This window comes from Nostoc sp., assembly GCF_036917975.1.
Classification (GTDB): domain Bacteria; phylum Cyanobacteriota; class Cyanobacteriia; order Cyanobacteriales; family Nostocaceae; genus Nostoc.
This window is the reverse complement of the sequence record NZ_JBALEJ010000050.1, coordinates 57,186-172,055: the sequence shown is the minus strand read 5'-3', so window position 1 is coordinate 172,055 and position 114,870 is coordinate 57,186. Positions and strand designations below refer to the sequence as shown.

General features: G+C 41.9%; 103 protein-coding genes and 1 pseudogene. 53 read left to right on the top strand and 51 right to left on the bottom strand.

Annotated elements, in window-relative coordinates:
- Window positions 1–27: 27 nt before the first annotated feature.
- The 3 genes from V7K76_RS23155 (at window position 28) to V7K76_RS23145 (ending at window position 961) form a co-directional block, all read left to right on the top strand.
- The gene (locus tag V7K76_RS23155; RefSeq protein WP_334952677.1) at window positions 28–297 is read left to right on the top strand and encodes a Ycf66 family protein; all 270 of its coding nucleotides are present in this window, start codon (window positions 28–30) and stop codon (window positions 295–297) included.
- 206 nt (window positions 298–503) lie between these two features.
- The gene (locus V7K76_RS23150; RefSeq protein WP_334952675.1) at window positions 504–740 is read left to right on the top strand and encodes a DUF6883 domain-containing protein; all 237 of its coding nucleotides are present in this window, start codon (window positions 504–506) and stop codon (window positions 738–740) included.
- Window positions 737–961: a DUF4926 domain-containing protein gene (locus tag V7K76_RS23145; RefSeq protein ID WP_334775607.1), complete on the top strand. Its 225-nt coding sequence runs from the start codon at window positions 737–739 to the stop codon at window positions 959–961. Before V7K76_RS23150 ends, V7K76_RS23145 begins: the two co-directional genes overlap by 4 nt.
- 14 nt (window positions 962–975) lie before the next feature.
- On the opposite strand, the gene V7K76_RS23140 is transcribed toward V7K76_RS23145, so the two are convergent.
- Both V7K76_RS23140 and V7K76_RS23135 read right to left on the bottom strand, forming a co-directional pair.
- The gene (locus tag V7K76_RS23140) at window positions 976–1,527 is read right to left on the bottom strand and encodes a hypothetical protein (RefSeq protein ID WP_334775608.1); all 552 of its coding nucleotides are present in this window, start codon (window positions 1,525–1,527) and stop codon (window positions 976–978) included.
- Window positions 1,524–2,075 (bottom strand): restriction endonuclease, encoded by a 552-nt coding sequence (locus V7K76_RS23135; protein ID WP_334775610.1) that lies wholly within the window; start codon window positions 2,073–2,075, stop codon window positions 1,524–1,526. The genes V7K76_RS23140 and V7K76_RS23135 overlap by 4 nt, the downstream gene beginning before the upstream one ends.
- A 170-nt stretch (window positions 2,076–2,245) precedes the next feature.
- Here V7K76_RS23135 and V7K76_RS23130 point away from each other — a divergent pair, with 170 nt between their 5' ends.
- Window positions 2,246–2,386, top strand: a complete 141-nt coding sequence (locus V7K76_RS23130) for a hypothetical protein (protein ID WP_334775611.1) — start codon at window positions 2,246–2,248, stop codon at window positions 2,384–2,386.
- A gap of 118 nt (window positions 2,387–2,504) precedes the next feature.
- On the opposite strand, the gene V7K76_RS23125 is transcribed toward V7K76_RS23130, so the two are convergent.
- The 4 genes from V7K76_RS23125 to V7K76_RS23110 all read right to left on the bottom strand — a co-directional run bounded on the left by V7K76_RS23125 (window position 2,505) and on the right by V7K76_RS23110 (window position 7,739).
- On the bottom strand, window positions 2,505–2,909 hold the full coding sequence (locus V7K76_RS23125; RefSeq protein ID WP_334775612.1) for a hypothetical protein: 405 nt from the start codon (window positions 2,907–2,909) through the stop codon (window positions 2,505–2,507).
- On the bottom strand, window positions 2,906–3,841 hold the full coding sequence (locus tag V7K76_RS23120; protein WP_334775613.1) for a GIY-YIG nuclease family protein: 936 nt from the start codon (window positions 3,839–3,841) through the stop codon (window positions 2,906–2,908). Before V7K76_RS23120 ends, V7K76_RS23125 begins: the two co-directional genes overlap by 4 nt.
- Window positions 3,842–3,986: 145 nt before the next feature.
- The gene (locus V7K76_RS23115; protein ID WP_334775614.1) at window positions 3,987–6,200 is read right to left on the bottom strand and encodes a phosphoketolase; all 2,214 of its coding nucleotides are present in this window, start codon (window positions 6,198–6,200) and stop codon (window positions 3,987–3,989) included.
- 411 nt (window positions 6,201–6,611) lie between these two features.
- Complete coding sequence (locus V7K76_RS23110; RefSeq protein WP_334775615.1) at window positions 6,612–7,739, bottom strand: Rid family detoxifying hydrolase; 1,128 nt, start codon at window positions 7,737–7,739, stop codon at window positions 6,612–6,614.
- A gap of 206 nt (window positions 7,740–7,945) precedes the next feature.
- Here V7K76_RS23110 and V7K76_RS23105 point away from each other — a divergent pair.
- Window positions 7,946–8,255 (top strand): annotated as a pseudogene (locus V7K76_RS23105) (hypothetical protein).
- 86 nt (window positions 8,256–8,341) lie between these two features.
- Here V7K76_RS23105 and V7K76_RS23100 read toward each other — a convergent pair.
- A complete protein-coding gene (locus tag V7K76_RS23100) occupies window positions 8,342–8,773 on the bottom strand; it encodes an NUDIX hydrolase (RefSeq protein ID WP_334775617.1) in 432 nt (143 codons plus the stop codon).
- Between the two features lie 204 nt (window positions 8,774–8,977).
- Between V7K76_RS23100 and malQ the strand changes: the two genes are divergently transcribed.
- Window positions 8,978–10,486, top strand: coding sequence for a 4-alpha-glucanotransferase (malQ, locus tag V7K76_RS23095; RefSeq protein WP_334775618.1), 1,509 nt, complete (start codon window positions 8,978–8,980; stop codon window positions 10,484–10,486).
- A gap of 261 nt (window positions 10,487–10,747) precedes the next feature.
- Here malQ and V7K76_RS34650 read toward each other — a convergent pair whose 3' ends face one another.
- From V7K76_RS34650 to V7K76_RS23085, 3 genes are read right to left on the bottom strand one after another with little or no spacing between them, the layout of a single operon-like run.
- Entirely contained in the window at window positions 10,748–10,810 is a 63-nt protein-coding gene (locus V7K76_RS34650; protein WP_442936233.1) for a DUF6887 family protein, read from the bottom strand.
- Window positions 10,811–10,829: 19 nt separating this feature from the next.
- The gene (locus tag V7K76_RS23090) at window positions 10,830–11,024 is read right to left on the bottom strand and encodes a DUF6887 family protein (protein ID WP_334775620.1); all 195 of its coding nucleotides are present in this window, start codon (window positions 11,022–11,024) and stop codon (window positions 10,830–10,832) included.
- Entirely contained in the window at window positions 11,021–11,197 is a 177-nt protein-coding gene (locus V7K76_RS23085) for a DUF6888 family protein (RefSeq protein ID WP_196514956.1), read from the bottom strand. The genes V7K76_RS23090 and V7K76_RS23085 overlap by 4 nt, the downstream gene beginning before the upstream one ends.
- Window positions 11,198–11,301: 104 nt before the next feature.
- On the opposite strand from V7K76_RS23085, the gene V7K76_RS23080 reads away from it, so the two are divergent.
- Window positions 11,302–11,574: a hypothetical protein gene (locus V7K76_RS23080; protein ID WP_334775621.1), complete on the top strand. Its 273-nt coding sequence runs from the start codon at window positions 11,302–11,304 to the stop codon at window positions 11,572–11,574.
- Window positions 11,575–11,733: 159 nt separating this feature from the next.
- On the opposite strand, the gene V7K76_RS23075 is transcribed toward V7K76_RS23080, so the two are convergent.
- Both V7K76_RS23075 and V7K76_RS23070 read right to left on the bottom strand, forming a co-directional pair.
- Window positions 11,734–12,546, bottom strand: a complete 813-nt coding sequence (locus tag V7K76_RS23075) for a helix-turn-helix domain-containing protein (RefSeq protein WP_334775622.1) — start codon at window positions 12,544–12,546, stop codon at window positions 11,734–11,736.
- Between the two features lie 29 nt (window positions 12,547–12,575).
- Window positions 12,576–13,334 carry a pseudouridine synthase gene (locus tag V7K76_RS23070; protein ID WP_334775624.1) on the bottom strand — a complete coding sequence of 253 codons (759 nt, stop codon included), beginning with the start codon at window positions 13,332–13,334 and terminating at the stop codon, window positions 12,576–12,578.
- Between the two features lie 134 nt (window positions 13,335–13,468).
- Here V7K76_RS23070 and V7K76_RS23065 point away from each other — a divergent pair, with 134 nt between their 5' ends.
- The gene (locus V7K76_RS23065; protein WP_334775625.1) at window positions 13,469–14,182 is read left to right on the top strand and encodes an LmeA family phospholipid-binding protein; all 714 of its coding nucleotides are present in this window, start codon (window positions 13,469–13,471) and stop codon (window positions 14,180–14,182) included.
- A 540-nt stretch (window positions 14,183–14,722) separates the two neighbouring features.
- On the opposite strand, the gene V7K76_RS23060 is transcribed toward V7K76_RS23065, so the two are convergent.
- The gene (locus tag V7K76_RS23060; protein ID WP_334775626.1) at window positions 14,723–15,535 is read right to left on the bottom strand and encodes an alpha/beta fold hydrolase; all 813 of its coding nucleotides are present in this window, start codon (window positions 15,533–15,535) and stop codon (window positions 14,723–14,725) included.
- Window positions 15,536–15,719: 184 nt separating this feature from the next.
- Window positions 15,720–16,214: an NUDIX hydrolase gene (locus V7K76_RS23055; protein ID WP_334775627.1), complete on the bottom strand. Its 495-nt coding sequence runs from the start codon at window positions 16,212–16,214 to the stop codon at window positions 15,720–15,722.
- Between the two features lie 753 nt (window positions 16,215–16,967).
- Between V7K76_RS23055 and V7K76_RS23050 the strand changes: the two genes are divergently transcribed.
- Window positions 16,968–17,132, top strand: coding sequence for a hypothetical protein (locus V7K76_RS23050; protein WP_167407613.1), 165 nt, complete (start codon window positions 16,968–16,970; stop codon window positions 17,130–17,132).
- Window positions 17,133–17,553: 421 nt separating this feature from the next.
- On the opposite strand, the gene argH is transcribed toward V7K76_RS23050, so the two are convergent.
- The 6 genes from argH to trmD all read right to left on the bottom strand — a co-directional run bounded on the left by argH (window position 17,554) and on the right by trmD (window position 23,548).
- Window positions 17,554–18,939, bottom strand: a complete 1,386-nt coding sequence (gene argH / locus V7K76_RS23045; protein WP_334775628.1) for an argininosuccinate lyase — start codon at window positions 18,937–18,939, stop codon at window positions 17,554–17,556.
- An 88-nt stretch (window positions 18,940–19,027) separates the two neighbouring features.
- Window positions 19,028–19,234 (bottom strand): hypothetical protein, encoded by a 207-nt coding sequence (locus V7K76_RS23040; RefSeq protein ID WP_334775630.1) that lies wholly within the window; start codon window positions 19,232–19,234, stop codon window positions 19,028–19,030.
- A gap of 106 nt (window positions 19,235–19,340) precedes the next feature.
- A complete protein-coding gene (gene larB / locus V7K76_RS23035) occupies window positions 19,341–20,129 on the bottom strand; it encodes a nickel pincer cofactor biosynthesis protein LarB (RefSeq protein ID WP_334775631.1) in 789 nt (262 codons plus the stop codon).
- Window positions 20,130–20,392: 263 nt separating this feature from the next.
- Window positions 20,393–22,174 (bottom strand): ABC transporter substrate-binding protein, encoded by a 1,782-nt coding sequence (locus tag V7K76_RS23030; RefSeq protein ID WP_334775632.1) that lies wholly within the window; start codon window positions 22,172–22,174, stop codon window positions 20,393–20,395.
- 62 nt (window positions 22,175–22,236) lie between these two features.
- Entirely contained in the window at window positions 22,237–22,722 is a 486-nt protein-coding gene (ispF, locus tag V7K76_RS23025) for a 2-C-methyl-D-erythritol 2,4-cyclodiphosphate synthase (RefSeq protein ID WP_334775633.1), read from the bottom strand.
- 61 nt (window positions 22,723–22,783) lie between these two features.
- Complete coding sequence (trmD, locus tag V7K76_RS23020; protein ID WP_334775634.1) at window positions 22,784–23,548, bottom strand: tRNA (guanosine(37)-N1)-methyltransferase TrmD; 765 nt, start codon at window positions 23,546–23,548, stop codon at window positions 22,784–22,786.
- A gap of 538 nt (window positions 23,549–24,086) precedes the next feature.
- Here trmD and V7K76_RS23015 point away from each other — a divergent pair.
- On the top strand, window positions 24,087–24,950 hold the full coding sequence (locus tag V7K76_RS23015; RefSeq protein WP_334775635.1) for a cyanophycinase: 864 nt from the start codon (window positions 24,087–24,089) through the stop codon (window positions 24,948–24,950).
- 378 nt (window positions 24,951–25,328) lie between these two features.
- A complete protein-coding gene (cphA, locus tag V7K76_RS23010; protein WP_335030022.1) occupies window positions 25,329–28,034 on the top strand; it encodes a cyanophycin synthetase in 2,706 nt (901 codons plus the stop codon).
- Between the two features lie 41 nt (window positions 28,035–28,075).
- On the opposite strand, the gene tatA is transcribed toward cphA, so the two are convergent.
- Window positions 28,076–28,249, bottom strand: coding sequence for a twin-arginine translocase TatA/TatE family subunit (tatA, locus tag V7K76_RS23005; protein ID WP_179069315.1), 174 nt, complete (start codon window positions 28,247–28,249; stop codon window positions 28,076–28,078).
- Between the two features lie 273 nt (window positions 28,250–28,522).
- The gene (locus V7K76_RS23000; RefSeq protein WP_334775637.1) at window positions 28,523–30,013 is read right to left on the bottom strand and encodes a serine/threonine protein kinase; all 1,491 of its coding nucleotides are present in this window, start codon (window positions 30,011–30,013) and stop codon (window positions 28,523–28,525) included.
- A gap of 93 nt (window positions 30,014–30,106) precedes the next feature.
- Between V7K76_RS23000 and cbiT the strand changes: the two genes are divergently transcribed.
- Together cbiT and V7K76_RS22990 are read left to right on the top strand one after the other, a co-directional pair.
- Complete coding sequence (gene cbiT / locus V7K76_RS22995) at window positions 30,107–30,709, top strand: precorrin-6Y C5,15-methyltransferase subunit CbiT (protein ID WP_179068373.1); 603 nt, start codon at window positions 30,107–30,109, stop codon at window positions 30,707–30,709.
- A gap of 149 nt (window positions 30,710–30,858) precedes the next feature.
- The gene (locus V7K76_RS22990) at window positions 30,859–31,740 is read left to right on the top strand and encodes a phosphatidate cytidylyltransferase (RefSeq protein WP_334775638.1); all 882 of its coding nucleotides are present in this window, start codon (window positions 30,859–30,861) and stop codon (window positions 31,738–31,740) included.
- A 401-nt stretch (window positions 31,741–32,141) separates the two neighbouring features.
- On the opposite strand, the gene V7K76_RS22985 is transcribed toward V7K76_RS22990, so the two are convergent.
- Window positions 32,142–32,996, bottom strand: coding sequence for a pantothenate kinase (locus V7K76_RS22985; protein ID WP_334775639.1), 855 nt, complete (start codon window positions 32,994–32,996; stop codon window positions 32,142–32,144).
- A gap of 135 nt (window positions 32,997–33,131) precedes the next feature.
- On the opposite strand from V7K76_RS22985, the gene V7K76_RS22980 reads away from it, so the two are divergent.
- From V7K76_RS22980 to V7K76_RS22970, 3 genes are all read left to right on the top strand, one after another.
- Complete coding sequence (locus tag V7K76_RS22980; RefSeq protein ID WP_334775640.1) at window positions 33,132–34,856, top strand: diflavin flavoprotein; 1,725 nt, start codon at window positions 33,132–33,134, stop codon at window positions 34,854–34,856.
- A 170-nt stretch (window positions 34,857–35,026) separates the two neighbouring features.
- Window positions 35,027–36,739, top strand: a complete 1,713-nt coding sequence (locus V7K76_RS22975; protein ID WP_334775641.1) for a diflavin flavoprotein — start codon at window positions 35,027–35,029, stop codon at window positions 36,737–36,739.
- Between the two features lie 164 nt (window positions 36,740–36,903).
- Window positions 36,904–37,131: a hypothetical protein gene (locus V7K76_RS22970; RefSeq protein WP_334775642.1), complete on the top strand. Its 228-nt coding sequence runs from the start codon at window positions 36,904–36,906 to the stop codon at window positions 37,129–37,131.
- A 242-nt stretch (window positions 37,132–37,373) separates the two neighbouring features.
- On the opposite strand, the gene V7K76_RS22965 is transcribed toward V7K76_RS22970, so the two are convergent.
- The 3 genes from V7K76_RS22965 to ribBA form a co-directional block, all read right to left on the bottom strand.
- Complete coding sequence (locus tag V7K76_RS22965; RefSeq protein WP_334775643.1) at window positions 37,374–37,613, bottom strand: type II toxin-antitoxin system HicA family toxin; 240 nt, start codon at window positions 37,611–37,613, stop codon at window positions 37,374–37,376.
- Window positions 37,613–37,837 (bottom strand): type II toxin-antitoxin system HicB family antitoxin, encoded by a 225-nt coding sequence (locus V7K76_RS22960; protein ID WP_179068392.1) that lies wholly within the window; start codon window positions 37,835–37,837, stop codon window positions 37,613–37,615. Before V7K76_RS22960 ends, V7K76_RS22965 begins: the two co-directional genes overlap by 1 nt.
- 98 nt (window positions 37,838–37,935) lie before the next feature.
- Window positions 37,936–39,609, bottom strand: coding sequence for a bifunctional 3,4-dihydroxy-2-butanone-4-phosphate synthase/GTP cyclohydrolase II (gene ribBA / locus V7K76_RS22955; protein ID WP_334775644.1), 1,674 nt, complete (start codon window positions 39,607–39,609; stop codon window positions 37,936–37,938).
- Between the two features lie 515 nt (window positions 39,610–40,124).
- Between ribBA and argC the strand changes: the two genes are divergently transcribed.
- On the top strand, window positions 40,125–41,183 hold the full coding sequence (argC, locus tag V7K76_RS22950; protein ID WP_334775645.1) for an N-acetyl-gamma-glutamyl-phosphate reductase: 1,059 nt from the start codon (window positions 40,125–40,127) through the stop codon (window positions 41,181–41,183).
- Between the two features lie 96 nt (window positions 41,184–41,279).
- On the opposite strand, the gene eno is transcribed toward argC, so the two are convergent.
- Window positions 41,280–42,569, bottom strand: coding sequence for a phosphopyruvate hydratase (eno, locus tag V7K76_RS22945; protein ID WP_334775646.1), 1,290 nt, complete (start codon window positions 42,567–42,569; stop codon window positions 41,280–41,282).
- 269 nt (window positions 42,570–42,838) lie between these two features.
- Here eno and gloA point away from each other — a divergent pair, with 269 nt between their 5' ends.
- The 17 genes from gloA to V7K76_RS22860 all read left to right on the top strand — a co-directional run bounded on the left by gloA (window position 42,839) and on the right by V7K76_RS22860 (window position 69,248).
- Window positions 42,839–43,273 carry a lactoylglutathione lyase gene (gene gloA, locus V7K76_RS22940; protein ID WP_334775647.1) on the top strand — a complete coding sequence of 145 codons (435 nt, stop codon included), beginning with the start codon at window positions 42,839–42,841 and terminating at the stop codon, window positions 43,271–43,273.
- Between the two features lie 396 nt (window positions 43,274–43,669).
- The gene (gene clpB, locus V7K76_RS22935; RefSeq protein ID WP_334952660.1) at window positions 43,670–46,312 is read left to right on the top strand and encodes an ATP-dependent chaperone ClpB; all 2,643 of its coding nucleotides are present in this window, start codon (window positions 43,670–43,672) and stop codon (window positions 46,310–46,312) included.
- Window positions 46,313–47,374: 1,062 nt separating this feature from the next.
- Window positions 47,375–52,060 (top strand): hormogonium polysaccharide biosynthesis protein HpsA, encoded by a 4,686-nt coding sequence (hpsA, locus tag V7K76_RS22930; protein ID WP_334952659.1) that lies wholly within the window; start codon window positions 47,375–47,377, stop codon window positions 52,058–52,060.
- 30 nt (window positions 52,061–52,090) lie between these two features.
- Window positions 52,091–52,792 (top strand): hormogonium polysaccharide secretion pseudopilin HpsB, encoded by a 702-nt coding sequence (hpsB, locus tag V7K76_RS22925; protein WP_334952657.1) that lies wholly within the window; start codon window positions 52,091–52,093, stop codon window positions 52,790–52,792.
- Window positions 52,793–53,162: 370 nt separating this feature from the next.
- Window positions 53,163–54,170 (top strand): hormogonium polysaccharide secretion pseudopilin HpsC, encoded by a 1,008-nt coding sequence (hpsC, locus tag V7K76_RS22920; RefSeq protein WP_334952655.1) that lies wholly within the window; start codon window positions 53,163–53,165, stop codon window positions 54,168–54,170.
- 37 nt (window positions 54,171–54,207) lie between these two features.
- Window positions 54,208–54,945 carry a prepilin-type N-terminal cleavage/methylation domain-containing protein gene (locus V7K76_RS22915; RefSeq protein WP_335030021.1) on the top strand — a complete coding sequence of 246 codons (738 nt, stop codon included), beginning with the start codon at window positions 54,208–54,210 and terminating at the stop codon, window positions 54,943–54,945.
- Between the two features lie 173 nt (window positions 54,946–55,118).
- Window positions 55,119–56,078, top strand: a complete 960-nt coding sequence (gene hpsE / locus V7K76_RS22910; RefSeq protein ID WP_334775653.1) for a hormogonium polysaccharide biosynthesis glycosyltransferase HpsE — start codon at window positions 55,119–55,121, stop codon at window positions 56,076–56,078.
- A 21-nt stretch (window positions 56,079–56,099) separates the two neighbouring features.
- Complete coding sequence (hpsE, locus tag V7K76_RS22905; RefSeq protein ID WP_334775654.1) at window positions 56,100–57,146, top strand: hormogonium polysaccharide biosynthesis glycosyltransferase HpsE; 1,047 nt, start codon at window positions 56,100–56,102, stop codon at window positions 57,144–57,146.
- A 138-nt stretch (window positions 57,147–57,284) separates the two neighbouring features.
- Window positions 57,285–58,358, top strand: coding sequence for a glycosyltransferase (locus V7K76_RS22900; protein WP_334775655.1), 1,074 nt, complete (start codon window positions 57,285–57,287; stop codon window positions 58,356–58,358).
- Window positions 58,324–58,890, top strand: coding sequence for a pilus assembly FimT family protein (locus V7K76_RS22895; protein WP_334775656.1), 567 nt, complete (start codon window positions 58,324–58,326; stop codon window positions 58,888–58,890). The genes V7K76_RS22900 and V7K76_RS22895 overlap by 35 nt, the downstream gene beginning before the upstream one ends.
- Before the next feature lie 35 nt (window positions 58,891–58,925).
- Entirely contained in the window at window positions 58,926–59,573 is a 648-nt protein-coding gene (locus V7K76_RS22890; RefSeq protein ID WP_334775657.1) for a TIGR04282 family arsenosugar biosynthesis glycosyltransferase, read from the top strand.
- A gap of 270 nt (window positions 59,574–59,843) precedes the next feature.
- Window positions 59,844–60,686: a hormogonium polysaccharide biosynthesis protein HpsJ gene (hpsJ-B, locus tag V7K76_RS22885; RefSeq protein WP_334775658.1), complete on the top strand. Its 843-nt coding sequence runs from the start codon at window positions 59,844–59,846 to the stop codon at window positions 60,684–60,686.
- Window positions 60,687–60,991: 305 nt separating this feature from the next.
- Window positions 60,992–61,900 carry a glycosyltransferase family 2 protein gene (locus tag V7K76_RS22880; protein ID WP_334775659.1) on the top strand — a complete coding sequence of 303 codons (909 nt, stop codon included), beginning with the start codon at window positions 60,992–60,994 and terminating at the stop codon, window positions 61,898–61,900.
- A 792-nt stretch (window positions 61,901–62,692) separates the two neighbouring features.
- Entirely contained in the window at window positions 62,693–63,463 is a 771-nt protein-coding gene (locus V7K76_RS22875) for a DUF502 domain-containing protein (protein ID WP_335030020.1), read from the top strand.
- 623 nt (window positions 63,464–64,086) lie between these two features.
- Window positions 64,087–64,728 (top strand): transcription antitermination factor NusB, encoded by a 642-nt coding sequence (nusB, locus tag V7K76_RS22870; RefSeq protein ID WP_334775662.1) that lies wholly within the window; start codon window positions 64,087–64,089, stop codon window positions 64,726–64,728.
- A gap of 178 nt (window positions 64,729–64,906) precedes the next feature.
- The gene (gene ftsY / locus V7K76_RS22865; RefSeq protein WP_335030019.1) at window positions 64,907–66,511 is read left to right on the top strand and encodes a signal recognition particle-docking protein FtsY; all 1,605 of its coding nucleotides are present in this window, start codon (window positions 64,907–64,909) and stop codon (window positions 66,509–66,511) included.
- A gap of 1,351 nt (window positions 66,512–67,862) precedes the next feature.
- The gene (locus tag V7K76_RS22860) at window positions 67,863–69,248 is read left to right on the top strand and encodes a PP2C family protein-serine/threonine phosphatase (RefSeq protein ID WP_334775664.1); all 1,386 of its coding nucleotides are present in this window, start codon (window positions 67,863–67,865) and stop codon (window positions 69,246–69,248) included.
- A gap of 742 nt (window positions 69,249–69,990) precedes the next feature.
- Here the strand turns inward: V7K76_RS22860 and V7K76_RS22855 are convergent.
- Window positions 69,991–71,274: an ankyrin repeat domain-containing protein gene (locus V7K76_RS22855; RefSeq protein WP_334775665.1), complete on the bottom strand. Its 1,284-nt coding sequence runs from the start codon at window positions 71,272–71,274 to the stop codon at window positions 69,991–69,993.
- Window positions 71,275–71,549: 275 nt separating this feature from the next.
- Between V7K76_RS22855 and V7K76_RS22850 the strand changes: the two genes are divergently transcribed.
- From V7K76_RS22850 to V7K76_RS22835, 4 genes are all read left to right on the top strand, one after another.
- Complete coding sequence (locus V7K76_RS22850) at window positions 71,550–72,020, top strand: DUF4079 domain-containing protein (RefSeq protein WP_334699787.1); 471 nt, start codon at window positions 71,550–71,552, stop codon at window positions 72,018–72,020.
- Between the two features lie 573 nt (window positions 72,021–72,593).
- Window positions 72,594–73,433 carry an urease accessory protein UreD gene (locus tag V7K76_RS22845; protein WP_334775668.1) on the top strand — a complete coding sequence of 280 codons (840 nt, stop codon included), beginning with the start codon at window positions 72,594–72,596 and terminating at the stop codon, window positions 73,431–73,433.
- A gap of 25 nt (window positions 73,434–73,458) precedes the next feature.
- The gene (ureA, locus tag V7K76_RS22840) at window positions 73,459–73,761 is read left to right on the top strand and encodes an urease subunit gamma (protein WP_114081110.1); all 303 of its coding nucleotides are present in this window, start codon (window positions 73,459–73,461) and stop codon (window positions 73,759–73,761) included.
- Between the two features lie 14 nt (window positions 73,762–73,775).
- On the top strand, window positions 73,776–74,087 hold the full coding sequence (locus V7K76_RS22835; protein WP_334775762.1) for an urease subunit beta: 312 nt from the start codon (window positions 73,776–73,778) through the stop codon (window positions 74,085–74,087).
- A 44-nt stretch (window positions 74,088–74,131) separates the two neighbouring features.
- Here the strand turns inward: V7K76_RS22835 and V7K76_RS22830 are convergent, their stop codons facing one another.
- Both V7K76_RS22830 and V7K76_RS22825 read right to left on the bottom strand, forming a co-directional pair.
- Entirely contained in the window at window positions 74,132–74,881 is a 750-nt protein-coding gene (locus tag V7K76_RS22830; RefSeq protein ID WP_334775669.1) for a hypothetical protein, read from the bottom strand.
- On the bottom strand, window positions 74,878–76,011 hold the full coding sequence (locus V7K76_RS22825; RefSeq protein ID WP_334775670.1) for an AAA family ATPase: 1,134 nt from the start codon (window positions 76,009–76,011) through the stop codon (window positions 74,878–74,880). The genes V7K76_RS22830 and V7K76_RS22825 overlap by 4 nt, the downstream gene beginning before the upstream one ends.
- 201 nt (window positions 76,012–76,212) lie before the next feature.
- Between V7K76_RS22825 and ureC the strand changes: the two genes are divergently transcribed.
- The 5 genes from ureC to V7K76_RS22800 all read left to right on the top strand — a co-directional run bounded on the left by ureC (window position 76,213) and on the right by V7K76_RS22800 (window position 80,121).
- Window positions 76,213–77,928: an urease subunit alpha gene (gene ureC / locus V7K76_RS22820; RefSeq protein ID WP_334775671.1), complete on the top strand. Its 1,716-nt coding sequence runs from the start codon at window positions 76,213–76,215 to the stop codon at window positions 77,926–77,928.
- Between the two features lie 3 nt (window positions 77,929–77,931).
- On the top strand, window positions 77,932–78,885 hold the full coding sequence (locus V7K76_RS22815; protein WP_334775672.1) for a transposase: 954 nt from the start codon (window positions 77,932–77,934) through the stop codon (window positions 78,883–78,885).
- Between the two features lie 149 nt (window positions 78,886–79,034).
- A complete protein-coding gene (locus V7K76_RS22810; RefSeq protein WP_334775673.1) occupies window positions 79,035–79,226 on the top strand; it encodes a hypothetical protein in 192 nt (63 codons plus the stop codon).
- A 248-nt stretch (window positions 79,227–79,474) separates the two neighbouring features.
- Window positions 79,475–79,798: a hypothetical protein gene (locus V7K76_RS22805; RefSeq protein ID WP_334729977.1), complete on the top strand. Its 324-nt coding sequence runs from the start codon at window positions 79,475–79,477 to the stop codon at window positions 79,796–79,798.
- Complete coding sequence (locus V7K76_RS22800; protein WP_334775675.1) at window positions 79,717–80,121, top strand: HNH endonuclease; 405 nt, start codon at window positions 79,717–79,719, stop codon at window positions 80,119–80,121. The genes V7K76_RS22805 and V7K76_RS22800 overlap by 82 nt, the downstream gene beginning before the upstream one ends.
- On the opposite strand, the gene V7K76_RS22795 is transcribed toward V7K76_RS22800, so the two are convergent.
- Complete coding sequence (locus tag V7K76_RS22795; protein ID WP_334775676.1) at window positions 80,029–80,379, bottom strand: S1 family peptidase; 351 nt, start codon at window positions 80,377–80,379, stop codon at window positions 80,029–80,031. The two genes, V7K76_RS22800 and V7K76_RS22795, sit on opposite strands and share 93 nt — an antisense overlap.
- Before the next feature lie 9 nt (window positions 80,380–80,388).
- Entirely contained in the window at window positions 80,389–80,733 is a 345-nt protein-coding gene (locus tag V7K76_RS22790; protein WP_334775677.1) for a CU044_2847 family protein, read from the bottom strand.
- A gap of 173 nt (window positions 80,734–80,906) precedes the next feature.
- Between V7K76_RS22790 and V7K76_RS22785 the strand changes: the two genes are divergently transcribed.
- Together V7K76_RS22785 and V7K76_RS22780 are read left to right on the top strand one after the other, a co-directional pair.
- Complete coding sequence (locus tag V7K76_RS22785) at window positions 80,907–82,046, top strand: hybrid sensor histidine kinase/response regulator (protein ID WP_334775679.1); 1,140 nt, start codon at window positions 80,907–80,909, stop codon at window positions 82,044–82,046.
- A 190-nt stretch (window positions 82,047–82,236) separates the two neighbouring features.
- Window positions 82,237–83,619: an aldehyde dehydrogenase gene (locus V7K76_RS22780; RefSeq protein WP_334775680.1), complete on the top strand. Its 1,383-nt coding sequence runs from the start codon at window positions 82,237–82,239 to the stop codon at window positions 83,617–83,619.
- Between the two features lie 212 nt (window positions 83,620–83,831).
- Here the strand turns inward: V7K76_RS22780 and V7K76_RS22775 are convergent, their stop codons facing one another.
- The 3 genes from V7K76_RS22775 to V7K76_RS22765 all read right to left on the bottom strand — a co-directional run bounded on the left by V7K76_RS22775 (window position 83,832) and on the right by V7K76_RS22765 (window position 85,735).
- The gene (locus tag V7K76_RS22775) at window positions 83,832–84,437 is read right to left on the bottom strand and encodes a sulfite oxidase-like oxidoreductase (RefSeq protein WP_334775681.1); all 606 of its coding nucleotides are present in this window, start codon (window positions 84,435–84,437) and stop codon (window positions 83,832–83,834) included.
- Window positions 84,438–84,874: 437 nt separating this feature from the next.
- Entirely contained in the window at window positions 84,875–85,048 is a 174-nt protein-coding gene (gene rpmF / locus V7K76_RS22770) for a 50S ribosomal protein L32 (protein ID WP_334775683.1), read from the bottom strand.
- Between the two features lie 195 nt (window positions 85,049–85,243).
- A complete protein-coding gene (locus V7K76_RS22765) occupies window positions 85,244–85,735 on the bottom strand; it encodes a hypothetical protein (RefSeq protein WP_334775684.1) in 492 nt (163 codons plus the stop codon).
- A 200-nt stretch (window positions 85,736–85,935) separates the two neighbouring features.
- On the opposite strand from V7K76_RS22765, the gene V7K76_RS22760 reads away from it, so the two are divergent.
- On the top strand, window positions 85,936–87,792 hold the full coding sequence (locus V7K76_RS22760) for a caspase family protein (RefSeq protein ID WP_334775686.1): 1,857 nt from the start codon (window positions 85,936–85,938) through the stop codon (window positions 87,790–87,792).
- A 110-nt stretch (window positions 87,793–87,902) separates the two neighbouring features.
- Here the strand turns inward: V7K76_RS22760 and V7K76_RS22755 are convergent, their stop codons facing one another.
- Window positions 87,903–88,280 (bottom strand): Mo-dependent nitrogenase C-terminal domain-containing protein, encoded by a 378-nt coding sequence (locus V7K76_RS22755; RefSeq protein ID WP_334775687.1) that lies wholly within the window; start codon window positions 88,278–88,280, stop codon window positions 87,903–87,905.
- Window positions 88,281–88,800: 520 nt separating this feature from the next.
- Here V7K76_RS22755 and V7K76_RS22750 point away from each other — a divergent pair.
- Window positions 88,801–89,427 carry a hypothetical protein gene (locus V7K76_RS22750; RefSeq protein ID WP_334775688.1) on the top strand — a complete coding sequence of 209 codons (627 nt, stop codon included), beginning with the start codon at window positions 88,801–88,803 and terminating at the stop codon, window positions 89,425–89,427.
- A 175-nt stretch (window positions 89,428–89,602) separates the two neighbouring features.
- On the opposite strand, the gene V7K76_RS22745 is transcribed toward V7K76_RS22750, so the two are convergent.
- The 3 genes from V7K76_RS22745 to V7K76_RS22735 all read right to left on the bottom strand — a co-directional run bounded on the left by V7K76_RS22745 (window position 89,603) and on the right by V7K76_RS22735 (window position 93,698).
- Complete coding sequence (locus V7K76_RS22745) at window positions 89,603–91,372, bottom strand: ribonuclease J (protein ID WP_334775689.1); 1,770 nt, start codon at window positions 91,370–91,372, stop codon at window positions 89,603–89,605.
- A gap of 276 nt (window positions 91,373–91,648) precedes the next feature.
- Window positions 91,649–92,533, bottom strand: a complete 885-nt coding sequence (gene dapA, locus V7K76_RS22740) for a 4-hydroxy-tetrahydrodipicolinate synthase (RefSeq protein WP_334775690.1) — start codon at window positions 92,531–92,533, stop codon at window positions 91,649–91,651.
- Between the two features lie 127 nt (window positions 92,534–92,660).
- The gene (locus V7K76_RS22735; protein ID WP_334775691.1) at window positions 92,661–93,698 is read right to left on the bottom strand and encodes an aspartate-semialdehyde dehydrogenase; all 1,038 of its coding nucleotides are present in this window, start codon (window positions 93,696–93,698) and stop codon (window positions 92,661–92,663) included.
- Window positions 93,699–94,664: 966 nt separating this feature from the next.
- On the opposite strand from V7K76_RS22735, the gene tig reads away from it, so the two are divergent.
- The 4 genes from tig to V7K76_RS22715 all read left to right on the top strand — a co-directional run bounded on the left by tig (window position 94,665) and on the right by V7K76_RS22715 (window position 99,678).
- A complete protein-coding gene (gene tig / locus V7K76_RS22730) occupies window positions 94,665–96,104 on the top strand; it encodes a trigger factor (protein ID WP_334775692.1) in 1,440 nt (479 codons plus the stop codon).
- Between the two features lie 455 nt (window positions 96,105–96,559).
- A complete protein-coding gene (gene clpP, locus V7K76_RS22725; protein ID WP_069071412.1) occupies window positions 96,560–97,258 on the top strand; it encodes an ATP-dependent Clp endopeptidase proteolytic subunit ClpP in 699 nt (232 codons plus the stop codon).
- A gap of 9 nt (window positions 97,259–97,267) precedes the next feature.
- Complete coding sequence (gene clpX, locus V7K76_RS22720) at window positions 97,268–98,608, top strand: ATP-dependent protease ATP-binding subunit ClpX (RefSeq protein WP_334764935.1); 1,341 nt, start codon at window positions 97,268–97,270, stop codon at window positions 98,606–98,608.
- Between the two features lie 149 nt (window positions 98,609–98,757).
- Window positions 98,758–99,678, top strand: coding sequence for an alpha/beta fold hydrolase (locus V7K76_RS22715; RefSeq protein ID WP_334775693.1), 921 nt, complete (start codon window positions 98,758–98,760; stop codon window positions 99,676–99,678).
- Here the strand turns inward: V7K76_RS22715 and V7K76_RS22710 are convergent.
- From V7K76_RS22710 to V7K76_RS22665, 10 genes are all read right to left on the bottom strand, one after another.
- Window positions 99,675–99,869 carry a hypothetical protein gene (locus V7K76_RS22710; RefSeq protein ID WP_334775694.1) on the bottom strand — a complete coding sequence of 65 codons (195 nt, stop codon included), beginning with the start codon at window positions 99,867–99,869 and terminating at the stop codon, window positions 99,675–99,677. The genes V7K76_RS22715 and V7K76_RS22710 overlap by 4 nt on opposite strands.
- 305 nt (window positions 99,870–100,174) lie before the next feature.
- On the bottom strand, window positions 100,175–100,741 hold the full coding sequence (locus V7K76_RS22705) for a hypothetical protein (protein WP_334775695.1): 567 nt from the start codon (window positions 100,739–100,741) through the stop codon (window positions 100,175–100,177).
- A 37-nt stretch (window positions 100,742–100,778) separates the two neighbouring features.
- Complete coding sequence (locus V7K76_RS22700; RefSeq protein WP_334775696.1) at window positions 100,779–102,350, bottom strand: hypothetical protein; 1,572 nt, start codon at window positions 102,348–102,350, stop codon at window positions 100,779–100,781.
- 8 nt (window positions 102,351–102,358) lie between these two features.
- Entirely contained in the window at window positions 102,359–103,051 is a 693-nt protein-coding gene (locus V7K76_RS22695; protein ID WP_334775697.1) for a hypothetical protein, read from the bottom strand.
- A gap of 50 nt (window positions 103,052–103,101) precedes the next feature.
- On the bottom strand, window positions 103,102–103,926 hold the full coding sequence (locus tag V7K76_RS22690; protein ID WP_334775698.1) for a hypothetical protein: 825 nt from the start codon (window positions 103,924–103,926) through the stop codon (window positions 103,102–103,104).
- 117 nt (window positions 103,927–104,043) lie between these two features.
- Window positions 104,044–105,093 (bottom strand): hypothetical protein, encoded by a 1,050-nt coding sequence (locus V7K76_RS22685; protein WP_334775699.1) that lies wholly within the window; start codon window positions 105,091–105,093, stop codon window positions 104,044–104,046.
- A gap of 38 nt (window positions 105,094–105,131) precedes the next feature.
- Window positions 105,132–105,980 carry a hypothetical protein gene (locus V7K76_RS22680; RefSeq protein WP_334775700.1) on the bottom strand — a complete coding sequence of 283 codons (849 nt, stop codon included), beginning with the start codon at window positions 105,978–105,980 and terminating at the stop codon, window positions 105,132–105,134.
- A 53-nt stretch (window positions 105,981–106,033) separates the two neighbouring features.
- Entirely contained in the window at window positions 106,034–108,781 is a 2,748-nt protein-coding gene (locus V7K76_RS22675) for a hypothetical protein (protein WP_334775701.1), read from the bottom strand.
- Window positions 108,735–109,106, bottom strand: a complete 372-nt coding sequence (locus tag V7K76_RS22670) for a hypothetical protein (protein WP_179063732.1) — start codon at window positions 109,104–109,106, stop codon at window positions 108,735–108,737. Before V7K76_RS22670 ends, V7K76_RS22675 begins: the two co-directional genes overlap by 47 nt.
- 14 nt (window positions 109,107–109,120) lie before the next feature.
- A complete protein-coding gene (locus tag V7K76_RS22665; RefSeq protein WP_334775702.1) occupies window positions 109,121–109,741 on the bottom strand; it encodes a hypothetical protein in 621 nt (206 codons plus the stop codon).
- A gap of 1,228 nt (window positions 109,742–110,969) precedes the next feature.
- On the opposite strand from V7K76_RS22665, the gene V7K76_RS22660 reads away from it, so the two are divergent.
- Both V7K76_RS22660 and V7K76_RS22655 read left to right on the top strand, forming a co-directional pair.
- Window positions 110,970–111,398 carry a hypothetical protein gene (locus V7K76_RS22660; protein WP_334775703.1) on the top strand — a complete coding sequence of 143 codons (429 nt, stop codon included), beginning with the start codon at window positions 110,970–110,972 and terminating at the stop codon, window positions 111,396–111,398.
- Window positions 111,399–111,600: 202 nt separating this feature from the next.
- Window positions 111,601–111,834 carry a DUF3134 domain-containing protein gene (locus V7K76_RS22655; RefSeq protein WP_334775704.1) on the top strand — a complete coding sequence of 78 codons (234 nt, stop codon included), beginning with the start codon at window positions 111,601–111,603 and terminating at the stop codon, window positions 111,832–111,834.
- A gap of 343 nt (window positions 111,835–112,177) precedes the next feature.
- Here V7K76_RS22655 and mltA read toward each other — a convergent pair whose 3' ends face one another.
- Both mltA and V7K76_RS22645 read right to left on the bottom strand, forming a co-directional pair.
- The gene (gene mltA, locus V7K76_RS22650; RefSeq protein WP_334775705.1) at window positions 112,178–113,446 is read right to left on the bottom strand and encodes a murein transglycosylase A; all 1,269 of its coding nucleotides are present in this window, start codon (window positions 113,444–113,446) and stop codon (window positions 112,178–112,180) included.
- A gap of 730 nt (window positions 113,447–114,176) precedes the next feature.
- Window positions 114,177–114,842 (bottom strand): DUF4082 domain-containing protein, encoded by a 666-nt coding sequence (locus V7K76_RS22645; RefSeq protein ID WP_334775706.1) that lies wholly within the window; start codon window positions 114,840–114,842, stop codon window positions 114,177–114,179.
- Window positions 114,843–114,870: the final 28 nt, after the last annotated feature.

The following is a 114,870-nucleotide window of genomic DNA, read 5'->3' as shown; positions in this document are numbered from 1 at the left end:
ACCCTCAGTCCTTGATACGCCCCCCAAATGGGTTTTAACCTGATTATTTATTCTCCCACCAATATGGTCTGTTTATTTCCGCCGTGCTGTACTAGACTTAGAGGTTGGGCTTTAGCGCTTTACATTATCCAACTTATATTTACGCCAATTATAATGTTGTTAAGTGGAGCAATTTTGTATTATCAAGGTTGGCGTTTAGATCCAGTTCTTCAATTTGAGCAATTTCTATTATTGCTATTAATTCTTTACCTGAGTATCAAAGATATTGTAATTAATGCAGTTTACAGAGACAGTTAACAATTCAAAATTCAAAATGACGCTCGCGGACTCGCTAACGCTGCGCTAACAAAATTCAAAATTAAAGAAATTTCAGACGGGGATTTAGCGAGAAACGCGGTCTTGGGATGCATCCCAAGTGGAGCGATTTCTCAAGACAAACCCCGACTGAAATGGGTGCTACATGTAGATTGCAGGTTCTTAAACCCTTTAATTTACGATAATTTTTGCATTCGCGATCAAACAGATCCCCGACTTCTTTGATAAGTCGGGGATCTGGGTCTTGCAATTCTCACAAATTAAATATTGAAGATTCACCATTCGGAACTCGATATGCTGTAGAAGGTACACTGCTTTCACCAGATGGTAGAAACCCTGTGATTTGTTCGGCTTGGTTTATTGAAACAGGGGAAACTATTCCTAAGTTTGTTACTTCATACCCACTAAAACGGAGAGAACAATGATTCAAGAACTGGATAGGGTTATTCTAACTAGTGATCTCCCAGAATATAGTTTAGAACAGGGTGATATAGGAACAGTTGTTTTAGTACATCAGGGTGGCAAAGGATATGAGGTTGAATTTGTCACATTGGATGGGGAAACTGTGGCAATTGTTTCACTCTACAGCATACAAGTACGTCCTATTGGTAGAAGAGAAATTGTGCGATCGCGGCTGATAAATTAATACTATATTGATGGCTAATTAATTGCAACAGAAGACGTAATCAACGATGATAAGAAAGTAATTATTTCTTGAATTAATGGATGTTGTTGTAGTATCCTAATTTCTTCATCATTTATATTGCTAAATATTCTAGCGTTTATTTGTTGATTATTACCAAATACTGTCTCTAAAAACTCTTTAGGGTTACTTTGAGATAACTGCCATTCCAAATCATTAAATTGGCGTTGTGCTATTTTCTCAATTAATGATTTATTTTGGAGAAATACAATTTCTAATTGGGGAACTCCAAGAAATACTTGAAAGGGAATTCCAGATGATACTTGCCTTAAGACGTAATTAATTAAATCAAGTTTTTCAAATATTTGAGATTCGTTATCTGTGTTTGCATCTAAGACAAGAGCAACAGGTGTTTTACGAGTAGCAAGAAGTGAAGTACCTAAAGAACGCGCTCTGTAAGAACTTTCACCTGCGATAAATTTGATATCTTCACTCAGATGTTTTGGCAGTAATTTCTGTAAAATTTCTACATCTTTATTACTTTCTGTAATCATGTATGCTAATGTCATGGAAAAATCTCCGTTGTAATGTCGTGATTAGGGATACCTTTATGAACACAAACACGATATTTTTTAACTAGGAATTTACATATACATTTATTTACTAGTGAATACTCAATTTCTTCTCCTCCCCACAAGAGAATAGTTTGAGGAGCAACAAACCCAGTTAAAATTACGGCGGCTTCTGTAAATCCAGTGCGACTAAACACGCTACCAATTGCCGTTGCTGGTCTTCGTAGTAGTTGATTTCGTAGCTTTGCTATGGGTTCAATATTAACTTCTTCAGTTGTATCTTTACATTCTATCAGGCAGGCTAGGCTTTCTGTATATACCACTCCATCAATTTGTTCTACTATTTTATCTTGAATTTTTACAGTATTAGGCCAAGCTACCTCCGCACCATCAAGCTGGAATGCGCGTAAAATTAAATATTCTAATGCTTTACCTGCATCCCAAAAATTTGAAGTATTTCTTGCTTTAATTTCTGACCATAAAATCATTAAATTATCCCAGTCATAACTAATAATTATTGCTTGATTTTCTGCATCTGTGGTCATGATTTCATTTTGGAAGATTTAATATTTTAAACGCTAACATATATGATATGAGTTTATCTTAGAGGCTAGAGAAAATGAGCATTGAGGAAATTATTATAGACTAGGTAAAAATATTACCTCCTAATAAGCAACAATAGGCATTAGATTTTGTATAATTTTTACTTGCGAAAATGCAAAAGCAAGAGTTATCTGCTCAAAAAATAAAGTCAGGGGTTTCAGCTTTGACTCTGGCTCAAGAATACATTGATTGTGTGGAAGCAGCGAGTGACTTATCTACCAATAAAGATTATATGGATGCTTACGGTTCGTGATAAGGCGATGTGTATTGCTAGATACAAGGCTATTGCTTGCTGTAATTAATCGCCTAAAAAATCAATCTTAGAAGTCGGGGATATGAATCATTATATTGTTGGGTTTTCTCAACTCAACCTACTTATTATTATTGGTTTGAAGCAGCGAAGATAAAGAATTGGATTGAAGCCATGCGAATAATTTTATCCTTTCACTATCATTTGGCTTTGATTTGTACTCACCCTTTTTAATTTCTTCTAGAGCATTGGTATTCTGAACGCCATAGCCATACTTGTCTTTCATTAAGTCTTCAAACATAGCTAATGGAAGTAGTAAACTATCAACTTCTGCATCATCTTCACTAAATCTAATCGTTTCATATCTAAACCTACAGCCAGACGATCTAATAGTAGGTAATCTATCTATTTCATCTTGTAAGCGTTTTATTGTAATATCATTCGGAACATCAGATTTTTTCTTTTTGTACATTATCCACAAGCAAAGATTGTGTCTAATAAAATGCTTCCCATTGTCGTTAGTCATACTTCTATTTCTATATCATCTACATAAACAAACTGACGAGTCATTACTCTAACTTCACCTTCAGCCATTGGTTCTAATTCCTCCCAAGGTTCAACTTCAACTGGATTTTTATAATTACTATTTAAAGGTTGATTTTTATAAATATTTTCTACTGGAATAGGATCATCTTCTAATACTTCTAAACCTGATGTATTCTCGTCATTTTCTTGTTTATTATCTAAAATTAATTCTAGCTGTTCGTTACTAAATGCCATAAGTTCTATTCCAGCTAGAGTCCGACGATTTGAATTTTCCATGAAGTAAACTAAACTATCAAATGGTGATAAATCTATTCTTAAACCGTTGTATTCAGTCTCCCAGAAACCAAATTTACCTGAAGATTTAGGATAAGTTTTATATTCTTTCCACTTTAGCGAGCTAGCCTTTTTGTTAATGTTTTTTAATGCAGTTCTAATAGTTCCAGATAATCCTTTCATTCCATAAACAGGATATACTAAATATATTGTTGGTGGTTCTCCATCTGATATTGGATCAAAGCCAACTATCATAACATTGAACTTGGCTAACTGCTGAAGACTTTGCTGCAAAGCAATTTCGGCTGGGGTTATTTTTCTAATTGGTACTACTACTTTAGACCAATTAAGGGGTGGTTTATATAACTTGATAAACTCATTTTCGAGATTTGATAGATTTTCTATATCACTACTACAAGTCAACCAACTAATACTAAGAGGATTTTTCTGATTAAATCTTTTTAGCTGATTAAATCTATGATGTGCTTTCCATCTTTCAACTAAATTAATAGTTCTACCTACATAAATAATCTGATCTTTACTGTCAAAGACAAAGTAGATAGCTGCACAATTAGGAAGACGATCTTTGTCCAACAAATAAACTGATGGTAATTGAGATATTTTGATGTTTTCTAGCAAAATTAGACACTTATAAAGAAAAGATATATATTTTTAATTATGCTTTATAGAAACATTAAAAGCTATATAATAAAAACCGCAAATATACGCAAATATACGCTAAACTATCCGCGTTTAAATGCGTATATCTGCGGTTTGAAAATTCTTAATGAACTAACGCGATCGCCCTCTTCGTCAATGCTTCAGCAGTCAATCCATTAAACGCCATCAATTCACCAGCACTGGCTGTAGTCTCTCCACGTTTCCAAGCAAAGGTATCGCGCTTCGCTGTAGTTCGTAACAGAATTGGTTCTAGCATCCCCGCAGCACCACCAGTCACCGCAATTAACGCATCGCCATAAAATAATTCGGCAAATTTCGCATCATCCAAGAAACCGCCTTCAGGTTCAGAACAAGTATCCCAAGCAGTATCATGGCTACGGTATAATTGCCGAGGATTGATGACAGTAACTATCTTCACGCCAATACCTTCAGTTTCTAAGAAAGCAGCAGCCTCAAATACTGGTATTAATGTTAAATCGCCAATTACAGCAAATACAACTTGTTTATCACCAGCGACTTCATGTAATAGCACCGCACCATCGCGTAACCCTTGACGAGTTTGTTCTAAAGTTGTGCGAATTGGTAATGGCGTTTTACTTGCAGTTATCACAATTCCCTTATTCTTAGTTTTCAACGCCCACTCATAACAAGCTTGAATACTATTAGCATCAGGCGGAAATAATGGGAAAACATTTCCATTTCGCATCAACGAAGCAAAGTAAGCTTCAATTTCTGGACGTTGATGAGTCCAACCGTTGCGCCCTTGCTCTAATGCGCCTGCTGTGAATAAAGTAATAGTCGAGGGAGTTTTACGGCGCAATTCTGCCATTGATTGGGTTACAGTTTGCCAAATTGGTAATCCGTTGATGGCAAAAGATTCGTAAGAACACCACAAAGTTCTCGCACCCATTAACGCTAAACCGGCAGCTAATCCAGCACAAGCATCTTCACTTAATGGTTCATAAACTTGTCCATTTGGTGCTTGGAAATATAAATCATCGGTTGTGGGGTGGATAATCTTTAATGCTTGGTTGATGTTGGCAATTCCTGATGCTTCATTACCATCGGCGTTGGTGACAAGGAAATTCCGATCTTTATTTCCTACGATTCCTACCAATCGTCCCATTGCGGTTGTGGAAACTTTGGGTTCGCCACCAACTGCATATTCTTCTAAAGGTAATTCGCCTAATTCTGGTAATGGTAATTCAAATTCTGTAACTACAGTTTTTGCTGCTGGGCCACCACCGGCGCGTTCGGCATTTGTTCTGACTAATTGCCAAGCTTCCGCAGACAAAGCACGGGTTTGCAATGCACTGATAATATGAGGTGCATCTAGCGTATCTTTAGGATACAGATTGTGAGATTTTGCACCCCGCGCGTGGACTCCTGCACCTTTGAGTTGTTTAATAATGAACACGGTAAGTTTACCGCCCAATGCAAAACGCGCTGCTTTATCTACACCGGAAAGTACTGCTTGCGTAAATGCTAGCCGCTTCTCAAAGGAAAAGGCGGTACTATCAACGTAATCCCCTGGCTGGTTTTGATCGTCGAAATCTTTGGCATCCACTAATACCACTTCATCAAAACCATTACCTTGCCAATATGCTTGCATCTGTTCGTTGGTTTTCAGAGAAACCATACTGTGATGTTCTTGGCTGTAACCGTTCCACACCAATATCGGTAAAAAGTTGGTGACAGCAGGATAAGCTGTATGGAAATGTGCGATCGCACTTACAATATAAGGCTCACCCAATCCACCATCCCCAACTGTAAAGGGGAACAACTTATCTTTGTGTAACAGTGCAGCCGCCATTGCAAAATGCTGCCCTTGTCCCAAAGGCCCCGCAGGTGCGAGAATACCGGGAATGTAACCAGAAAGGTGTCCTAAAAGTCCGTGCTTTTCTCGGAAGCGATCGCGCAATTGTTGGACTGTAAAAATTCCCATGTCCTCTAGCGAACGATCCAAGAACATGGCACTATAAAATCCAGGGGCGTGGTGTCCGACTTCAGTAATAATGTTCTTGTATCCCAGCATGACAAGAGATGCGTAAGCTTCTGCTTGGCTAGCGAATCCGCCGGGATGCCCAGAAGCCTTACTACCAGTAACTTGTAAAGTCAGGTAGCGTAAGGCATCGGCAGCCAGTAAAGTTTGATATACTGCATTTGGTTCTGTGGGAGATGCGATCGCAATTTTGCCTGACTCAATAGCAGGTGTTGCACCATAAGTTTCAAAATCTGGTAACGCTTCACCAAAATATTGAATCCCTTCAGAAAAATTGGGAGGCGCTGAAGATGCCTTTGGGGAGATTGCAGTCATGCTGAGTACCTTATTGACGATGAGGTGAAACTGTAGATGCTCGTTGAATTTAACAAAAATTTTACATCTTCGAGGTTGTAACAGTTTATTGCTTTTTTGCAACGTTAGAATAAGTACTTTAAATGGTTACGCAAGCAAAATTTAAGAACAAAAGTCACGTCGCTTCTCTACGAGACGCTGCGCGTAGCTTGCTTCCCCGCAGGGGTACGCTCGAATTCAAAATTCAAAATGACGCTCGTTCGCTCTTAGCGTCTCCCCTTGGGAGAAGACTCGCTAACGCTGCGCTAACAAAATTCAAAATTAATGATCCCCATAAATAAATTTAGGGGCTTGTATCCTTTTCGTTTTCGGTCAATAATAAAACTTAGTTTCTTTGGAGAGTTGTAGGCTTTTTTTGTGAGTGTATTGGTACTAACTGCTAATTACAGCGATCGCATCAATTTCTACCAACACATCTTTAGGTAAGCGCGATACCTGCACACAAGCCCGTGCTGGCGCTGTATCTTCGGGGAAATATTTAGCATAAATGGCATTCACCGCCGCGAAATCATTCATATCAGCTAAAAATACAGTGGTCTTTACCACATCTTGAAAAGTCGCTCCGGCTGCTGTGAGGATGGCTTTAAGATTAGCTAATACCTGCTCAGTTTGCTTTTTGACATCATCAGTGTAGACGACATCACCAAGGCGGGGATCGATGGCAATTTGTCCAGCAATAAATACAAATTGACCTGAAGCTGCGATCGCTTGATTATAAGGGCCCACTGGTGCAGGTGCGTTATCAGTATTAATTACTTTACGGGTCATAGATATTACTTTCTCTAACGATGTTTCCTGTGTACCGATTTCCGATTGAGGAGCGATCGGTTTGTAAACCTCTCCATCTGGCATTATCGCACCAGTTAGGTCAGCATCTTTAAAGGTTGCCCCATAGATATTTGCGCCAGTTAAATTTGCCTTTTTCAGGTTTGCACCATTAAGGTTTGCCATCATTAGGTTTGCATTTGACAGACAGGCTCTTTCTAGATTTGCTTCTTGTAGACAGGCTTTTTTTAGGTTTGCTTGTTCTAGGTATACCCCAACCAAATCAGCCTCAGCTAAATTCATTTCTGACAAATTACATTTCTCCAAACTAACTCCCCGGAGTATAACTTTATGGAGATTTGCACCTTGAAGATTTACTCCAGTTAGCTCTACCTGAGTAAAGTTTGCTCTAGTCAAGTCTGCTCCAGTCAAATTTGCAGTTTTCAAATTTGCATAACTTAAGTCTGAATTGCTAAGGTCTGCCCAACTTAAATTAATTGACTCACCTTGCACCCACATTAAATTTGAACATCTTAGGGATACCCTAGAAAGGCTTGCTTGGACAAGGTTAGCTTTTGTTAGCTTTGCCTCACTCAAGTCTGCCCCATTTAAAATTGCTTTGTATAGCTCTATCTGAGTTAAATCTGCACCTTTTAAGTCTACCCCTTTAAGATTTGCAGAATGAAAGTGCCGTCCACCTGCGGCATATTTCTCCAACAGTTCCCTAGCATCCATAATGCACCTTTAAATACCACTGACACAGTATAATCACAAAAATTTTGTGTCACAGGTATTCTTCTCCCCTCTTCTCTCTGCGCTCTCTGCGCCTCTGCGGTTCGTTCCTCCTACCCCAACCTCGAACGTATCCCAATAATACGATCCGGTCAGCATCGCGATCGCACTCCTATAATACTGTTACAACAGACTACAAAATATCCTTTATGAATATTCAAGAACTACTACTCCAAGAAATTGAATCATCCTCAGATGTTCTACTAGCCCAAACACTAGATTTTTTGCGTTTTCTCAAGACAAAACCAACAACCGAGGAAATATGCCTTGACCTATCAACGGAAAAAAATGATCATACTTCCAATCATCAAACAAAACCGGAAATACAGGAAGCAACACCAAATTATTAGAGGCTCGAAAGCAGAAGACTTGCTAAAATTTGCCGGAACCTGGCAAGGAGATGACTTTGAAGAGTGCTTGCAATTGGTTTACGAAACCCTTTTCCCATCTGAATTTTAGTAATGTACCTCTTAGATACCAACAATTTTCAAAGGATACAACAAGTACAAGCCTTAGCCTTAGAATATTGGCTTTGACATCCTCTCCTACCCCAACCTTGGACGTATCCCATAATGCCGATATTGCCAATAATCGCGCAGAATGCGATCGTGGTCAAAACATAAATTACCAGGCACACACCAATACTCAAAAATCCCTACACCCTTAGCATCATCGCCAGCCTTTGGTTCACCCTTAGCTGTCGCCAAAAACACAATACTAATCGTATGCTGACGCGGATCGCGATTGGGGTCAGAATACACCAGTAATTGTTCAACCAATTCCACCTGTAAACCTGTCTCTTCCTCAGCTTCTCGCCGCGCCGCCACTTCCACTGCTTCGCCATAATCTACAAAGCCACCAGGAATAGCCCAACCTAAAGGTAAATTATGTCTTTCAATTAACACTATTGGCCGATGAGGTCGATCTACTAGTTCAATGATGATATCAACTGTTGGTGTAGGATTTCGGTAAGACATGGAATTTTGGATTTTAGATTTTAGATTTTAGATTTTGGATTAATTAGGGATTGGGAATTGGGCATTGGTGATTAATTATTCTCCTCTGCTTCCCCTACTCCCCACTTCTACCAACTTTTAAAGCTGTACTTAGCGTGATAAATTCGATGCGATCGCATCGCGTCTCCATCAGACAATTGCTCCCTCTCATAATTCAGGTTACTTATGCCTTTTCCTAGATCCAGTGGCATTTTGCTGCATCCTACCTCCTTTCCCAGTCGATTTGGCGTTGGGGATTTAGGCTTAGAAGCCTATCGCTTCATTGATTTTCTCAAAGAAAGCCATCAACAATATTGGCAAGTTTTACCCCTGGGTCCCACTGGATACGGTAATTCCCCATATATGTGCTACTCAGCAATGGCGGGAAATCCCCTACTCATTAGCCCAGAAAAACTTCTAGAAGAGGGTTTACTATCTGAAGAAGACTTTGCTAATTTACCAGGATTTCCGACAGAAAAGGTAGATTTTGAGCAGGTTGTACCGATTAAAATTGGGCTACTCAAAAAAGCCTGTGAAAACTTTAGAGCCAATGCTACGCCTATCCAGCATAAAGAGTTTGAAGGCTTTTGCGACAGTAAAGCCTATTGGTTAGATAATTACGCCTTATTTATGGCGCTGAAAGATGCTAACAATGGAGCAAGCTGGCATACATGGGAGCCTGAATTTGTCAAGCGGGAACCAGAAGCATTAGCTCAGGTAGAAAGCCGGCTCAACGGAGATATTTTTTATTACAAGTTCATCCAATTTGAGTTTTTCCGGCAGTGGTCAGACCTGAAAAACTATGCGAATATGCGCGGCATTGACATTATCGGCGATATCCCCATCTACGTAGCTCATGATAGTGCCGACGTGTGGGCGCATCCCAACATCTTTTGCTTAGACGAAGAGACGGGAGAAGTTGCCCAAATGGCAGGAGTTCCACCAGATTACTTTAGCGCCACCGGTCAATTGTGGGGAAACCCGGTTTATAACTGGGAGGAACTGCAAAAACAAGACTTTAAATGGTGGGTACAGCGCTTTGAGGCCATGCTGGATTATGTCGATATAATTCGCATTGACCACTTCCGGGGCTTCGAGGCATATTGGTCAGTACCCAAAGGTGAAGAAACTGCTATTAATGGCGAATGGGTGGAAGCACCTGGAGACGCTTTTTTTGAAGCGATCAAACAGAAGTTAGGCAAGCTACCCGTCTTAGCGGAAGATTTGGGGGTAATTACACCAGGGGTAGAAGCGCTGCGAGATAAGTATGAATTTCCGGGAATGAAAATTTTGCAGTTTGCCTTTGGTTCAGATCCCGCTAATCCATTTTTGCCATTCAATTACTCGCGGAATGCTGTAGTTTATACTGGAACTCACGATAATGACACAACCATCGGCTGGTTCAACACAGCTAATGACAACGAAAAGCAAAACTTATGGCTTTATTTAGGTTGTATCAGCCCTGAAGGTGTCCACTGGGATTTAATTCGCCTAGCTTTAAGTTCCATAGCTAACCAAGCGATTATTCCTTTGCAAGATATTTTGGGATTAGGAAACGAAGCGCGGATGAATTTTCCCAGTATTGCTGAGGGTAACTGGGAATGGCGCTATCAAGAAGGAGCCTTGAGAGATGAATGGCGCGATCGCTTAAAAGTTCTGACTAGACTTAATGGACGCGCCCCAGAAGCCCAGTGAGGAGTGGGCGTTCTTTACAAATCTCAACCTCACCAGAATATTCAATCGGCCCTCGTGGTTGGTAGGAATTAATAGTCTTGAGGAGCGATCGCAGTAAACTAAAATAAAAGCGTTGTGCTACTAACACAACGCTTTTATTGCAATAATTTGATTTGAGTCTTAAATTTTTTGCGCTCCTCCTTCACATTTACGCTGAAGAATTGCAGGCAACTCATCTGGATTTAAAGGTCTAGCATTGGCTTTGATCCGGTCAGACAACTCCTAAAAAGCCTCATTGTCTTCAGGATTTTGCAACACGTAAGCCCTCAATTCGGCTTTGGGCATAATAATAGTGAAGGATCGCTTAACGTCCATGTGAAGAATTAATTCGCTTTTGCAATTCGGCTTCAAACTCTTCATCTGTTGTGCAAAGCACGCCTGGACGCTCACTCAATCTGTCCATGTACTTGTGAAATGCTTCTGTGTCCTGTGGATGAGTCCTGATGTAACTCAACAATTGGGCATCAGACATTGCATCAAAATTATTAGTTTGGCTCACTTGACAAATACCTCCCCATTTGGAAAGATTTCTACTTCAATTGTGTCTCCAATCAACACAAAAATTCGTTTGCTACGTTCGTCCATCCGAACTACGTTGATTGGCTGCATCAAATTACTTGCTGCTACGCATCGGCGATACAGCGCTTGTAATTGTTTTGGTGTTGGTTCCAATTAATCTCCTCCTTTGGCTATCGCTTCTTAAGTTCTGATTATCATGTCAAATTAATCACCTCCGTGGGGAAGTAAAAGTAGGTGGTTTACAGGGAAAATATGGTATGGTGAATTTCAATCAAAAACCTGCGGACAAAGTATCTTCTAAACCTAATTTCATAAAAATAGTGTTAAAGATACTCTTAGCTTGGATACTTTTTAATGCGGTGCGTATTGGAATTAGTGACGCTTTAAAACAGCCAAGCTATTCGCCAAGCTCAACTTCAGAGCCGCCAGTGCCGCCACACGTTCAGGCAATGCACGACAATATGTCTTGTGATGCACTGCGTCATTATTCAAAGTTGCGCGAGTGGGAGCGTCGTGGATGTAACAAATAGTATTGAGTTTTCAAGCTTCAGAACAGCGATCGCTATATCTGGTGCAAAGCGATCGCTTTTGCTATGCTCTAGTATTTAATGGAAGCAGGGGAAGCAGAGGAAGAAGAGATTAATAACCAATGCCCAATGCCCAATGCCCCATGCCCAATGCCCCATATTTCAAAACTTAGGCTTGGCAGCAATCCTAACTTCTTCCTCTTTCCCCGGTTCTCCCATTTCTTTAGCCTTCTCCTGATTGACACTCATCAAAACACCGCCAGCATTATCAGTTTTCACTGTCAGCTGCTCTTGGGCTTTCCAAATTCGATGAGTTCCCTCTGGCAGAATACCCTCAAACTCGGTTTTGCCATCGGCTACTACACGAATCCAAGATGAGGCTTTCAAGGTGACACCAATCTGTACAACCTGTCCCTTTTGGACACCGCTCAGGTTGTCACTGACGGGTTGTACCTCTATTGACTCTTTTAGTTGGGCTAATTCTGGTTTGACAACGGACTTTTGTTTGGGATATGGCTGATTTTGGCTATTACTTGCTTGTAGTACTGCGTTATTTAATAACTGAGATAACCCATTTACAGAGCATACTATTAGCAATATGTAAAGAAAGTAAAGATGAATGGGACGTAGTTGAGCCAGGTATGAAGTATTCCCAATACCTTGGGAGTTCGCTTGTGCAGAACTGATTGGAAAAGTGCCAGAAAATTCTACTCCATTTAAGCCGAGAGCTTCCGCAAATTGCCTAATCAAACCCTGAATATAGACTGGTTCTGGTAGATCGTTTAAATTACCTTCTTCGATCGCTTGCAATAATCGCCGAGGAATTCGGGTCAATACAACTACTTGCTCTAGAGAAAGACCCTGTTCTTGCCGTAATGCCCAAAGTTGAGCGCCTAATTCTGCCAACTTTTCGGCTCGTTGTTCCTCTAATGAAAGTGATGGCTGGTGATTATTCTTCTTTCTTAGCCATTTCATGCCTACTGACACTCCTTAATTCCGCTGAATCAATAATTAGGTTGCGTTATTTGCCCTTGCAAAAAGTGAATCTCATGATCTTTGAGGGAACGATATTTACCCTCTGACAAAAAGGGTTCCTTTGGAGTTTGTAATTGAATTGGGCCGATAGCAGTCCGATGCAGTTTAATGACTGGATATCCTAACTGTTGAGCTATACGGCGAATTTGGCGATTTCTTCCCTCCTGCAACACTATTTCTAAAAAGCTTTGCTCGGCACGACGTTCGATTAGACGTACCTTAGCAGCCCTGGTTTTTCTACCCTCCAACATCACACCCTGACGCCACTTTTGGAGTACTGTTTCTGGTGGGTGTCCTTTGACCAAAACATGATATGTCTTGGAAATACTATGGCGGGGATGGGTTAGCCCAAATGTCAGTTCTCCGTCATTGGTCAGGATTAATGCTCCTGTGGAGTCTGCATCTAGGCGGCCAACTGGGTGAATACCTGAACCCTCCCGTAATTCTTTCGGTAGTAGATCCAGAACTGTTGGTCTGTGGTGAGGGTCGTAGCAAGTCGAAACGACTCCCTTTGGTTTGTGCAGCAATAGATATATTAAAGCCGGACGCTGCTTTTCGGATACAGGTTTACCATCGATAGCGATCGCATCTTTTTCGGGATCAACTTTTTGACCTAAATGTGCCAATACTCCATTGATCCGTACCCGTGATTGCCTAATCATTTCTTCGGCTTCACGACGAGAGGCGATACCCCACTGAGCAATAATTTTTTGTAGCCGTACCTCCATGTGGAAATTGCTTATTTACTGTTAACAATTAAATGATATTTGCATTTTGTAGCGAGTAGGCATAAATGTTACATTTAAGGCTTATTTAATTTCTGTTCAGATGTTGAACAAATACCCATAAACAGATTGGTTAAATGCCAGAGCAAAATTCCCAAACAACAAATGTAAATAAAATCCGCATAATTACGCAGGTATTAACAACGGCAGTCAAGCTTTGGTTAAGAGCGCAAGTCAGCCAAATATCAGAATTAGAAGTGGAGATCAAAACGAGCGATCGCCAACTTCTTTCTGGGCGCATCCCTTCGGTATCTATTTTTGCTACTCATGCAGTTTATCAAGGTCTCCAGATTACACAAATTAAATTAACAGCAGAAAATATTCGGATAAACATCGGCTCCGTACTCCAGGGAAAACCCTTACGACTGTTAGAAACAGTACCAGTGGTTGGCGATTTAATCATAGACGAGAAGGATCTCAATGCTTCTCTCTCATCTAACTTATTATCGACTGCTTTGAGCGATCTACTGGTTAAGGTTTTACCAACACATTACCCACAGACACAACCAATTAACTGGCAAGAAATTCTTCTGGGGAACAACCAAATTATACTGCGAGGTTTGAGAGTAACCAATAGTGAAACAACGCCTCTAGAAGTTTGTCTAAGCTCACATTTACTCAGTGGGCATGAGTTGCAAGTGACACTGATTCCAATCCAGCCTGCTCAAGCAAATACGTTAGAGGACAATCATGAGTACAATCTGGATCTTGGCTCAGATGTCGATATCCAAGAACTAACACTGATCCCAGGTAAACTGGTGTGTCGTGGGAAGATTAACGTTAATCCTTGATGAACACTGATTTAAAAATGGTAATACACCATTTTAAATGATCTAGTGCAACACGGCGTAAATAAACCACCCATTTAAAATAGCCAGAAAGGTTTGAATCTCAAAAATGCACGGCTTGTAACTTACGCCGATTACATCAAATTTAAAAGTAAACTTGGCGGCGATATCATCGAAAACGCTTAAGTACATCCTAACCGTCGTGTCTGGTTAATTGAAATTGACGCACCAAACGGGATTGATGTAGCACAACGAGTCCGTGATGAAAAAACACCACATCCAGAAAAATTTAAAAAATCGAAAATTTTAATGGTAGTGGATGCGGAAACTGGAGATAGACTAAGCATGGATATCGCAGAAAATCAATAACTTAAATTTTGACCTAGCTATAGCAATCCTATTTGATTTGCTCTCCACCGATAGACCCAGATCCCCGACTTCTTGAAGAAGTCGGGGATCTTTTTGTTCTTATATTATATTTACCCTAACGTTTATTTAATTAATATAAATAAACGTTTTTTAGATATAAGTTTTCTGTAATTACTAATTACCTTTAATAAACTCCCGAATCTCCATCGCCACAACCTCAGCAGAAGATTCTGGTAAATCATTTCCAGCATGGGCAATCATTTTTAACTCTACTTTCGGCATCAGTTGAGCATAAACCCGACTTTTGGCTAAAGCATCTGGTGTATCTTGGCCACCTTGTAAAATAAAAACCGGGGCATCTATCATATAAAGCCGCTTTTGCACTAATTCCGCCTCAATTTCTACTTGTCGTCGTTTGAAAAGTAACTGACAAGCTATGGGGTAACGCAGCAATTCCTGACGTAATTGCAAATCCTGGACAATTTTTTCCTGCCAACCCAGAACTTTAGTCAAGGGAATTAGCGATCGCAACAATTTAACTATTAGTGGTGGATAATTCAATAATCGCCGCATCTTCCGGCAATATTGTTCTTGTCCGGCTATCTCTACGCCCTCTGGTGCTAGTAGTACCACACCATCAACTTTCTCTGGATACTTTAAAGCATAGCTAGCAGCAATCCAACCCCCAAGAGAATGCCCCACTAAATATACTTTTTCTAACTTGACAGCTTGCAAAAATTCAGCTAGACACTCAACTTGTAAATCTATCGAATGGTAGATATTAGGATTCTCTGATTCACCAAACCCTAATAAATCAGGTGCAAAACAATGAAAATCTTGTGCAAGGGACTCCATCACAGATAACCATTGACTGCTTTCATTCCAAGCACCATGTAAAAAAATTATAGGAGTTTTTTCACCGACTTCACGCCAGAATATTAGCCCTTGAGAAAGCTTCCTCCGGGAGTTACGGAATAGTGTATCCATTTTATTTAGTAGTTAACTTTTAGCACCATAATAAATAGTCATTACATTGGTTATTAGTTTTGGACAAATTACAAAGAGAGAAGTGTGAGCCGTTCGCACAGCCTCTCGTAGAGAAGAGATGCTTCCTTAGATCGTAACCTTGGTAGCAAATGACAAAAGACTAATGACTAATGACAAAATATTATTATGCCAATGTTGTCAAGCCCTTCAAGTAGTCTTGCAACTGCCGAGTATGGTCGTGAGACATCTGTCCTAAAGGTAGGAAACTGGGAGAGAAAGCTTGGATTTCCATAACTTCCAAAGTATCCTTAATTTCCATTGTCCCATGCACCTCGGCTTCAACCACAATACAAATTGAATGGATTCTGGGATCGCGGTCTGGTGCAGAGTAAACCCCTACCAAACGGTTAATTTTCACTAAGTCTAGTCCAGTTTCCTCCATCAATTCCCGGCGGACTGTATTGGGAATATCTTCTCCCCAATCCACTATTCCCCCAGGCAATGCCCAAAGACCATCGTCACGCCGCCGGATCAGTACTATTCGACCATCAGGTAAAATTGGGATGATGCTAGTGCCAGTAATGGGATGACGAAATATTATACCCAGTACTGTTTGTCCAATACGCCATAAGCTACGTGTGGACTGTACAGCTGCCGGAAAAAAAGCAATAACGTTCAATCTTCAAATTTTTTGTGTTGTATTCTATAGTTCCCTACCACTTACATAGACTCAACTAATAAAATTTTGGTTGAGTTTTGTTTTATACAAAAATGTTTGTGGCTTGAGATTTTATTCTCACGATTTACGTAGAATATTATTAATTCTAACATTAAGTTTCAAGAGAAGCACTATGTTTATATATACATAATATTTTTTGAATTAAGAAAATCTTCAGTTTATAGTTAGCATTCGTGCTGCTGAAACTAGCTATTACTAATAGTTTTTCAGAACACGTTAAAAAATAATCTGAATTCTTTCCTGATAAGATTGGTTTGTTTCAATAACAATAAGTAGTTAGCTAATTTACAATCTATTTAACAGATTAAAATCTAAGAGGATGTTTGAAAAGTTTTGGGCGAATATAATTCGCTACTACACAAACTAAGTCCGCCTGCGCGGACTAACCAAAAATTGAGGGTTTTAAACCCACGGAGGTGGGTTTTGCCTGTGTAGCTGCGATTTCTAATCGCCAGGGCTGGTATTAATTTAGACTTTTCAAACAACCTCTAAGAAAAGGTATTTTTCGTCTACCTGGGAGGGATAATTTAGAATTTTTATTGACAGAACAAGGTTGTATGCGGTAGAATAGTACACTGTTTAAAGCGTATTTATTGCTGCACTAGGCTACAAGTATATCAATAACATTGGTAGCTAATATTGCCTACGTGATGCCTAGTTGCTACTTTTTTGTTGTTTATTAATGAGGTGAACATGGCCAAGCGCCGTAACCCGAAAAAAGAAAAGGCGCTACGTAACCAGGCGTATGCCAGAAAGTTTCGTAAACGAACTACGACAGGAAGAATGCAGAGAAGGTTCCAACAAAGACCACCAAAGAGTGAGGAAGAAGAAGGCGCAGCAGCAGCTGACACTGAATAAGCTGCCTGCCTAAATCCTTATTGTTTGGGTTATTTAATTTTTAGGGCGTACATTTATTTGTACGCCCTTATTTATTATTGGGCATTGGGCAATTCAATTTTGGATTTTGGATTTTGGATTTTAGATTGAAATTTAACAGAGTATGGTGGGTTTAAGTCCCCCGGTTGAATAACCGGTAAGTTTTGGGTCGGGGTCTGTCTTGCAAAGTTGCTCCTCTTGGGGAGACCCCAAGACCGCAATGCAGCGCTAAATCCCCGGACGCGACTCGAAAATACTCGCTTGCCGCCGGCGCTATCGCAGACTCGCTTTGCGCGTCGCTTTCACAAAACTTACTTGCGACTTGCGACTTGCGACTTGCGACTTGCGACTTGTTTTAATCCAAAATCCAAAATCTAAAATCTAAAATTATTACTCCCTCTCTCTATTGCTCAATTTGAGCGCGGGCGGCTATAAGTGCTTTGCTGACCTGTATAAAGCCAGTACCACCGTAACTATTGCGGGCTGCCACAACCTGACGGGGGGATATCGCCTCATAAATATCTGCTGCAAATGCCGGATGTAGTTGTTGCCACTCTTCCAATGTCAAATCTTTGAGGAGTTTTCCTGCGGCAATACTAGTTTTTACGACTTTACCCACGAGGTTATAAGCTTCTCGGAAAGGAACGCCCCGTGCTGCCAGATAATCTGCGACATCGGTAGCATTAGAAAAATCTTCCGCCACGGCTGATGCTAACCGCTCAGTACGAAATTCCAAACCTTCTCTGAGCAAAATCGTCATTGCTTCTAGAGAGGCTTTGACTGTCTTAACGCTATCAAATAAACCTTCTTTATCTTCTTGTAGGTCTTTGTTATATGCCAAGGGTAGCCCCTTCATAATCACTAACATTGCCTGGAGATGACCAAATACACGCCCCGTTTTCCCTCGTACCAACTCTGGAACGTCGGGGTTTTTCTTTTGGGGCATGATACTGGAACCAGTAGCACAGCTATCTTTCAGGGTAACAAAGCGAAATTCTTCCGATGACCAAAGAATGACTTCTTCTGCAAGGCGGCTGAGGTGAACCATAATCAAGCTAGCAGCACACAAGAATTCGATCGCAAAATCGCGATCGCTCACTCCATCGAGGCTGTTAGCATAAATATCGTCAAAATTCAAGAGTTTGGCTGTGTAGTGGCGATCGATCGGGAAAGTAGTTCCCGCTAAAGCACCGCACCCCAAAGGTGAAATATTCACACGGCGAGAAACGTCACCTAGACGTTCCCAGTCGCGTTGAGCCATTTGAAAGTATGCCAATAGATGATGAGCTAAACTCACAGGTTGGGCGCGTTGGAGATGAGTATAGCCAGGAATCAGGGTTTCAACGTGCTTTTCGGCTATATCGAGTAACACACCTTGAAATTCTCGCAATTCGCTTTTGATTTGTTGGATTTGGTCGCGGAGGTAGAGTCTAGTGTCAGTACCAACTTGGTCATTACGCGATCGCGCCGTATGCAGTTTTTTACCCACATCGCCGACAATTTCTGTCAGTCGTCGTTCAACTGCAAAATGTACATCTTCAGCATCCACACCGGGCTGAAATTTCCCCTGGCGGTACTCTTGGCGAATTTGCTCTAAACCTGCAACCAGTTGCTCTCCTTCTTTTGGGGAGATAATGCCCGTGTGAGCGAGCATTTGGGCATGGGCTTGAGAACCAGTGAGATCGTATTCGATTAATTCAATATCAAAACTTATACTGGCATTAAAACGAGCGATCGCTGGATGCAATGCTGATTCAAAGCGCTGGCTCCAAGTTTCTTTTGTGGTCATAAATTATCAGGGAGGGGCATCAATTTTGGATTTTAGATTTTGGATTTTGGATTAATCTAAAATCTAAAATCCAAAATCCAAAATTACTTTAACCGTAGCTAGTTAGATTCCGAATGATATAGCCAATGAATAAACCAATCAACAATGCCCACACTTGACCTGTTTGTATAAAGTGGCTCCAAGCTTTTTGAATCTGATCCAAAACATGCGGATCAGTAATTGTCTGTGCTATGTCTGTCAAATTTACAGGCAAATGCCAAAGTAGCTGAGATATCAAATCGCTGTAGTGGCTCATATTTGGTGCTTAAGAAGTTAGGGCTGGCAAATTTCAGCATCAGTGCATTTTTTAGATAAAGTACTGATATTTACTGAAATATTGGATATAACTTCAATGTCTTAACTCAAGATACAGCCGATGCCAACCGCAATTTCTCGGCAGTCCGCAAAATCTGTCCCGCCAACACTGCTGCGCCAAAACCATTATCGATATTTACTACACCTACTCCCGCAGCACAAGAGTTGAGCATTGTCAACAAAGGCGCTAAACCGCCAAAACTGGCGCCATAACCGATGCTGGTGGGTACAGCAATCACAGGACAACTCGCTAAACCAGCGACAACGCTAGGTAAAGCGCCTTCCATCCCCGCCACGACAATTAACACTGATGCTGACTCAATCAGGTGGCGGTTACTTAACAAACGGTGAATCCCAGCAACGCCAACATCCCAAAGGCGCTGGACGCGGAAACCTGAAAGTTCAGCGGTGACAGCAGCTTCTTCAGCAACGGGTAAATCAGCAGTACCAGCAGAAAGAATGCCAATTTCACCTCCGAATTGTGGTTCGATGGTAAGGGGAGCGATCGCACAAATTCGCGCCGATTGGTAATATCGCAAACCGCTAACTTTTGATTCTAATACGGCATAAACTGCTGGTTCAATCCGAGTCGCCATCACCACCGGATTACGAAGACGCATCACCTCCATAATTTGAGCAATTTGTTCGGGAGTCTTACCAGGTCCCCAAATCACCTCTGGGAAACCAGTTCTTAGCTGACGATGGTGGTCAATTTTGGCAAACTCGCCCACAGATTCATAAGCCAAGTCTTTGAGTGAGTCTAATGCCGTATCTGGGGTAACTTTACCATTAGCAACCGCAACAAGTAGCGATCGCAAAGTTTTTTCATCGGTCATTAGTGATTAGCCCTTTGTCTTTTGTTCTTTGTCATTTATCAGTCGTCTAATAACTAATTTTGTTGATTAACCATTCAGGAGTGCTGAGTGCTGTTAGCGATAGCGGGGCGTTTAGCCCGTATTAAGTTGGGAATTTCACTTCTTTACTCACAACTCAGCACTGGCTCAACGCACTGCTACCGCTAACGGAACTATTTTACCCAATCCCCAATCCCCAATCCCCAATCCCTAATCCCCAATCCCCAATCCCCAATCCCCAATCCCTAATCAGTTACTTTAATTTGTTCAATATTCCAGAATGCACCGCCAAGGGCAGAGAATTTAATGCCTTCAAAACGATTACGCACCGCTGACATTGCATAAGGATTAACCAAGTAAATAAAAGGTAAATTTTCCTGGGTAATCCGCTGTGTTTCGACATAAATCGCTTTAACTTTAGCTTCGTCTAATTCTCGTGCAGCTTGAATGTAAAGATTCCCTATTTCCGCTTCCCAAGGAGCAACCTCCCAACCCTGAATCGGCTTTTGTCCTACTTGAGGTTTTTGATTAAACATGTGCAATCCACCTTCAGGTGCCCAGACATTAGCACCATCATTTGGTTCTAATCCGCCGGTCAAACCCATCAAAGAAGCTTCCCAATTTAAGGAGTTAGAAACTTTGTCAGTAAAGGTATTCCAAGCCAACGGAGTGAAATCAACTTGAATGCCGATTTTGCTCAAGTCTTGTTTAATCTGCGATCCCATTGCCTCACGGATTTTATTTCCAGCATTGGTAAGCAAAGAAAAACGGACACGATTTCCCTGAGCATCTACTAACTGATTGTTGTTGTACTTAAATCCTGCTTTGAACAGTAATTCCTTCGCTTTTTGCACATTGTAATCGTAAACTTTTAACCCTTCTTTAGCAGAAAGATAATAGGGGCTTTGTACAGAAATGGGTGAATCTTGTGCCACACCCAAGCCGCGAAACGTGTTATTAATCATCGTTTGGCGGTCAATTGCATAAGCTATAGCCTGCCGAAATTGCACATTATTGAACCACCCAGACTTAACCGGATCTACTAATGGTTTTCCGTCCCTTTTACCTTTGTTGAGATTGAACAAAACAAACGATGTACTAGATGTTGGCCCACCATTATAAATTTTGAAATTACCCTGCTTTTCTTGCACTTTTAGCAAAGAAAAATAATCTGGGGACACTCCAACAGTATCTAATCCACCAGAACGAAATTGCAGTAACGAGGTATCTGTTGACTCTACAATTTGCCAAATTACCCTTTCAATATAAGGCTGGGAATTGCCTTGAGCATCTTTACGCCAGTAGTAGGGATTGCGCCGAAAAACCACACGCTGACTCGTGTCATAGCGATCTATTTTGTAAGGGCCGTTGACAATAATTTGGTCGGGAGGAGTATCAACGCCCCATTTTGTCAAAAAGGTTGGTTTCCCATCTTGGTCTTTGGTTTTTACCGATTGTTGCAAGGTGTGGGCTGGCAAAATTGGTGAACCTGTACTCAATAGGAAAGGTCTAAAAGGTTCCGGTACGCTAAACTCAACCCGGCGTTCATCCACTTTTCTGACAGTGGGCAGTTTCCGACTTTTACCAATCCTCAAGCTGTCTCTCACATCTGTAGGAATTGCTTCATTTAAATAAATATCATTGTAGGTAAATACCACATCATCTACTGTTAGTGGCTGACCATCAGACCATTTCAACCCTTGCCGTATGGTAAAAATAATCTTTAATTTATCATCAGAAATTTGCCAAGATTCCGCTAATGCCGGCTCAACTTTGGCAGTTATTGGGTTTTGGGTGATTAATCCCTCGTAAATTAGAGAAAAAACATTAGGAAACTCTTGACTCAGAGGGTAGTTAAAGGTTTTAGGATCGCTGAGAATAGCAGTTACCAATTGCGGTACTTGAGCAGCTGCACTTTTAAAGTTAGTGGGGTTGCAGGCGGTAAGTATAAGTGCTGTTACGGAAGTCAAAATTATTGGCAACCAAAAATATTTAATTGCCAGAAATATTTTCCTAAAAAATTTCATAATTTCCCATTTATTTCCATCTAATCAATCTTCAATATCTTTATCAGAGGCTAAAATAAAATTCACTCTGAAGCAACTAGCAAGACAACAGCATAAGCACATATACCTTCTTCACGTCCAACGGGGCCTAATTTTTCGTTAGTGGTAGCTTTGATGCCAATTTGATTTGGTTCTAATTCTAAAACCGCCGCTATTTTGTCACGCATATTGTGAATATGCGGTTTTAATTTTGGGCGTTCTGCTACTACTACCGAGTCAATATTTCCCACCTGCCAACCTCGATCGCGAATCAGTTGATGTACTTGAGTTAATAGTACTAAACTATCTGCTCCCGCCCATTGGGGATCGCTAGGCGGAAAATAATGACCAATATCCCCCAAGGATAATGCCCCAAGCATCGCATCCATAATCGCATGGGTTAGTACGTCAGCGTCACTGTGCCCCAACAAACCCAGTTCATGGGGAATTTGAATTCCACCTAAAATCAAAGCGCGATCGCTCACCAGTTGATGAATATCGTAGCCGTTACCAATACGAATTTTTGTCATTTGTCATTTGTCATTTGTCATTTGTCATTTGTCATTTGTCAAGAGTTAGAAATTATTATTCTCACCCTGCTCCCCTGCTCCCCTGCTTCCCCTGCTCCCCCTGCTCCCCCTGCTTCCCCTGCTCCCCCTGCTTCAATTTCTCCCCCTGCTCCAATTTCTCCAGGAGATCGGGGCGGCGATCGCGGGTTCTTTGAATTTGTTGTTCGTAACGCCACCGGGCGATCGCTGCGTGATTCCCACTGAGTAAGACATCAGGCACTTTCAAGCCGCGAAAATTGGCAGGACGAGTATATTGGGGATAGTCTAATAACCCTTCTTCAAAACTTTCTGCTGTGAGAGACTCCGTTTTGGCTACAGTTCCGGGTATTAGTCGCACTACGCCATTAATCAAAGCCATTGCTGGAATTTCTCCACCAGTCAGAATAAAATCGCCTAAAGATACCTCACGAGTTACTAAATGTAGCACCCTCTCATCCACTCCTTCGTAATGGCCGCAAATTACTACTAACTGGTCATAATTTGTCACTAATTCTTTCAAAAGGGGTTGATTAATTGTTTGACCCTGTGGACTCATCAAAATTACTTCTCTTCGGGGTAGAATCGGCAGCGACTCCACAGCGCTAAAAAGAGGTTCTGGCTTCATTAGCATCCCAACACCACCGCCGTAGGGTTCATCATCTACTTTTCGGTGCTTGTCAGTGGTAAAGTCCCGTGGATTAACCAGATGCACTTCGGCAATCTGTTTGGCTAAGGCTTTACCCAGCAGCCCAGAATTGAGAACAGAGTTAAAACAGTCAGGAAAAAGCGTAACTATATCAAAGCGCACAGTTATTCGTATTCGAGGACACTAATCTTAAATTTGAATGTCTAGCAAACACCAGCAAGCCAAGGTCGGGTTAAACTCCAGTTAAACTTTATCAATAGTATCTAAAACTACCAGACCTCTTGGATTTTAGATGGAATCAAAAGTTTTTCTAATTACTTAATTTATGTTTAAATGTTGTCACAACTACATTTAAATTAATAATCATATCAAGTTAACAACTTCCAGGATGCATCAAGCCAGCCTCAGAAAAAAGCGTAGTCTTAAATGCTTGTCCCCAATCCTAAAGGGGGAATCTAGCCTCCAAAGACTATTTTGCCCTGCTGCAAGTGGACAGGTGAAAAACAAGGCACTGGCTTTGAGGAATGGAAACAAACACGTTTAGACTGAGGCAACGCGAGCGTTAGGCGAAAATTTGGAGAGTGGCTGGGCTAGTTCCAAACTTCCAAAAAGTGTCCTCTCGAAAGTTGCAAAGCGCAAAAATCATGGCTGCTTCCAAACCTTGTTAAATTCACCTGAAGTTGTTGACAGGAGAAACAAAATGCCGCAATTACAAGCTAAATCGCTAGAAATGAGGACACCCCAAGCAACTAAAACCGCCGTTCTGGTTATCGGAGGTGCAGAAGATAAAGTTCATGGGCGCGAAATCCTACGAACTTTTTTTGGACGCGCCGGTGCTAGTAAGGCTTATATTACAATTATTCCATCTGCCTCTCGCGAACCCGCCATCATCGGTGGTCGGTATATTCGCATTTTTGAAGAAATGGGTGCCCAGAAAGTAGAGATTTTAGACATCCGCGAACGAGAACAGTGTGAAACCTCCCAGATTAAAGCATCCTTAGAAGCCTGTAGTGGGGTATTTTTGACAGGAGGAGACCAGCTGCGTCTTTGTGGCGTATTGGCAGATACGCCAGCAATGGAAATTATTCGTCAGCGGGTGAGGGCGGGGCAACTGACGTTAGCAGGCACCAGTGCAGGAGCGGCGGTGATGGGGCATCACATGATTGCAGGCGGCGGTAGTGGAGAAACGCCAAATCGTTCCCTAGTGGATATGGCAACTGGTTTAGGATTTATTCCTGAAGTCATCGTTGACCAACACTTTCACAACCGTAATCGGATGGGGCGATTGATTAGCGCGATCTCAGCTCATCCTGATCGCTTAGGTATTGGCATTGACGAAGATACTTGTGCCGTGTTTGAACGTGATGGTTGGTTACAAGTTATGGGTAAAGGCAGTGTCACCATTGTTGATCCCACTGAGTTGACCCACACTAACGAACCGCATGTTGGTGCTAATGAACCATTAACCGTACATAATTTACGTCTTCATATCCTCAGCTACGGCGATCGCTTCCACTTGTACCAGCGGACTGTATTGCCTGCTGTACATCGAATCTCCAGCTGACGGCATAGAGTATCTGAGGTTACACTGAGTTGACCGCAAATTTTAGATGTTGGATTTTGGATTTTAGATTAAAAGAACTTTTCGGTACATAATACCAGAAAGGAGACAAAACCAATCTAAAAGACCTGCAATGACTCGGTTTAGCTACACTATCGTCAATCTAAAATTCAGAGAGTTAAGTACTCTAGTAGTATCTTTACAATCTAAAATGTCAATCTAAAATTCAAAATTGGTTGGCCGCACCTTGATTATTTCTTACCGTAAAAAAATGATAAGAATACCATGTAAAAAGAAAAAACTGTTTTTCATGAACAGTTTAGCGGTCAATTCCAGTAAGAAACTAGAATTTTGGTTCCGAATCTCCATCTACCTATTCCCATGAGAATCCTCAAGATCCAGACCTTACGCGGCCCAAACTATTGGAGCATTCGACGCCACAAACTGATCGTCATGCGCCTCGATTTAGAAACCCTTGGCGAGACGCCCTCGAATGAAATCCCTGGCTTTTATGAAGGATTAGTTGAGGCGCTGCCGAGTCTGGAGGGTCACTATTGTTCGCCTGGCTGTCGTGGTGGTTTTTTGATGCGAGTCAAAGAAGGCACTATGATGGGTCATATCGTGGAACACGTAGCCCTAGAACTCCAAGAATTAGCAGGTATGCATGTGGGCTTTGGTCGCACCCGCGAAACTGCCACACCCGGAATTTACCAAGTCGTGATCGAGTACCTGAATGAGGAAGCGGGACGCTACGCTGGACGAGCCGCAGTACGGCTATGCCAGAGTATCGTTGATCGAGGCCGTTATCCCAAGGCAGAACTAGAGCAAGATATCCAAGACCTGAAAGACTTCACCCGTGATGCTTCACTAGGCCCCTCCACAGAAGCGATCGTCAAAGAAGCAGAAAAAAGAGGTATCCCCTGGATGTCGCTGGAAGCCCGCTTTTTGATTCAGCTAGGCTATGGCGTCAACCAGAAGCGAATGCAGGCGACAATGACCGATAACACCAGCATTCTGGGTGTAGAACTAGCTTGCGATAAAGAAGCCACTAAACGCATCCTCGCTGCTGCTGGTGCGCCAGTACCCAGAGGTACAGTAATCAACTTTTTAGACGATTTAGAACAAGCCATTGAATTCGTGGGCGGCTATCCCATCGTCATCAAGCCCCTGGATGGCAATCATGGACGTGGGATCACCATTGATATCAGAACTTGGGAAGAAGCTGAAGCTGGATACGAAGCTGCCAGACAGGTTTCTCGGTCAATTATTATCGAAAGATATTATGTTGGGCGCGACCATAGAGTATTAGTTGTAAATGGCAAAGTCGTAGCAGTCGCCGAACGGGTTCCGGCTCATGTCATTGGCAACGGTAGATCCACTATCTCCGAACTCATCGAAGAAACCAACCTTGACCCAAATCGCGGTGAAGGACACGATAACGTCCTCACCAAGATTGAACTAGACCGCACTAGCTACCAATTGTTAGAAAGGCAAGGTTACACCCTAAATAGCGTGCCACCCAAGGGCACTATTTGTTATCTCAGAGCAACAGCCAACTTAAGTACAGGTGGTAGTGCTGTAGACCGTACCGATGAAATTCACCCCGAAAATCTTTGGTTAGCACAACGGGTAGTCAAGATTATCGGTTTGGATATTGCCGGACTCGATATCGTCACTTCGGATATTAGCCGTCCTTTGCGGGAAGTAGATGGCGTAATTGTCGAAGTTAACGCCGCTCCCGGCTTTCGGATGCACGTTGCCCCAAGTGTGGGCATCCCTCGCAACGTCGCTGGCGCAGTGATGGATATGTTGTTTCCCAACGAGCAATCTAGCCAAATTCCCATCCTCAGCGTCACGGGTACTAATGGCAAAACCACCACTACCCGCCTACTAGCACATATTTATAAACAGACTGGTAAAGTAGTAGGTTATACAACTACCGATGGCACATATATCGGTGATTACTTAGTAGAAGCAGGCGATAACACCGGTCCCCAAAGTGCCCACGTGATCCTCCAAGATCCCACAGTAGAAGTAGCAGTACTGGAAACGGCTCGTGGTGGCATTCTTCGCTCTGGATTGGGCTTTGAAGCCGCAAATGTAGGTGTGGTATTGAATGTAGCCTCAGACCACTTAGGAATAGGCGATATAGATACCATTGAGCAGTTAGCTAACCTTAAGAGTGTAGTAGCGGAAGCCGTATTCCCTGATGGCTATGCGGTACTCAATGCCGACGATCGCCGTGTCGCCGCCATGTCAGAAAAAACTAAGGCTAATATTGCTTACTTCACCATGAACCCCGACTCGGAATTAGTGCGGAAGCACATCCAAAAGGGCGGAGTAGCGGCAGTGTATGAAAATGGCTATTTGTCAATTGTTAAAGGTGATTGGACACACCGCATAGAAAGAGCAGAAAATATACCTTTAACAATGGGCGGACGTGCGCCGTTTATGATTGCCAACGCTTTAGCTGCAAGTTTGGCAGCATTCGTGCAAAACGTCACAATTGAGCAGATTCGGGCTGGTTTGAGGATTTTCCGGGCTTCAGTTAGTCAAACACCGGGACGGATGAATTTATTTAATTTAGGAAACTACCACGCTTTGGTAGACTATGCCCACAACGCAGCCAGTTACGAAGCTGTAGGTTCCTTTGTGCGGAACTGGACTACAGGACAACGGATTGGCGTAATTGGTGGGCCAGGCGATCGCCGCGACGAAGATTTTGTTACTTTGGGTAAGCTAGCAGCACAAATTTTTGATTATATCATCATCAAAGAAGACGATGACACACGGGGAAGACTACGGGGATCAGCCGCCCAATTGATTATTCAAGGCATCACCGAAGTTAAGCCTGATAGCCGCTATGAATCCATTCTGGATGAAACCCAAGCGATAAATAAAGGCTTAGACATGGCTCCCGATAACAGTCTGGTGGTAATTTTGCCAGAAAGCGTTACTCGGGCGATTAAATTAATTAAGCTGCGTGGCCTAGCGAAAGAAGAGACACACCAACAAAATGCTGGCACAACTATTGTCGATTCCCAAAATGGGATCACACCTTCTTCTGTTGTCAATACCTTGCTGTAGTCAGGAAGAGTCAGTGCGCTGACTTCTCCTGACTACTTTGATTACTGTTTTTCTTCTTCCTGATTGGTTTCCTCGCTGGGAGTTTTCATCTCCTCCTTAAAACCTCGTAGGGTTTTGCCCAGTGCAGTCCCCAGTTCAGGAATTTTTTTTGGGCCGAAAATTAGAATAGCGACTATGGTAATTACAGCTATCTCTGGCCATCCCAGTCCAAACAACATACACAGTTCCTCTCAATAATTTTTAATTAACTGTTCTATATAGCAATCCTAAATCATTCGTGAGAAACAAGATCCCCGACTTCTTTAAGAAGTCGGGGATCTATTTCAGCACTAGCATCTCTAATATCTTTTTCATCTTCTAAAAGTTCTAAACTTCTTTATTTCATTGCTTTCGGGTGTGATGTTTAATTGTTTTTGAATTAATTCCATTAGGAATTGTCTTTTATTTGTAGTTGCCATTTTTAGACCTCTTCAGATTATTCCTTTTGTTTATTTCCGCTCAATTGGAATACCTAACCAATCGCTTAATTCACGGGCTAGCCATTCCAGTTCTGCTTCAGATTTAACACCATGAAGTTGATATTTTTGTACTCCTACCCAAATATCCAATTGCGCGGGAACGAGACTTGTAGTTTCATCTCCTCTTACAGTTCTTTTAGTTAAATGTTGTGGAATGTAAACTAACCTAGTGATACTTTGTCTTGGCGATGCACGCGGGCGATAAAATTTCCAACCAAACAAATCCAAGGTTAGGGTAATTTGTTCTGGATTCAGGCGTAAGCAGGTGCGTCCAAATAAATCAAAGAGAAATTTATACATCATGCCAAAACCAGCACCCCAAAAAGGAAGTGAGAACAAGGCAAAGGGGATGTTGACAGGAAAAGGTGCTGAGAGTGCGCCAAGTGTCCAAAACAGGATAAATGAATTCCAGGCGATCGCAAATAAACCTGTGAATACTATTGATGAATCAAAACCAGCAGGTGGAACGATAATTTCTAAAGAATCCGCATTTTTGGTTAGTTGAATTTTGCTACCACCTGGTTTGGAAACTTGAATAGTCAGATCATTACTATCTCCATACCCAGAGGAAACCCAATTATTTCCATTCCAATGCCAATGACCTCTAATCCAGTCTGACAGGTTAATTTCTGCTGGGCGCGGTTGTTGTAAAAGTTGTGGATGTTCTAAAGCTGCAAGTCCAGCACTCGCAGAACTCAAACGCCGTTCTAAACTGGGTTCAACCATCCACTTTAACCAATTGCTAAAGCTGGGACTGAGATTAGCCACTTGCTCAAACTGAATGCGAAAATCCTTTTGAGGTAAATCGGCTGGGTGAGTACCCGTCACTAAATAAATTAAGGTTGCACCTAAACTATAAAGGTCAGATGCTGCAACAGTGCGTCCACCAAATTGCTCCTGTGGCATATAGCCATAAGTTCCTACCACGGTTCTTGTGCCGGTTTCTGTAGCGAGGACTGTCTGGACTGAACCAAAATCTACCAAATAGAGTTGACCGACACTATTACCAGAGCGATCGCTCAATAAAATATTGCTAGGCTTAATATCACGATGAATTACAGGCGGATGTAGCTCATGTAGGTAAATGAGAATCTCTAAAAGTGCTTTAGCTATCTCTTTGACTTCAATTTCTGTAAAAGTCCGTCCAGTTTGTAAACATTGCTCTAAAGTTTGTGCAGGGATATAAGTTTGTACTAGAGCAAATCCTTTGATGGTTGGTAGATTTACCTCAAAATAGTTTAAATAGCCAGGAATTGAGGGATGTGCTAGGTTTTTTAAAGTTTCAGCTTCTCGCTCGAACAACTTGAGTGAATCCCACTCAAAGTCACTACTAAAAGAGAGTAACTTGATGACAACTAATTCCTGAGTTTGCAAATCACGAGCTAATAGCGTCCGCCGCCCTGCTTTTTTTCCTAGTAGCTGCTGAACTTCGTAGCGTTCGCCTAATATTTCGCCAATCATTATGTTTTCTTATAATGCTACCGTTGAAAAGTTTTATAGCTTATAGCTCTTCAATATGGCAAATCAATATCTTTAGTATAATTGCGTAATTCTATGCCCTCCCAACTTTGGCCTTATATTACCCCTGGTATTCCCGATGAATTATTTGAACATTTGCCAGGAATTCCCCTGAGTCAGCGAGAAGTCCGACTGCTATTAATTTCCCAACTGCGGCTAAAATCAGATTCCGTGCTGTGGGATATTGGCGCAGGGACGGGTACAATTCCGGTAGAAGTGGGGCTATTGTGTCCAGGTGGACAGATTATCGCTATCGAAAGGGATGAAGAAGTAGCTAATTTGATCAAGCGTAACTGCGATCGCTTTGATGTGAAAAACGTCGAAGTAATTGAAGGTAGCGCCCCAGAGTGTTTACACGATCTTAAGGTTGCCCCTCACCGCATTTGTATCGAGGGAGGACGGCCCATCCAAGAAATACTGCAAGCAGCTTGGCATTATTTACCGCCATCCGGTCGGGTTGTAGCCACAGCTGCTAATCTAGAAAGTCTATATGCTATTTCTCAGAGCTTTTCTCTGTTAAGAGCTAGAAATATCGAAGTCGTCCAATCTGCGGTTAACCGCTTAGAGACGCGCGGCTTTTCTCAAAGCTTTACCGCCGTTGATCCCATTTTTATCCTCAGTGGTGAGAAACTGGACTAAATCAAAAAGATTTTAGATTTTAGATTTTAGATTTTAGATTGGTGATTTAGGTGATATGTCATAAGAAACCAAGCCACAATTACCAATCCCTAATCTCGAATACCTAATCTCTAATCCAAAATCCAAAATCCAAAATCCAAAATACTTCTATGCCTTGGTCTCGGATTATTAGTGGAATTGTTGCGATCGCTCTTGCTCTTTCAGTTACCCTTTTGGGTGGTTGGTACTTTACCATCATGTTTGCGGTTATCGTCTTTTTAGGACAACAGGAATATTTTAATTTGGTGCGAGCCAGAGGTATAGTTCCTGCTGCTAAAACCACAATGGCTGCTAGCCAAGTATTGCTGGTAATTTGCACGCTAGATGGCAGTTTAGCTGATGCTGTGATGCCAATAGCTGGCACACTTATTTGTTTTTACCTGCTGTTTCAACCCAAATTTGCCACGATCGCTGATGTTTCCGCTTCCATTATGGGGCTATTTTATGTAGGTTATTTACCAAGTTACTGGGTGCGGTTACGAGCAATTGATAGTGCTGCTTTTAGCAATCTCCCTTTTGGAGGTTACTGGCCCACAAACTGGATGGATTTCTGGGAGAAGGCAAATGCCGCTTCTCTACCACAAGGTTTTACAGCAACACTGCTAACTTTTTTGTGTATTTGGGCAGCCGATATCGGTGCTTACACCATTGGCAAATTCTTTGGAAAAACCCGTCTATCTGAGATTAGCCCGAAAAAAACTGTAGAAGGTGCTGTCTTTGGCATTACTTCAAGTGTTGCTGTAGCCGTAGCAGGAGCCTATTATCTCCACTTGCCAAGTTCCCCTTTCACTGGTTTAGCATTGGGTTTGCTGATTGGCATTGCTAGTCTTTTAGGGGATCTCACTGAATCTATGCTGAAGCGAGATGCTGGAGTCAAAGATTCTGGACAGTTAATCCCCGGCCACGGTGGTATTTTAGACCGTACTGATAGTTATATTTTTACTGCTCCTTTGGTTTATTATTTCGTGACACTACTGTTGCCGCTACTGTAGCGGTTTTCAGTTGAGTTCAATACAGACCTAAGAAGAACAGCCCCAACCTAATACAACACGGCGTAATTAACAATTCAAAATTCAAAATTAAAGAAATTTCAGACGTTCGCGTAGCGTCTCGTAGAGAAGAGAAGTGCCTTGCGCGGGTTCCCCGCGTTGTGGCAACTGACGCTCCTCCGTCGCTCTAAGCGAAGCCATGCCGAAGGCTTTACGCTAGCGCTAACGGGGGATTTAGCGAGAAACGCGGTCTTGGGATGCATCCCAAGTGGAGCGATTTCTCAAGACAAACCCCGACTGAAATGGGTGCTACATGTAGATTGCAGGTTCTTAAACCCTTTAATTTACGAGAAACCAACCATTTAAAATAGCCAGAAAACTTACAAAATAAGCATTCTTTCTTTTTACTTTTGCCTTTTTACTTTTGCCTTCTTGTAGGAATTGTCATTAACCACATTTTTGTCACCCATTACTATTTCCCGCATTCCCCAAAAAATTAAATTTTCTTCCACAATTAAAGGTGCTATAATTTCAGGATACAAAGCTTTCAGATAGTTTACTAATAAAGTACGATCGCCACCTTTAATTGCAATCTTCCCATCAGGAAATAATTGCAACCACGCCTCAAGAAAATCTTTAATTCCAGCTAATACTGTGTAAATTACTCCACTTTGAATTGCTTCTGTAGTATTAAGCGCAAAACGTGGTGGTAGAGGTGCGAATTTTCGCGTTTCTACAAATGGTAATTGTCCTGTTTGTTGACCGAGACTTGCAAATTGCAAACCTAGTCCTGGCAAAATTGCACCTCCAACTAGAGACTCATTAGCATCCGCAGCTGTAAAAGTCAGCGCTGTACCAGCATCAATCACCAACATGGGAAAACCCCAAGTTTTACCCGCACCCCACAAAGCTAAAGCGCGGTCAATTCCCAGTGTGGGATAAACATTTTTGAGTGGTACTTGCTCTAAGGTAATAACGCGAGTATTTGGGTAAGTTTGCCAAATAGCAGTTTGGCCGGGAACTACGGAGGCGAGGAGGAGGGGAGGGAGGGATGAGGAAGTATTTTCTACCCTAATTTTCTGATGGGGTGGAGAAATTGCCAGTAGTAAATGATCTAGAGTTTGACATTTAGCTAACTGTTGTATGGCAGACTCAGCTAGATAGTCGCTATCCCAAGTTGAGTAAAGTTTTTTGCCAATAAACAACGCCCAATGTAGCCGAGAGTTCCCAATTTCCAATGCTAGCCAAACTTCCTCCATCTCCCCAATCCCTTTGCGGTTTCACACTTTTAACTTTTTTAAGTAAGCCATAGGCTTTTTAATAAAAATTAACATTCAAGCCGTGTCACAATAAAATAAGAGGAAGAAATACTCATTGTATTAAGGAGGGGAGTTATGGTAGCGCTCACCGAAAAAACTGAAAAACGGCTCACCATTCAGACTGTAGAGATTGCTCAAGAGACGACGGCTATTCGCTCTTTGGATTGGGATCGCGATCGCTTCGATATTGAGTTTGGTCTGCAAAACGGTACTACTTACAACTCGTTTCTCATTCGTGGCGAGCAGACTGCCTTAGTTGATACCTCCCACGAAAAGTTTCGTCAACTATATTTTGATACGCTCACCGGATTAATCAAGCCAACAGATATTGATTATTTGATTATCAGCCACACTGAGCCAGACCATAGCGGTTTAGTTAAAGATTTGCTGCTTATGGCTCCAGAAATAACCGTTGTCGGTTCTAAGGTGGCGATTCAGTTTCTTGAGGATTTGGTACATCAGCCATTTAAACGGCGAATTGTGAAAAATGGCGATCGCTTAGATTTGGGCAATGGGCATGAATTTGAATTCGTGATTGCCCCAAATTTACATTGGCCGGATACCATTTTCAGCTTTGACCACAAAACCAAAGTTCTCTATACTTGTGATGCCTTTGGGTTGCACTATTGCTCAGATAGCACCTTTGATGAAGACTTGGCAGCGATCGAAGAAGACTTTCATTATTACTACGATTGCTTGATGGGGCCGAATGCCCGATCGGTTCTGTCTGCCCTGAAGCGGATGGCGGAACTGAAAACCATCGACATGATTGCCACAGGACACGGGCCACTGTTATCTCACAATGTTGAAGAACTAGTTGGACGTTACCGCACTTGGAGCCAAACCCAAGCCAAGCCAGAAACAGCAGTTGGAATATTTTACGTTTCCGAATACGGATATAGCGATCGCCTTGCCCAAGCAATTGCCAACGGTATCGGTAAAACTGGTGTTGCCGTGGAAATCGTCGATTTGGGATCTGAAGTTGATTTACAAGAACTGCGGGAACTAGTTAGCCGTTGTGCTGGGCTAATCGTTGGTCTACCTCCGGCTTCTGGGGCTGCGAGTATTCAAGCTGCACTCAGCACAATTTTAGGATCTGCTAAAGAAAAGCAAGCCATCGGCGTATTTGAAACTGGCGGTGGCGATGATGAACCGATAGATCCTTTGGTGAGTAAATTCCGCAATTTGGGTTTGACAACAGTTTTTCCAGCGATTCGGATTAAAGAAATACCTACGGAAAACACTTACAAGCTGTGTGAAGAAGCAGGTACAGACTTAGCTCAATGGGTAACACGCGATCGCAGCATCAAAGCTATGAAATCTCTTGGTGCTGACTTAGATAAAGCATTAGGTAGAATTAGCGGCGGATTATATATCATCACTGCCAAAAAAGGCGATGTATCCAGTGCCATGTTAGCCTCCTGGGTTGCTCAAGCCAGCTTTAAACCCTTGGGATTCTCCATTGCAGTCGCCAAAGATCGGGCAATTGAATCACTCATGCAGGTAGGCGATCGCTTTGTTCTCAACATCTTAGAAGAAGGCAATTTCCAACCACTCATGAAGCACTTTTTGAAGCGGTTCGCCCCTGGTGCAGATCGTTTTGAAGGTGTGAGAACCCAGCCAGCCCAAAATGGTGCCCCCATCCTCAACGATGCCCTTGCCTACATGGAGTGCGAAGTCACCAGTAGAATGGATTGTGGCGACCACTGGGCAGTGTACAGCACAGTCTACGCCGGACGGGTTTCTAAGCCAGAAGCTTTGACTGCTGTACATCACCGTAAAGTCGGAAACCACTACTAATTTTGGATTTTGGATTTTGGATTTTAGATTAATAATCCAAAATCCAAAAACACTCAATCAAGCGTTTGTGCAGTATAGCCCTTCCTACTTAATATCCATAATTATCCAGAATTGGGGTGTTTAATTAACAATCCAAAATCTAAAATCTAAAATCTAAAATTGTTTCCGCCATGTCACAAAATAAACCCCGTGATGTTCAAGTTTGTCCAATAGCTACAGATACGAGAATACTGCGATCGCGCAGTTGGTCAAGGCTCAGATTTGAAATTGAATACGCTCTTGCTAAGGGTACAACTGCTAATTCTTATTTAATTGAAAGCGATAAAACTGCCATTATTGATCCTCCTGGGGAAACGTTTACGCAAATTTATTTAGAAGCTTTGAAGCAACGTTTCCATTTTGAAGATTTAGATTATGTAATTTTGGGACACGTAAATCCTAACCGCGCCGCAACTTTAAAAGCTTTGTTGGAAATTGCCCCGCAAATCACCTTTGTGTGTTCTAATCCAGGGGCAATAAATTTACGTGCAGCGCTAGAAAATCCAGATTTACAAATTTTTGTGATGCGGGGTGAAGAAACACTAGATTTGGGTAATGGGCATAATTTACAATTTATTCCCACCCCCAATCCCCGCTATGCAGATCAACTCTGCACCTACGACCCGCAAACAGAAATTCTGTACACAGATAAGTTATTTGGGGCGCACGTTTGTGGAGATCAGGTATTTGATGAAGGTTGGGAAGTATATAACGAGGATCGGCGCTATTATTTTGATTGCCTCATGGCTCCCCACGCCCGTCAAGTTGAAACAGCACTGGATAAACTTGTCGATTTTCCTGTGCGAATGTATGCCAATGGGCATGGGCCTTTGGTGCGCTATGGTTTAATTGAACTGACTAAAGCTTATCGGGAATGGAGTCAACAGCAAACATCTGCCGACTTGACAGTAGCGTTAATTTATGCTTCAGCTTATGGAAATACAGCCACATTAGCCCAAGCGATCGCTCGTGGCATCACCAAAGCTGGTGTCGCTGTAGAATCAATTAACTGCGAATTTACTGAACCAGAAGAAATTCGGGCGGCTGTGGAAAAATCTGCTGGTTTCATCATCGGTTCTCCTACCCTTGGCGGACATGCACCTACACCCGTGCAAACAGCTTTAGGAATTGTGCTATCCACCGCTACTAACAATAAACTTGCTGGTGCTTTTGGTTCCTTTGGCTGGAGTGGGGAAGCGGTTGATTTAATTGAGAGTAAATTAAAAGATGCTGGCTATCGGTTTGGTTTTGACACCATCCGCGTCAAATTCAAACCCGACGATGCTACCCTGCAATTGTGTGAAGAAGCTGGAACCGACTTTGCCCAAGCACTGAAAAAAGCCAGAAAAGTGCGATCACCAAGTCAACCTGCAACAACTGTAGAACAAGCAGTTGGTCGCATTGTGGGTTCTCTTTGTGTTTTGACTGCAAAAGAAGGCGATCGCTCTAGTGCTATGTTAGCTTCTTGGGTATCTCAAGCCAGCTTTAATCCACCTGGTTTAACTATCGCCGTCGCCAAAGACCGTGCAGTAGAAACACTGACGCATACAGGAAACAAATTTGTCCTCAATATCCTTAAAGAAGGTAATCACTTGGGGTTAATGAAGCACTTCCTCAAACCCTTTGGTCCAGGACAAGACCGATTTGCTGATGTCGCCACCCAAGAAACTGAAAATGGTTCTCCCATACTTACCGATGCCCTAGCATATCTCGAATGTTCCGTACAAAACCGGATGGAATCTGGCGATCATTGGCTGGTTTATGCGACTGTCGAGAGTGGCAAATTGTTAGATACTGATGGCGTTACAGCCGTGCATCATCGCAAATCTGCAACTCATTATTAATTGGGTATGGGGCATGGGGCATTGGGCAAAACAGTTCTGATAGCGGATAGCTAACGTTCCAATGCTATCCGTATCATCAGTGCCCGTCTAGCTACTCGAAAGGAACGTGAAGATTATGAACTCTTATTCAAATAATCCAACGCTCTCTGTTAGAAATTATTACTATGAATTTACGTGAACTTGAAGATCAAGCACTGAGATTATCTGCCGAGGATCGTTGGCAGTTAATCAATACATTAGTGCGATCGCTCCAACCAAAACTTCAGCCAACATCAAAGCCGAAGGGTTTAGCTGCAAGTTTAATCGGCATTGCCAAGAATGACAGCCTGCCACCTACAGATGAAGAAGTGAAAGCCATGCTAGATGAACGGTTGGCACAAAAGTATCTGTAATGCGAGTTTTATAATTGAACTTCAGTTCCAAAGCGATCGCCTAAGGAACTTCCAAATAAAAAAATACTCAAAAAACTGGTGAAAAAACTCTCTCCTCCTTATTCCTCTGTGTTCTCTGTGTCTCTGTGGTAGCCTGCGGCAAGCCGCTCCGCGTCTACGTTTATTTGGATAATTTATTTCTTGGAAGTCCCTAATTCGCTACACATTTCTATCTTTTAGTCAAAACCTACGCAGTATTGCTTTCAGATTTGCTCATAAGCAGACAAAAAATCCTCTCTTGAGATACCCGCTTGAGTACAAATGGATCTCAAGGTCGAACCTTTAATTTGAGAATGATTAGGCATAGTCAATGGAGTTTTTGTTCCATCTTCGTTTTCTCGTTCCATAACAATATGCTCTCGCTCCCTAATAACAGTGAATCCCAGAAATTCCAATGTCTTAATAACTTTAGCTTTAAGTACATCTACTGGGAATTTAACCATTAAATAAGAACCTCAGCTTCCGCCACAAAAGCTTCTAGGACTGGTGATTCCTCTTCTAAAACCTCTTGACCAAATATCTCTATATGGCAGTGGATAGCAGATTTAACATCAGCTAGTGCTTCTTCATAGCTGTCACCTTCGCCAACTACAACCCCTTTTATACCCAAGGGATAGGCTACGTAACCGTCGTTATGTTTTTCAACAATAATTTTGATTGCTCTCATTGTTATATAAAAGAATGGCTGAAAAGTTCAGGGGGATGTAGGACTTACACACAATAAACCCTACAACCCCTGTAAAAGGTTAGCTCTTAGGGTTGTGGCTATTTGCTAAAGCTGTAAATTTGCTGTGTCTCCAAGCGATCGCTAATCGATGAAGGCAGTGTACCATCGGTGAATATCTGCCGATCTAGTTGGACTTGTAAATTACTCAAAGGATCGCAACCAGAAGAAATCAGAAATTCTAGTTTTTGGATGTATGGCAAGGTTGCCAGATTGTCCAGAATTTGAAAGACAGCTTGTATATAAGGATGACCACTTTGTTGATACCAATCACAGCTAGCAACTTTTGGCTGATCAAAACCCAAGTGTACTGTTAAAGATGGCTCGTCAAATATAGCGATCGCTAAGGGACGTGCTTCTTCCTGCAACAATAAATCATTACTTGTCGCTAAGTGTCGCAGTTTTTCTAAGCGTTCATAGCGTTCTTTCACCGGTTCCGGGTCATCTTGCCAATGGATTGCTACTGTTACTAAATAAGTTTGTAACAGCATGTGACCCAGCTTTTTCGCCTTTGTTGCTAGATAATAGGAATTGTACTGGGTTGCCTCAATTAACAATGGCAAGCGATCGACCACTTCCAACCCATAACCTTTGACTCCAGCAATTTTACGGGGATTATTGGTAATCAAGCGAATCTTTTTGATGCCCAAATCCATGAGCATTTGTGCCCCCATCCCGTAGTCTCGCAAGTCAGCAGGAAATCCTAAACGCTCATTTGCTTCTACTGTATCCAGCCCCATATCCTGTAATGAGTAGGCTTTCAGCTTGTTAATCAAGCCGATTCCCCGCCCTTCTTGGCGTAGGTATACAACTACACCTTGACCAGCAGCCTCAATCATTTTCAGTGCTGCTTCTAACTGCATCCGACAGTCACAACGCAAAGAACCCAAAGCATCACCAGTTAAGCACTCTGAGTGCATCCGCACCATTACAGGCTCATCTTTGAAGTTAGCTGGATCGCCCTTGACAATTGCAACGTGTTCTGTATTATCTAGGGTATGGCGGTAGGCGTAAATTTCAAACTGACCGAATTCACTAGGCAACTTGGTAATCACCTCACGATATACTAGGCGATCGTGCTTTAGGCGATAGCTGATTAAATCTGCAATACTAATAATTTTTAAATTATGATGTTTGGCATATTCAACTAATTGCTGTAACCGCGCCATTGAACCATCGGGGTTTTGAATTTCACAAATTACCCCAGCTGGGTATAGCCCTGCTAGTCGAGATAAGTCTACAGCCGCTTCCGTATGCCCTGCGCGTTTAAGTACGCCTCCAGCCTTAGCCCGAAGGGGAAAAATATGACCAGGGCGACGTAAATCGTTAGGTTTTGTGGCTGGGTTGAGAGTAACCTGGATCGTGCGGGCGCGGTCTTCGGCTGAGATGCCTGTGCTGACGCCTAATTCTGGCCCGGCATCAATACTGACAGTGAAGGCAGTTTGGTTAGTATCTGTAATGTTGCTTACCATCAAAGGTAAGTCTAGCTCGTCTAGGCGATCGCCTGTCATTGCCAAACAAATCAGTCCTCTCGCTTCCACCGCCATGAAATTAATCGTGTCGGGTGTGGCAAATTGGGCAGCACAAATCAAGTCGCCTTCATTTTCTCTATTTTCATCATCTACCACTACAATGACGCGACCAGCTTTTAGGTCTGCTAAGGCGGCATCAATCGAATCAAATTTAAAAGCTTGGGTAGTATTAGGCTGTGACACAGAAAGATTTCCAGCTATAAACGTAAATTTTTTTTACAATTTCTCCTTTTAGATTGTAGCTCCTTTATAAGGCAGAGAAGTAGACTAGCATTAACAATTCAAAATTCAAAATTCAAAATTCAAACATTTTAGACATTCCAGACGGTGATTTAGCGAGAAACGTGGTCTTGGGCAAAGCCCAAGTGGAGCGATTTCTCAAGACAAACCCCGACTGAAATGGCTACTACATGTAGATATAGGGGTTTTCAACCCTTTAATTTACAATAATTTGATCGCGTGACAAGAATTTATGTCATTAAAAGTAGGGATAAAGTGCAGCGACAGTAAAGGATGAGAGGGATAAGGGGCAATACTGCTCGCATAAGCAGTGGAGGCAGTGGAGGCAGGGGAAGCAAAACTCTTCCCCTGCTCCCCCATCTCCCCGTTTGGGGCGTTTTGTGCGCTACACGTCTAGTCGCTGATATTGTTGATAGCTGAGAACGAATTAACTATTCATGGGATAAGGATTTCAGATCATGGGCAAATTTAGACGCGTACCCGTTGGGATTGTTGGCGCGTCGGGCTATGGCGGAGTACAGTTAGTACGATTACTGATGGATCATCCAGAAGTTGAACTGGTTTATTTAGGCGGTGAAAGTAGTATCGGGAAATCCTTGGGGGATCTCTACCCGCATTTAGCTCATGCAACTAACTTGTTAATAGAAGCAGTAGAACCAGAAATAATTGCTCACCGCTGTGAAGTAGTTTTCCTGGCTTTACCAAATGGTCTGGCTTGCCAAATTGCACCGAAACTGTTGGAAAAAGGATGTAAAGTTATAGATTTGAGTGCAGACTATCGGTTTAGTAATTTGACAACTTATACAAATTGGTATGGCATTGAGAGAAGCGATCGCACAATTGCAGCGACAGCAGTTTATGGATTACCAGAACTTTATCGCGATCGCATTGCCGAAGCTCAACTCGTTGGCTGTCCTGGTTCCTATCCCACTGCTAGTCTTCTTGCACTTTCGCCACTCTTAAAGCAAGGTTTAATCGTACCAGAAACAGCTATTATCGATGCCAAGTCCGGCACATCTAGCGGTGGACGACAGCCTCAAACCAACTTATTACTAGCTGAAGCAGACAACTCAATCGCAGCTTTCAACGTTGGTCGTCACCGTCATACCCCAGAAATTGAGCAAATTTGCAGTGACTTAGCCGGTCACGAACTCATGATCCAATTTACACCGCACCTGATCCCAATGGTACGCGGGATTTTGGCAACGGTATATGCCAAAATGAGCGATCCTGGTCTAGTGCGAGATGACTTAATCACAATTTTCTCAGCTTTCTACCGTAACTCTCCTTGGGTAAAAGTCTGTGGTAGCGGTATTTACCCCCAAACCAAATGGGCTAATGGCAGCAATCTTTGTTACATCGGTGTAGAAGTTGACCCGCGCACAGGTCGCGTAATTGTCATGTCAGCAATTGACAATCTAATTAAAGGACAGGCGGGCCAAGCGATTCAGTGTCTAAACCTGATGATGGGCTGGGATGAAACCTTGGGGTTGCCCAAATTGGGGTTTTATCCATGATTGGGGATTGGGGATTGGGTATTGGGTATTGGGGATTGGGAAGAATTCTAGCCCCCAGTCCCCAGTCCCTAGTCCCCAGTCCCCAGTCCCTAGCCCCTACTTCGGCCCTAACCCCACAGCACCAGCATAAACGGCGCGATCGCCTAGTTGATCTTCAATTCGCAGCAAGCGATTATATTTTGCTACGCGTTCGCTGCGACACAGAGAACCTGTTTTGATTTGACCGGCACGGGTTGCTACAGCTAAATCAGCGATCGTTGTGTCTTCGGTTTCACCAGAACGATGGCTAATTACTGAACGGATACTGTTGCGAGTTGCTAAATCAATCGTTTCTAAGGTTTCGGTAAGTGAACCAATTTGATTGAGTTTAATCAAAATGGCATTAGCAGCTTTTTCCTGGATGCCTCTTTGTAAGCGGGTGGCATTGGTAACAAACAAATCATCCCCTACCAACTGCACCCGCGAACCTAACTTCTGGGTGAGTAATTGCCAACTTTGCCAATCTTCTTCGTGCAAGCCATCTTCAATTGACACAATTGGATATTGATCAACAAGTTGTCCCAAATAATCAATAAACTCAGCTGGGGCGTGAGGTTTACCATCGTAAACATACTGACCATTCTTGTAAAATTCGCTAGCTGCTACATCCAACGCCAAAGCGACTTCTTCCCCTGGCTTATAACCAGCTTTCTTAATGGCAGCAACCAACAATTCCAAAGCTACTTGATTGGACTCTAAATTAGGGGCAAAACCGCCTTCATCGCCTACACCAGTAAGCAAACCCTTTTCATCTAATACCTGACTAAGAGTCGCAAACACCTCTGCACCCCAGCGCAATGCTTCTCGGAAGGAAGTTGCACCAATTGGGACAATCATAAACTCTTGAAAATCCACGTTATTTGATGCGTGTGCGCCACCGTTAATCACGTTCATCAACGGCACTGGGAGCAAATTCGCTAAAGGGCCACCCAAATAGCGATATAGAGGAATATCAAGAGATTCAGCACCAGCTTTGGCTGCTGCTAAGGAAACTCCCAAAATCGCATTCGCGCCTAAATTGGATTTGTTAGGAGAACCATCTATGGCGATCATCGTGCGGTCTAGCAGTTCTTGGTTGAGGACATCCAAGCCTAACAATTGCGGTGCAAGTGCTTCTTTGACGTTTTGTACTGCCTTGAGTACGCCTTTGCCCCCATAACGGCTTTTATCGCCATCACGCAGTTCGTGGGCTTCAAAAGTGCCAGTAGATGCACCACTGGGAACCTGCGCCAGTCCGACAACACCGTTGACTAAATGCACTTCGGCTTCAATTGTCGGTCTACCGCGTGAATCAAGAATTTCACGAGATGCGATCGCCTCAATGGCAGTATCTAGAAATTTACTCATCTGTACTTTATCCTTTATTCGAGTGTGTTACGCATCCAGTCCAGTTGCCTAACCCAATCGTTAGCTTATGCTGTTAAGAGGCTTTTTTGGCTGAGATTAAAGAAGATTTCCATTATAGGGATAGGGAGCAATGCCAAGAATGGGTAATTGTTTATCCTGTCCTTTAGACTTTTAATTCTTTCTGTGACGGCATTTTTACCTTAAGACTTTGAGCTAGGTAAAATGTTGGCAGAGAATAACACTAAATCAATTACAGAGAAAAGGTCAATATGCGATTACTACACACCATGCTGCGGGTGGGCAATCTTGAAGAGTCCTTAAAGTTCTACTGTGAAGTTCTAGGAATGAAACTGCTGCGCCGAAAAGATTATCCAGGAGGAGAATTTACCCTCGCTTTTGTTGGCTATGGTGATGAAAGTAACGAGGCGGTGATCGAACTAACCTATAACTGGGGAGTGGAAAAATACGAATTGGGTAATGCTTATGGTCACATTGCCCTTGGCGTTGATGATATTTATTCTACGTGTGAGGAAATCCGCAGTCAGGGCGGTAAAGTCGTGCGTGAACCAGGGGCGATGAAACATGGTTCGACAGTAATTGCTTTTGTGGAAGATCCCGATGGGTATAAAATTGAACTTATTCAACTGGGAAGTCAAGGGTCAACAGTCAAACAGGAATCACAAGAGCAACTTGTGAGTAAGTAATTCTTATAACGGATTTCCAAAAAAATAAATTATCCGCTAGGGTGGAATATCACCTACTTAAGCTGGGTTTAGATCCCCGACTTCTTGAAGAAGTCGGGGATCTGGATAGCAACTTTTGCTTAAGAGATATCTTGAAAAGTTAAACCAGACGCGGGAAGATTCAATCCCCACCTTATGAGTACATTAAAGGTGGGGAATTCTGCGACACGTTAAACTATCACCAATTACCAAGCCAAAATTGCCACCGGAGATACACACGGATATACGCTGAGAATGCTTGGATAATTAGGAACTGGGGACTAGTGACTAGGAATTAGTGACTAGAGAAAGTTTTTCCAATCCCCAATCCCCACTCCCAATCCCTAAACTAAAAATCAAAATTCCAAAATTCTAAAGATGCAACCTACAGATCCGAATAAATTTACTGATAAAGCCTGGGAAGCAATTGTTAAATCTCAGGATATAGTCCGTGCTTATCAACAACAGCAATTAGATGTTGAACATTTAATTATTGCCCTGTTAGAAGAACCCACTAGTCTAGCAATACGTATCCTGGCGCGATCTGAGGTCGATCCAATCCGCTTGCAACAGCAGCTAGAAGCCTTTACCCAACGTCAGCCCAAAGTTGGTAAAAACGATCAACTTTACCTTAGCCGCAATTTGGATATTTTACTAGACCGAGCCGAGGAAGCTAGAGTTAGGATGAAAGATTCCTACATTTCCGTGGAACATATACTATTAGCCTTTGCTGAAGACGATCGCATTGGACGAAAGATCCTCAAAGGCTTTAGTGCGGATGCCGCTAAACTAGAAGCTACGATCAAAGCCGTTCGCGGTAGCCAAAAGGTGACAGATCAAAGCCCAGAATCTCGCTATGAAGCCTTACAAAAATTTGGCAGAGATTTGACAGAACAGGCAAAAGCGGGAAAACTCGACCCAGTGATTGGGCGAGATGACGAAATTCGGCGGGTAATTCAAGTCTTGTCTCGTCGTAGCAAAAATAACCCCGTATTGATTGGTGAACCTGGGGTAGGTAAAACTGCGATCGCAGAAGCTTTGGCACAGCGAATGGTCAATGGCGACGTTCCCGAATCGCTAAAAAATCGCCAACTCATCTCTTTAGATATGGGTAGTTTGATTGCTGGGGCGAAATACCGGGGTGAATTTGAAGACCGTCTAAAATCTGTTCTCCGGGAAGTTACGGAATCTAACGGGCAAATCGTCCTATTTATTGACGAACTGCATACCGTAGTCGGTACAGGTTCCAACCAACAAGGGGCGATGGATGCCGGAAATCTGCTCAAACCGATGCTGGCGCGGGGAGAACTGCGTTGTATTGGCGCTACTACCCTCGACGAGTTCCGCAAACACATAGAAAAAGATGCCGCCCTAGAACGCCGCTTTCAGCAAGTATTTGTGGATCAGCCAACCGTAGAAAATACTATTTCCATTCTGCGGGGATTGAAAGAACGCTATGAAGTGCATCACAACGTCAAAATTTCTGATTCGGCTTTGGTAGCAGCAGCAACCCTGTCAGCGCGTTATATTAGCGATCGCTTCCTACCAGATAAAGCCATTGACTTAGTAGATGAAGCCGCAGCCCAGTTGAAAATGGAGATTACCTCCAAACCAGCTGAATTGGAAACCATCGATCGCCGCCTCATGCAGTTAGAAATGGAAAAACTCTCATTAGCTGGCGAAGAAAAGGGTACTCCCCAAACTAAAGAACGTTTAGAACGAATTGAGCAAGAAATCGCCAATTTAACGGAAAAACAGCTGACATTTAACGAGCAATGGCAAGGTGAAAAGCAGATACTTGAGGCTATCAGCGCCTTAAAAAAAGAAGAAGATGCGCTGCGAGTGCAAATCGAACAGGCGGAACGTGCTTATGATTTGAATAAAGCTGCCCAATTGAAGTATGGCAAATTGGAGGGAGTGCAGCGCGATCGCGAAGCCAAAGAAGCGAGCCTTTTAGAAATTCAAAACCAAGGTTCCACGTTACTGCGAGAACAAGTCACCGAAGCCGATATTGCCGAAATCGTCGCTAAATGGACAGGAATTCCCGTTAATCGCCTATTGGAATCGGAACGGCAAAAGTTACTACAACTAGAAAGTCATTTGCATCAACGAGTCATTGGACAAGAAGAGGCTGTAGAAGCAGTAGCCGCCGCAATTCGTCGCGCCCGTGCGGGGATGAAAGATCCCTCTCGTCCCATTGGTTCATTTTTGTTCATGGGCCCTACAGGTGTGGGCAAAACCGAACTCGCCCGCGCATTAGCTCAGTTTCTCTTTGATTCTGATGATGCCTTGGTGCGCTTAGATATGTCTGAGTATATGGAAAAACACTCAGTTTCTCGGTTAGTGGGTGCGCCTCCAGGATATGTAGGATATGAAGAAGGCGGTCAACTTTCCGAGGCGGTTCGCCGCCGTCCTTACTCAGTGGTGCTGCTGGATGAAGTGGAAAAGGCGCACCCCGATGTGTTTAATATTTTATTGCAAGTGTTAGATGATGGGAGAATTACTGACTCTCAGGGAAGGACAGTAGATTTTCGTAACACCGTCATTGTCATGACCAGTAACATAGGTAGCGAACATATTTTGGATGTATCTGGTGATGATTCTAAGTATGAAACGATGCGGAAGCGGGTAATGGATGGGTTGCGATCGCATTTCCGCCCGGAATTTCTCAACCGCGTTGATGATATTATTCTCTTCCATACCTTAAATCGCACAGAAATGCGGCAGATCATCCGCATTCAACTCAAGCGGGTAGAAAATCTCCTCCGCGAGCAAAAAATCTTCTTTGAGATATCCCAATCAGCTTGCGATCACCTTGTTGAATCAGGTTATGACCCAGTTTACGGTGCCCGTCCACTCAAACGGGCAATTCAGCGAGAAGTAGAAAACCCCCTCGCCACCAAGCTATTGGAAAATACTTTTATCTCTGGAGACACGATTATCATTGACAAAAATGAAAACGGTCTGTCTTTTAGTAAAAAAGTGCTGGTGAAGGTGTCAGTACCACAGATTGCTACATAGCATCTGGCAAATTCAATGAGAGACATTTCTCTTTAATGTCAACTTACATTGAATCAGTGGTTAAGCTGTTGGACGTTTAACCTGCATATTGCCTGGAATTAAAACTCTTGTGGGGTGGGCAAGATGCCATTGGTGTCAACTTAAGCTGGAAATAGCTTATCTGTTGGCTTCCATGCCCACCCGGAAATTTATTTCCGGGCTAATAGCTTAAGTCTACTGAAGTAGACTGGAGATTTTTAGCGATATTTAGTCATCTTCAGATGACTTTAGCTATTATACGGGAATTTCAATTCCCGGCGGACGAGCGGTTTCACGTTAAGTTGACACCAATGAACAATGCTGTGCCCCTACAAATAATGGTCTGTATTCTATGCAATTAAGAACCGCTATACCCTACGGGAAGCCGCAAAGCGTCTATGTTTGTGTACATGCCTTTGCCTTGGCGTGCCGAAGGCATCATTCCATTTGCCCCAATACAGTTCAGATAAGCCCAAAACACTTGTAGAGACGGCGATTTATCGCGTCTCTAAAACCCAAAATTGTTGCCAGTAGCCCTTAACCTAAGCGTATTGATTGCCCTAGCTTTCTTTATAAATAACCTCTTAATAAAAACAATGTGAACAGCAAAATTCCCGACTTCTCTAAGAAGAATTCGGGAATTTTCGCTTAACATCTGATTATTCTGCAATAACTGATATTTTTCTTTTAACAGATGGGTATTATAAGTCTACTCTGCTAACAACATCTTCATAAATCTGCCTTCAAATAAAATACATTTCCGCAATTTTACTGTGACGTTATGCTCTTATTCTTGACCGGGCTTGAATTAAATAATTCTGAAAAAATCAGTGTTTACCGGATAAAATCAAAAATTTATTAATGATATAACTTTAAACAAATTCTCTTTTGCAATAGCTACTTCATTTGGAATTTCGTCAGACCAGATGCAGTAGCCACATAAATATAGCCTCATCTTATGTCTGTGAAAATACTTGACAGTCATAAACGAAGATATCAAAAAAATATAAACCTCACTAAAGACCACTTGACAGGGAAGCAGCTATGTCTCGAAAACGTCAGCTATTAAAGGTAATTCAAAAAACCTTCAAACAAATTAGCAAGCAGTTTTTATCTGCAATTAACAAGCAAGTTATTTGGCTCCTGCGGACTATTTTTGGTACTCGAAGAAAACACGGCTCAGAGAATGCTGGGTTTTTGTTGCCGACAGTGGCAATGGTTTTGATAGTAGTCGTCTTGTTGACCACTGTTATTTTATTTCGGTCTTTTGAACGCTCCAAAAATGCTAGTAATGTCCGAGTTAATCAAGCTGTACTTAACGCCGCAGCACCAGCACTTGACAGAGCTAGAGCAAAATTAAACAAGCTATTTACTGATAGCCAACTACCACGATCTGTACCTTCAGATTCAGTTTTAGAGAGTACCTTAAGTAGTAGTGTTAATTTGCCTCAATATACTTTTGGAGACGAAACTCCACTAAAACTGCATTATGCTTATACAACTGCACCAACAGGAGAAAGTCAGCCATCAGATTTAGCAACTGCATGGATGTACCCCATTGATACAAATAACAATGGGAAATTTGACAGCTATACTCTTTATGGAATTTACTTCCGAACTCCGCCTATAACTAATAGCACATACAGCCGCCCTAGAAATCCTCTAGAGGCAAGAACTCCGCCCATGACTTCTGGTACTGTAAGCAACAGTTGTCAAAATAGTGTAGGAACAAGCGCTACTTTGGTAGGGAGTACGGGCTGGGTTAGTATTGCTGGTCAGCTCCAAAAAAGCTTTTTTGTCTACACTGCTAATGTTCCTATCACTAACGCTAACCTACCAACAGGTAGTGATGCAGGTAACTACGAAGCTTTTAATGGGAATAAAGGTTTTTCAAGTTTAGAGTATCAACAAGACCGTGTACAGCTACCGCTAGTTAACAATGCGGTGGTTTATAACGATGATATAGAACTTACCCCTGGTACTAAATTTAACCTAAATGGACGGATCTTGACTAATAGTAATTTCCTAACTGGTAGCGGCTCTAATACTATCACGCTTTATCAGGTTAGTAGTCAAAATTCCTGTTTCTACAGTGAGGATAATGCCAAAATTGTTGTTGGTGGCAATTTAGGAGCAGGTGGTTTCACTAGTACTGGTGATTTAAGCAACAGTACTGGAGTGCATTTATTCCAAGGCCAAGCCGTTAGTCCAAATCAAAGTCTTAGTGTTCAACCTAATAAATCAGTCACTGAACAACCTAATAATATTGCCTACAATAGCCTAGCTTATACACAGCGCATCAATCTCTTGGTGCAAGCACAGATGGCTAACGCTACATCTACTGACCCACAGGAAGTCCAAGATGCCATTACACAGCAACTACAACTATTAAATCTAACCACATCAACTGCCAGTGCAGCGCAACTAACTAGTGTACGTAATAACCAGTTACAACTTTACTTTCAAGAACGTACCCGCCGTGTACCCTATGCTGAAGTTGCTTTTGGTGCAGATGCAATCACAAATCCTGTAACTAGTACAGATTATACCACTAGTACAGTTTTACAAGGAAGTGGTCAGTCACTGCGTCCACCAGACACTTGGGTTTATCCCTTTAAACCTAGTGATGGTCAAACTAAAACTAATTATTCCAATTTAACACTTAACATTAGTAGTTCTAAACTTCTACCTAGTGCTACACAACCAACTACAGAACAACAACTAGGTAAAGAACAATACGTTGGCGATCGCATTTTACTTGGCAATAACTTACCTGCATTGTGGTGGAACGGAACAGCATTTGTTGGTTCGGATGCTACCACAGATACCCAAAATATTGCAAATATTAACTGGGATAACGGAAGTGGAACTCGCACTCGCAGTAGTCGTGTACAGCAACTAGCTGATTTAGGAACTGTTGTTCGAGATGGAGATTGGGAAACAGCAGCTGCTACAGTACCAACTACTGCCGGCGCTCCTGTGGGTGGCTTGCGGGTAGTCACTGGTGCAGGAATTTATTTGCCTCCAACTTTTACTGTTAGTAGCACCCAAGCTGCTTTGAATGCGGCAGCGGCGGTTACAAATAGAATTTGGTCAGATATGATGCCCGTGCCTAATACTATTGCTGGTGGCATTAATCCAGATACTTACAAAACTAATGTAGTATTACCAGATACTACTAACACACCGTATTTACGGATGAGGGCTACAGCAGTTTATCACTACCAAGCGAGTGGCTACAGTGCAACAAGCCCTAAACCAATTGCTTGTATCAGTAGCTTCTACGATCCTACAAATATTAATACAGCTAAGAACCTTGCAGCCCTTCCATATAACGGCAATGCCAGTGGTAACTCCCATAATGGTATTGTCTACGCAGCTCCAACAAAGGGTGTTTCTGACTATTTAGCTTTACTAAAATACCAAGCTAATTTAATGTATCCTAATGGGCGGTTGGTAAATCCAACACTGAACACCGCTATGGGGCTAGTCGCTACCTCTGGGACACTCACAATATCAGAGCAGTCTGCTATTGATGCTTCTGTTTGTGCCATCCAAATATTAGATGGTAGTATCGGCTCTCCAACTACTAGCGTCATCCCTCACGGCGCAATTTACGAAAATGCTTTTTTAGATGCGAGACAGATTAAGGCAATTCATAAAGATGACCCAACAGCACCTGGTGTAAATACTTTCACCAACGCTGATGGTGTAAATGGAAATGGAACTGGGACATCAACGCTTTGTTACTTTCAATATCCCTGTACTATTAATGCAGCTGGGACAGTAGCAAACGTACCAAATCCATCTACTAGTTCGTCGGCTCCAGACTATGAACTCGCCAAAGAAACCCGCCAACCTCTGGAAATTCGCGCCACTGTATTAGACATTAATAAGTTGCGGACAACAACTTATGGTACAGCAACACCACAAGAATACTTAATTCCCAATAGCGGTATTATTTACGCTACTCGTGATGATGCACTGCCGGATTTGAGTTATGGTGCTGGAATTACAGCAACAGACACAGCGACACAAATACAAACAAAACAAGCTACTCAACAATCACAAAGCCCTGTAGATTATAAACTTGATCCAACTCGCCGTCCCAACGCAATCATGTTGATCAATGGCAACCCACTCTGGCGTGTTCAGGCTTACAGAGATGCAGAAAAAGGCTTGGTTCTAGCTTCTAACTTGCCTGTATATATTCAAGGCGACTTTAATAAACATACACAGCAAGAGTTTAATACAGCTCTTGCTAGTGATTGGAGCAATTTTTACTCTCGCGTTGCATCAGACCTGAATCCAAACTTTGCTTGTCGTACTGGTGATCCTAGACTACCAAATTGTACTACTGGGGACGCATGGCGACCTGCCAGCGTATTATCCGATGCGATCACACTTCTTTCTAATAGTTATGTGACGGGCTACCGCAGTGATGGAGACTATGACCTGAATAATAACTTGGGGGATAACACTTCTATTACCGCATTTCAGAACAATGGGTTTGCTTTTGTCAATAGTAGTAATGCTGTAGTTCCTACCAACAACAGTAATGTCGTCAATGCTCTCTGGTATGACTCCGCTAATAGTGACTTGCCCCTTGCCACTGCAAACAGTTCTTACCTCAATAACTTTGTGACACCCATCCAGCGAAGGAAATCTGCTCCAGAGTATTTAATGGAAGTCTGTCCGAAACTACCTGTTTCCGCTTGTCTTCCAGGTGATTGGACAGTAGACGGTAGTGTAAAAGCCTCATCTGTTATTGGACAGAATTTTTCTCTGAATACCCATTTAGCAGGTACAACAGCACAATCACAATCACCGACTGGTTCTAATTCTAAATATCTAGGCTATCCTCGCCGTGTTGCCTTTCTGCGTGATACTACATCTGGACAACTCACGCCTGATGCTAATAATCAACCAATCATTATAGGTATCAAAGGCGGGACAATAACTCAATTCCCACTGAGTACTTTTAGTTCTAGCAATAGACCAGATTCCGCAGCGAATGCTCTCTGGTTTCTAACAACACAACAAAACAATGATAATTATCCCCCAATAGTTTTACCATTGACTACTGGTACAACAAATCAACCAGCTTTATCGCCAATGTTACAAATTCAAGTAGCTTTCGGCACTGATCAAACTGCATCACCAACATCAAGTAACAGAATAGGTCCTGGCAACATACAGGATTCTTATTGGCTGCAAAAAGCAACACCTACCACCTTCAACTTAGTCGCAGCAGGGGGAGACACCCCAGCTCGTCCTACAGAAGATAATGGTGGTTTACACAACTTTGTCCGCTTTCTGGAAAATTGGAACCCAACTGGTGACATAAGTGCAGCTATTGCAGCTACAATTAACGGCTCTTTTATCCAAAGAACTCGTAGTGCCTATGCTACTGCACCATTTACGGCATTCTTGACTAATTCGGCCAGTATTAGCAGCAATACTGTATATCCGATCGCTAATAGTAGTGGTCAAGTACCTTTCTACCTGGCTCCCAATCGGCAGTGGGGTTATGATGTCGCCTTGCTATCGCAATCACCAGACGCATTTTCACAAAAATTAGCGATAACGCCAAATAACAAACCCAATGAGTATTTCCGGGAAGTTGGTCGAGATGATACATGGGTGCAAACTTTGTTATGTGCCAAAAAAGCCTCAGACAGTAGTTATGCCATCGATGCCACTCAACGTCCTACCTCTGGCTGTAGTTAATCTTTAATTCCTAGAAACTGGTGAGTAACTATGATTAAGCCCAAACCACAGCAAATAAGTCAACCATCTGGTGAGTCTGGTTTTACGATTATCGAGTCACTGGTAGCAATAATCATAGTTGCTATTTTACTGGCAGCGATCGCGCCTACCATCGTGATTGCAACAGCAACCCGCGTTCAATCAAAACGCGTAGAACTAGCCACACAAGCTGTCAGAACTTTCATTGACGGTTTAAAAATTGGAGCAGTGACAGCCCCTACTACCACTATTACACCCGATGGAACATTAGCTGGCAATTTACTTACCACAAGCACCACAAGTATGCCAGTTCCTACAGCAACAACATCCTTATATTGCGTGACAAAAGACGCAAACAACAACCTAACTATTAGTGCCCCAAACTGTACAAGCAACCTATTTTACATTCAGGCTGTAAAAGTTATAGTAACAGGAAGTACCCCAATCAATACCACAACAGGTCAACCAATCGATGGTTACGGTTTGGGAATTAGAGTTTATCGGTCAGATATTGACTTTACTAAAACTGTCAACGCTAGCACCAGTAGTAACAATAATAGACAAAACACTTTCACTGGGAGTTTGGGCAGTACCCAATCCCCACTAGTGGAAATGACGACTGTAATTGCTTCTAAAAACACTACCTTCAATGCTCTATGTCAGCGTCTTGCTGTTACTAGCAGAACTAGTGATACTAACACCACTTGTAATTAGTGACTTCCAAATAAAAAATACTCAATTACTTATTGTGGGGTGGGCATCTTGCCATTGGTATCAACTTAACGTGAAACCGCTTGTCCGCCGGGAATTGAAATTCCCGTCTCATAGCTAAAGTCATCTGAAGATGACTAAATATCGCCAAAAATCTCTAGTCTACTTCAGTAGACTTTAGCCCATTAGCCCGGAAATTTATTTCCGGGCGGGCATGGAGGCCAACAGTTAAGCTATTTCCAGCTTAAGTTGACACCAATGGCATCTTGCCCGCCTTTGGCTATGAGCAGGCAAGATACTCACGCTACAACATTGGATATTTACACCATCATTCAATATATGTATTTCTATCACTAAGGGGCATACCGCAGTTATGAAGAATGGACTCAAATTTCTTCTCAGCATTCAGCTGAAACACTCTAAGTTTGTTCAACAAGTTAATGGTTTTACCCTGATAGAACTGTTGGTAGCCTTATTGCTGGCATTCCTGGTGCTTACACCACTGCTAGGATTCATGGTTAATATTCTCACTACAGATCAGAAAGAGCAAGCAAAGGCAAATTCTGAACAAGAAATCCAGACAGCAATTGATTACATTGCCAATGATTTACAACAAGCTGTCTACATATATGATCAAACTGCACTAACTACCAATTCAAATACTGTTCCAGCAAGCTCAGGAATTAAAGACCAAATACCCCCTGTTAAAGCAGCTGGTGTTTGTAGTTCTACTACTACTTGTCAACCAATTTTGGTGTTTTGGAAACGCAAGTTTGTCTCAGGTGCAATTACACTTTCTAGCAGCACTACATCAAACACAAAAGATGATACTTTTGTTTACTCACTAATTGCCTACTATTTAATCAAAGATAGTAGCACCACTTGGTCAAATGCGGCTCGTATTGCCAGATTTGAAATTAGCGATGGAGTTCTGGCTGCTAGTGGTACTACTACTGGTACTGCTGGGAATTGTACTGGTTATTCCAATGATACATATATTGACACTAGCCACTGCCCCGATGCAGGTTTTCAGCGTTTTAACCTGAATCTCGCAGGTGCCGTAGGTATAACTCAGCAAATGAATTCATGGCAAACAGCCTCGGCAGCATACACTCAACAACCTTTAGTACTAATTGATTATATCGATCAAACCTCTATTGCTTCAACCCCTACTTGCTCTACTGGAACACCTAGCTACGGTAGTTTTATGGGCTTTTATACTTGCGTTGATGTTGCCAACACAACAGCACAGGTGTTTTTACGAGGCAATGCACTAGCTAGGTTGCAAAATAGCAATTTTGATTACTCTTCAACTAACCAAACTTACTTTCCGACGGCAAGTGTCCGCGTGCAAGGACGTGGATATTTATATACTAAATAAACTTCACAATAAACAGCACAACTAATAGTGGGGCATTATGGGCAACCTAACTTTAAAGTTATTCCACACTAGGATGTGTAATAAAGACACCGAGAAGCGATTTAATCCTGAACACAATGCTGGCTTTACTTTAATAGAAATGCTTGTTGTGGTGCTAATGATCGGAATTTTATCAGCGATCGCAGCTCCTAGTTGGCTTGCCTTTGCAAATCGACAGCAGCTAAATAAGGCTAACGACGCAGTTTTAGCCGCACTGCAAGAAGCACAGAGCCAAGCTAAGAAAACTAAACTTAGCTACAGTGTCAGTTTTCAGAAAAATAGCGCAAATCAAGATATAGTGGTTGCTATTTATAGTCCTAATGCTTATCCTACTAGTGCTGTACCCCCTATAGCCCTCCCGTGGAAATCTTTAGGGGGAGATGTAGGAGCCAATTCTAATCAATTACTGCTGGGGGTAAATCTCAGTAGTGCAAACATTGTCAATAGTACTTCTACTGTATCCTACCCTGCTTCAAGTACGTTAGCAACTTCAGCATCTCCACCTCCATCAACGATTACCTTTGATTCTACGGGAGCTTTAGCAACTTCAACATCTCCATCAGCTCCAAGCTTTGGAACACCTACAGCGCCTTCGACAGAGCCACCTGGGTTAAAAATAGTGGTAGCAGTACCAAGCTCTGCAAATTCTACATTGGCTAGTAGCGTAAAGCGATGCGTCATTGTGAAAACTCTCTTAGGCTCAATGCTCACAGCAAAAGACGCTCAATGCAATTAAGTAGTTGAAGTAGCAATTTTTAGTTTAAAAATACGTAATATAACTGTATATAAAATTGCACATTGATAGCAAAATTGAAACATCATGTGCAATTTTAATGTTTGCTAAATTAGCCATTCGATGAACATATAAAAACTCTCTTAATCAACGTATCAAAATGTAACTTTTGTTAAATGACTGAGAATCTTGACTTTACTGTAGCTATCCCAACTTATAACGGTGAAAGTCGTTTACCTGAACTACTAGAGCGACTACAAAATCAACTTCACACCGAAAATTTATCTTGGGAAATTATAGTTGTAGACAATAACAGCACTGATAACACAGCTAAAGTTGTTCAAGCCTATCAACAAAATTGGCAGCGTCCTTACCCTTTAAAGTATTGCTTTGAAGCGCAACAGGGAGCAGCTTATGCACGAAAAAGAGCAGTAGCAGAAGCTAAAGGTAGACTTATCGGTTTTCTAGATGATGACAACTATCCAGTATCAAATTGGGTATCCGCAGCTTATGCCTTTGGTGAAAAACATCCTAAAGCCGGAGCTTATGGCAGCCAAATTCACCCTGACTGGGAAGTAGAACCACCAGAAAACTTTCAGCGAATTGCTCCATTTTTGGCAATTACAGAGCGAGGTGATTTACCGCTATTATATAAACCAGCCAAAAAACTACTACCTCCCTCTGCTGGACTTGTTGTCCGTAAACAAGCGTGGTTAGAAAGTGTACCAGATAAGCCTATTTTAACTGGGAGAGTTAAAGGCAATATGCTCACCAGTGAAGATTTAGAAATGTTGTCTTACATCCAAAAATCAGGGTGGGAAATTTGGTATAACCCCGAAATGGAGATTTCTCACAAAATCCCCAAATCTCGGTTACAAAAGGATTATTTAATTCCGTTCTTTCGAGGTATTGGACTTAGCCGCCATGTAACTAGAATGGTAAATACAAAAAATGTGTATAGACCAGTTACTCTTTTATCTTACATGGTAAATGACCTGCGAAAAATCGCTTTACATTTAGTAAAACATAGGACTAAACTCAAAAAAGATTTGGTACTTGCTTGCGAAATGGAGCTTTTTGTAAGTAGTTTCATTAGCCCTTTTTATCTGTGGAAAAATGGATATTTCAAAAAATAAACCATCAAAGTATTAGATATTATGACTGAATTAGCAGTTGAAAAGTTAGATATTAGTGTAGCCATCCCTGCGTATAATGGAGCAACCCGGTTGCCGAAAATTTTGGATAAAATCTTAACCCAAACAGGAGTAGAAAAACTTAACTGGGAAATTATTATTGTGGATAATAATAGTTCTGACAACACATTTGAAGTAATTCAGAATTACCAAAAAATATATGATGGAAGATTTCATATAAGATATTTTTTAGAACCCGAACAGGGAGCCGCTTTTGCCAGACTGCGGGCAGTGCGTGAAGCCAGAGGGCAGCTAATCGCATTTTTAGATGATGATAACTTACCTGCTCCTAATTGGTTATCAGAAGCGTATACCTTTGGATTAGAGCATCCTCAAGCAGGTGCTTGGAGTGGACAAATTCATGGTGATTTTGAAGTAAATCCGCCAGAAAATTTTGAAAGAATTCAAGCTTTTTTAGCTATCAGAGAACATGGTTCAGAACCACATTTATTTGATGCGGATAATTTAAGACTTCCTCCTGGTGCGGCGCTTGTTGTTCGGAAAGAAGTATGGTGTGAAAATGTACCACAACGACCTAATTTAAGCGGTAAGTTACCTGGTATTTTGGTGCAGGGTGATGACTATGAACCATTGCTTTACATACATTATGCAGGCTGGCAAATTTGGTATAACCCCACTATGCATACTTATCATCAAATACCACATTGGCGATTTGAGAAAGATTACCTTCTAACTTTGTCACGCGGCTGTGGCTTGTGTATTTTCCAGTTACGCTTGATAAATACTAAAAATTGGCAAAAACCAATAGTGTTTGTGAAAACTATTTTAGGTAATTTACGCCGAGTATTACAGCATCTAATTCAGTATAGATGGCAATTGAAAAGTAATCTTATTGCACTTTTTGAGATGGAGTTTTACTTGGCTAGTATGATGAGTCCCTTCTACTACTTAAAATGTCATTTAGGCAGAGTATTAAACAATAAAGTATCTTTATTACTTAGTATGCTAAATCCGCCTACTAAAAAGCTTGAAATCTTTGCTAGACAATAGCGCTCGTTATTACTAGCATTTTATGTTCATACGCGAAAATTAGGCTTATAACCCGGATTTTAAAGCCTAGTTCTGATGTTTATAAAGGTTACGCATAACAGGTACGGAAGAGCCAAAATAAATTAGCCCTATAAAATAATGAAAGCCAGGAAAAAATTACCAAAAATATCTGTAATAATTCCTGCCTATAATAGTGAAAATACTATTAGGCAGACAATTCAATCTGTTTTAAATCAAACTTTTACTAACCTAGAATTAATTGTAATTAATGATGGCTCACAAGACTCAACTTTAGAGGTTGTTAGACAATTTCAAGATTCTCGAATAAAAGTATTTTCCTATGCCAACGCTGGGGGAAATGTCAGCCGTAACCGAGGGCTAAAACATGCAGTTGGAGAATTTGTTAGTTTCTTAGATGCAGACGATCTTTGGACACCTGATAAACTTCGATCTCAGTTAAAAGCTTTGCAAGGAAACGTGACTGCAAAAGTTGCTTACGGTTGGACTGATTACATTGATACTGATGGTAAATTTCTTCTTTCAGGTAAGCGCATTAATTTAAATGGAAATGTTTATGAAGAACTATTACTAAATAACTTTTTAGAGAATGGTTCCAATCCCTTAATTTGTAAAAAAGCTTTAATTACATTAGGTGGCTTTGACGAATCTCTAAAGGCGGCTCAGGATTGGGATATGTGGCTGCGATTAGCCTCTAAGTTTGATTTTATATGTGTACCATCTGTACAAATTTTATATCGCATAAGTGCTAATTCAGTTTCTTCCAATCTTGCCAGGCAGGAAAAATCCTGCTTACAAGTGCTTGCGAGAGCATATAAAGAAAGACCTTCTCTACGAGATGCTACGCGAACAACTCTTAGAAATAGTTGGGATATAAGCCTAGCAAATTTATACAAATATCTGGTTTGTAAAGCCCTACAAAAGCCGTTTAATCGTCAAAAATCTCTATCATCTGTTAGATTTCTGTGGAAGTATTTTCTTAACGATCCTTCAAGACTTGAGAATTTAAATTTCACCTTAAAATTATTCTTGAAAATTGTCATAATTTTTATCTCGCCGACCTTGTTCTACAGTATTCTTAATCGGCGCGATGCAAGAAACCAAGAACCTGAAAGATTGCTCAACATTTGGGTAGTTGAAAATCGTCCAGAAAGAAAAAATGGATATCCAGGTGCAGTTACGATTTCTAGCTAATGCAAAAAATCTCTGGAATAAGCACTCTAACAGTGGTTTTACCTTATTAGAGATGTTAGTAGTCATTGTATTAATTAGCATATTAGCCACATTGGGAATATCCAACTGGCTAGCTTTTGTGGAAACTCGCCGTCTCAACACTGCCCAAAACCAGATTCATTATGCTATGCGCCAAGCCCAAAGGCAAGCTACCAAGGAGAAATTGACTTGGCAAGCCAGCTTTCGTGAACAAAACAGCATAGTTCAATGGGCGGTTCATCCTGCGACAGTAAACCCATCTAACGCTAACTGGAATAATTTAGATTCCAATGTGCGCTTGGATGAGGAAACAACTTTATTAGAGTCAAATGGCATCAAGCAAATCCAATTTGATTACAAGGGTAGTGTCACTAAACCACCATTGGGACGGATCACTCTATCTAGCAAGTCTGGTGGTAAAGTTAAACGTTGTGTCATAGTTTCTACAATTTTAGGGGCAATGCGAACGGCAAAGGAGCATAATAAAACCAATAATAATAAGTATTGTTATTAAAATATTCTTAGTTTTTTCAAAAAACAAGCTATTTTGTGCTGAACTTACCAGGAAACCCAAAACGACACCTGATTATTTTTACTCGCTATCCAGAACCAGGTAAGACAAAAACTAGATTGATACCTGTTTTGGGAACTGTTGGTGCTGCTAATCTTCAACGCCAAATGAGTGAATATACAATATTTCAGGTTCAAGAATTGCAAAAGGCTATTGACATATCTGTAGAAGTGCGGTTTACAGGTGGCGATTTGCAACTCATGGCAGACTGGCTGGGGTTGGATTTGGTTTATCAGTTTCAAGGTGAAGGGGATCTAGGTTCGCGGATGGCGCGATCGCTTTTTGAGGCTTTTCAATCTGGTATGGAACAAGTAATTATCATCGGTACAGATTGTCCTGGAGTGAATGCCCAGATTCTCGCAACAGCTTTTGAGAAGCTACACGCCTTTGACTTAGTACTTGGCCCTGCGATCGATGGTGGATATTACTTAATTGGTTTGCGTCAACCTATCTCGGAGTTATTCGTTAACATCGACTGGGGAACCGATCGAGTATTCCAGAAAACCGTGGACATTGCCCAGAAACTTCATTTATCATACGTGAGCTTGTCGCCTTTAGCTGATGTTGACCGACCAGAGGATCTACCGATTTGGGAACAAGCCTTTGCAAGTCAGATGGAAAAATGAAGGAGATGAGTAGAGATATAGCAATTTTTGTATGGATGCAAGATATATGAAATCCCCGAATTAGTTTCGTATCTTAAAACACCAGGGATTTCCTGAAGACACTATACATAACAAATGTTACTGTGGTCTAGTTGAAAACCAAGAGGCAGATAGCCTTTACCACGATTGAATCTGCTTTGTGTTTTTACACAATAGTCACGGTCATGGGCACAATATTCAAGTAGCTTGAAATATGAAAATCACTCGTATTCACCGCCAGTTTGAAAAACTATGGTTAACCGTTTTGCTTCCGTAAGTCCTGCCCTCACACTTAAGGTAGTTGGCATAATCTGCATTTTGTCTTTTTTCGTTGACTTTTTGATTCTATTGTTACCCTTTCAACCAACTGATCGGGTATGGCAAATCAACTTGGCCACAGCACTCGTCGATCGGGGAATTGTTCCTTTAGTAGGTTTAGGGCTTCTGTTTGCTGCCTATTGGGTTGATAATGCTGATGCCGGAAGCGATCGCCCCCAAGGTATCGATTTAAGATTTCCCGCCCTGATCCTCTCAAGTATTTTAGGGTTGATGTTCTTGCTGATTTTTCCCCTGCACCTGAATAATGTCAATCAAGCTAAGGCTCAAACACTTAACCGCATCACTCAAGAAGCAGATCAAGCAGAAAATCAACTGAACAGCCGATTATCGCAATTGCAAGCACAACTGAATACTGAGCAAGGAAAAGCCCAACTAGAACAGCTGCGAAACCAAACCAAAGCTCAGTTTAGTGAAATCCTCAAAGATGACCAAAAATATAAGCAAGCACTTGAAAGCCCTCAAATTCCTGCAAATATTAAAGAGTTACTGAAGAAGGCTAAAACAAATCCCCAAGCACTTGACAAAGCTATCGAACAACAAACAGATATTCAAGCGCTGCAAACTCAACAACTGAGCCAAGTTCGTCAGCGCAGAGACGAAGCGCTGCAACAAGCTAAAGATACTGCTTGGAAATCTGGACTGCGGATTGGGATTAGCAGTTTGCTGTTGGCTATTGGTTACATTATTATCGGCTGGACAGGGTTAAGAGGTAGGGGTACTGTACAAGGTGGTAAACCTAGAGTTGCCGCACGCTAATCCACTATTGGCATGGCAGTAATAACGTATGTAAGAGGTTGTTTGAAAAGTCTAAATTAATACTAGCCCTGGCGATTAGAAATCGCGGCTATACAGACAAAACCCACCTCCGTGGGTTTGAAAGACCTAGTTTTTGGTTAGTCCGTGCAGGCGGACAATGCCAGTGTAGTAGCGAATTATATTCGCCCAAAACTTTTCAAACATCCTCTAAAGATTATTGACGGCTGATACTGCCATGCAGCTAATAGCTCATTAACAATAAAAAAGTAATTATCACTGAGTAAAATCACTATAAAACTTGGGTAATGTTCTCAATTTACATACTGACATATAACGAAGAAATAGATATTGCCGGTTGTATCGAATCGGCGATGCTATCGGATGACATCATTGTTGTGGATTCATGCAGTAGCGATCGCACTGTGGAAATTGCCGATCGCTATCCCATCCGCGTTGTCCAACACGCTTTTGAAAGCCACGGACGCCAACGCACCTGGATGTTAGAGTCTATCACCCCGAAGCATGAATGGGTTTACATTCTCGAAGCTGATGAGCGTATGACACCAGAACTGTTCGCAGAATGTGAAAGTGCAAGTCAGAATCCAGACTACATCGGTTACTACGTGGCTGAACGTGTCATGTTTATGAATCGTTGGATTCGCTATAGCACACAATATCCCCGTTACCAAATGCGACTCTTCCGCCACGGTAGAGTGTGGTTTACAGACTATGGTCATACTGAGCGAGAAGTTTGTGAGGGTGAAACTAGCTTTTTAAAAGAAACATACCCACATTACACTTGTAGCAAAGGCTTGAGCCGATGGATTGACAAGCATAACCGTTATTCTACAGATGAAGCTCAAGAAACACTTTATCAACTAGAACAGGGAACAGTTAACTGGCGAGATTTATTCTTTGGTAAATCGGAAATTGAAAAACGTCGCGCTTTGAAAGATTTGTCTTTGCGTTTGCCCGCCAGACCCTTGCTACGGTTTATATATATGTATTTTATCTTAGGCGGATGTTTAGATGGACGCGCTGGAATCGCTTGGTGTACATTGCAGGCATTCTATGAATACCTGATTTTGCTCAAAGTCTGGGAAATGAAGTATCTACCAAAACCTAATTTAGACGCAACAGCAATTCTGGCACAAGAGAACACACAACAGTTACAGTGCAGGGATTCTGAAAGTACTCATGTTGATCTGGTGTAAAGGGAACTGGAGATTAGAAGGATTCCTAGTAAGATCAACAAGCCGCGAGAGGGTGCGCGATCGCAAAATCAGAATGTTTAGAAGTAGGGTAGCACAGCTAGCTGTGCTACCCTACTTGCGTGTCAAGGCTAAAATGTTGCCAAAAAATTGTAGGTTGGGTGGAGGCTTTGCGTAACCCAACATCCTGATATCCTGATATATAGGAATCCGATTTGATTACTGAACTTACTTGTATAGGGAGGGAACGGGGAACAGGGAAGAAGGGAATAGACGTGTACTGAGTTTTTTCACGCAATCAAATACGAATCCTATCTGTTGGGTTGCGCTCCGCTCCACCCAACCTACGTCTAATCGACTATTTTAAGCTTGCAACGCCACTACTGAGTGTTACATCTAAACAAAACCACCATCATAAATTAATATTTTTAACAGAACATTTTCATAAAAGCCGCTCCTGCTTAAATGTGACTGGCCAGATAAAATAATTCCTTAGTTTACCTGGTGAGACTTTCACAATCATCAGCAGCTTTTGATTAAGCGCGGTAGATTAGTAATAACCAAGGACTTGCAACAATCATTTACAAGTCTGACAAAGAAAAGTAACATCCTTTGAGAATAACCAGTCGCTATCGGATTGGTTAACGTCTATGTGTGTGCTTATAGGAAAATAGCTGATTTTCAGCAATCCCTACGTATTTTTGCGGCAGCATCCAAGTTGCTAGCGTTTTGGAAGTTACTTGCGGCATAAACTGCCTAAAGTTAAAGTCTTCGGAATTTGACGAATCTGCTGGTATGGATACCGATAACAAAAGTTCCTCTAGCTTAAAACAGGAGAATCGGGGCTTGGTAATCGATCGCCTAAAACAGGATTTAAAAAACGACCTGATTGCTGGTTTATTGGTAATAATTCCCCTAGCAACCACTATCTGGCTGACAATTACCATTGCTAATTGGGTAATCAACTTCCTCACCCAAATTCCCAAACAACTGAATCCCTTTGATGGCTTAAACCCAGTTCTAGTAAATCTACTGAATTTACTAGTAGGGTTGGCTGTACCTTTACTAAGTATATTATTAATGGGCTTAATGGCTCGTAATATAGCTGGGCGATGGTTGTTAGATTTTGGTGAGCGATTATTACAGGCAATTCCTTTAGCAGGACAGGTATATAAAACTCTCAAACAGATTTTAGAAACAATCCTAAAGGATTCTAATGGCAAGTTTCGCCGCGTAATTTTAGTAGAATATCCCCGCCGAGGAATTTGGGCGATCGCTTTTGTTACTGGTGCAATCAGCAGTGATATCCAAGCCCAGATGCCTCGCCCCGTGCTAAGTGTTTTTATCCCCACCACCCCGAATCCAACTACTGGATGGTACGCAGTCGTTCCTGAAGACGAAGTGGTGAACCTCTCCATGTCTATTGAAGACGCCTTTAAAATAGTTGTATCAGGTGGCATCGTTGCTCCAAATACACCCTTGATTTTCCCCAAAGAATCCACACTAAAAGTCACGCACGAAGAAACCAAGCAGCAGGTTATTACTGAATTTGGGACTGGGGACTAGGGACTGGGTACTGGGGATTGGGGATTGGGGACTGGGGAAGATGAGTATGTGGATTCATGCACTAAGCAAATCTTAGAAGAATTTCTTCTTTAGTAGGACTTACGCAATAACTCTCTGAAACGAATGGCACTAAGAAAAGCTATAAGCTTTGTCCTAACTGGTTCCCAGCCTGGAGGCTGGGAACCAACTCTGAGAGGCTCCGCCTCCTCTTTCTTGATGAGAGGCAGAGCCTCTCAGAATACATTCCCAGCCTGGAGGCTGGGAACGAGGCTACATAAGTCTTTGGGCTTTTCTTAGTGCCATTACTCTCTGAAACTCTTATTCCTTTGTGGCTTTTGCGTCCTACCCTGCGGGAAGACCCTCCGCGTCTATACAGTTCGTTTTTTATTTTGCGTAAGTTCTAGTACCCATTATCCAATCCCCAATCCCCAGTACCTTCTTATTAGCTGTTTAGGTAGCATCTCGTAGAAAAGTTGGAGAATCCTGGGCGCGACCCGTTAAAATCTATCTGGCAAAGTCACAAGTAAATCCATAATTTTATTGTTTGGCTGTGCCAAAATTGGTATAATTATAAGTTTGTCCAATCTAATTAATCTGTTCTCGCAAAATCACCCCTCATTTTTATGCAACCCCGTAAACCCCAGCAAATTGCTCGTGAATTGGCGCTTTTAAGCCTTAGTCAATTGCCAGTCAACCCCAAAAAATTAGATAAATTGGAAGACGATCAACTAGTATCCAAGTTGGTACTAGGAGCAGTACGGACTCTGACCTCAGAAGTACAAGATACTCTTGATAATGCCGCAGGTGAACTGCAACGCAGTAACGATCGCCTCTTAAGCAGTCAAACTCGCGCTTCTGACCTCAATACTGCCAGAACAATGCTTCAAGAAGCGATCGCCTGTACCCAGACAGCAATCAATCAGTTGGGTACAGCAATTGAGTTCCCAGTATTAATTCAGTTAGCTAATCAGGATAAGGGAGTTCGGAATTACGCTAAAGAGCTTGTGATTACCGTCAACGAAAATCGACACATTATAGATGAACTTATTTCTAATGCCTTAGTAGATTGGCAAGTAACTCGCCTCGCCCAAATTGACCGCGATATCTTGCAAATCGCTGTGGCAGAAATGAAGTTCTTAGGAGTTCCAGATAGTATCGCCATCAATGAAGCTGTGGAATTAGCCAAACGCTACAGTGGCGATGATGGTCATCGGTTTATTAACGGTGTTTTGCGCCGAGTCACTGAGCAGAAAAAAACAGCATAGCCTTTTATACTTACTTCCAAAAGTCAGAAACCCCATACTGAAAGCAGGGGCTTCCTCGGCGCGAGGTATTTGGTGAGCAAAATGAGGGGATAAGGGAGAAATAAGCAATGCCCCATGCCCCAAGTTAAATTAAACTCATAACTTATAACTTATAACTCATATAACCAATACTGCTGCAATGGTTTTTAATTGGTTCCGTCGTCAACATAATGATTCCTCTGATACTCCCTCGGATCAGAAGCAGGAAGAAACTCCTCCTGTACAAGAACCCCAAACAGAGCCAGTTGAAACTCCACCAGACACAACGGCAGATTTGTTGGCATTTGCTAAAGCTGCCTACAAAAATATTCAGCAAAAACAACAAGCCGAGGTAGTAGAAACCCCAGCACCATCAGCACAACCTGAAACCGCAGAAACGCCAATTGCAGAAGTTACTGAACCAGAAGTAACTGAGGAACCTGCTAGTACAACCTTAGAAGCTGCACAGTCAGAAGTAATCCAAGCTGCTACTGAGGAAAATACAGAAGATTCATCAGTGGCAGCAATTACCGAAGAGGCAAATGTCTCCAGCCCAGAACTCACAGCCAGGGAAGTTGAACCAATACCCACCGAACCAGAGGCAGCACCAGCCGCCTTATCCTTCTTAGAACGGGCGGCGGCAGAACGGCAAGCCAAGCTGGAACAACTAATAGCCACCGCTATTGAAGTCCCAGAACCGGAGGTAACACAGCCAATAGCTGCAACCTCAGAGGTGGGAGAGGAAATTCTCGGACTGGAATTTGATGATGGGTTTGTCTGGTCAGCGAAAGTCCTGGCAGCTCAAGGTAGAAGTGCAGAAGACGTTTCTCTTGAAGAAATCACCTGGCTGAAAAAGCTCCGGCAAGGGTTAGACAAAACTCGCCGTAGTATTCTCAACCAACTAAAGGCGATCGTCGGTCAAGGGCCGCTTAATCAAGCTGCTGTGACGGAAATTGAGGCATTGCTCCTGCAAGCTGATGTGGGTGTAGAGGCAACAGACTTTATTATTGATGCTCTACAGAAAAAACTTCGAGAAGAAGTTACTGCACCGGAAGAAGCGATCGCTTATCTGAAAAAAATCCTCCGAGATATGCTGGATGCGCCAAGCAAAACATCCCACAAAACTAGCTTTACCCCAGAAAAAGAAACCTTAAATATTTGGTTAATCACTGGGGTAAATGGTGCCGGTAAAACTACCACCATCGGCAAAATTGCCCACCTCGGACAAAAATCTGGTTATAAATGTTTGATTGGGGCAGCAGATACCTTCCGCGCCGCAGCTGTGGAACAGGTGAAGGTTTGGGGTAGTAGGAGTGGCGTAGAAGTAATTTCCAATCCGGGAAAGAATACAGATCCGGCAGCAGTTGTATTTGATGCGATCGCAGCCGCTCAAGCGCGTCAAACTGAATTACTTCTGGTAGATACAGCTGGGCGACTGCAAAACAAGAAAAATTTAATGGACGAACTTGGTAAAATTCGGCGAATTATCGACAAAAAAGCCCCAAATGCCAAAGTAGAATCTCTTTTGGTTCTAGATGCCACTTTAGGGCAAAATGGACTACGGCAAGCTGAAGTTTTCTCTCAAGCTGCCCAACTAAGTGGTGTTGTCTTAACTAAGCTCGATGGTACTGCCAAAGGCGGCGTTGCCCTGGCCGTTGTACAACAGCTAGGTTTACCCATTCGCTTTATTGGTGCTGGCGAAGGAATTGAAGACCTGCGACCCTTTTCGAGCTATGAGTTTGTCGAAGCTCTCTTGAGTGGCTAATTGAAAAATTTGGGGTCAAAAATTTTTCTTGACAAACTGATAAATTTAGGGATAACTGATCTGGTATTATCACTTGAACTAACTAGAAATAAAATGCTGGAAACGGCTCAAGTACTAAAACCATAAGTTTGTAACATTCAAGAGAGACTTTCCTCCCATTGGTGTCAACTTAAGCTGGAAATAGCTTATCTGTTGGCTTCCATGCCCGCCAGGGAATAAATTCACGGGCTTTTAGCTTAAGTCTACTTCAGTAGACTGGGGATTTTTGGCGATATTTAGTCATCTTCAGATGACTTTCGCTATGAGACGGGAATTTCAATTCCCGGCGGACAAGCGGTTTCGCGTTAAGTTGACACGTATGCTTTCCTCCTGCCTCCTACCTTCTCTCAGTAAATGGGTGATTTTTGCTAGCATTTCAACGGGTCGCGCCAGGATTCCCCGACTTCGGCGCAGCAAGTCTCTTAGGAATGCCCCTCCAGGACTGGGGACTGGAGACTGGGAACTGGGAAGAGTTTTCTTCTCGTGCGAACGCTGCGCGAACAAAACTTGGTTGGGGTCTGAATCCCCGAACAATTTTCCCAGTCCCCAGTCCCTAATCCCCAGTCCCCAGTCCCTTTTTCCAGCTAATGCCCTTTTTGACACCCAAAATGGGCTTTTTCAATGTAGCAATACGGCTATTTTGTGACACACAAAAGCCTGTAAACTTGCACCTTACAGCAATTTGACGGGCAAGCAAAGTGTCAGCTATTTGCCCAGCACCTATCTCAACAAAAGTACGGCTTCCGACTATCAAAACTTCGGAGAATTATCTATTGTGAACTCAAAAGCTCAATCTTGGCAATTATCCCGGCAATTATGGTATACAAATTAAGTATTTGAAGACTTATTTACATATTTTCAGGTTTGGAAATTAATGTAAGTCGGTTTTTACCAAACCAGGTTTGATTTGAGCGCTTCTAGAGCTTTTCGCTCAAAAGACTTCTAGTCTCCTAGTTGCTTCTGCTTAACCAGTCACTCTGAAAGCGTTATAAATTATTCTTTGAATAAAGTATTTTTCTAACTTTAGAGATATGCTTTGGGAATTAAGTTATGAAAAGCTTTATGAACGATCACTGAAACTAGTAATTTTTACGGTTTGGGTTTGGACTACAAATATATGATTTGAAATGACTAAATATTCCATCAAAAATAGAATAAGCAAATAGAATACTGATGAAATTTGCCTATTACGTCTTTATACTCTTGCTAAAATGACAAGTCTTGTCTAAATATGGTTTAGCAATGGCAAAGCCAAAAGATTTATAAGTAATCTAAAATCCGCCAATATTAAAGTGCAATAATACCCGTACCTGTGTCTCAACTTCCCTCTCAACCCACTGATAACAATAGTAGTGCTGCAACTGATGTCACCCCAGTCGTGGCGCTTAAAGAACTCGTGGCAAGGTTGCACCGGGAACAGAACAAAATTCAAGATTTGCTAAGTTCTTTAGGATTTGCCCTGAGAAGTTTCAATAATTTAAATCAGTTTTTGGAACTAATACCGCTGATGGCAACAAGGGTGACAGATGCAGACGGTAGTGCCCTGTTTCTCTATAAACCTAATGGTCAAGTTAGGTTAGAGCAGTTACATTGGCAAGATAGTCGCCAGCGAAAGAATATCCGCAAGGCGCTAGAAATAGCTAGCAGTCAAATCACACTTGTACCCAATGCTGCCCCTTTAGCGAATGCTACGGGAATTTTGGATGACCAAATGCATCGCTATTTGGGGCCAGATGTACAAATCTTTGGTACGGCAATTCTGGTGAAGCATACAGAACGGGGATGGCTCTACGTCTTGAGTCGCGATCCAGAATATAGTTGGACAGAAACTAGGCAAAAGTTAGTTAGGTTAGTGGCAGACCAAACAGCAGTAGCGATCGAAAATGATGAACTAGCTGTAGAACTGAGAAAAAAAGAACGCCTAGACCAAGAACTAGAAATTGGCGCAGAAATTCAACGGCGACTTTTGCCACGTCAATGTCCTACAATCCCTGGTGCGGTTCTGGCGGCACGTTGTAAACCTGCCAATCGGGTTGGTGGAGACTATTACGATTTTATTGCTACCAGTAACAATAAGATTCAGCCCAAGATCAAAGGCGGTACGGAAAATAGTCGCTGGGGTTTGGTGATTGGAGATGTCATGGGCAAAGGTGTCCCTGCGGGGCTGATTATGACGATGATGCGGGGAATGTTAAGGGGAGAAGTGCTACATGGTAATTCCCCTGCCGGAATTCTGCAAAACTTAAATAGAGTTATGTATGCGGATTTGGAAAATTCCCACCGCTTTGTAACGCTATTTTATTCAGAATATAATCCCCATAGCCGAATTTTGTCTTATAGCAATGCGGCACACAATCCTCCTTTGTGGTGGCATGCAGCGACAAAAACTGTCAGCCGTTTAGATACTTTGGGAATGCTAATCGGTTTGGATGCTAATAGCCAATATGAAGATGGCCAGGTACAGTTAGAGCCTGGGGATACAATTATTTACTATACAGATGGTTTGACCGATGCTGCTGCTGCTGGTGGCGATCGCTTCGATGAAGATAATTTTGTCTCTAGCTTCAATACGGCTTGCAAGTACTGCAATGGCCCACAGGAGATTGTAGATTACCTATTTGACCAAGTTCAGCAATTCATTGGTGATGACAGGCAAAACACTGATGATATGACATTAGTTGTTCTGCAAATTTTATAGGAGGAGGAGGCAGGGGAAAAATTATGAATGAAAACTTTCTTTCTCTATGAGAGACTGCGCCTTAGTTATGGTGACAGGGAATTCACTACAGTGATCCTACTAAATTTAATTTTTTATTTATTTTTTATTTATTTTTCCATAGCGATCGCCTAAATCGTCGCACATCAACCTTTTTTGGTGACTTGTTTGTATTTAGCCTTGAAGATTATACATAAAAAATGATCCTTAGAATACTTTTCTGTTCAAGTAAAAACTATATATTTTGCACATCTAGCACAGTAGGAAACGTCAAGGGGGAGAGCAGGTAAAAGGTAAAAGGTACAAGGTAAAAAATAAAAGGTAAATTTACTTCTTCATTTTTGCTTTCTTTCTATCCTTGCGACACAAGCATTTAACCTGCTCCCTCTTGGCGTTTTAATTTTTCTTTTCTCCGCCGTAGCCAGTTCACAACAGTTACGACGGAGTTTTGCTTTTGTTTGTTTCTTCGGTCTAAACTCAATACGCTTGGGTTAAGGATAATCGTAGGTTGGGTGGAACGAAGTGAAACCCAACAAACCCGCGAAAATGTTGGGTTTCGTTCCTCCACCCAACCTACGCATCTGAGGGGTTTTTGGCGCTAACTGAACCGTATTGGGTCTAAACTTGGTTTTTTTAAACTTTCTTGATATTAAAATTGTTTAACCTTCATTTAATGATTTGTCAAGATTTTTCTGAAAATATTTTAGATGAAAAATTCCGATCGTTATTCTTGCGCTCCAGCTTTTTGCAGACTCCGCACCACATTCTTATAACCATTAAATTCTGCAATCATCAAAGCCGTATAACCGCCCCGGTTTTTCAAATTTACATCAGCCCCGGCTTGCAGTAATAACTGCACAATTTCGTTATAACCTGCTGAGGCAGCCCACATTAATGATGTTGCCCTTGCTGAGTCTTGAAAATTCACATCTGCCCCCTTTGCTAGCAACAAACCTATAATCTCTGTGTGCTTGCGTTCGGTTGCCTTGATCAAAGCAGTTTTGCTATCATCCCCCGGAATGTTGGCATCAGCACCATAGTCTAGCAACACTTTCACTGTTTGGGTATGTCCTTGTGATGCTGCCAACGTTAAAGGTACTTCACCAAGATTTTTCCCATTAATATCTCCCCCAGAATGCAGCAATGCCTCGACAATTTGGCTATGTCCCTGCAATGCTGCTACAAGCAGGGGTGTATCACCCAGGTGGTTCCTAATTTGGACATCTGCACCCCTGTTAAGTAAAACTTTTACGACATCAATGTAGCCTTCCACAACGGCAAGATGTAGGGCAGTTTCACCATCTTGGTCTTGGAGATTAATCTGGGCATCTCGATCTAGTAAAGCTGCTGCGATCGCACTGTGTCCAGCGGCGGCGGCGGCTGATAGGGCAGTTCCACCATCACGGTTGTTCACATTCACGTCAGCCCCTGCTGCTAACAATGCTTCCACAATCTTCAGATGTCCCAAGTCTGCCGCTAGCATTAAGAGTGTCTCACCTTCCTCATCTGGGATATTGACATTGACACCAGTTTGGAGAATTGCTTCTAGAACTTCTATTTTTCCCTGCTTAACAGCGAGTTTCAATGCCGTATCATCATCTTTATCGGCGATATTAACTTGGGCACCAGCAGCTAATAAAACTCGCACTACATCGATATGACCTTTGAGGACTGCTGCCATTAAAGCTGTGCTGCCATCTTCATTCGTGGCATTGACATCAGCACCTCTGGATAGTAAAAGCTGCACAATGTCAAGTTGTTTTGCACTAGCCGCCAACATCAAAGCCGTCAAACCATAGAGTTTTCTGGGCAAGTTGATATCTGCCCCAGCATCCAGAAGCGATCGCACAATTTCGGTATAACCTAAATTAGCAGCAAACATTAACGCTGTGGTGCCTTGGCGATCGCACGCGTCCACCGCCGCACCCGCAGCCAGTAACGCACACAGCCCCTTGATATCACCACTTTTAGCAGCTTTTAGCAGCAAAGTATCGTTGTTTTCAGTCATGAATGAGATCCCACGCTGGGGGTTTTGTTGTATCCCCTCAAAATTTAGTCTGAGATTGTTTATCCACTTTGGCAAGAGGGTTATGCAATTCAAAATTCAAAATTGCAGTCTTGGCAAGCATTTTATCTCTTTACTGGATGCAAATTAAAGTAAGTGAGGCTTTACTCTTGTGTTCTGTCCTGATTCCTCAGCCTCTTTTAATTTGAGCAACATTAAGCACACAAAATAGAGTTATGCTAATTTTTATGAAGATTTAAGAATTAGGCGAGAACACAATGAGTCTGGAACTTTCTGCGTCGGTGAAATATTGGTTGAACTTCTTCCATCCAGTGCTGATGTGGGCGCTATTAGCATTCTCAATTTATGCTGCCTACTTGGGGCTGCAAGTACAGCGTACCAGAAATGCTCAGGGAGAAGAAAAGAAAGAACTGATAAAAGGTAGATATAACGTCAGACACTACCAAATCGGGTCTATACTCCTAGCTTTAATGGTCACAGGTGCGATCGGTGGGATGGCTGTCACTTACATCAATAATGGTAAATTGTTTGTCCAGCCTCACCTGTTAGCAGGACTGGGCATGACAAGTCTAATAGCATTTTCTGCTGCTTTGTCCCCCTATATGCAGAAAGGGGCAAATTGGGCGCGTGCAACTCACATTTTGATAAATTTCACCCTTTTGGGGCTTTTTGCTTGGCAGGCTGTTACTGGTGTGCAAATTGTCCAAAGAATTCTTACTAAAGCATAGTTAAGTAGTTAGCAATCATATCAAGCCTAGTAGGTAATGTGGTAATGAAAAACTCCATCCCTTTGTGATGGAGTTTTTGGTTATGGGAAATGGGGAAGAATTAAAACAATTCGCAATTCGCAATTCGCAATTACGTTTTGCGACGGGGATTTAGACCCCGACCCAAAACGGGCTGCCTGTATTGCTGGGGACTTAAACCCCCAAAGTTCGTTAACAAAGATATTCAGAAATCGATTGCCCAAAAAATTATAGCCGCAAATGCTGATTATGTTTTGAGCCTCAAAGATAATCAGTCCACACTTCACCAACAAGTGAAGAATAAATTGCAGATAAAGCAGTAAATAAGTAAGTAGACGCAATTAAATATAAAATGTCATTGCGAGTGGAACGAAGTGAAGCGTGGCAATCTCAGTCTTTGCGATTGCAACTCTTAGAGACGCTACGCGAACACTTCGTACCCTGCGGGAAGGCTTACGCCAAAGCAATGACGAACTATCTTATATTTATTTAGATCCACCTACTTAATGCATTAAATAAATATAAAGTATCTGAACTTTAATCTTGAATTTATAAATGACCTGCAATTCACAAATAGCAGAAGGTTGGCATGGCAAACTTAATTTAGTCTATGCCGATCGCCAGGGGGCAACCCAATTAATTTACAATCACCAACAAGCGCCCCTGAAGGTACAACGCCCATTTTATCCAGAAGGGGAAAAAGTTTGTCATAGCGTCATTTTACACACGGCTGGGGGAATGGTAGGAGGCGATCGCTTATCCTCTAACATCCACCTCCAACCCCAAGCCCAAGCTTTAATCACTACGGCGGCGGCAAGCAAGATATACCGCAGCAATGGCTTACAAGCTAGACAAAACATCCAGATGCAGGTTGATGCTGGTGCTTGTTTAGAATGGTTGCCGCAAGAGACAATTTTATTTAACAACGCGATTTATCGGCAAGATTTACGGGTAGAATTAGCAACCGGGGGCAGTTGGTTAGGCTGGGAAATTACCCGATTTGGTCGTAGTGCTAGAGGAGAGAAATTCTTGCAAGGAGAATGGCGATCGCACACCGAAATTTGGCAGCAAGGTGTTCCTTTGTGGATTGATCGGCAATACTTACCCGGTAGCGAAGACATTTTCCACAGTCCTCATGGCTTGGCTGGAAAACCAATAGTAGGTAGTCTAGTTTGGGTTGGTGGAACAGTTTCAGCAGAGATTGTCGAAAAAACCCGAAATTTATGGGATGGGGAAGGAGAAGCGGGTGTTAGCAGGTTACAACATGGATTATTGTGTCGATATCGCGGTGCTTCTACATCTGAGGTGAGAAACTGGTTTATTGATGTTTGGCAATTGCTGCGAGTTTCTTTTTTGAATCGTGGTAATTGTATACCAAGAGTGTGGCAGCTTTAAACGAACCGCAGAGGAGGAAGTACAAATGCAACTTACGCCGCAGGAAAAAGATAAGCTATTAATTTTTACTGCTGCTTTATTAGCAGAAAGACGTAAAGGAAGGGGTTTAAAACTGAATTATCCCGAAGCGATCGCTTATATTTCTGCTGCCATTTTAGAAGGGGCAAGAGATGGGCAAACTGTAGCTGAATTAATGAGTTATGGTACAACTCTATTGACGCGCGATGATGTCATGGAAGGGATATCAGAAATGGTGCATGATGTGCAGGTAGAAGCAACTTTTCCTGATGGCACAAAGTTAGTGACGGTACATAATCCAATTCGTTAATTTTTGACTTTATGATGATACCTGGAGAAATTATTACACCAGCAGGTGAAATTGAGCTGAATGTTGGTCGTCCAACTGTAAAATTACAAGTGTCAAATACAGGCGATCGCCCCATACAAGTCGGTTCCCACTACCACTTTTATGAAGTCAACGCCGCCTTAAACTTTGACAGAGAACAAGCGCGAGGAATGCGCCTCGATATCCCCGCCGGAACCGCAGTTCGCTTTGAACCAGGCGACGAAAAAGAAGTAACTTTAGTCCCCTTAGTTGGTAGCCGCCAAGTCTACGGCTTCAACGCCAAAATTAACGGAAATTTAGATACTTAAAATCATTAGATGCTATTCTAATTAAACTAAGTAGGGAATAAATGCTACGTCCCTGCGATTGAGTTAGCAACTACCGTTGTAGCCGCAATTAAATGTTGTGAAAAAATAGCATATCCATTCGGGCAACGATTTTTGATAATTGCTAAATCAATCTCAAAAGCAAGTTTCCATCGAATTTGTAGAGGGCGTTGATTGCTACTATTTTCAGAGAGATATATTGATTGTGTGATCGCATTTTCTAAAATACCTTTTCCACCATCTAATTCTTCTAAATTTTCCAGAGGTTCAAGCTCTACACCTAAAATGCTTGATACAGTTTGAGTGTCTGCCAACAACCACATTTCAAAATTTTTAATCGCTAAACCTCCTGCACTATGATCGCTAATTTTTTGCTCATTAACATCCAGGTGATTATCACGGATTTTATTTAAAGCCCGTTCCAAGTCAATTTGCCTTTGCTGAAGCTTATCATCTGCATCAACCACAATTAGGATCATATCAACTTCTTCAGGTTTCCACGCGATAATCACCTGTGCTAAATATTTTGGATCTAAAATTGAGTGTCCTACACGCCGTTTAAAGACTCGATTCTCGCTGATGGATGGATGTCTTTGTACAAAATCACAATCAGGCAATCCCAAATTATTAATTTCTCGTCTGATTATGGTATGAAGTGCCCCTTCTCTATCTCTTTCAATAACTTTTCCACCATCTTCTGGTTTAATATAGGGAATACTTGCTCCGAGTTCTGCTTCTCCCTCAGCAATTAGCCCAATACGAATCGCCCGATTCATACCGGATTACCTCCAAACACATTCGTAAACCAAAGTTCACCTAATGCTCCATCATAAGCTTCTAGGGCTTTTTGAAAGCGTTCTGAATCAATGGGTAAGGCATGAATTTGAGTTTTACCTTCGGTGTCTAACTCAACAGCACGCACTTGGTGAGGTTCGACATAATTCAGCAAAACGGGAGAATGAGTTGTGATTAATACTTGAACAGGTTTACCTGTAATCCCCTCTGTAGAAATTATTTGCAATAATTCCATCATTTTGTGTAACAACCAAGGATGAACTCCGTTTTCTATCTCTTCAAAACAAATAATACTGGGGGTATTTTCTTGATAAAGTGCGGTTAGAAATGCCAAAATTCTAAGTGTACCATCAGATATATCCGAAGCAGGGATATGATGTTCAGAATATCTGTCGATTAATTCCAGTAAAAAAGTTCTATCTTCTCTACGCAGTAAAGAAATTCTCTGTATATTAGGAACAAGCCGTGTCAAACGTTCCTCCAACTCATCAAAACTTTTACGATTACTCAGCAAAATATCAGCTAGAGCATCAACAATTCCCTGTCCTGTTTTATCCATTCCACCAGTTGATGGAATATTATTAGAGAGACTAATTGGGGCAAAGTCATAAATACTAACTTTTCTGATTGCCTTGGCTAAAGGAGAATCCAAATAGTTATTAGAAACTAAAAAATTTCTTAGTTGCTGTGTATGTGTATACTGATTTATTCCAGTAGCAGTATTGCCGGAATATTCTTGATTGTTAATAGTCACTATTCGCTGTGGATAATCAATACGAGTTGATATAGTTGAACTTGATTGCTGACTTTCTCTATTTTGAAGATAAGTAACCTCAAAGAACAGATAATCTTGCTTACCCTGCCATAATTTTGATTCAATTTTCTGCTGATTTGTATTTACAGCCATTAAAGATTGAGCGAAAAAAGGTATTAATTCCTCATAATTAATATTAATTATTAATCTTTCCAAAAAATTAGATAATACAAATAAAGCTTCACAAATATTCGACTTTCCAGAACCATTCGGTCCAATAAATACAGTTAATGGTTCTAAATCAACTTCGATATCAAAGAGGCTCTTGTAATGCTGAACTCTCAGTTTAGATAACATTCTACCTCAGTTTTATATCTGCCTATGTTCCTAATATCATTGTAGATTTTCGCGTTTATAAATTCGCTTTAACTACCATTAAAATTTATTTCACTACATCTAGGGTTACAATAAAATTATAAATTTATACAAAATTTCCTCTGAATATCTCTAAACTCGCTCAAAAATAATCAAAGTAACACCACCCCCACGAGTGCCATTATGCCTTACAGAATGGATCGCCGCGCCTACGCCGAAACTTATGGCGCAACAGTAGGCGATCGCATCCGACTTGCAGACACAGAATTATTTATTGAAGTTGAACAAGATTTCACCACCTACGGCGACGAAGTGAAATTTGGCGGCGGTAAAGTCATCCGCGATGGGATGGGACAATCCCCCATTTCTAACGCCGATGGTGCTGTTGATTTAGTAATTACTAATGCCTTAATTCTCGATTGGTGGGGTATTGTCAAAGCGGATATTGGCATTAAAGATGGCAAGATTTTTAAAATTGGTAAAGCCGGAAATCCTTATATTCAAGACAATGTAGATATTATTATCGGCCCCGGAACTGAAGCCTTAGCTGGTGAAGGAATGATTCTCACTGCTGGCGGTATCGATGCCCATATTCATTTTATTTGCCCCCAACAGATTGAAGTTGCGATCGCTTCCGGTATTACCACGATGATCGGCGGCGGTACTGGGCCAGCTACGGGTACAAATGCCACTACCTGCACCCCCGGCCCTTGGAATATTTACCGAATGTTGCAAGCTGCTGATGCTTTTCCCGTCAACTTAGGATTTTTGGGTAAAGGTAACGCCAGTCAACCCCAAGGACTTGTAGAACAAGTAGCCGCCGGTGCAATGGGGTTAAAACTACATGAAGACTGGGGAACCACACCCGCAGCAATTGATACTTGCCTTAGTGTTGCCGATGCTTATGATGTGCAAGTAGCGATTCATACTGATACCCTGAATGAAGCTGGATTTGTCGAAGATACGATCGCAGCTTTCAAAAATCGTACTATCCACACCTACCACACCGAAGGCGCAGGCGGCGGACACGCACCAGATATCATCAAAGTTTGCGGCCAAGCCAACGTTCTGCCATCTTCTACTAATCCCACACGTCCCTACACCCTCAACACTTTAGATGAACACCTGGATATGTTGATGGTATGTCATCATCTTGATCCGGCGATCGCCGAAGATGTTGCTTTTGCTGAATCTCGCATCCGTCGAGAAACCATTGCTGCTGAAGATATTTTGCACGACTTAGGCGGATTTAGCATGATTTCTTCAGACTCCCAGGCAATGGGAAGGGTAGGCGAAGTGATAATTCGCACCTGGCAGACATCTCACAAAATGAAGGTGCAACGGGGAACTCTTAATCCACAGGGAACTGAGCAAAAAGCAGATAATTTTAGGGCGAAAAGATATGTTGCTAAGTATACAATTAACCCTGCGATCGCTCACGGAATTGCTCAATATGTGGGTTCAGTGGAAGAGGGAAAATTAGCAGATTTATGTTTGTGGCGTCCGGCATTTTTTGGCGTGAAACCAGAGATAGTGATTAAAGGCGGAATGATTGCATGGGCGCAAATGGGCGATGCTAACGCCAGTATTCCCACACCGCAACCCGTTTATATGCGATCGATGTTTGGTAGTTTTGCAGGGGCGCGTCATGCCACATCATTAACTTTTGTTTCGCAAGCAGCTTTAGAGAAAGAAATTCCCAGCCAGCTAGGTTTACAAAAGGCAGCAGTTGCAGTTTCTGGAACACGCCAATTGAGTAAGCGGGATATGAAGTTGAATGATGCACTACCTCACATTGAAGTAGATCCAGAAACATATCAAGTTAGGGCTGATGGAGAGTTGCTGATTTGTGAACCTGCAACAGTTTTACCAATGGCACAGAGGTACTTTTTGTTTTAATTCATGACCGAGCAACTTACTGATTACGATAGTCCTTGGAAAGAAGTCATTGAGCTATATTTTCCCCGCTTTCTGGAATTCTTTTTCACCCAAGCTTATGCCGAAATCGACTGGACGCGACCTTATGAATTTCTGGACACAGAACTGCAACAACTAGAACCGGATGCAGAAATTGGGCGGCGTTTGGTTGATAAAGTCGCAAAAGTTTGGCTACTGGATGGAGAGGAAGCTTGGGTATTGATTCATGTGGAAGTCCAAGGGCAATATGACAGCCAATTTGCCGAACGGATGTACACATATAATTACCGCTTATTTGACCGCCATAAAAAGCGAGTCATTAGTTTAGCAGTGTTAGCAGATGAACAAGCGAATTGGCGACCTTCCAGCTACAGCTATCAACTGGTCGGATGTCGCGTCAGCTTAGAGTTTCCTGTGGCGAAACTGTTGGACTATGAGCAAGGGTGGGAAACCCTAGAGCAAACAACCAATCCCTTTGGTGTAATTGTGATGGCGCATCTCAAGACCAAAGCAACGCAACGAAACCCACAAAATCGGCTACAGTGGAAACTAAGCCTAGTCAGACGGCTGTATGAACGGGGATATAGCCGGGAAGATATTCGAGAACTATTTCGGTTTATCGACTGGATAATGGTTTTGCCAAAAGAGTTGGCACTTAGTTTTAAAACAGAAGTCAGAAGTTACGAGGAGGCAGATAGAATGAGGTACGTAACTAGTATTGAAAGGCTAGCAAAAGAAGAAGGAATTGTCGAAAATGCTAGAGAAAACATCATTACAGTCCTAGAAACGCGATTTGGAGAAGTGCCAAGCTCCATTGTCGAAGTTATCAATAGGATAGAAGAACCATCTGTACTAAAAACGCTTCTCAAAAGTGCGATCGCAATTCCTTCCACAGCAGATTTTCAGCAAGTTTTAGATAGTCTCAACTCTGGGAAATAAGCATAGGCATCGAGCGGCTTGTTGCTAGATATCGCTCTTAAAGATGAGAGTAAAGTTGCCCTAATCAACTTTCTGTCTTGGAGTTACGATCAATATAGTTAAACGTTATATCTGATATAGAAAATCATGCTACCTTTTAAGAAAAAATTTTGACTGATGAAGCCATGCGTCCGGTAGCAGTGTTAATTGATTATCAGGACTGGCAGCAAATTGAGAAGATATTAGAAGCTCATCAATCACAACAAAAACAAGAGTTTAATTTAAACCAGTATGCAGGTGTAATTCAACTAACTCAAGATCCTTTGGAATATCAGCAGCAAATTAGGGATAAGTGGTGTTGACACAACCTTTAATTTTGATAGATACAAATGTAGTCTTGTATTTTTTGGGTGGCCGTTTGGTAAACCCATTGCCATCAGGACAATATTTTATTTCAGTGATTACTGAGATTGAATTGCTCTCTTATCCAAGTCTCAATTTAGAATAAAAAACACAAATTATTGATTTTGAGTTTAATCTTTTGTTTAGAGCGTAAGCATTAGCACTTTTTAAAAGCTAAAATCAAAGTGCAGCATTCTATATGCAACTCATGATGACTCCGAAATTAATGATTGAACCTTCATACTGGTTGGAAACAGGAATCAAACTAGACAAAGTAAATAATCTTAATCTTTTTAAGTTTACCAAGGAGCTGCAAGAACGTTCAGATGATCTGCTAGAACGAAGCAAATCTGGATTAATCACGCCAGAAGAAAAAGCTGAGTTAGATGGTATATCTGAGTTGGCGCAGATTTTTACCTACGCTAATTCTGTTTTAGCGGCTGAATCAACATGGTTTCCAACTCCATCCGAGAAATCGTCGGTGAAAGAGCAAAATACCTCTGCGAATATTGTCACTCCCCAGAATTCGTAAATACTGATCGTTTTACGGTCGATCATCTAATTCCAAAGTCTTTAGGTGGCTCGGATGAACTGGAAAATTTAGCTTTATCTTGCCGTCGTTGCAATGAACGTCGTTATAATTTTACATCAGGAATTGACCCGAAAACTCAAGAGGAAGTCCCTTTATTTAATCCTCGTAAACAACAATGGTCAGAACATTTTATCTGGACTTTAGATGGGACAGAAATTGTCGGAATAACTCTAACAGGTCGGGCAACGTGTAATCGGCTTGATATGAATGATGAGCGTCATGGTAATGGGTTCATTCAGAAATCTCGGCGGCTTTGGGTGTAAGTTGGTTGGCATCCTCCCCAAGAAGATGTGCGTCAGATAAGTGATGATTAATTGAGTATGAAAGATGCGATCGCCTAAATAAACCAACTCAACCCCTTGCCCATTGACTCGCACTTCTTCCCAACCCCCTGCCGATTCAACTACATGGGCGCAGGTGAGTAAATGTCCTTTGGGTGAGATAAAAAAGCCCGTGCCTTGGATGTAACCTTCTGGGGTAGCGATCGCCACGGTACAAGCTTTAACTAATTCCCAATTCATGAAAATTTATTACTTGTTTTCTTCGAGTGCCAGTTTCCAAGTTATTTTCACCTTCAGCGATGCCTGCCCAGTGGATTCGACTACATAAACCGAGCCTTTGGCGGTAAAATTTACGCCAAACTCAACTTCTCCGCTTACGGGTTGTGATTCTTGCTGCAAGGTACGAAACGCCTTTGTAATTGGGCGACACCCGCGAATAATCAATTCCTTAACTGCATCGAAGTTAGCCTCTACTTTTTCTATAGGTAACTCGCCAGTGGGCGACACACGACCTACTGATGCTTCTGGTAGCTCAACTGCTACCAAAATCGTGCCGCCATCTTCTGTATTCAGTTCTAGAAGTTTACGAGCCATAATTCAATTAGCTTGTGGCTATCTGTTAAAAAGGTAAGTAAAGTATTTTTTAAATAAATTTATTGGTAAAAATTTTGATTTGGAAGGAATTTACCTAAAAGTTTTATTTAAAAACTATACCAAATAAACCAGTTTTCTGAAAAATTTACTTTTACCCCATACCCTGCATCTATATGACTTCACAATCTTCTCGTTCTGACAAAATTCTGGTTGTTGATGACTCTCCTGATAACGTGTTTTTGATCAAAACTATTTTGGAGGAAGAAGGTTACACCATTAGCACCGCAGAAAATGGGATTTCGGCCTTGGCAGAATTGAAAGCTTCTCCCTGTGACTTGGTTCTTCTGGATCTAATGATGCCAGGTATGGACGGGTACGAAGTTACTAAGCACATTCGCAAAGAGATGAAATTGCCGCAATACATCCCCATATTGCTAATCACTGCCCACGATACGCCCAACGTCGCCCACGGTTTAGACTTGGGTGCTGATGATTTTATCCGCAAACCTGTAACAGTAGATGAATTGCTGGCACGAGTGCGATCGCTCTTACGTTTGAAGCATAGTATGGATGAACGTGATGAAATTGCCCGCCAGCGAGAAGATTTTGTCTCCCGCCTCACCCACGACTTACGCACTCCCCTAGTAGCCGCCGATCGCATGTTAATGCTATTTCAGCAAGGCGCGTTGGGAACATTATCAACGCAAATGCAGGAAGTAATCGCCATCATGGCCCGTAGCAATATCAACCTGCTTTCTATGGTGAATACTTTATTGGAAGTTTATCGTTTTGAAGCAGGTCGCAAAAGTTTAGCGTTTCAACCAGTTAATCTGGGCCAATTGCTAGAAGAGGTAACGGGAGAATTATCACCCTTAGCTCAAGACAAAGCACTATCGCTAAGTGTGGATTTTACCGAAGAATCAAACACAGTGATGGGCGATCGCTTAGAGTTACATCGTCTATTTACAAATCTTATCGGCAATGCGATCAAATTTACCGACTCTGGTTCTGTGACTATTCGTTTTACTTCTCAACGCCAGTCCGACAACAGCAGTCAATCTCAGTTATCTGGAAAGTCCAATTCTGTTGACTATATTAGAATTGAAATAGCGGATACAGGTCCAGGTATTCCTCCTGAAGAACTAGCCACCATCTTTGAACGATTTCGCCAAGGCAGCCATAAGAGTTCTGGTAGTGGCTTAGGACTGTACCTTGCTCGTCGAATTGTCGAGGCACATCAAGGCATTATTCTGCTTAATTCTGATTTGGGTAAAGGTAGTATATTTATTGTGCTTCTACCCACCAAAATCTGAAAAAAGTAGTAATTGTAAATTATGAATTTTAGAGCTTTTTATCCTGAAAATTCATAATTTATAATTACTAATATCTACCCATAAAAATTAAATATTTCAATCATAAAATCCGACACTAAAATTGACGATTTGAGTATGATTTGTATAACAGCATTAGTATTAAGTAAATAGTTTTTGAGAGGACAAAATAATGATTACCACTGAATTATCTAACGTTGGCAATATTCTCCATAATCAGCGAGAGTTTTTTCAAAGAGGAAAAACTAAAGATGTAAATTTTCGCATTGAACAACTGAAAAATCTTAAGCAAGCAATCATTGAGCATGAAAAGTCAATAGTCGAGGCATTACAAGCGGATTTACATAAACCAGAAGTTGAAACTTACCTTACAGAAATCAGCGTAATTAAGGATATTGATTACGCTATAAAACATCTTCAAAACTGGAGTAAGCCAAAAAAAGTAGCGGTTTCCTGGGATTTTTTTTCATACTCGGCGAAAATTTATCCAGAACCATTAGGGGTTGTCTTAATTATCGGCCCTTGGAATTATCCATTTCAGTTAATTATCTCACCGTTAATAGGTGCGATCGCAGCCGGAAATTGTACAATTATTAAACCTTCAGAAATTGCTTCTCATACGTCTGATGTCATTGCTAAGATTATTGGCAAACAATTTGACCCTGCTTATATTGCAGTGGTTGAAGGAGGCGTAGAAGCGAGTCAAAAACTACTTGCAGAAAAGTTTGACCATATCTTTTTTACCGGTGGTACAGCCGTCGGCAAAATCATTATGGCAGCTGCGGCAAAATACCTTACTCCAGTGACTTTAGAATTGGGTGGCAAAAGTCCTTGTATCGTGGATACTGACATTAATCTTGAACACACTATTAGACGAATCACTTGGGGCAAATTTATTAATGCTGGACAAACTTGTATCGCCCCCGACTATCTTTTAGTTAATAAAAAAATCAAAAAAGATTTAATAGATGGTCTGAAAAAATCTCTAAAAGAATTTTATGGCGATAATCCTGCAAACAGTCCTGATTATGCCAGGATTATTAGTGAAAAACACTTTGATCGACTGGTTAGCTTTCTCAAAGATGGAAAAATTATCATTGGTGGAAAAACTCAACCTTCAGAGCGTTATATCGCCCCGACAGTGATTGATAATGTCTCCTTAGAAGATTCGGTAATGCAGGAAGAAATTTTTGGCCCGATTCTACCCATCATTGAATATACTGACATTGCAGAAGCGATCGCCTTGATTAACTCTAGACCCAAACCATTGGCGTTATACTTATTTTCTCAAGACAAGAACCTGCAAAAGCGAGTTTTACAGGAAACTTCTTCTGGTGGAGTCTGTATTAATGACACAGTTATGCAGGTTGGTGTCTCGTCTTTACCATTTGGTGGAGTGGGAGATAGCGGTATTGGCAACTATCACGGTAAAGCTAGTTTTGACACATTTTCCCATAAAAAAAGTGTATTGCAAAACTCTTTCTGGCTTGATTTAAAATGGCGGTACGCTCCATATCAGGGCAAATTGCCCTTCATAAAGAAACTTCTAGGTTAGAAGTTATGAGTGAGGAGTGAAGAATAAAAATCCATAACTCCTAACTCTGCCAATTTTAGATTTTTCTTCCAATAGACATCTCTAGAAATTAAATATGCGTTATCCAGAACCCTTGTAGAGACGTAGCAGTGCTACGTCTCTACATTCATTTTCACCAGATGTCTAATCCAAAATCTAAAATCTAAAATCTAAAATTGAATAACTCCTAACTATCAAATCCCAAAAGCGTTGCTGTAACGCTCCTCAGCCCAGGGTTCACCACGGCGATGGTAGCCATTGCGCTCCCAAAAACCAAGTTCTTCGCTGGGCAAAAATTCCAAGCCATTGATCCATTTAGCACTTTTCCAAGCATATAAATGGGGAACAACTAGCCGGATTGGGCCACCGTGTTCAGATGGAAGGTCTTCACCAAAAACTTTAAAAGCAAAGAAGTTCTCTTCGCGGATAAAATCTTCTACAGAAATATTGGTAGTGTAATCGCCGTAGCAGTGTTCCATAATGTGGGCTGCCTTGGGATCTACTTCAATCAGACCCATAAAATCTGTAACTTTAATGCCAGTCCATTTGACATCGAGTTTAGACCAGCGCGTTACACAGTGGAAATCTGCTGTGAATTCGTGTTGAGGTAGCGCCATAAAGTCCGACCAACTAAAGGTAGCAGATTTTGCTAAACCCCAAACTCGAAACTCCCATTGTTCAGTGCTGACTTGGGGAGTTTCACCGTAAGTTAATACAGGGAAACCTTTAGCTAAGTGTTGGCCAGGAGGGACGCGATCGCCTTCTTCTTTGCCTGGTTTCTGAAAAAATTTTCCTAACATAGTTGGAGAAAAATAAGTTTTCTCAAAGTATTTACAATCTTTTTTGCTGAGTCGCCTACAGCACCAGATGTTTTATCGAACAGAATTCAGGAGTCAGCAGTCAGAATTCAGTTGGGTATTCTGTACGATTAGCGGATAGCGCAGCCGTAGCGACTATTTTCGAGTCGCGTCAAGATTGCTGAATTCTGAATTCTGTATTCTTCTTCAATCTTTATATGATTAGTTGATAGGTAATGGGTAATGGATATTCCCAATTACTCACTACCAATTTTTTTCATCTAATGAGCTTGTGAGTTTCAGTCGGGGTTTGTCTTGAGAAATCGCTCCACTTGGGCTTTGCCCAAGTGGAGCGTTTCTCGCTAAATCCCCGTCTGAAAATATCTTTCATTTTGAATTTTGTGAGCGTAGCGTCTCGTAGAGAGCGTCATTTTGAATTGTTAAGATTCTTCTTCCTCTTCTTCAACAGCTGGATATACAAATGTAGAACGTCCAGTCAAAATTGATTTGCCCAGAGACAGGGCTTTTTGGGCTTCGACGACAGCTTTGTGTCTCCAGGTAGCTCGACGTTTATCTCGTTTTGATTTTGAAGTTTTCTTCTTAGGAACAGCCATTTCAGCAGATATCGCGATTCTTGACAACCTTATTATTCTAGGCCATCCACTGACGCGAAGGACAATAGTTGAGTTAGGAATTAAGTAAGTCGGGTTAAAAGTTACGTGGGACATGGAAACTTTGTATCTCTCTGAGAAAAAGTTCGAGCCAAGCCTTTCTTGGCTCGAACTTCTCTCTGTGTCTGGCTAAACCCGTCATTTTTTAGTTGGCGCACCGCCAGTTGCGGGAACTGTATTAGAGTTATTTTCAAAGAAAAGTAGCGATCGCGCAGTTTTAAAGTAAGTTGCCCAATTTTGAGCATCGGGGCGCGATCGCCATTGAGGACGACTCACATCTAATGTCAGGACTGGTGCGATCGCGCCATAATTTTGTACGGACACAATGATGGAAACATCTGTCACCAAGATATCTTGGTCGAAGCTCCTTTGAGCAGCTGCCCTTGCAGCCGCTTCCGCCCTTCTGAGAACGGTTTCATAGTTTTCTTCTGGCAGGCGGTCGATAGCTAGATCGACTCTAGCGGTGTAAGCTCGCACAACCTGCGGTGCGATCGCTTCCATCAAAAACCACGCAGGAACAGTAGATATGAGCAAAACTACTAAAGGAATTATCCGGATTCTTCTGGCAATTTGGCTAATAACTGAAAAGGGAGTGATCCATGATGGTAGGTGAGCAGAAATCTTGCTCATGACCTTCTATCTCCTTAATGATGATCTGTTATTGAAATTAGGTAAAAAGTATTTTCCGGTTTAGTAACGTAATAAAAATTACATTCTAACTGAAGATTCAATTAGAATCCCCAAAACTATAAGACACAGGTTAGCTTTGTTTTTTTGGCAAAGCCAACCGCAATTTTAAGACCAGCAAACAATAACTGACAAAGAGCGGGATGGCAAATTACTGGGCGATCGCGATTGGCATCAATCAATATCAGTTATTTCAACCTTTAAGTTGTGCCCAAGCGGATGCTGAGGCACTAGACGATTTTTTGGTGACAGAGGCAGGTTTTCTCCCCGAACACTGTCTAGTCATGACGGATACTTCGCCACCCATTGGGGATAGGTCAACTTACCCGACGAAGGAGAATATTTTGCTGCTGCTTGAAGATTTGGCAGCAAAAAGTTGGCAACCGGAAGACTATCTGTGGTTATTCTTTAGCGGTTATGGAGTCAACTACAAGGGCAAAGATTACTTAATGCCAGCAGAGGGCAACCCGGAACTCGTACAAGAGACTGGCATAGAATTGCGATCGCTAATGCAAAGTCTACAACTTGCTGACCTGAATGTACTGCTACTACTCGATATCAACCGCGCTTTTGGCACTCAAGCAGATGCTCCCGTTGGTGAAGAAACCATAGAACTAGCCCAAGAGCTACAACTCGCAACAATTCTTTCTTGCCAACCAGAGCAATTTTCCCACGAAAGTAGCGAATTAGGTCACGGATTCTTTACAGCAGCTTTGTTAGAAGCTTTGGGTTCTGGTAATGGTAGCAACTTGGCAGATTTAGAAAGCTACCTCAGCCTGATTGTGCCAAAATTATGTCACCACCACTGGCGTCCTATCCAAAACCCTGCCACTATCATCCCATCAAGGCAGCAAGTAATCTTGCCAGAATTGGCAATGGAAGGCGACTTTCAACCAGAACCGGTAATTTATCCTGAAGAATCTTTTGCTGTTGCCCTTGCAGATCCTCCTCTCGACGATTCCTCTAGAACTTCGGCAGATCGGGGCAGACGAGGAGAAGCTACTGTGAAATCTTCCCAACAGGTGAAAAGTCAAAAAGTCCAGGAGTCAAGTGGCAGCTTAGTTTCCCAGCCAATGGCGGAAACTTCTTTAGGAGTTAGTACCAGAGGAAGATTTATCCCCAATTCCTCCAAAGGTTACGTCTCGCGATTGCCAGCGAATCAGCCAAGCATCCCTTTTTGGAAACAGTTTATCTTATGGGGCGGAGGCAGCTTGCTGGTAGCAGGTTTAATCGCTGTAGTTTTTCTCCGTAATCAAGAAACTTTTAGAATTAAGCAAATATCAAGCACATCACCCAATACTAATGTTAGCGATCGCCAAGTTATTGAGAATTTACCCAGCGATTCCACTCCACCAGTTAGACTCAAAAATCAATCTAGCGCCCAAATAGTCTCTAATTCCGAGTCAAAAAAACGGAATCAAGCAGTATTAGACCTGGCAAAAATGTCGCTCAGACAAACTCAGGCGAGCGATTTGAGCATGGCGATCGCTACAGCCCGAAAAATTCAATCGGGTGAACCATTGTACGAACAAGCTCAAGAGAATATTCAGATTTGGAGCCAGATGATTTTAGATTTAGCAGAAGGTCGTGCTAAACAAAGACAGTATGCCAGCGCTATTGCTGCTGCTCGATTAATCACCAAAGACGAAGCCCCCTACGCCAAAGCACAAGCAGCAATTAACCTGTGGCGGCTAGAGGGTAAACAGTATGTGAGCAACAGAACTCTTTTAGATGCAGCTAATGCCTTAATTAAGCCTGAACAGGCATCTACCTATAATCGAGCGATTGAAGTTGCCAAGAAAGTGCCAGCCGATCAACCAGGCTTCGATGCAGCCCAGAAATCGATCAATAAATGGAGTGAGAAAATTTTAGACCTGTCCAAGCGCCGCGCCGCCGAAGGAGAACGTAATGCCGCAATTGCGACCGCTGCTTTAGTGCCAGAGGAAACAGCCGCTTATGAAGATGCTCAGGATGCCATTCAAAAATGGCAAAAGAAATAGTAAACAAATAATAAAAAATGGTTAGGAGTTAGGAATTAGGAGTTATATTATTGATCCCCGACCTTTTAATCATGACTCCTAACTTTTTCCTCAGCGTTCATATCTCAGTATTAGCAGTACTGCGATACATCTTCGCCACACTCGTCGGCTAGATAGCACAACGCTCGGAAACGTAAACCAACCACTTCTTCATATAAGGGGTTGAGCTTGCACATGGGTGGGATGTGAAACAAGGTCTTCCCAAATAATTTGACATCGCGCTCAAAAGGGCATTGAGATGGAATCACTTTGCACAAACGGTGAGCTAGTTGGCGATCATGGACTTGAATGCTTTCTACTCGCTGCCGTAGGGGTTGGAGAATATCCCAGTAGGGCTTGGAAGGAGAATGGTTAAGCTGGGTTACTTTATGGTCAGTAGTCTCTGCTTGATTGATTGATACCCAGCTTGCCAGAAAAATCTTCTTGGTGGTATTGTCGAATACCTTCATGGTTAACCCTCTGTGTTATTGAGGCTATTCACCTTTTTGATGAATATATACAACGTGGCAACGAACTTTCCCGGAAAAATCGCGTTCTGACTGCGATATAATGTAATACCTGATTAGCCACTTAAGTCAGAACCTAATTTATTACTACGTCAAGTTAATCGCAATTTTCTGGGGATCGGTAGTGTAATATTACGATCTTGTTCATAACTTGACACAGTTTAAATTTTAGTAAAGACATCCGTCATTGGATAGGTTTTAGTGTAACATTTACAGAACTTAATATAAGGTCTGTCTGAAAGTATTTTTGCTAAGTATAAACATCAATAATACCCTAGAAGGCTTTTTTCCTCTCCGTGTTCCCACTTTCTCACGTAAGTGTGTCCTATTCATTGATGGCTGAATGCCGTAGAAGCACTGATTTTTAATTGATTAGCATCGATTGCATTTTACAAAACTTAGTTTTGCAGTGGCAATTTGAGAGTGATATAGTCTGAAGCGTTAACATCAGATAAACTTGCTTATGGGTGTTTCTGTACTCTACAGCGCAATTCCTCCTGGCAGTACGCTGTACGCACGCCTTCAAACTCAAAAGGCACTCAGCATCCTTGTAGCTTATCTTTTCCCTCATGGTTGCGGCATTTTCCGCTTTTTTGAGATTTATCCTGAAGAGATTGACGAAATCCTGGAATATTTTATCGAAACACACCAAGAGATTTTTGGATCTGAACTAGAAGCAGATCGGGTAATCGCACAATTGCGGTCTGAGTTAAGGCTTACTCGTCAAGCCTATCCAGGGATTGAAGATAGAAGAGCATCACTAGAAAAATCATCTGCTGAGATCAAGGAAAGTTTGTCGCAGGAGCTATCGAGAAGAAATGTTGCGAATGCCGATGAGATTGTTGAAAAGCTCATGTTCGGAGATCAAACTCTTGCTCCAACTCTGTTGTCAGCAGAGGAGTCATTGGGACTTATATCCCGTGAGCTAGTCAGTGAAGGAGCAGGCATTTTGCAACAGATCGATCCTGAAACACTGTTTACAAGAGATGAAGGTCAGGAAGGATGGTATCTTGACCACTTTAAGCAGTGGAGAGATTTGTATCTTTCAGCAGACGAGAATAATGAGGAGATATTGGTTGGAGTTGCTTGAGGCGATGCATAACAAGTTAGATTGCCTCCAATAACTATAGATAATTTCTATACCCATGATAAAAGAAAGCGCGAAGACGTTCAGAAAAATTCTGTGTCTTTGCGCCCATTGAAGTCTGAGCGGTGAAACCCACTGCTCAAACTTCTCTCTGTATGAGATTTTTATCTTAAATTCTCTACGATGCTACTTGAGCAGCAGTTCGAGTCCGCCGCCTTCTCCCATCGGCAACTTTTACAGGTGGCTCATCAGGGATTTGCATCAACAAAGTCACAGATGGCTGACATTGCAATTCCCGACGGATGGAACGTTGCAATTCTCGTTCTAAAGTTCCTTGCAATCCACCCCAGTCTATATCTGCTGCTTCACCGCCAGGAGCAAATTCTGACCAGCGCACAGTGAGGATTTCTTCAATGCGTTGTTTTACCCAGGTTTGTAAAAGCGATCGCTCTACACTTGTTACTACACCCCGCAGATGAGTTTCTGGTTTTGCCAACAGTTTACCATTCCAATCAATGGCAGCTGCGATCGTAATAATGCCTTCTGAAGCCATGCGTTGCCGTTCTTGCAGGACTTTGGCACTTACCATACCCGAACTAGTAGTATCCACCAATTCAATACCAGATGGCACTTTACCAGCAACGCGAATAGCATCTTCAGTCAGTTCGACAACATCACCATTCTGGATAATGATCATGTTTTCTTTGGGAATGCCCATACTCTGAGCCGTTTCTGCGTGCTTCACTAGCATTCTATGTTCGCCGTGAAATGGCACAAAAAATTTGGGTCGAGTTAAGGCAATCATCAGCTTTTGTTCTTCCTGACAGCCGTGACCGGAGACGTGAATCCCTTTATCCCGACCGTAGATTACTTTCGCCCCCTGAATCATCAACTTATCGATAGTGTTGACTACAGCGATGGTATTTCCAGGAATTGGGTTAGCAGAGAATACTACCGTATCTCCTTCGCGGATTTTAATGTGAGGATGTTCTTTGTTGGCAATGCGGGTCATTGCTGCCATCGTTTCACCCTGAGAGCCTGTAGTTAAAACCAGTACTCTTTCATCGGGTAGATTGCGGACGGCGTGCAATGGTTGCAGCAGATTATCTTCACATTTGATGTAACCTAAATTGCGGGCATGAGCAATCAAGTTCAGCATGGAACGCCCCACAACCGTTACTACACGGTTCTGCTTCTTCGCGATATCCAAAATCATGTTGATGCGATGGACGCTAGAAGCAAAGGTAGTGACAAATAATCGCCCAGTCGCTTGACTAAATACTCTCTCCAGATTGGGATAAACTGAACGTTCTGATGGTGTAAATCCTGGTATCTCAGCGTTAGTAGAATCACTTAGGAGGCAAAGAACGCCTTTTTCCCCATGTTCTGCTAGGCGTTGTAAATCAAACTTTTCACCATCTACTGGGGTGTGATCAATTTTAAAATCCCCTGTGTGAATGACTACACCAAGAGGAGTATGAATAGCAACAGTGAAACTATCAGCGATTGAGTGAGTATTGCGGATATATTCAACTAAAAAGTTTTTACCAATTCGCACCACATCACGTGGTAAAACTGTTCTGATTTCGGTGCGATCGCGGACTCCTGCTTCTTCCAATTTACCCTCTAGCATTGCCATTGCTAGCCTGGGCCCATAAATCACCGGGATATCAAATTGCTTGAGATGAAAAGCAATCCCGCCGATATGGTCTTCATGACCGTGAGTAACGATCATCCCTTTAATTTTGTGGCGATTTTCTCGCAGATAGGTCGTATCTGGCAAAACAATATTTACTCCATGCATCGCCTCTGTGGGAAAAGCCAATCCTGCATCTAACAGGATAATTTCATCATCATACTCAAAAAGACAGGTATTTTTCCCAATTTCATGCAAACCGCCCAAAGGAATAATTTTCAAGGCGGAATTGTTAGCTTCGTTTTTAGCCATTTTCTCCTTAGATTGTTACTTGTGGTTAATTAAGTTGATAGTTAACGAACTTGCATTTAAGACATCATCTGTCTCTTAAGTCAGTCTGAAAGCAATCAAGTTTTAATTGAAGATTTCAATTTTTTATTCAATAAAATCGACTGTACACTCAAGGATTTATAGTATATCTATCAGTCCTAGCACAGGTTTTTAAATTGCAACTTATGAACAATTATGATCGCTGTTTATATGTATCTTTGGTAAGGAGTAGATTACCAATGCTTAACTAGTTGGTGACTAGATTAAACTAAGTTCTTTCAGAACCGCTTCTAATTTTTGACTGACTTCTACATCAGCTTCACATAGCGGCGGACGAGTTGAACCAACCTCCCAACCTTGAAGTTTCAGTGCTTTTTTCACTGGAATGGGATTTGAAGTGAGAAATAGGGCTTTAAACAACGGGAACAGTTGGAGATGAATGTCGCTTGCTACCTCAATTTTTCCGGCACTAAAAGCTTGGATCATCTGCTGTAGTTGGTTTCCTACCAGATGAGAAGCTACACTTACCACACCCTTTGCCCCGATCGCTAACAAGGGCAAAGTCATGTAATCATCACCAGAATAGATGTGGAATTCTTTTGGTGTCAAGCGACGAATTTCGCTTGCCTGATCTATACTACCAGTGGATTCTTTAATCCCGACAATATTGCTAACCTCAGCTAACCGGGCAACTGTTTCTGGCTGAAGGTTTTGTCCGGTACGACCGGGGACATTATATAACAACAAAGGTAAGTCGGGACAGGCTTGTGCTATCGCCTTAAAGTGCGCTTCCAATCCCGCTTGTGGCGGTTTGTTGTAATAAGGAACAACTTGTAAGGAACCATGTACTCCTATCTTAGACGCTTTTTCGGTGGCTGCGATCGCTTCTTTAGTGGAATTTGATCCACAACCTGCGATTACCTTGGCTTTTCCGGCCACGGACTGCAATACCTCGACAAACAACTGGTATTCTTCATCCCAACTTAGTGTCGGGGATTCTCCTGTTGTGCCGCACATCACCAATGTATCTGTACCGTTGTTAGCTAGATGCGCCGCCAGTTCTGCCGCTACATCATAGTTGACACTACCATCTGCTTTAAATGGCGTAATCATAGCGGTTAAAACATTGCCAAAATCTCCCACCCTTTTTTCACTCCTGATTACCCATGTTTTTATATCTTGGTGGTTCTCTATTGTAATAACCTATCTGCAAATTGCTTTCAAGTGTCATTAGTCTTTTGTCACTTAACCAATAACCAATGACCAATGACTAATGACTAATAGCTAATGGTTTGAGTAGATTTTTCTCTACTAACAACTCGGCGATTTGGATTGCATTTAACGCTGCGCCTTTGCGGATTTGGTCGCCACACAACCATAATTCCAAGCCACAAGTATGGGAAATATCCTGACGAATTCTTCCCACTAAAACTTCATCTCGACCGGTTGCTTCAATTGGCATCGGAAAATGATTAGTTCCCCAATCTTCTACCAATTTGACTCCAGGGGAGGAACTTAGAATTTCTCTGGCTTCCTTCGCACTAAAGGGAGTCTCAAATTCTAAATTAATGGCTTCTGAGTGGGCGCGGAGTACGGGAACCCGTATACAGGTCGCAGTGATTCTGATTTGCTGCGTACCAAATATTTTTCGGGTTTCGTTGACCATTTTCATTTCTTCCTCACAATAACCCAAATCGTTTAATGGGGAGTTATGGGGGAATAAATTAAATGCCAATGGGTAAGGCAATATTTCGGCAATCGGTAGCTGTCCTTGTAGTATAGCGCTTGTTTGGGTTTTGACTTCTGCCATTGCCCTAGCACCCGCACCACTAGCCGATTGGTAGGTTGCAGCGACGATGCGTTGCACTGGTTTAACTTTATGCAATGGCCAGACTGCCACAGCCATTAAAATCGTTGTGCAGTTGGGGTTAGCAATAATGCCTTGGTGATGCGCTGCGGCTTGTGGGTTCACCTCTGGCACTATTAAGGGGACTTCCGGGTTCATCCGAAAGGCACTGGAGTTGTCAATTACCACTGCGCCCTTTTCTACTGCAACTGCTGCCCAAGTTTTGGATGTGGAACCACCTGCACTAGCTAGTACTATATCGATATTTTCAAAAGCGCGATCGCTAACTGGCTCTATTGGTATATTTTCCCCTTTAAAGCGTAGCGATCGCCCGACACTCCGCTCTGATGCCAATAACTTCAAGTCAGCAACCGGAAAGTTACGGTTTTCTAATAATTCCAGCAACTCAGTGCCAACTGCACCAGTGGCTCCCAAAATAGCTAAACGATAGGATTTCGACAAACTTGCTTCCTCCTTTAAGAGACTTATCTGCAATTTATTGGAACAATTGACAATTTTTTATTTATATAGCTAGCGATCGCAGTCTTGAGATAGATTTTGAATATGATTTAGATTTTTCTCTAATTTACTCTGTTTTTATATATTTAATACATTTATTCGCTTGGTTCTTTAATAAGTTAAGTGATGTTGCATTTTACAACAATGGACATCCTATTTATTTCATCGATTTTAACTATATATTATTATACAGCAAACTGCCATTTAGCAGAAAAATGAAGATATCTGCACTTAGACGTTTAACAGGCATCTCACCTATAAGACAAGAGACATCTTGGCTACAAAAAAGTTGTTTACCAAGATGATAAATATACTACTAAGATCGAAATGCACAAAACCAGCACAAAATAAATTAGGTAACAGATACGCTTTCGTACCATAACTTAAAAATAGCTAGTACAGCACGGCGTAAATAAACCACCCATTTAAAATAGCCAGAAAGCTTACAAAATAAGTATTCTTTCTTTTTATTTTTGCCTTTTTACTTTTGCCTTCTTGTACTAGACTCAATACTATAACTTTAACTTGGGGTAGTAACCACTTGTTGAGAACCAGGATATCACGGGATTAGCCCACTGAATAATTAATTCCTGAGAGTGAGAGGGGAGTCGGGAGTGGAGGAATAATGAGGGAGCAGGGGAAGATGGAAAATAACCAATGCCCAATGCCCAATGCCCAACGCCCAATACCCAATGCCCAATTGTTCTGAAAGCAAAATGTCAAGTCCTTGGTCATTGGCAGTAAACTGGATCTTTGCCCCAAGACAAACATCCATCCTTTGGATGTCACAAGACCTTTTGGCAAACTCCCATTATCTCTAAGAGACATCAAGCCATAAACGTAAACAATTATTTTATTGCGTTTTGTGTGTACTCGGAGTATAAAATACCAGAAAACTAGAGACAAAGCATGAAAGTCACCCAGGAAAAACTTCCCGCCAGCCAAATTGGCCTGGAAATAGAGATTACGCCGGAAATTACCAAGCAAACTTACGAACAGGTCATTAAAAACTTGGCGAGTACTGCCAATATTCCTGGGTTTCGTAAAGGCAAAGTGCCTCGGCCGATATTACTACAACGGCTGGGTACAACTCGAATCAAGGCAGCGGCGCTGGAAGAACTAATTCAAGATGGCATTGAGCAAGCAGTCAAACAAGAAGCCATCCCAGCAATCGGTCAGCCGCAATTGCGCTCCTCTTTTGAGGATTTGATTAATAATTATGAACCGGGAAAACCCCTGACGATTTCGGCTGCTGTCGATGTAGAACCAGAAGTGAATCTAGTGCAGTACACTGATTTGCTTTTCCAAGCTGAAGAAGTCAAGTTTGATCCAGAGCGAGTAGAAAATACTCTAGATAAAGAACGTCAACAATTGGCGACATTAATTCCTGTGGAAGAACGTGCAGCCCAAATTGGCGATATTGCCGTAGTTGATTTTAAAGGTTCATTCGCCAGAGTTGAGGGCGAAGATGAAGCAGCTGAACTAAAACCGATTCCTGGAGCCGAAGCAACTGATTTTCAAGTTGAGTTGCAGGAAGATAAATTTATTCCCGGCTTTATTTCGGGAATCGTCGGGATGAATCCTGAAGAAACCAAAGAAATTGCGGCACAGTTCCCAACTCCTTATGCTAATGAAGATTTAGCGGGAAAAGCGGCAACCTTCACCGTGACGCTTAAAGAACTGAAGGAAAAGGAACTACCAGAAGTAAATGACGATTTCGCCCAAGAAATCAGTGATTTTGAAACCTTAGAGGAGTTACGCGCTTCTTTGGTAGAGCGATATCAAAAAGAGGCAGACGACAAAACAAAAACCAATAAACAGGAAGCCTTGTTAACGGAATTGCTCAAGCACGTAGAAGTTGATTTACCAGCAACTTTGATTGAGCAAGAAGTGGATGCAATGCTAACGCAAACAGCAATCCGACTGTCTCAGCAGGGATTGGATGTGAGAAAGCTGTTTACTCAAGATATTATTCCTCAATTACGGGAGCGATCGCGTACTGAAGCAATTGAACGCATCACTCGCTCCTTGTCCTTGCGGGAAATTGGCAAACGCGAATCTATCGAGGTAACACCAGAAGAAATCGTAGCTAGAGTCACAGAACTTTTGGAACAATACCCAGAAGAACAGGACGTTGATGAAGATAAACTGCGGTCAATCGTGGAAAACGAACTGTTAACCGAAAAAATCATCGATTGGCTCTTAGAACACTCCTCAGTTGAACTTGTACCGGAAGGTTCCTTAAGTCCCGCAGAGGAAACGGAAGACGTAGAATCAGATGGTGATGCTGATGCACCCCAGACTGAGGAAGAAAACAGCGAAACTTCCACAGAAGTCACAGAAGGATAATCAAAAATCCCACAGCCATGAATTCACCAGTTCTGAGTTAAAGTACTGGTGAAATGGGTAAGGTAAGAGAGATGAGGAAGAAATCAATTCAAAATTCAAAATGACGCGACGCTCCTGCGTCGCTAACGCTTCGCTATCGCGGACTCGCTCTAAGCGAAGCCATGCCGTTCGCGTTAGCGTCTCTGAAAGAGAAGGCTTTACGCTGCGCTAACAAAATTCAAAATTAAACAACTTCTGCCTCCTCTTTCCCAATGCCCCATGACAAATAATTAAAGAATTAATGAATTTTCGGCAAATAGTGACACCGGTTATCGCCTGAGCTTGATACTGTGTTCACGAGAGGAAATTATATGAGGCATAATGGTTAACACGTAGCTTATACAAATTCCATTCGTTGAAAAGGCAGCCTCGGCTGCTGAAACATTTGTCCTAAATTATCGTCACAGAAAGCTTGTATGCTTGAATCGCAGTCGGGAAATTCCCCAATCAGCAACTTAAGTCGAATAAACATTAACTCCCAGTTGAGCAGCCCTAGCAACATCGTACCGATGGTTATAGAGCAATCTGGCATGGGAGAAAGGGCTTTCGACATCTACTCCCGCCTGCTGCGAGAGCGGATTATCTTTTTAGGAACACCAATAGACGATGCCGTAGCTAACTCAATTGTGGCTCAGTTGTTATTCCTAGACGCCGAAGACTCAGAAAAAGACATCCAACTGTATGTTAATTCTCCTGGTGGCTCCGTCTACGCAGGGATGGCAATCTATGATACAATACAGCAAATTCGCCCTGATGTTGTTACCATCTGTTTTGGATTAGCCGCGAGCATGGGGGCATTTTTGTTGACAGCAGGAGCTGCCGGTAAGCGAATGTCTCTGCCCGACTCCCGGATTATGATTCACCAACCACTTGGTGGCGCTCAAGGTCAAGCCATTGACATTGAAATTCAAGCCAGAGAAATTCTTTATGTTAAGGCTAAGTTGAATCAGTTAATGGCTCACCATACTGGTCAACCCTTAGAAAGACTTGAAGCTGATACTGAGCGTGACTTTTTTATGTCGGCTGAAGAGGCAAAAAACTACGGTTTGATTGATCAGGTCATTTCCAGGCAAAATCTTCCCGTAGCAGGGGAAAACGTCACCATTCTGAAATAAGAGGCTGGTATGGTTAAGTACGACTCCCATTTAAAATGTTCATTTTGTGGCAAGTCTCAAGAGCAGGTGCGTAAGTTAATCGCGGGACCGGGAGTCTACATCTGCGATGAATGCGTTGACTTGTGTAATGAAATACTAGACGAGGAGTTACTCGATACCAGTGGTGCGGCAGCACAACCAGCGCCAAGAGCAGAACCACCTGAAAAACGGCGTACCCACTCTGCTAGTATTTCGTTTAATCAAATACCCAAGCCAAGAGAGATTAAAAAATATCTAGACGAACACGTTATTGGTCAAGACGAAGCGAAGAAAGTACTGTCAGTCGCAGTTTATAATCACTACAAGCGACTAGCGGTGATTCAGTCTAAAGCCAGTGGCAAACCTGGGTCAGATGATGCCATAGAACTGCAAAAGTCCAACATTTTATTAATTGGCCCGACTGGTTGCGGCAAAACTCTCTTAGCCCAAACCCTAGCAAAAATCTTGGATGTACCCTTTGCCGTAGCTGATGCGACAACGCTGACGGAAGCGGGGTATGTGGGAGAAGATGTAGAAAATATCTTGCTGCGACTGTTGCAGGTGGCAGATTTAGATATAGAGGAAGCGCAACGGGGAATTATTTATATTGACGAAATTGACAAAATTGCTCGTAAGAGTGAGAACACGTCAATTACCCGCGATGTTTCTGGCGAAGGCGTGCAGCAAGCCTTGCTGAAAATGTTAGAGGGAACGATCGCTAATGTACCACCCCAAGGAGGGCGCAAGCATCCCTATCAAGACTGCATCCAGATTGATACAAGTAATATTTTGTTCGTCTGTGGTGGTGCTTTCGTGGGCTTAGACAAGATTGTAGATCAGAGAGTTGGCAAAAAAGCAATCGGCTTTGTGCAACCGGGAGAAGGCCAATCGAAGGAGAAACGAGCAGCAGACACTCTCCGCCATCTAGAACCGGATGATTTAGTAAAATTTGGCCTGATTCCAGAGTTTATTGGGCGGATGCCAATGGTAGCAGTAGTAGATCCGCTAGACGAAGAAGCGCTGATGGCGATTCTGACTCAACCACGTAGCGCCTTAGTGAAGCAGTACCAAAAGCTGCTGAAGATGGATAATGTCCAATTAGATTTTAAAGCAGATGCTTTACGAGCGATCGCTCAAGAAGCTTACCGCCGTAAAACTGGTGCGAGAGCATTACGTGGTATTGTCGAAGAACTAATGTTGGATGTAATGTATGAGTTACCATCCCGTAAGGATGTGACACGCTGTACAGTTACAAGGGAAATGGTCGAGAAGCGATCGACTGCTGAACTGATAATACATCCGTCTTCACTACCGAAGCCGGAATCAGCCTAAATCAGTACTGAGTGCTGAGTAGGGGCTGAGGGAGATGAGGGGGATGAGGGAGATAGGGGAAGTGTAATAAATACTCACTCTTAACTCCTAACTCTTAACTCCTAACTCCCGACTTTTAACTCCTAACTCCTAACTCCTAACTTTCAAAAATGCCTTATATTAATGTTCGTGGCGTTGAGCATTACTACGAATGGGTGAAAAAACCATCCGGTTCTTTGGTAAAACCAGTGATGGTTTTCATCCACGGTTGGGCTGGTTCGGCTAGGTATTGGCAAAATACTGCTAATGCTTTATCAGAGCAATTTGATTGTTTACTCTACGATTTGCGGGGATTTGGTCGTTCTCGTGGGAAGCCGACCATCGCCCAAGCAAGTGAAGCTGTTGCCGAATCTGAGTCCCCACAGGAAGAATCAGAGGCAATCAGAGAGTTAACCTATGAGTTAGAGGAATACGCTGATGATTTGGCAGCTTTATTAGATGGGTTACATATCCAGCGTGTTTATATCCATGCTCATTCAATGGGCGCTTCTGTTGCCACTTTATTTTTTAACCGCTATCCCCAACGAGTGGAACGAGGAATTTTAACTTGTAGCGGCATTTTCGAGTACGACGAAAAATCTTTTAGTGCCTTTCATAAATTCGGTGGCTATGTAGTGAAATTCCGTCCCAAATGGTTAAGCAAAATTCCATTTGTTGACCGAATGTTTATGGCCAGATTTTTATATAGTTCCATACCACATTCTGAGCGGCAAGCTTTTTTGCAAGATTTTCTCGAAGCAGATTACGATGCAGCTTTAGGAACAATTTTTACTTCAGTCAGTAAGGCTCAAGCTGAAGTGATGCCGCAAGAGTTTGCTAAGTTGACAGTGCCGACTTTACTCGTGGCGGGGGAGTATGACAAGATTATCCCAGCCGAGATGGGCCGTCAAGCCGCAGCACTGAGCAACAAAGTGGAATTTGTGATGATTCCCAACACAGCGCATTTCCCAATGTTGGAAGATGTACCAACTTATCTGCAACGGGTACAAGAGTTTTTGCAAATTAACACGCCAGAGCCACAGCTGGGTTAACTGATTTTTCGGATAGCCTGCACAAATTCAGCAACAGCGTCGTATTGGTCAGGATGTCCGATATATTGCAGCAACAAAGTTGGGTCTAAATTCGGAAAGAAACCACTACGGTTTACTTCTTCATATTCGTCAGTCGCATTTAAACGGAATATTTTTATCTGGTCAGATTTCCAGAACCAAACTTCAGGCACTTTTTTGGGTTTGTATAACTCCTTGCGTTCTATGCATAGGTTTCTTGGAGGGGGAATTTGGCTCTAGTTTTTTGACTAGACGGGGATTGCCTCTACCTTCAGGTTCAGGAATCTGCTCATCCAAAATTTCTCTTACAAGCCAGGTGAAAAAAAGGAAATTCTTCTATTTGGAGTCGCTAAAATTTGGAAACAGCGCGACGGATGATATTCAGTGTGCCAGTGAAACTTAGAGTATTTTTTTGGAAGTCCCTAACAAGGAGTCAGACGTAAAACAGGCTTTATATCAAGCTTTGAGATGAATTCTTTTATTGTAAAACCTTCGCACAAGCTCCTTCTTGACCAGAAGGATCGGGGAAAATTGCTAAAGTATGATATTCAGGACTATCTGTTTTATATATCACTTTAAAAGTATACAATTTGTTTTTACCTTGGGCTTCGGTAATAACTGTTAAAAGTGTATTACTAGTGTTAGGAAGTCCAGGAATATCCAGTTTTTTAATTCGTCTGAGTTGGATTACATTCGCGGCTGAGTTTTTACAATCTCCTGAACTAGTATTAGGTTTTAGACCAAACTGCATACATACCGGGCCATCAAAATCCATAGTTACCTGTGATGGATCGTTTAACCAAACTTTTTTAATTACTTCTCCAGCCGGGATAAAGCTTAAGTTTGTGCCTTGCTCATACCAAACGTTGATTGTCGGTATTAATCCTCCTAAACCTTGCGCTTGGCAGGAAAATATAGAACGCAAAACGGCATTATTAGCTACAGCACGACCTACCAACAAGAACATAGCAACCGAGAAAATTAAGGAAGCTATAGGTAGGAAATAATAATGGGTATTTCCTGGCAATTTAGTATTCTTTTTCATGGTTGCAAATATCTAAAATTGGTATAAATCCTACCTTCTAAAACTGGGTTGGTTGATTAACATATACTTCAACATTTGTGCCGGCTGGCAAAAACCAAACATTATTTTGTTGTGACATTTGGGCGATCGCCTGTTGATTACGTTGGGCAATTTGGGGTACTATAGAGTTCAAACCACCTTCCACAACACCAGCTCCAAGGTTGCGTTCGGGCTGACTGACAGTAGTAATTGTTGTGCTGCTACTGGTGGTGCTGCCACCGCCGGTGGTATTGGGGGTGCTAGTGGTAGTAGTAAGTGGTACAAGTTGAGTATTAGGGACATTTATTAACTCTGCGGCTTTACTAATACCTCCCAAAACGAATAGTCCTGTATCCATTGATGATATGGATGAACCTTGACTGGGAAATTTATTTGCGATTAAAGGTTTACCTTGAGTACCGCGAAGAATAATTGCATTGTTGGGTAAGCTTTGTTCTATAGAGTTGCCATTATTTTGCGAGATAACTTTAACTATGTTCATCTGCAAAAGACCTTGTTCGGAAAGGGAACGAATTTCAGTGAGGAATTCGGTGTTTGCAGGTAGAGCGATCGTACCATCCTTAGATTTTAGGGGTTCTTGCAGTTTGATCACAAATACGTTTTTGTTTTCGTCTGTTTCACCACCACCGCTTGACTTAGTAGTTTCCCCAAATATCGCTGTCGCTAACACAGCTTTAGCACTACTCCCGACTGGTACAGATTTTTGCCCCTGCGCTTGACTAACTACAGGAGCTTGCGGTTCTGGGGTTTTCTCTGGGTTGGGGTTTGGTGTCTGTTGCTTATTTACAGGTTCTAAAGTAGCTATATTACTAGTAGGTTGATTGCTAGCATTTACTTGACCGTAGCTACCTAATTTTGCTAACCTTGCCCACTCTTCAAATGGGCTGGGTGGAGTTATACTAACTACTGGTTGAATGTTTGGTCTGACAACTGGTAGTTGGGCTGATGTGAAAGGTTGAGAAGGAGGGACAGGAACGATGCGCTCAGTTACCGTCGGAGGTACGTAAGCTGTTGGTGGGGGTGTTGGAATCACTTGCTGTCTAACTGACGGTTGTGGTAAGGCTACTGTCGGCGTTGATTTGGCAATTCTCAGCTGTTGTTGGGCAGCTTTCACCATTTGTGCTTGTTCAGTCAGGGCTAATTTCGTTTTGAGAGTATCTACTTCACCTTCTAGCTGTTGAGATTTAGATTCAGTGGGCTGCTCTTGCACTGGTGCAGAAACAAGATTTTTGGGCTTTTGACTGCTGGTACTCATCAACTTGGACAAAAACACACCACCCAACAAAACGATCGCTAAGGTAGCAGCTCCTACTAAGGCTAGTTTTGCAAAAGGATTCGATGAGAGTGGTTGCTTAGTCTGAACTTCTTGTGGTTGAGAAACCGACTCTAGCGGCGTTGCCGAGTCTTCTGAACCTTGGGTAGCGGTAGAAGAAGATTTTTCTTCAAAGCCGACTAACCTTGACATCCGTGATTCCCAATCTAAAGATTCTACTTCTGATTGGCGATCGTCGGTGCTGAGAGTAAATCCATTTTGGGGAGGGGTTTCCGCAGGAATTGAGTATCGAGTCATGGTAGAGCTTAATTGGGATTTCCAGAACAATTGTTATCTTGGATTTCACAGACATTATAAATTTCTAGTCTGGCTTCACCAAGGCGGTAAGCTGCGAAGTGCAATGGTAGTGGTGCATTTGGTAGTGAAGTTGCTGGTTCATCTATGGCTCTAACTAAAATTTGTTTATTAAAGGAAACCGATTTTCCTAACTTATCATAACTGCTAAAAATTAGTTGATTGGCAAACATCTCTACTTTCCATTTTCCATTACCTATTGCTGTAGGTTGAGAAATTTTTTGGATGACTAATACATTCTCCGTGCCTCTATTAACATTTTCAAATTGGCTATCTGGATTTAAATTAGTAATTTCTGACTTAAATTTTTGTTTAAAATTATCAGCTACCAGTTGAGAGCTAATTTCCCAGACTTGTGTTGGTGGTTGTTGCTGTGACCAGGTGAGCATTAAGCTCATAGTTTCACCCACAAACCGCCGAATAGCCTCCGGCTGTCGCTCTAAATTTGGTTGGGGGTCTACGGTTATGGCGCGACCATCAACAAGTTGCACTAAACTTTGAGGTGTAAGTTGCCGTCCTAACTGTTGTAACATAGACCCATGAAATATTAGTAACAGTAAAGTGAATAGATGTAAACCAAGGGTTCCTACTGCCAACAGTGGCAAGGGGCTATTTTTCTTATTTTCTGGTTTGAGTAATTGCATTAATAATTGATTATATAAATTGAACTATCAGCCGGTGAATTAGAAATATATCATTTTATAAAACTATCAGATGTTTGTCCACTGCTGCATTGTTTGGATTTATCTCCGTTCAGGTTGTTGTAGCTATCCAGCAAACATAAGTTACGAATTTCATAAATTTCTAGTCTATCTGCGCGGACACTATAAATTGCTTTTTGTAAGTCGGTGCTACTGTCAGTTTGGGGATTGGCAAAATAATCTGTTGCGCGTACAAGGAAATCTTTATTAAAAGGAGTTATAAGTTTTGCACCACCAACTCGGTTTTTCTGAATTAAGTCGGCTACCATCCCCACTCGCCAATTACCTGGTGCAATTTCTTTTGGCGGATAAACCCGCTTAATAACTAATTGTGATGTCATTGCTTGGTTGGGATTTTCAGAGAAGACTTCTGGCGGTGTCATTTCTGCAACTGTGCTTAAAAAACCTTTGCGAAAGTCTTCTGAGAAGGCGAAACTAGCTACCCAACTGCTGGTACTAATTTTTTGGCTACCACCTTGAGGTGTGTTAATAAGTATTCCTAAATCTGATTTAGGGTTTGCGACTTCTTCAATAGTTTGTGGTGGTAAGGTTCCAGACCAGCTAAACATTGAGATCATCGTTTTGCTGATAAATCGACGGATGTCTTCAGGTTCTCTTGCTAAATCATCAATATTAGCTACTGGTTTACCGTCGATTAATTGCACAAAGTTGGGAGGTTTTCTCAGACTAAGTTGGCGAATATTTAGCCCTTGCAATAAGAATAAAAATAAAACTAATATATGTAAACTAAAGGTAGCGATCGCAAAAATTGTTAAAGCACTTCCCGTTCTTTGTCTTTTTTCTAGTAAACGCACCATTTACTCACCTCCTACTGCAAAAAACTTCAGCTTATTATATATAGTCAGCATTCACAGCACTTGCCAAAATTTTATTCATTTTGAATTTTGAATTTTGAATTTTGAATTTTGAATTCCCTATATCCTCTCCTTGACTAAAGAAGCCGTATTACTGATAGCGCTAAAGACTGCAAAACCGCCAGCAGCAGCCACAAGTAAAGATAGAATCGGTGCTAAAATTCCCAGAAAAATTATGAACCACATTAAATCTGGATCAACATTAGCATTTTGACCTGGGCCATTCACAATAACTGCGGCAGTTAGCACAGCAATAATATTGAACGAAATCTTAGCGATTCCAATAGATAGAAATCCGGTTAGCCATGCAAAAATTGGTTTACCAGCAACAGGCAGCAAAGAACCACCTACAGCTATTGGCCCTAAAGCTGCTATTAGCAACATGCTAGCTTCTATCAAATTCTGGAAGGCATATTGTAAGGAAACTAAAAAGCTTTTAATACTCGTTTGCACTGTCGAACCTAACAAAGAATTGAAAGAGGTTTCTGATACAATGCCAGTCCCATATCGAATATTATCTACCTTATTTTGTAGTCTAATTATCCAGCTTTTATTACCATACATATCTCGATATTTCTGCCAGAGAACGTTGACTTTTTCGGCAGCTTTGACAAAGCATTGACTTTGTTGTTCGCCAGTCAGCGATTGACAAGGACGTAGGAAAGAACCAGCTACTTCTTCAGCAATACTCATATTCAGTGCTTGCTGGTAAGTTTTATTTGCATCTGCTGTTACCAATACTTGCTGATTAACGGTATTTAAAAAATTCCGCACTCCCAATGTCAGATTAGAAAGTATACTTCCCTTACCTGAATTACTTAAGAGTACTACCACAATAAAAGGCCAAATTAAAGCTGATATGGGACGGCTATATTCGTAGGATATTAAGTCTCTGAGGAATTGTATCATAAAAAATAACAGGGTTCCTACTGCAAAAAAAATACCCAGATTTGTCAGTGAACCATACAAGTTATTGCTGGTGTTATTTTGTAATAAATCCAGCCATTGTTTGTCCCAGCCTTCAGCAACACTTCGAGAAGTTACAGTACCAGTATCGATAATCTGATCAATGCCTACTTGGGAAAAAATTAGTTGAATAGCAAGTTGCATTTTTTGTCTAGAAAATTAGATTTTTTTATTTCAAAATCCTACTTATTAACTTTTCTGCCAAACAAATCTAGTTGAGAAGTTGATCTTAAAAGTCGCGCTGCTTCAGTAGATGTTTCTACTCTGTGAGCGCGATTCGCCTCTTCCGCCTGTTCAGAAATGTTTGCCAAATTTAAGTTTGAGTATTGCAAAGACTGATTCATTTGTATTGTCTGAGCAAATGTTTCAGCTATAAATCTTGCTTGCTCCTGTTGGATTTTAGTGTTTTCTTGGTTTGCAGTTAGCAAAGTTGATAAACCTGGGATAGTACTCGCAGCCACAGCCGCAGCCGCAGCCGCAGCCGCAGCCGCAGTTGCAGCCGCACTCGTATTCGCAGCCGCATTCGCAGCCGCATTTGGAATGGATAAGTTGTTAACTGTATTAGTAAATCCTGCAATATCTGCTAGGCTTTTCTCTGTATTTTCTAACTTTAATTTTGTCCGAATTTGTCCATTTTGACCGAGAACACCTACCGCTACTCCACGAGTAATTAGACGGTTGAGTTCATTACTAACTAAATTTCCCCGCACTGCTGAATTATTCTCAAAGCGGTCTGCTCTAGAGTCTGAACTAGAAGAGTAGAGAATCAAATCATCACGAACCTTTTGTCCCGCGACAACGGGATTAGGTATATTCAATTCTCCCTTGGAATTACTCAGAGCATTTTGACTTTGTACTTCTAAAGGCTTTAAGTTATCGCTGAGATTATATTGAAGGTAATTTTGCAAATCTGTGGAATATGATTGAAAATCAGTCCAAACCTGGCCTAAGTTGCTCGTCTGAACTTGTGCCATTACTGGCAAGATTGCCAGGGATAGCAAGGTAAAAGTAAAAATGGTAGTTTTTTGCATACATCTGTGCCTGAAAAAGGTAGACGACATTGTTAAGTGCTTACAGAACCCGATTAACTACTACGCAGAGTCGCCACTAACTGACGTGCAAATGCCGAAATTGCCTCATATTTATCGCTGTGAAGTTGCATCATTTGGCTACGTGCAGTTTGCTCATAAGGGTTATTAGCAACTGCTGCCAATTGTTCGTAACCTGGATAGTAACGGCAGAATGTATAACTACCGTTATCATCTAATAGCCATTGGCTATAAACGCCTTCTTTGCGGGGAAAAAAGCTTTCTGAAGCATTACGAGAAATAACTTGGCGGGGATATTTCAAGATGTCTGTAAAACTATCTACTGCTACTGGCTGAATACGTCCAATTAATCTTGTTGTCAAGTTTTGCAAAATTTTAGATGCAGCTTTAGATTTGGCGATCGTATCAGGATCTTGTCCTGATAAGATGACTCTGATCCCGGCTTTAGCGCCGTTCGCACAAATTCTGCCAACTAAGTCAGAAATTTGCTCAAATTCAAAGAGAATTGGTGCTTCGTCGATAAAGAATATAGAAGCTGGACTACTTAATGCGCGTCGTAGTGCGGCTGAATAGGCACTCAAGGATAGTACGGCTGCATCTTCACTATCTGAGAGGTTTCTGAGAGCAAAAACTAAAAGTTGTGCATCGGTAGGAAAGCTAGATGGTGCAGAAATGGCTTGTCCTACGCGGCTAGAAAGCCAAAACCGTAAGCGCAACTGAATTTGACTGAGGGCATCTTCTACTCTGCCAGTTAAAGAACTTAGCTGCAAGTGTTCGGGTGAGCAGAAAAAGAGAAAATCTTTTAAGGTAGGGGTTTTCTGCCAAGCATTAGTGCCAAATCCCGCCGTCATCGCCTGCCGATATCGCTCTTTGATGCCCTCATCTCTAAAGAAGGCTTCTAAAGCGAGGTTGAGTAGCGATCGCACGGTTTGCGATAAAATTTGACTTTCAGTGGACGATCCTAAAACCATTGTCATTAACGCTGATTCGAGGAAGGCGGTATAATCATTAAAGCGATCGCGCTGTTGTTCTGGTTCTAGCGATCGTAAATCTGGCTGTTCAAATAAGTTATTCGATTGTTTGGAAATATCAAAATAGGCTCCATTCGCCCCCATAAACTCTGTGTAGTCAGTGAAAGTAGATGTCCCGTCAGGTTTCGGGAAATCTAAGGCTACAACCGGAATCCCATGTGCCAAAGCTTGAGTTAAAATCCCTGACACCAACACCGATTTACCTGCACGAGTTGTGGCAAACAAAGCTAAATTTTTGTGTTGAGTAAATAAGTCTAAATGTACGGGTGTTCCCCCTTCTTCAGCAATCAACTCAAAACCTTGTCTGTCACCTTTTTTAGTTAAAACCAAAGGCATTAATCCGGGAACTTCACTGGTTAAATATAGCTGGCGACGGTTGAAGGGTGTTGCTAACAAACCTTCCCAAACTATTGGTAGAGTTTGCAGCCAAATTTTCCAAGCATATTCAGTTTCTCTAATTACCCTAGCTGGACGTTGAAAACAGTTTTCAATATATCTTGTCGCCTCATCTAATTTTTCGACAGTTGGACGATGTACTAAAATGACAACACTCGTATAAATCGGGACTGCACCTTCAAATAATTGTTCTTGCGCGGCTACCGATTTCTTCAACTTTAATTGAGCATTGACATCAATAGTTTTACTTTTTTCTTGAGCCATAATTGTTGTCATGTTTGACTGCTTCAGCACTCGTTGCAGAGTCGTTTTTACCAATGCTGGATTTGCAGCAGTCAACTCACAAAATATTTCTGTATCTACTACTGTTTCTCTGGCTAATAGTTCCCATAAATAGCGCAGTTGGCCAGATTTATTGGGCCAGCCACCAGGTTTTTCGAGAAATGACAGTGCGCCAATATAACGATTGTTAACATTAACCCAGCGGCGATCGGCACAAGGTACACTAGATTCCATCAGCAAAGTTGTGCCGTGGATATTATCTAGAAGTAATTTAGTACTAGCTAAATCAGAATTAACTTGCTCGTGCAGTCCTTGCTCATCTAAAGTCATTAACTGGGGAATATCTATTGGCTGCGTATCATTAAACCTTTTCCAGATGTCTCCCCAGAGTTCATCAGCAGTCAAAGGCTTGACATCCAATCCCATTTTGTTAGATAAGATTTGTTCCCAGCGAAGAAACCCCTGGTTGTAAGCATTGGTGATTAGGGTTTCAATGCGCTGATTTTCTACTTCTGAGAGTTCCCCTTTGAATTTTAACCACCACGATTCAGCTTTGACTAAAAGCTTTTCGATCCAATCATCTGCATGTTGCGAGTTAGATTCAATGGTGTAAGTGACATAAATCCGTAAAAATTTGGGTTTACGAATCCCAGAAATTGTCAGTTCTTTAACTCTGGCTCTTTCAGCCATCAATAAGTATTTGATATCTCGTGATGGCGAATTTCTAATTAATGTTGCTAATTCTTTTTGTCGCTCTTTGTCTGAACTAAAAGAACCCAAGTGCAACGTCATCCGTTCACCGCTAGGAATGTCTTTTAATCCGGCTTCAATGTTATTAAAAAGTGTATCAATTTGTTCAGGTCTTAAGGTAGTATGGATTCCCTTACAATCAAAACCAAACACAAAACAGAACCGATCTTTTTGAGTGCCTTTTGTCAAAAGGTAAGCGCCAATATCACGTCCATTCATTGCGACACGCAGCATTGTCGCCAAGTGCAAAGCATCTTCAAATGGTGTTAATCTACTTTCATTTCCGGCGACGCTGACGCTTTGTTTTCCGATTTTTTGCTTCATGGTTAACTTCCAGTAAGCTTTGATAACGAGCAAAGCCTCTTGTCCAAGCGGGAACGCCGATAAATTTACTTAAAAAACTCCAACTCCTACCACCAGTTAAAATCCACCAGGTTCCTATTCCCCAACCAGCAATTAGCACTGTCCACAACCATTTTTGAAACTCTTCTTGGAAAAGACCCCCAAAAATCCCATTGATTATAAAATAGGAGGCTAGGGCAATGACTGTCCAAGGAAGAATTTGATCGGCAGGAATTGGCCCTAACGAAGGTTGACTTCCCAGAACTTGATTGACTGGACGAAATTCTTGTTCCCGCTCTTGAGACATTTGAAATATCTGAATTATTTACTGCTATCGCCAATTACAAAGCGTGTGAGTACATCAGCAATGGTAACAGCAACAACCACCAATAGGGGAGTTCTGGCGATGCTTTGCCAATCTTCATCTTTACGCACTGCATTGATCACACCAACTAAGGAGATTGCAATATAGAGTAAGTAAATTGCCCGCAACACATTAAATATCAAACTTACGGCTGTGTCGCTACCACCAGCATTGGTTGCTGAACCATCTTGTAAGGTTTTTTTGAAAAACTTTTCAGCTTCTCCAAAAAACTGTGCTTGTGCGGGGGCTGCAAAACAGTCTAACCAATATAAACTCAGAACGATCGCTGCTGCTAAAATTTGTAATAATATTAGCGATCGCCTTGGTAAATTCACTTGCTGCCCAATTTGCTGGGTAATGACTGCAATTAAACTACCAACGAGTAAGCAAAAGAGCAGAATAGGACTTTTTAGGCTGATAACGCTAACTAATACAGCACAAGCAATCAAAAAAGGTACAGATTCAACTAGAACAGTCAGACAGGATTTTAATGCCAGTCTTAACTTGTGAGATTCTTTCGCCGCACTACCAGTTAAAGCTTTGAAAAAGTTTCTCTCGTGAGAACTTTGTCTAAACATTTGCTAATTTTCCTATGATGTACTATAATGATTCTTTTTCAAATTTTACAGCTACTACAATTTAACATGCTTTAATATGATTGTTAATCAAATTACGAACTTGTAGTAAAGTTCTATATTCTACATCAGTATTATGAAGTTAAGTTAACATAATATTAAGATTTATCTAAAACTAAATATCTCTGATTTGAAAAGCTAGTACCGCGAGGCGGAAGTCAAAAGTCAGAATGAATACGGCGTAAGAGTTTCGTTGATTTGGAATGGGTAGTTTATTTCCGCCGTGCTGTACTAAGTGGTTACGCAAAATTATTTATGTCATTGCGTTCGCCTTTGGCGTTCCCGTTGGCGTAGCCTCTCGTAGAGAAGGGTACGAAATGAAATGTAGCAAAGCAATCCCAAACCCTTGCGATTGCTTCATTTCGCTTTGCTTCATTCGCAATGACAAATGTATATTTAATTTTGCACTACTACTTAGGTTGCAAACCTCAAGCTTGACCTCCTAGAATCCTGCTCGTCTTTGAGGCTCTGCCTCTCTTACTGGCGGCAGAGCCGCCAGTCGCAATCAATATTGAACCTGGAGTTATAACTATTCTCAGCAAAAATTCAAGTCATAGTAAATATACTTATCTTATGAAAGAATTTAGTACGATTTACAATTATTATTTACTGAATATCTATCGGTCAGAATAGTTAAAAAAGTTCAACTGCTAACTATGTTATGATCAGATATGTTGAGAAATATTTTCGGTCATGTAACTGATTATTATAGACACTTCTCCGAATCTAAATCTCTACACCCTTTGATTCTGAAGGTGTTTGATGTCAGTTGATGTTGCTAATCTATCCAATGAGAATGAGGTTGAAGATGATGACCGAGAACGGGTCTTCTCAGAGTATGGATAAAGGATTGTGGCGGCTCCCAACTAAAAAAGTGGTAAAAAGAGGGGATTTGCCGTTGTAGAAATATAAACAGACGCCGCAGGAGTAATTGCTATTCAGGCGTTAAGAGATATCCAAGGGATGAGTTATAGTCTCAAGGTTAACAGAGCTAAGACCTTTAGAGATAAGAGTCTTCAGGATTCCAAAAATTGAAATTTTAGTTAACCGAACTATATTGCAATACCCCATATGACACTGATATCTCTAACTATCAAAAAAATGTGCTAAGAAGAACGGACAAGTCTAGTGTGTCACAAAACAAGACAATATACGGATATTAATTGAGCTTATGTTAACGGATATAATTACTCGTCCTGAGTCCCTGACAGAAGATTGCTTTTTTACTTACGCCCTTGGGACTGATTTGCATGATACTAACTTGACAGCCAAATATTTACGCCGAATTAGAAAAGAAGATAAACCATATATCGACATAGCGGTTTCTCCTAGACCTGGCTACCGGTTTGAGGTTTGCCTTATCCCTGTTGAAGGGTTTGCTCAAGAAACAATATTGACAAAAGATGGGTTCGCCAAAGCGTTAGCGATTATTTGTGCTGTCTCTAACAAAGCTAGAAAGCGATTCCCTTCAGGAAATGGACAAGATATAGTCCGATGTCAATTTAGTAACTTAGCTGATGCAGTAGCCGTAGCAAACAGATTGTCTGCATTACCCTCTGATATGTATGAAACTATCGCCAAGCTACCAAATGCGTTATGAAATCGTGTTTGTGTAAAGGGGATTGGGGATTAGGGACTCTTGATTGGGTATCAAGTTAAAAAATTATGCTGTAGGCTTGTACCCACTACCAAATTTTAAACAACTTTTTCCCAATACCCAGGGAAAGGAGTACCGCGACCTGTTGAATGTACAATTTTGATGTATTTGTACGGTAATCTATAATTCAAAGTGAGTTTTTTTTATGCCTACTAGTCCTTTGCGTGAAGAGCCTCGTAACCAACGAGCGCCTGTAATTCGTACAAGTAATGAATTTATTCTTTTGGAATGGCTAAAGTCAACTGGTCGTCTAATTGAGCGTGAACATCAAGAATCTGAGTATCTAACTGAAGTAGAAGAAATTTCCGAAATGATAGACCTTGATGATATCCCTTACGATCATGATGATGATGATGCTGATATGGATTTAGAAGCGTAATTCTTAATTCTTAAATTCTGTAATGCAAGCGTTTCATTAGACATCTCCGAAAAAGAATGTAGAGACGTAGCAGTGCTACGTCTCTACAAGGGTTCTGGGTAACGCATATTTAATTTCTGGAGATGTCCATTGATTTGGAATGGGTGCTTTATTTACGCCGAAAGGCTAAGATTTCCCGACTTTTTAAAGAAGTCGGGAATTTTAGTAATCTGTTACACATTTAACTTGCATTATTAGGGCGGGCAAGATGCCCACCCCACAAGAGTTATATAAATTTTAGATATGTGAACTAGATATAACTAGATATTTAGATGTTGTTTAGCTTATTAAAATGCGAGTGTGTTTAATTCTTGGACTTGAGTAATAGATAAAATAATTGCCCATTGCTGACTGTCACACCAGCGCGATCGCCTGCTATTTTCCCAGTACCTAAAAAATAATCTACTCTACCTGCACCTTTAATTGCGCCTCCAGTATCTTGGTCAAGAACATAACGGCTAATTATCCGCTCCTCCATTTTTCCGGTAGGATTAACGAAGGGAATGGCAGCACGAATCAACGCTAAAGCGCCGGGAGGCATGAGAGATTTATCTGTAGCAATAGAACGCTCTGCTGTTAATGGTACATTAATAGAGCCTTGGGCTGGCTCACCGTGATTTTCTTGAAAAAAAACAAAACTGCGATCGCGCGGTATATAAATATTTAATTCTTGGGGATGCTTTTGAAAATAGTCGAGAATAATTGGCAGAGTTATACCTTCTAGTGGTAATTTGCCATCATTCACTAATTCTCGGCCAATGCTTTTGTAGCTATAAGCGGTGTTACCCGCATAGCCGATTGTTGTTTGAGTACCATCGGGAAGCTGAAGTCTCGCCGAACCTTCAATTTGTGCTAAATATGGTTCGAGGCGATCGCGAAACCAAAATAACTCTAATCCTCGCAATTTCCCTTTTGCACTTTGCAAACCGTCTGATCCTTCTAACTCCTCGCGTGTCGGATGAGGTTTCGGCCAGGAGTTGAAATCAGGAGGTAATCGATAAACAGGATAGCGATATTCTGTTGTCGGGACGCGACTGGCTGCGTAAAGTGGCTCATAATAGGCGGTGAATAAAACTGAACCTTTGTGATCTTTACCGACTGACTGGTAAAGAACAAATTCCCGCTCAATGGCTTGATGTAATTCTGTGGCAGAATTAGTTTTTAATAGGAGTTCGCGGAATCTTTTCAAGCTTTTGAAGACGCGATCGCGCGTAATCCCAACCACCGGATAGTTTTGATAAGCAGCCGCAGCATTAGCCGTTTCCAGGTATTGGAGACTACGAGCGATCGCACTTATCAGCGCTTTTTTATCTGGTATTTTGCCGTAAATTACTTCATCGAAACAAGAAGCATCACCTTGACAACAAGTAATTGGTAGTCTCTCGATTAATGGTGCTTTTTGCTTTTGTGTAAAAGATACTGGTATATCCCACTTTTTCACGCGACATTCTGGCGGACTGAGTTCCCGATGCGCCAAAGATTCCATACGCACTAAGAAAATCGACAGAAGCACCGGTAGGCTGATGGCAATAAATTTGTTTAGCTTTCCTAACCCAGCAAGTGTCTTTTTCATCAAAATTCAAAATTTTTGAGATTAACCCACCTCGCTCAAATTCCAAAATCAAAAACCAAAAATACAGTAGACCTCTTGCATAAATCAAACAATTTGAACCCCACACCGCCAACCCCACCCCTTACTCCCTTCCCCAAGAATAAGTGTACACACAACTTATAGGATTACCCAAAAGTTCTCTAAAACCTCACCCTATGAAAGGGAGTAGGGAGTAGGGAAACAAATCAGGCTTAACATCGGGCGGGGTTTCAACCAATATGCGATACTTGGATTTGATCGCGCCACTTGCAGGCGTTAGCGCGTAGCGGGACGTTCGCGGTAGCGTCTCGTAGAGAAGTACGGCTTTAAACCTAAATCGAGGGCTAATATATCCCCTACTCCCTACTCCCTACTCCCGCCGCGAAGGGGTAGTCAAGAAAAGACATCCCTCTCCTTAGTAAGGAGAGGGACAGGTTTTGCTACCGCAAAACCAGGGTGAGGTTTATCAGGGGCTATGAGACTAACCATATATAGGATGAAATAGTATATTTTTATATACTTTATAAAAAAAGACTAAAAAAACCCATCACTTTTTTCAAGCGTGAGTACATTTGAACTAAATTGCCTCAATTTGGTAGTAAGCCCTGACTCCATCGAACTACCTACACCTAAGAGTTTTAAGCGCCTCCTCCAGCGCACGCGCAAGGGAGAGGCAAAGAAGCACATAAAGTCCTATTTACTGTCCGTTCGTTTATTCTGTAACTAGTTGCTTACGTTTGCGAAGAGAGGTGATACCAAAAGCACCTAAGCCTAAGATACCGATGAGAGAAGTCGGTTCGGGAACAGCTTGGGTAACTACGTCAAATTCGAAATTGGGGCCAATCCTACCCTTACCCGCTGTCAGAGTTGAAGGAAAACTAAACCCTTGGGATGTACCATTTCTGGCGCTATCGGTGAGAGTAATTTCTGGAGCCGTATTTACAGATCCGGGAATATTATAAATATCACTAAATGGACTAGTTATTGCTGCACCAATAACGTATGACATTCCAGCAAGAAGATTGACTGATGTAATATCCTGGTAACGAAAGCTTCCAGTTAGTGGACTGGTAGTTTGGACAGTTGTTGAAGCTAGTAAATTCCCGTCCGATGTCCACAAACCAACCAAGTGGGATTGTGATAGAGGATTCCCAGGAGTTGGATCATAAAAACCTAATGCAGTAACTGAGAGGTTGTCATTAGCAGTAAATGACCAACCGATTGTTTGATTTGTACCATTAAAACTTGGGAAGTTACTTCCACCCGTCAAACTCTGTATCGCTTCATCTGCGTATACAGATGGTGCAGAAACTAAAACTGTTGCCAATATCAAAGGAGAAGCCATTGATAACTTTTTTAGTACATTTGCAATAGTCATGATCTTATTTCTCCCATAAACATTTAAT

Excerpts from the sequence above, each read along its gene's own strand:
- V7K76_RS22915 (WP_335030021.1), top strand. The coding sequence starts at position 54,208 with ATGGGCAACCTAACTTTAAAGTTATTCCACACTAGGATGTGTAATAAA.
- V7K76_RS23075 (WP_334775622.1), bottom strand. The coding sequence starts at position 12,546 with ATGAAATGGCTAAGAAAGAAGAATAATCACCAGCCATCACTTTCATTA.
- ispF (WP_334775633.1), bottom strand. The coding sequence starts at position 22,722 with ATGACAAAAATTCGTATTGGTAACGGCTACGATATTCATCAACTGGTG.
- V7K76_RS22845 (WP_334775668.1), top strand. The coding sequence starts at position 72,594 with ATGACCTGCAATTCACAAATAGCAGAAGGTTGGCATGGCAAACTTAAT.
- V7K76_RS23050 (WP_167407613.1), top strand. The coding sequence starts at position 16,968 with ATGGCCAAGCGCCGTAACCCGAAAAAAGAAAAGGCGCTACGTAACCAG.
- hpsA (WP_334952659.1), top strand. The coding sequence starts at position 47,375 with ATGTCTCGAAAACGTCAGCTATTAAAGGTAATTCAAAAAACCTTCAAA.
- V7K76_RS22685 (WP_334775699.1), bottom strand. The coding sequence starts at position 105,093 with ATGCAACTTGCTATTCAACTAATTTTTTCCCAAGTAGGCATTGATCAG.
- V7K76_RS22900 (WP_334775655.1), top strand. The coding sequence starts at position 57,285 with ATGAAAGCCAGGAAAAAATTACCAAAAATATCTGTAATAATTCCTGCC.
- ureC (WP_334775671.1), top strand. The coding sequence starts at position 76,213 with ATGCCTTACAGAATGGATCGCCGCGCCTACGCCGAAACTTATGGCGCA.
- clpX (WP_334764935.1), top strand. The coding sequence starts at position 97,268 with ATGGTTAAGTACGACTCCCATTTAAAATGTTCATTTTGTGGCAAGTCT.
- argH (WP_334775628.1), bottom strand. The coding sequence starts at position 18,939 with ATGACCACAAAAGAAACTTGGAGCCAGCGCTTTGAATCAGCATTGCAT.
- cbiT (WP_179068373.1), top strand. The coding sequence starts at position 30,107 with ATGCCCTCCCAACTTTGGCCTTATATTACCCCTGGTATTCCCGATGAA.
- V7K76_RS22780 (WP_334775680.1), top strand. The coding sequence starts at position 82,237 with ATGATTACCACTGAATTATCTAACGTTGGCAATATTCTCCATAATCAG.
- V7K76_RS23100 (WP_334775617.1), bottom strand. The coding sequence starts at position 8,773 with ATGTCTTACCGAAATCCTACACCAACAGTTGATATCATCATTGAACTA.
- V7K76_RS22645 (WP_334775706.1), bottom strand. The coding sequence starts at position 114,842 with ATGACTATTGCAAATGTACTAAAAAAGTTATCAATGGCTTCTCCTTTG.
- hpsJ-B (WP_334775658.1), top strand. The coding sequence starts at position 59,844 with ATGGTTAACCGTTTTGCTTCCGTAAGTCCTGCCCTCACACTTAAGGTA.
- V7K76_RS23135 (WP_334775610.1), bottom strand. The coding sequence starts at position 2,075 with ATGACCACAGATGCAGAAAATCAAGCAATAATTATTAGTTATGACTGG.
- clpP (WP_069071412.1), top strand. The coding sequence starts at position 96,560 with ATGCTTGAATCGCAGTCGGGAAATTCCCCAATCAGCAACTTAAGTCGA.
- V7K76_RS23065 (WP_334775625.1), top strand. The coding sequence starts at position 13,469 with ATGCCAGAGCAAAATTCCCAAACAACAAATGTAAATAAAATCCGCATA.
- V7K76_RS22785 (WP_334775679.1), top strand. The coding sequence starts at position 80,907 with ATGACTTCACAATCTTCTCGTTCTGACAAAATTCTGGTTGTTGATGAC.
- hpsE (WP_334775653.1), top strand. The coding sequence starts at position 55,119 with ATGACTGAGAATCTTGACTTTACTGTAGCTATCCCAACTTATAACGGT.
- V7K76_RS22960 (WP_179068392.1), bottom strand. The coding sequence starts at position 37,837 with ATGAGAGCAATCAAAATTATTGTTGAAAAACATAACGACGGTTACGTA.
- V7K76_RS22745 (WP_334775689.1), bottom strand. The coding sequence starts at position 91,372 with ATGGCTAAAAACGAAGCTAACAATTCCGCCTTGAAAATTATTCCTTTG.
- V7K76_RS22985 (WP_334775639.1), bottom strand. The coding sequence starts at position 32,996 with ATGGAGGAAGTTTGGCTAGCATTGGAAATTGGGAACTCTCGGCTACAT.
- tig (WP_334775692.1), top strand. The coding sequence starts at position 94,665 with ATGAAAGTCACCCAGGAAAAACTTCCCGCCAGCCAAATTGGCCTGGAA.
- V7K76_RS22660 (WP_334775703.1), top strand. The coding sequence starts at position 110,970 with ATGTTAACGGATATAATTACTCGTCCTGAGTCCCTGACAGAAGATTGC.
- V7K76_RS22665 (WP_334775702.1), bottom strand. The coding sequence starts at position 109,741 with ATGTTTAGACAAAGTTCTCACGAGAGAAACTTTTTCAAAGCTTTAACT.
- V7K76_RS22975 (WP_334775641.1), top strand. The coding sequence starts at position 35,027 with ATGTCACAAAATAAACCCCGTGATGTTCAAGTTTGTCCAATAGCTACA.
- V7K76_RS23040 (WP_334775630.1), bottom strand. The coding sequence starts at position 19,234 with ATGAGCCACTACAGCGATTTGATATCTCAGCTACTTTGGCATTTGCCT.
- V7K76_RS22695 (WP_334775697.1), bottom strand. The coding sequence starts at position 103,051 with ATGCAATTACTCAAACCAGAAAATAAGAAAAATAGCCCCTTGCCACTG.
- V7K76_RS22970 (WP_334775642.1), top strand. The coding sequence starts at position 36,904 with ATGAATTTACGTGAACTTGAAGATCAAGCACTGAGATTATCTGCCGAG.
- eno (WP_334775646.1), bottom strand. The coding sequence starts at position 42,569 with ATGAGTAAATTTCTAGATACTGCCATTGAGGCGATCGCATCTCGTGAA.
- ftsY (WP_335030019.1), top strand. The coding sequence starts at position 64,907 with ATGGTTTTTAATTGGTTCCGTCGTCAACATAATGATTCCTCTGATACT.
- V7K76_RS22825 (WP_334775670.1), bottom strand. The coding sequence starts at position 76,011 with ATGTTATCTAAACTGAGAGTTCAGCATTACAAGAGCCTCTTTGATATC.
- V7K76_RS22690 (WP_334775698.1), bottom strand. The coding sequence starts at position 103,926 with ATGGTGCGTTTACTAGAAAAAAGACAAAGAACGGGAAGTGCTTTAACA.
- V7K76_RS22880 (WP_334775659.1), top strand. The coding sequence starts at position 60,992 with ATGTTCTCAATTTACATACTGACATATAACGAAGAAATAGATATTGCC.
- V7K76_RS22705 (WP_334775695.1), bottom strand. The coding sequence starts at position 100,741 with ATGAAAAAGAATACTAAATTGCCAGGAAATACCCATTATTATTTCCTA.
- V7K76_RS22655 (WP_334775704.1), top strand. The coding sequence starts at position 111,601 with ATGCCTACTAGTCCTTTGCGTGAAGAGCCTCGTAACCAACGAGCGCCT.
- V7K76_RS23015 (WP_334775635.1), top strand. The coding sequence starts at position 24,087 with ATGCCGCAATTACAAGCTAAATCGCTAGAAATGAGGACACCCCAAGCA.
- V7K76_RS22965 (WP_334775643.1), bottom strand. The coding sequence starts at position 37,613 with ATGGTTAAATTCCCAGTAGATGTACTTAAAGCTAAAGTTATTAAGACA.
- V7K76_RS23080 (WP_334775621.1), top strand. The coding sequence starts at position 11,302 with ATGGTGAATTTCAATCAAAAACCTGCGGACAAAGTATCTTCTAAACCT.
- V7K76_RS23125 (WP_334775612.1), bottom strand. The coding sequence starts at position 2,909 with ATGACTAACGACAATGGGAAGCATTTTATTAGACACAATCTTTGCTTG.
- nusB (WP_334775662.1), top strand. The coding sequence starts at position 64,087 with ATGCAACCCCGTAAACCCCAGCAAATTGCTCGTGAATTGGCGCTTTTA.
- argC (WP_334775645.1), top strand. The coding sequence starts at position 40,125 with ATGGGCAAATTTAGACGCGTACCCGTTGGGATTGTTGGCGCGTCGGGC.
- V7K76_RS22765 (WP_334775684.1), bottom strand. The coding sequence starts at position 85,735 with ATGAGCAAGATTTCTGCTCACCTACCATCATGGATCACTCCCTTTTCA.
- V7K76_RS23030 (WP_334775632.1), bottom strand. The coding sequence starts at position 22,174 with ATGAAATTTTTTAGGAAAATATTTCTGGCAATTAAATATTTTTGGTTG.
- V7K76_RS22795 (WP_334775676.1), bottom strand. The coding sequence starts at position 80,379 with ATGAATTGGGAATTAGTTAAAGCTTGTACCGTGGCGATCGCTACCCCA.
- V7K76_RS22760 (WP_334775686.1), top strand. The coding sequence starts at position 85,936 with ATGGCAAATTACTGGGCGATCGCGATTGGCATCAATCAATATCAGTTA.
- V7K76_RS22990 (WP_334775638.1), top strand. The coding sequence starts at position 30,859 with ATGCCTTGGTCTCGGATTATTAGTGGAATTGTTGCGATCGCTCTTGCT.
- V7K76_RS23000 (WP_334775637.1), bottom strand. The coding sequence starts at position 30,013 with ATGATTGGCGAAATATTAGGCGAACGCTACGAAGTTCAGCAGCTACTA.
- V7K76_RS22755 (WP_334775687.1), bottom strand. The coding sequence starts at position 88,280 with ATGAAGGTATTCGACAATACCACCAAGAAGATTTTTCTGGCAAGCTGG.
- mltA (WP_334775705.1), bottom strand. The coding sequence starts at position 113,446 with ATGAAAAAGACACTTGCTGGGTTAGGAAAGCTAAACAAATTTATTGCC.
- V7K76_RS22815 (WP_334775672.1), top strand. The coding sequence starts at position 77,932 with ATGACCGAGCAACTTACTGATTACGATAGTCCTTGGAAAGAAGTCATT.
- V7K76_RS22790 (WP_334775677.1), bottom strand. The coding sequence starts at position 80,733 with ATGGCTCGTAAACTTCTAGAACTGAATACAGAAGATGGCGGCACGATT.
- V7K76_RS22670 (WP_179063732.1), bottom strand. The coding sequence starts at position 109,106 with ATGTCTCAAGAGCGGGAACAAGAATTTCGTCCAGTCAATCAAGTTCTG.
- V7K76_RS23130 (WP_334775611.1), top strand. The coding sequence starts at position 2,246 with ATGCAAAAGCAAGAGTTATCTGCTCAAAAAATAAAGTCAGGGGTTTCA.
- larB (WP_334775631.1), bottom strand. The coding sequence starts at position 20,129 with ATGACCGATGAAAAAACTTTGCGATCGCTACTTGTTGCGGTTGCTAAT.
- ureA (WP_114081110.1), top strand. The coding sequence starts at position 73,459 with ATGCAACTTACGCCGCAGGAAAAAGATAAGCTATTAATTTTTACTGCT.
- V7K76_RS22855 (WP_334775665.1), bottom strand. The coding sequence starts at position 71,274 with ATGACTGAAAACAACGATACTTTGCTGCTAAAAGCTGCTAAAAGTGGT.
- rpmF (WP_334775683.1), bottom strand. The coding sequence starts at position 85,048 with ATGGCTGTTCCTAAGAAGAAAACTTCAAAATCAAAACGAGATAAACGT.
- V7K76_RS22830 (WP_334775669.1), bottom strand. The coding sequence starts at position 74,881 with ATGAATCGGGCGATTCGTATTGGGCTAATTGCTGAGGGAGAAGCAGAA.
- V7K76_RS22875 (WP_335030020.1), top strand. The coding sequence starts at position 62,693 with ATGGATACCGATAACAAAAGTTCCTCTAGCTTAAAACAGGAGAATCGG.
- clpB (WP_334952660.1), top strand. The coding sequence starts at position 43,670 with ATGCAACCTACAGATCCGAATAAATTTACTGATAAAGCCTGGGAAGCA.
- V7K76_RS22775 (WP_334775681.1), bottom strand. The coding sequence starts at position 84,437 with ATGTTAGGAAAATTTTTTCAGAAACCAGGCAAAGAAGAAGGCGATCGC.
- V7K76_RS22895 (WP_334775656.1), top strand. The coding sequence starts at position 58,324 with ATGGATATCCAGGTGCAGTTACGATTTCTAGCTAATGCAAAAAATCTC.
- hpsC (WP_334952655.1), top strand. The coding sequence starts at position 53,163 with ATGAAGAATGGACTCAAATTTCTTCTCAGCATTCAGCTGAAACACTCT.
- V7K76_RS23070 (WP_334775624.1), bottom strand. The coding sequence starts at position 13,334 with ATGGAGGTACGGCTACAAAAAATTATTGCTCAGTGGGGTATCGCCTCT.
- V7K76_RS22750 (WP_334775688.1), top strand. The coding sequence starts at position 88,801 with ATGGGTGTTTCTGTACTCTACAGCGCAATTCCTCCTGGCAGTACGCTG.
- V7K76_RS23140 (WP_334775608.1), bottom strand. The coding sequence starts at position 1,527 with ATGACATTAGCATACATGATTACAGAAAGTAATAAAGATGTAGAAATT.
- V7K76_RS23145 (WP_334775607.1), top strand. The coding sequence starts at position 737 with ATGATTCAAGAACTGGATAGGGTTATTCTAACTAGTGATCTCCCAGAA.
- V7K76_RS22850 (WP_334699787.1), top strand. The coding sequence starts at position 71,550 with ATGAGTCTGGAACTTTCTGCGTCGGTGAAATATTGGTTGAACTTCTTC.
- V7K76_RS23110 (WP_334775615.1), bottom strand. The coding sequence starts at position 7,739 with ATGGATGCTAGGGAACTGTTGGAGAAATATGCCGCAGGTGGACGGCAC.
- malQ (WP_334775618.1), top strand. The coding sequence starts at position 8,978 with ATGCCTTTTCCTAGATCCAGTGGCATTTTGCTGCATCCTACCTCCTTT.
- V7K76_RS22805 (WP_334729977.1), top strand. The coding sequence starts at position 79,475 with ATGATGACTCCGAAATTAATGATTGAACCTTCATACTGGTTGGAAACA.
- V7K76_RS22675 (WP_334775701.1), bottom strand. The coding sequence starts at position 108,781 with ATGAAGCAAAAAATCGGAAAACAAAGCGTCAGCGTCGCCGGAAATGAA.
- hpsE (WP_334775654.1), top strand. The coding sequence starts at position 56,100 with ATGACTGAATTAGCAGTTGAAAAGTTAGATATTAGTGTAGCCATCCCT.
- V7K76_RS22715 (WP_334775693.1), top strand. The coding sequence starts at position 98,758 with ATGCCTTATATTAATGTTCGTGGCGTTGAGCATTACTACGAATGGGTG.
- V7K76_RS22800 (WP_334775675.1), top strand. The coding sequence starts at position 79,717 with ATGGTTTCCAACTCCATCCGAGAAATCGTCGGTGAAAGAGCAAAATAC.
- V7K76_RS22700 (WP_334775696.1), bottom strand. The coding sequence starts at position 102,350 with ATGACTCGATACTCAATTCCTGCGGAAACCCCTCCCCAAAATGGATTT.
- V7K76_RS23115 (WP_334775614.1), bottom strand. The coding sequence starts at position 6,200 with ATGACTGCAATCTCCCCAAAGGCATCTTCAGCGCCTCCCAATTTTTCT.
- hpsB (WP_334952657.1), top strand. The coding sequence starts at position 52,091 with ATGATTAAGCCCAAACCACAGCAAATAAGTCAACCATCTGGTGAGTCT.
- V7K76_RS22980 (WP_334775640.1), top strand. The coding sequence starts at position 33,132 with ATGGTAGCGCTCACCGAAAAAACTGAAAAACGGCTCACCATTCAGACT.
- V7K76_RS23060 (WP_334775626.1), bottom strand. The coding sequence starts at position 15,535 with ATGGATACACTATTCCGTAACTCCCGGAGGAAGCTTTCTCAAGGGCTA.
- cphA (WP_335030022.1), top strand. The coding sequence starts at position 25,329 with ATGAGAATCCTCAAGATCCAGACCTTACGCGGCCCAAACTATTGGAGC.
- V7K76_RS22680 (WP_334775700.1), bottom strand. The coding sequence starts at position 105,980 with ATGCAAAAAACTACCATTTTTACTTTTACCTTGCTATCCCTGGCAATC.
- gloA (WP_334775647.1), top strand. The coding sequence starts at position 42,839 with ATGCGATTACTACACACCATGCTGCGGGTGGGCAATCTTGAAGAGTCC.
- V7K76_RS22835 (WP_334775762.1), top strand. The coding sequence starts at position 73,776 with ATGATACCTGGAGAAATTATTACACCAGCAGGTGAAATTGAGCTGAAT.
- V7K76_RS23155 (WP_334952677.1), top strand. The coding sequence starts at position 28 with ATGGGTTTTAACCTGATTATTTATTCTCCCACCAATATGGTCTGTTTA.